General features: G+C 73.6%; 105 protein-coding genes (1 of these 105 running past the window's edge). 59 read left to right on the forward strand and 46 right to left on the reverse strand.

Annotated elements, in window-relative coordinates:
• The first annotated feature begins 308 nt into the window (after positions 1–308).
• The 7 genes from nrdR (at position 309) to NMK34_RS09260 (ending at position 7788) form a co-directional block, all read left to right on the forward strand.
• Positions 309–809, forward strand: a complete 501-nt coding sequence (nrdR, locus tag NMK34_RS09230; protein ID WP_013284751.1) for a transcriptional regulator NrdR — start codon at positions 309–311, stop codon at positions 807–809.
• Between the two features lie 38 nt (positions 810–847).
• Complete coding sequence (locus tag NMK34_RS09235) at positions 848–3742, forward strand: vitamin B12-dependent ribonucleotide reductase (RefSeq protein WP_318333030.1); 2895 nt, start codon at positions 848–850, stop codon at positions 3740–3742.
• A gap of 215 nt (positions 3743–3957) precedes the next feature.
• Entirely contained in the window at positions 3958–4320 is a 363-nt protein-coding gene (locus NMK34_RS09240) for a hypothetical protein (protein ID WP_318333031.1), read from the forward strand.
• A 751-nt stretch (positions 4321–5071) separates the two neighbouring features.
• The gene (locus NMK34_RS09245; protein ID WP_318333032.1) at positions 5072–6007 is read left to right on the forward strand and encodes a DUF2332 domain-containing protein; all 936 of its coding nucleotides are present in this window, start codon (positions 5072–5074) and stop codon (positions 6005–6007) included.
• Between the two features lie 128 nt (positions 6008–6135).
• The gene (locus tag NMK34_RS09250; RefSeq protein ID WP_318333033.1) at positions 6136–6777 is read left to right on the forward strand and encodes a class I SAM-dependent methyltransferase; all 642 of its coding nucleotides are present in this window, start codon (positions 6136–6138) and stop codon (positions 6775–6777) included.
• A gap of 141 nt (positions 6778–6918) precedes the next feature.
• Complete coding sequence (locus NMK34_RS09255) at positions 6919–7152, forward strand: DUF5522 domain-containing protein (protein ID WP_071096262.1); 234 nt, start codon at positions 6919–6921, stop codon at positions 7150–7152.
• An 87-nt stretch (positions 7153–7239) separates the two neighbouring features.
• Positions 7240–7788 carry a hypothetical protein gene (locus tag NMK34_RS09260; RefSeq protein WP_135238924.1) on the forward strand — a complete coding sequence of 183 codons (549 nt, stop codon included), beginning with the start codon at positions 7240–7242 and terminating at the stop codon, positions 7786–7788.
• A gap of 36 nt (positions 7789–7824) precedes the next feature.
• Here the strand turns inward: NMK34_RS09260 and NMK34_RS09265 are convergent, their stop codons facing one another.
• On the reverse strand, positions 7825–8511 hold the full coding sequence (locus NMK34_RS09265) for a metal-dependent transcriptional regulator (protein WP_135238925.1): 687 nt from the start codon (positions 8509–8511) through the stop codon (positions 7825–7827).
• A 97-nt stretch (positions 8512–8608) separates the two neighbouring features.
• Here NMK34_RS09265 and NMK34_RS09270 point away from each other — a divergent pair, with 97 nt between their 5' ends.
• The 3 genes from NMK34_RS09270 to NMK34_RS09280 are packed head-to-tail and all read left to right on the forward strand — an operon-like array spanning position 8609 to position 13276.
• A complete protein-coding gene (locus tag NMK34_RS09270) occupies positions 8609–9466 on the forward strand; it encodes a sulfurtransferase (RefSeq protein WP_318333034.1) in 858 nt (285 codons plus the stop codon).
• 47 nt (positions 9467–9513) lie between these two features.
• Positions 9514–10695 (forward strand): acetoin utilization protein AcuC, encoded by a 1182-nt coding sequence (locus NMK34_RS09275; RefSeq protein ID WP_318333035.1) that lies wholly within the window; start codon positions 9514–9516, stop codon positions 10693–10695.
• A 25-nt stretch (positions 10696–10720) separates the two neighbouring features.
• Positions 10721–13276 (forward strand): GNAT family N-acetyltransferase, encoded by a 2556-nt coding sequence (locus NMK34_RS09280; RefSeq protein WP_318333036.1) that lies wholly within the window; start codon positions 10721–10723, stop codon positions 13274–13276.
• A 107-nt stretch (positions 13277–13383) separates the two neighbouring features.
• On the opposite strand, the gene NMK34_RS09285 is transcribed toward NMK34_RS09280, so the two are convergent.
• From NMK34_RS09285 to sigB, 4 genes are all read right to left on the reverse strand, one after another.
• Positions 13384–13791 (reverse strand): VOC family protein, encoded by a 408-nt coding sequence (locus NMK34_RS09285; protein ID WP_318333037.1) that lies wholly within the window; start codon positions 13789–13791, stop codon positions 13384–13386.
• Positions 13788–14279, reverse strand: a complete 492-nt coding sequence (locus NMK34_RS09290; protein WP_318333038.1) for an SRPBCC family protein — start codon at positions 14277–14279, stop codon at positions 13788–13790. Before NMK34_RS09290 ends, NMK34_RS09285 begins: the two co-directional genes overlap by 4 nt.
• On the reverse strand, positions 14276–14611 hold the full coding sequence (locus NMK34_RS09295) for an ArsR/SmtB family transcription factor (RefSeq protein WP_412098867.1): 336 nt from the start codon (positions 14609–14611) through the stop codon (positions 14276–14278). Before NMK34_RS09295 ends, NMK34_RS09290 begins: the two co-directional genes overlap by 4 nt.
• A gap of 109 nt (positions 14612–14720) precedes the next feature.
• A complete protein-coding gene (gene sigB / locus NMK34_RS09300) occupies positions 14721–15707 on the reverse strand; it encodes an RNA polymerase sigma factor SigB (RefSeq protein WP_318333040.1) in 987 nt (328 codons plus the stop codon).
• Between the two features lie 220 nt (positions 15708–15927).
• Between sigB and NMK34_RS09305 the strand changes: the two genes are divergently transcribed.
• Positions 15928–16716, forward strand: coding sequence for a sporulation protein (locus NMK34_RS09305; RefSeq protein ID WP_318336303.1), 789 nt, complete (start codon positions 15928–15930; stop codon positions 16714–16716).
• Here the strand turns inward: NMK34_RS09305 and dtd are convergent.
• Positions 16713–17135 (reverse strand): D-aminoacyl-tRNA deacylase, encoded by a 423-nt coding sequence (gene dtd / locus NMK34_RS09310; protein WP_135238932.1) that lies wholly within the window; start codon positions 17133–17135, stop codon positions 16713–16715. The genes NMK34_RS09305 and dtd overlap by 4 nt on opposite strands.
• The gene (locus NMK34_RS09315) at positions 17135–18619 is read right to left on the reverse strand and encodes a methyltransferase (protein ID WP_318333041.1); all 1485 of its coding nucleotides are present in this window, start codon (positions 18617–18619) and stop codon (positions 17135–17137) included. Before NMK34_RS09315 ends, dtd begins: the two co-directional genes overlap by 1 nt.
• A 180-nt stretch (positions 18620–18799) precedes the next feature.
• On the opposite strand from NMK34_RS09315, the gene NMK34_RS09320 reads away from it, so the two are divergent.
• The 3 genes from NMK34_RS09320 to NMK34_RS09330 all read left to right on the forward strand — a co-directional run bounded on the left by NMK34_RS09320 (position 18800) and on the right by NMK34_RS09330 (position 22027).
• Positions 18800–20020, forward strand: coding sequence for a S8 family peptidase (locus NMK34_RS09320; RefSeq protein WP_318333042.1), 1221 nt, complete (start codon positions 18800–18802; stop codon positions 20018–20020).
• Positions 20021–20138: 118 nt separating this feature from the next.
• The gene (locus NMK34_RS09325; protein ID WP_318333043.1) at positions 20139–20723 is read left to right on the forward strand and encodes an HhH-GPD-type base excision DNA repair protein; all 585 of its coding nucleotides are present in this window, start codon (positions 20139–20141) and stop codon (positions 20721–20723) included.
• A 71-nt stretch (positions 20724–20794) separates the two neighbouring features.
• On the forward strand, positions 20795–22027 hold the full coding sequence (locus NMK34_RS09330; protein ID WP_318333044.1) for a low temperature requirement protein A: 1233 nt from the start codon (positions 20795–20797) through the stop codon (positions 22025–22027).
• Positions 22028–22031: 4 nt separating this feature from the next.
• Here NMK34_RS09330 and NMK34_RS09335 read toward each other — a convergent pair whose 3' ends face one another.
• Positions 22032–22343 carry a hypothetical protein gene (locus NMK34_RS09335; RefSeq protein WP_013284778.1) on the reverse strand — a complete coding sequence of 104 codons (312 nt, stop codon included), beginning with the start codon at positions 22341–22343 and terminating at the stop codon, positions 22032–22034.
• The gene (locus tag NMK34_RS09340) at positions 22333–22644 is read right to left on the reverse strand and encodes a hypothetical protein (RefSeq protein ID WP_262013550.1); all 312 of its coding nucleotides are present in this window, start codon (positions 22642–22644) and stop codon (positions 22333–22335) included. Before NMK34_RS09340 ends, NMK34_RS09335 begins: the two co-directional genes overlap by 11 nt.
• 106 nt (positions 22645–22750) lie before the next feature.
• Here NMK34_RS09340 and NMK34_RS09345 point away from each other — a divergent pair, with 106 nt between their 5' ends.
• Positions 22751–23107 (forward strand): DUF3099 domain-containing protein, encoded by a 357-nt coding sequence (locus NMK34_RS09345; RefSeq protein ID WP_318333045.1) that lies wholly within the window; start codon positions 22751–22753, stop codon positions 23105–23107.
• A 39-nt stretch (positions 23108–23146) separates the two neighbouring features.
• Here NMK34_RS09345 and NMK34_RS09350 read toward each other — a convergent pair whose 3' ends face one another.
• Both NMK34_RS09350 and NMK34_RS09355 read right to left on the reverse strand, forming a co-directional pair.
• Positions 23147–24043 (reverse strand): carbohydrate kinase family protein, encoded by an 897-nt coding sequence (locus tag NMK34_RS09350; protein ID WP_064447137.1) that lies wholly within the window; start codon positions 24041–24043, stop codon positions 23147–23149.
• On the reverse strand, positions 24040–24966 hold the full coding sequence (locus tag NMK34_RS09355; RefSeq protein ID WP_318333046.1) for a pseudouridine-5'-phosphate glycosidase: 927 nt from the start codon (positions 24964–24966) through the stop codon (positions 24040–24042). Before NMK34_RS09355 ends, NMK34_RS09350 begins: the two co-directional genes overlap by 4 nt.
• Before the next feature lie 88 nt (positions 24967–25054).
• On the opposite strand from NMK34_RS09355, the gene NMK34_RS09360 reads away from it, so the two are divergent.
• The 3 genes from NMK34_RS09360 (at position 25055) to NMK34_RS09370 (ending at position 27877) form a co-directional block, all read left to right on the forward strand.
• The gene (locus NMK34_RS09360) at positions 25055–25273 is read left to right on the forward strand and encodes a DUF3039 domain-containing protein (RefSeq protein ID WP_013284783.1); all 219 of its coding nucleotides are present in this window, start codon (positions 25055–25057) and stop codon (positions 25271–25273) included.
• A 40-nt stretch (positions 25274–25313) separates the two neighbouring features.
• Positions 25314–25964, forward strand: a complete 651-nt coding sequence (locus NMK34_RS09365; protein WP_318333047.1) for a trimeric intracellular cation channel family protein — start codon at positions 25314–25316, stop codon at positions 25962–25964.
• A 191-nt stretch (positions 25965–26155) separates the two neighbouring features.
• A complete protein-coding gene (locus NMK34_RS09370) occupies positions 26156–27877 on the forward strand; it encodes a DEAD/DEAH box helicase (RefSeq protein ID WP_318336304.1) in 1722 nt (573 codons plus the stop codon).
• A 152-nt stretch (positions 27878–28029) separates the two neighbouring features.
• Here NMK34_RS09370 and NMK34_RS09375 read toward each other — a convergent pair whose 3' ends face one another.
• Positions 28030–28263: a hypothetical protein gene (locus NMK34_RS09375; RefSeq protein ID WP_013284786.1), complete on the reverse strand. Its 234-nt coding sequence runs from the start codon at positions 28261–28263 to the stop codon at positions 28030–28032.
• A 244-nt stretch (positions 28264–28507) separates the two neighbouring features.
• Entirely contained in the window at positions 28508–30109 is a 1602-nt protein-coding gene (locus NMK34_RS09380) for an RNA polymerase sigma factor (RefSeq protein WP_216932660.1), read from the reverse strand.
• A 286-nt stretch (positions 30110–30395) separates the two neighbouring features.
• Between NMK34_RS09380 and NMK34_RS09385 the strand changes: the two genes are divergently transcribed.
• Complete coding sequence (locus NMK34_RS09385; RefSeq protein WP_318333048.1) at positions 30396–31217, forward strand: inositol monophosphatase family protein; 822 nt, start codon at positions 30396–30398, stop codon at positions 31215–31217.
• 67 nt (positions 31218–31284) lie between these two features.
• On the opposite strand, the gene NMK34_RS09390 is transcribed toward NMK34_RS09385, so the two are convergent.
• Positions 31285–31800 carry a LytR C-terminal domain-containing protein gene (locus NMK34_RS09390; RefSeq protein WP_318336305.1) on the reverse strand — a complete coding sequence of 172 codons (516 nt, stop codon included), beginning with the start codon at positions 31798–31800 and terminating at the stop codon, positions 31285–31287.
• A gap of 439 nt (positions 31801–32239) precedes the next feature.
• Between NMK34_RS09390 and NMK34_RS09395 the strand changes: the two genes are divergently transcribed.
• Complete coding sequence (locus NMK34_RS09395; protein ID WP_013284790.1) at positions 32240–32536, forward strand: DUF4193 domain-containing protein; 297 nt, start codon at positions 32240–32242, stop codon at positions 32534–32536.
• A gap of 216 nt (positions 32537–32752) precedes the next feature.
• Entirely contained in the window at positions 32753–33481 is a 729-nt protein-coding gene (locus NMK34_RS09400; protein ID WP_194803039.1) for a hypothetical protein, read from the forward strand.
• A 56-nt stretch (positions 33482–33537) separates the two neighbouring features.
• On the opposite strand, the gene NMK34_RS09405 is transcribed toward NMK34_RS09400, so the two are convergent.
• Positions 33538–34029, reverse strand: coding sequence for a DUF3093 domain-containing protein (locus NMK34_RS09405; RefSeq protein ID WP_194803000.1), 492 nt, complete (start codon positions 34027–34029; stop codon positions 33538–33540).
• 85 nt (positions 34030–34114) lie between these two features.
• Here NMK34_RS09405 and dut point away from each other — a divergent pair, with 85 nt between their 5' ends.
• The 4 genes from dut (at position 34115) to NMK34_RS09425 (ending at position 36489) form a co-directional block, all read left to right on the forward strand.
• Complete coding sequence (gene dut / locus NMK34_RS09410; RefSeq protein WP_318333049.1) at positions 34115–34612, forward strand: dUTP diphosphatase; 498 nt, start codon at positions 34115–34117, stop codon at positions 34610–34612.
• A 25-nt stretch (positions 34613–34637) separates the two neighbouring features.
• Positions 34638–35258: a DUF3710 domain-containing protein gene (locus NMK34_RS09415; RefSeq protein ID WP_412098868.1), complete on the forward strand. Its 621-nt coding sequence runs from the start codon at positions 34638–34640 to the stop codon at positions 35256–35258.
• 173 nt (positions 35259–35431) lie between these two features.
• Positions 35432–35812: an OB-fold nucleic acid binding domain-containing protein gene (locus NMK34_RS09420; protein WP_013284795.1), complete on the forward strand. Its 381-nt coding sequence runs from the start codon at positions 35432–35434 to the stop codon at positions 35810–35812.
• On the forward strand, positions 35809–36489 hold the full coding sequence (locus NMK34_RS09425; protein WP_318333050.1) for a DUF3159 domain-containing protein: 681 nt from the start codon (positions 35809–35811) through the stop codon (positions 36487–36489). The genes NMK34_RS09420 and NMK34_RS09425 overlap by 4 nt, the downstream gene beginning before the upstream one ends.
• A gap of 7 nt (positions 36490–36496) precedes the next feature.
• Here NMK34_RS09425 and NMK34_RS09430 read toward each other — a convergent pair whose 3' ends face one another.
• Positions 36497–37186, reverse strand: a complete 690-nt coding sequence (locus NMK34_RS09430) for a potassium channel family protein (RefSeq protein ID WP_194803003.1) — start codon at positions 37184–37186, stop codon at positions 36497–36499.
• A gap of 3 nt (positions 37187–37189) precedes the next feature.
• The gene (locus tag NMK34_RS09435) at positions 37190–37855 is read right to left on the reverse strand and encodes a TrkA family potassium uptake protein (protein ID WP_318333051.1); all 666 of its coding nucleotides are present in this window, start codon (positions 37853–37855) and stop codon (positions 37190–37192) included.
• 158 nt (positions 37856–38013) lie between these two features.
• Between NMK34_RS09435 and NMK34_RS09440 the strand changes: the two genes are divergently transcribed.
• From NMK34_RS09440 to NMK34_RS09460, 5 genes are all read left to right on the forward strand, one after another.
• A complete protein-coding gene (locus NMK34_RS09440; protein ID WP_318333052.1) occupies positions 38014–40065 on the forward strand; it encodes an APC family permease in 2052 nt (683 codons plus the stop codon).
• A 77-nt stretch (positions 40066–40142) separates the two neighbouring features.
• Positions 40143–41372: a class I SAM-dependent RNA methyltransferase gene (locus NMK34_RS09445; protein WP_318336307.1), complete on the forward strand. Its 1230-nt coding sequence runs from the start codon at positions 40143–40145 to the stop codon at positions 41370–41372.
• Between the two features lie 88 nt (positions 41373–41460).
• Positions 41461–42621: an anhydro-N-acetylmuramic acid kinase gene (locus NMK34_RS09450; protein WP_318333053.1), complete on the forward strand. Its 1161-nt coding sequence runs from the start codon at positions 41461–41463 to the stop codon at positions 42619–42621.
• 58 nt (positions 42622–42679) lie between these two features.
• Positions 42680–44623, forward strand: a complete 1944-nt coding sequence (dxs, locus tag NMK34_RS09455; RefSeq protein ID WP_318333054.1) for a 1-deoxy-D-xylulose-5-phosphate synthase — start codon at positions 42680–42682, stop codon at positions 44621–44623.
• A 175-nt stretch (positions 44624–44798) separates the two neighbouring features.
• Complete coding sequence (locus tag NMK34_RS09460; protein WP_318333055.1) at positions 44799–45305, forward strand: GNAT family N-acetyltransferase; 507 nt, start codon at positions 44799–44801, stop codon at positions 45303–45305.
• Positions 45306–45571: 266 nt separating this feature from the next.
• On the opposite strand, the gene NMK34_RS09465 is transcribed toward NMK34_RS09460, so the two are convergent.
• Positions 45572–46762: a hypothetical protein gene (locus NMK34_RS09465; protein WP_318333056.1), complete on the reverse strand. Its 1191-nt coding sequence runs from the start codon at positions 46760–46762 to the stop codon at positions 45572–45574.
• 156 nt (positions 46763–46918) lie between these two features.
• Between NMK34_RS09465 and NMK34_RS09470 the strand changes: the two genes are divergently transcribed.
• Entirely contained in the window at positions 46919–48859 is a 1941-nt protein-coding gene (locus NMK34_RS09470) for a hypothetical protein (RefSeq protein ID WP_318333057.1), read from the forward strand.
• Complete coding sequence (locus NMK34_RS09475) at positions 48817–50598, forward strand: hypothetical protein (protein WP_318333058.1); 1782 nt, start codon at positions 48817–48819, stop codon at positions 50596–50598. The genes NMK34_RS09470 and NMK34_RS09475 overlap by 43 nt, the downstream gene beginning before the upstream one ends.
• Positions 50599–50613: 15 nt before the next feature.
• On the opposite strand, the gene NMK34_RS09480 is transcribed toward NMK34_RS09475, so the two are convergent.
• Positions 50614–52482, reverse strand: a complete 1869-nt coding sequence (locus NMK34_RS09480; protein WP_412098945.1) for a hypothetical protein — start codon at positions 52480–52482, stop codon at positions 50614–50616.
• Between the two features lie 87 nt (positions 52483–52569).
• Between NMK34_RS09480 and NMK34_RS09485 the strand changes: the two genes are divergently transcribed.
• The gene (locus tag NMK34_RS09485; RefSeq protein ID WP_318333059.1) at positions 52570–53832 is read left to right on the forward strand and encodes a PQQ-binding-like beta-propeller repeat protein; all 1263 of its coding nucleotides are present in this window, start codon (positions 52570–52572) and stop codon (positions 53830–53832) included.
• Positions 53829–55121 carry a PQQ-binding-like beta-propeller repeat protein gene (locus NMK34_RS09490; protein ID WP_318333060.1) on the forward strand — a complete coding sequence of 431 codons (1293 nt, stop codon included), beginning with the start codon at positions 53829–53831 and terminating at the stop codon, positions 55119–55121. Before NMK34_RS09485 ends, NMK34_RS09490 begins: the two co-directional genes overlap by 4 nt.
• On the opposite strand, the gene NMK34_RS09495 is transcribed toward NMK34_RS09490, so the two are convergent.
• A complete protein-coding gene (locus NMK34_RS09495; protein WP_318333061.1) occupies positions 55122–56396 on the reverse strand; it encodes a peptidase C39 family protein in 1275 nt (424 codons plus the stop codon).
• A gap of 514 nt (positions 56397–56910) precedes the next feature.
• On the opposite strand from NMK34_RS09495, the gene NMK34_RS09500 reads away from it, so the two are divergent.
• The 4 genes from NMK34_RS09500 to NMK34_RS09515 all read left to right on the forward strand — a co-directional run bounded on the left by NMK34_RS09500 (position 56911) and on the right by NMK34_RS09515 (position 62127).
• A complete protein-coding gene (locus tag NMK34_RS09500; protein WP_018788976.1) occupies positions 56911–57579 on the forward strand; it encodes a response regulator transcription factor in 669 nt (222 codons plus the stop codon).
• On the forward strand, positions 57576–58742 hold the full coding sequence (locus tag NMK34_RS09505) for a HAMP domain-containing sensor histidine kinase (RefSeq protein ID WP_318333062.1): 1167 nt from the start codon (positions 57576–57578) through the stop codon (positions 58740–58742). The genes NMK34_RS09500 and NMK34_RS09505 overlap by 4 nt, the downstream gene beginning before the upstream one ends.
• Before the next feature lie 204 nt (positions 58743–58946).
• Entirely contained in the window at positions 58947–61493 is a 2547-nt protein-coding gene (locus NMK34_RS09510; RefSeq protein WP_318333063.1) for a malectin domain-containing carbohydrate-binding protein, read from the forward strand.
• Between the two features lie 247 nt (positions 61494–61740).
• Entirely contained in the window at positions 61741–62127 is a 387-nt protein-coding gene (locus NMK34_RS09515; protein ID WP_318333064.1) for a VOC family protein, read from the forward strand.
• A gap of 59 nt (positions 62128–62186) precedes the next feature.
• Here the strand turns inward: NMK34_RS09515 and NMK34_RS09520 are convergent, their stop codons facing one another.
• From NMK34_RS09520 to NMK34_RS09535, 4 genes are all read right to left on the reverse strand, one after another.
• Positions 62187–62933, reverse strand: coding sequence for a hypothetical protein (locus NMK34_RS09520; protein WP_318333065.1), 747 nt, complete (start codon positions 62931–62933; stop codon positions 62187–62189).
• Positions 62934–63121: 188 nt separating this feature from the next.
• Positions 63122–65188, reverse strand: coding sequence for a 3-hydroxyacyl-CoA dehydrogenase NAD-binding domain-containing protein (locus NMK34_RS09525; protein WP_318333066.1), 2067 nt, complete (start codon positions 65186–65188; stop codon positions 63122–63124).
• Entirely contained in the window at positions 65185–66378 is a 1194-nt protein-coding gene (locus tag NMK34_RS09530) for a thiolase family protein (protein ID WP_318333067.1), read from the reverse strand. The genes NMK34_RS09525 and NMK34_RS09530 overlap by 4 nt, the downstream gene beginning before the upstream one ends.
• Positions 66379–66481: 103 nt before the next feature.
• A complete protein-coding gene (locus tag NMK34_RS09535) occupies positions 66482–67804 on the reverse strand; it encodes a ribonuclease D (RefSeq protein ID WP_318333068.1) in 1323 nt (440 codons plus the stop codon).
• A 232-nt stretch (positions 67805–68036) separates the two neighbouring features.
• Here NMK34_RS09535 and NMK34_RS09540 point away from each other — a divergent pair, with 232 nt between their 5' ends.
• The gene (locus NMK34_RS09540; RefSeq protein WP_318333069.1) at positions 68037–69536 is read left to right on the forward strand and encodes a S1C family serine protease; all 1500 of its coding nucleotides are present in this window, start codon (positions 68037–68039) and stop codon (positions 69534–69536) included.
• A gap of 86 nt (positions 69537–69622) precedes the next feature.
• Entirely contained in the window at positions 69623–70432 is an 810-nt protein-coding gene (locus tag NMK34_RS09545; RefSeq protein WP_318333070.1) for a hypothetical protein, read from the forward strand.
• Positions 70433–70502: 70 nt separating this feature from the next.
• On the opposite strand, the gene NMK34_RS09550 is transcribed toward NMK34_RS09545, so the two are convergent.
• Positions 70503–71075 (reverse strand): DUF3000 domain-containing protein, encoded by a 573-nt coding sequence (locus NMK34_RS09550; protein WP_135238966.1) that lies wholly within the window; start codon positions 71073–71075, stop codon positions 70503–70505.
• Between the two features lie 164 nt (positions 71076–71239).
• Here NMK34_RS09550 and hemE point away from each other — a divergent pair, with 164 nt between their 5' ends.
• From hemE to hemQ, 3 genes are read left to right on the forward strand one after another with little or no spacing between them, the layout of a single operon-like run.
• Positions 71240–72340 (forward strand): uroporphyrinogen decarboxylase, encoded by a 1101-nt coding sequence (gene hemE, locus NMK34_RS09555; RefSeq protein ID WP_318333071.1) that lies wholly within the window; start codon positions 71240–71242, stop codon positions 72338–72340.
• A gap of 9 nt (positions 72341–72349) precedes the next feature.
• Positions 72350–73759 (forward strand): protoporphyrinogen oxidase, encoded by a 1410-nt coding sequence (gene hemG, locus NMK34_RS09560; protein WP_318333072.1) that lies wholly within the window; start codon positions 72350–72352, stop codon positions 73757–73759.
• Positions 73756–74457 carry a hydrogen peroxide-dependent heme synthase gene (hemQ, locus tag NMK34_RS09565; RefSeq protein ID WP_318333073.1) on the forward strand — a complete coding sequence of 234 codons (702 nt, stop codon included), beginning with the start codon at positions 73756–73758 and terminating at the stop codon, positions 74455–74457. The genes hemG and hemQ overlap by 4 nt, the downstream gene beginning before the upstream one ends.
• Before the next feature lie 95 nt (positions 74458–74552).
• Here the strand turns inward: hemQ and NMK34_RS09570 are convergent, their stop codons facing one another.
• The 4 genes from NMK34_RS09570 to NMK34_RS09585 form a co-directional block, all read right to left on the reverse strand.
• The gene (locus tag NMK34_RS09570) at positions 74553–75668 is read right to left on the reverse strand and encodes a lytic polysaccharide monooxygenase (RefSeq protein ID WP_318333074.1); all 1116 of its coding nucleotides are present in this window, start codon (positions 75666–75668) and stop codon (positions 74553–74555) included.
• Between the two features lie 106 nt (positions 75669–75774).
• A complete protein-coding gene (locus NMK34_RS09575) occupies positions 75775–76218 on the reverse strand; it encodes a GNAT family N-acetyltransferase (protein WP_318333075.1) in 444 nt (147 codons plus the stop codon).
• A 113-nt stretch (positions 76219–76331) separates the two neighbouring features.
• A complete protein-coding gene (locus tag NMK34_RS09580) occupies positions 76332–77015 on the reverse strand; it encodes a hypothetical protein (protein WP_318333076.1) in 684 nt (227 codons plus the stop codon).
• 53 nt (positions 77016–77068) lie between these two features.
• Positions 77069–77329, reverse strand: a complete 261-nt coding sequence (locus NMK34_RS09585; RefSeq protein ID WP_013284826.1) for a hypothetical protein — start codon at positions 77327–77329, stop codon at positions 77069–77071.
• A 155-nt stretch (positions 77330–77484) separates the two neighbouring features.
• On the opposite strand from NMK34_RS09585, the gene NMK34_RS09590 reads away from it, so the two are divergent.
• Positions 77485–77760, forward strand: coding sequence for an isoamylase early set domain-containing protein (locus NMK34_RS09590; protein ID WP_013284827.1), 276 nt, complete (start codon positions 77485–77487; stop codon positions 77758–77760).
• Positions 77761–77768: 8 nt separating this feature from the next.
• On the opposite strand, the gene msrB is transcribed toward NMK34_RS09590, so the two are convergent.
• Complete coding sequence (gene msrB / locus NMK34_RS09595; protein WP_013284828.1) at positions 77769–78179, reverse strand: peptide-methionine (R)-S-oxide reductase MsrB; 411 nt, start codon at positions 78177–78179, stop codon at positions 77769–77771.
• Positions 78180–78226: 47 nt separating this feature from the next.
• Here msrB and ligD point away from each other — a divergent pair, with 47 nt between their 5' ends.
• Positions 78227–79252: a non-homologous end-joining DNA ligase gene (gene ligD / locus NMK34_RS09600; RefSeq protein WP_318333077.1), complete on the forward strand. Its 1026-nt coding sequence runs from the start codon at positions 78227–78229 to the stop codon at positions 79250–79252.
• A 90-nt stretch (positions 79253–79342) separates the two neighbouring features.
• On the opposite strand, the gene NMK34_RS09605 is transcribed toward ligD, so the two are convergent.
• Positions 79343–80155 (reverse strand): hypothetical protein, encoded by an 813-nt coding sequence (locus tag NMK34_RS09605; RefSeq protein WP_318333078.1) that lies wholly within the window; start codon positions 80153–80155, stop codon positions 79343–79345.
• Between the two features lie 334 nt (positions 80156–80489).
• On the opposite strand from NMK34_RS09605, the gene NMK34_RS09610 reads away from it, so the two are divergent.
• From NMK34_RS09610 to NMK34_RS09625, 4 genes are read left to right on the forward strand one after another with little or no spacing between them, the layout of a single operon-like run.
• Positions 80490–83675: an FtsX-like permease family protein gene (locus tag NMK34_RS09610; RefSeq protein WP_318333079.1), complete on the forward strand. Its 3186-nt coding sequence runs from the start codon at positions 80490–80492 to the stop codon at positions 83673–83675.
• Positions 83672–86389, forward strand: coding sequence for an FtsX-like permease family protein (locus tag NMK34_RS09615; RefSeq protein WP_318333080.1), 2718 nt, complete (start codon positions 83672–83674; stop codon positions 86387–86389). The genes NMK34_RS09610 and NMK34_RS09615 overlap by 4 nt, the downstream gene beginning before the upstream one ends.
• Position 86390: 1 nt before the next feature.
• The gene (locus NMK34_RS09620) at positions 86391–87425 is read left to right on the forward strand and encodes an ABC transporter ATP-binding protein (RefSeq protein WP_318333081.1); all 1035 of its coding nucleotides are present in this window, start codon (positions 86391–86393) and stop codon (positions 87423–87425) included.
• Positions 87425–88150, forward strand: a complete 726-nt coding sequence (locus NMK34_RS09625; protein WP_318333082.1) for an ABC transporter ATP-binding protein — start codon at positions 87425–87427, stop codon at positions 88148–88150. Before NMK34_RS09620 ends, NMK34_RS09625 begins: the two co-directional genes overlap by 1 nt.
• Before the next feature lie 46 nt (positions 88151–88196).
• Here the strand turns inward: NMK34_RS09625 and NMK34_RS09630 are convergent, their stop codons facing one another.
• Positions 88197–88649 (reverse strand): GNAT family N-acetyltransferase, encoded by a 453-nt coding sequence (locus NMK34_RS09630; protein WP_013284835.1) that lies wholly within the window; start codon positions 88647–88649, stop codon positions 88197–88199.
• A gap of 123 nt (positions 88650–88772) precedes the next feature.
• Positions 88773–89921, reverse strand: coding sequence for a helix-turn-helix domain-containing protein (locus NMK34_RS09635; protein WP_318333083.1), 1149 nt, complete (start codon positions 89919–89921; stop codon positions 88773–88775).
• Positions 89922–90093: 172 nt separating this feature from the next.
• Here NMK34_RS09635 and NMK34_RS09640 point away from each other — a divergent pair, with 172 nt between their 5' ends.
• Positions 90094–91371 carry a YncE family protein gene (locus NMK34_RS09640; protein ID WP_318333084.1) on the forward strand — a complete coding sequence of 426 codons (1278 nt, stop codon included), beginning with the start codon at positions 90094–90096 and terminating at the stop codon, positions 91369–91371.
• Positions 91372–91422: 51 nt separating this feature from the next.
• Here NMK34_RS09640 and NMK34_RS09645 read toward each other — a convergent pair whose 3' ends face one another.
• The gene (locus NMK34_RS09645) at positions 91423–93027 is read right to left on the reverse strand and encodes an alpha/beta hydrolase (RefSeq protein ID WP_318333085.1); all 1605 of its coding nucleotides are present in this window, start codon (positions 93025–93027) and stop codon (positions 91423–91425) included.
• A gap of 19 nt (positions 93028–93046) precedes the next feature.
• Positions 93047–94159 (reverse strand): ATP-dependent DNA ligase, encoded by a 1113-nt coding sequence (locus NMK34_RS09650; RefSeq protein ID WP_318333086.1) that lies wholly within the window; start codon positions 94157–94159, stop codon positions 93047–93049.
• Positions 94160–94295: 136 nt separating this feature from the next.
• Here NMK34_RS09650 and NMK34_RS09655 point away from each other — a divergent pair, with 136 nt between their 5' ends.
• Positions 94296–94508, forward strand: coding sequence for a hypothetical protein (locus NMK34_RS09655; RefSeq protein ID WP_318333087.1), 213 nt, complete (start codon positions 94296–94298; stop codon positions 94506–94508).
• 302 nt (positions 94509–94810) lie between these two features.
• Entirely contained in the window at positions 94811–95233 is a 423-nt protein-coding gene (locus NMK34_RS09660; RefSeq protein ID WP_318333088.1) for an SRPBCC family protein, read from the forward strand.
• On the opposite strand, the gene NMK34_RS09665 is transcribed toward NMK34_RS09660, so the two are convergent.
• Complete coding sequence (locus tag NMK34_RS09665; protein ID WP_318333089.1) at positions 95208–95696, reverse strand: GNAT family N-acetyltransferase; 489 nt, start codon at positions 95694–95696, stop codon at positions 95208–95210. The two genes, NMK34_RS09660 and NMK34_RS09665, sit on opposite strands and share 26 nt — an antisense overlap.
• Before the next feature lie 55 nt (positions 95697–95751).
• Here NMK34_RS09665 and NMK34_RS09670 point away from each other — a divergent pair, with 55 nt between their 5' ends.
• Positions 95752–96273 carry a DUF1990 domain-containing protein gene (locus NMK34_RS09670; protein WP_318333090.1) on the forward strand — a complete coding sequence of 174 codons (522 nt, stop codon included), beginning with the start codon at positions 95752–95754 and terminating at the stop codon, positions 96271–96273.
• A gap of 4 nt (positions 96274–96277) precedes the next feature.
• On the opposite strand, the gene NMK34_RS09675 is transcribed toward NMK34_RS09670, so the two are convergent.
• The 10 genes from NMK34_RS09675 to NMK34_RS09720 form a co-directional block, all read right to left on the reverse strand.
• Entirely contained in the window at positions 96278–97192 is a 915-nt protein-coding gene (locus NMK34_RS09675) for a DNA-3-methyladenine glycosylase 2 family protein (protein WP_318333091.1), read from the reverse strand.
• Between the two features lie 148 nt (positions 97193–97340).
• The gene (locus NMK34_RS09680; protein WP_318333092.1) at positions 97341–98000 is read right to left on the reverse strand and encodes a hypothetical protein; all 660 of its coding nucleotides are present in this window, start codon (positions 97998–98000) and stop codon (positions 97341–97343) included.
• A 204-nt stretch (positions 98001–98204) separates the two neighbouring features.
• Complete coding sequence (locus NMK34_RS09685; protein ID WP_318333093.1) at positions 98205–98984, reverse strand: zf-HC2 domain-containing protein; 780 nt, start codon at positions 98982–98984, stop codon at positions 98205–98207.
• The gene (locus tag NMK34_RS09690; RefSeq protein ID WP_047893132.1) at positions 98981–99679 is read right to left on the reverse strand and encodes a sigma-70 family RNA polymerase sigma factor; all 699 of its coding nucleotides are present in this window, start codon (positions 99677–99679) and stop codon (positions 98981–98983) included. The genes NMK34_RS09685 and NMK34_RS09690 overlap by 4 nt, the downstream gene beginning before the upstream one ends.
• Positions 99680–99761: 82 nt before the next feature.
• A complete protein-coding gene (locus NMK34_RS09695) occupies positions 99762–100619 on the reverse strand; it encodes a fused MFS/spermidine synthase (protein ID WP_318333094.1) in 858 nt (285 codons plus the stop codon).
• Positions 100619–101590, reverse strand: a complete 972-nt coding sequence (locus NMK34_RS09700; protein WP_318333095.1) for a hypothetical protein — start codon at positions 101588–101590, stop codon at positions 100619–100621. Before NMK34_RS09700 ends, NMK34_RS09695 begins: the two co-directional genes overlap by 1 nt.
• Positions 101587–104061, reverse strand: a complete 2475-nt coding sequence (locus tag NMK34_RS09705; RefSeq protein WP_318333096.1) for an SMC family ATPase — start codon at positions 104059–104061, stop codon at positions 101587–101589. Before NMK34_RS09705 ends, NMK34_RS09700 begins: the two co-directional genes overlap by 4 nt.
• A complete protein-coding gene (locus NMK34_RS09710; protein WP_318333097.1) occupies positions 104061–105209 on the reverse strand; it encodes an exonuclease SbcCD subunit D in 1149 nt (382 codons plus the stop codon). The genes NMK34_RS09705 and NMK34_RS09710 overlap by 1 nt, the downstream gene beginning before the upstream one ends.
• A gap of 11 nt (positions 105210–105220) precedes the next feature.
• Positions 105221–106969, reverse strand: coding sequence for an ATP-binding protein (locus NMK34_RS09715; protein ID WP_013284852.1), 1749 nt, complete (start codon positions 106967–106969; stop codon positions 105221–105223).
• Positions 106970–107600: 631 nt separating this feature from the next.
• Positions 107601–108458, reverse strand: coding sequence for a pyrimidine reductase family protein (locus NMK34_RS09720; protein ID WP_318333098.1), 858 nt, complete (start codon positions 108456–108458; stop codon positions 107601–107603).
• A 150-nt stretch (positions 108459–108608) separates the two neighbouring features.
• On the opposite strand from NMK34_RS09720, the gene NMK34_RS09725 reads away from it, so the two are divergent.
• The 6 genes from NMK34_RS09725 to NMK34_RS09750 form a co-directional block, all read left to right on the forward strand.
• Positions 108609–109154: a plasmid pRiA4b ORF-3 family protein gene (locus NMK34_RS09725; RefSeq protein WP_318333099.1), complete on the forward strand. Its 546-nt coding sequence runs from the start codon at positions 108609–108611 to the stop codon at positions 109152–109154.
• Positions 109155–109444: 290 nt separating this feature from the next.
• Positions 109445–110764, forward strand: coding sequence for an ABC transporter substrate-binding protein (locus NMK34_RS09730; protein ID WP_318333100.1), 1320 nt, complete (start codon positions 109445–109447; stop codon positions 110762–110764).
• 119 nt (positions 110765–110883) lie between these two features.
• The gene (locus NMK34_RS09735; protein ID WP_013284856.1) at positions 110884–111864 is read left to right on the forward strand and encodes a carbohydrate ABC transporter permease; all 981 of its coding nucleotides are present in this window, start codon (positions 110884–110886) and stop codon (positions 111862–111864) included.
• 105 nt (positions 111865–111969) lie between these two features.
• A complete protein-coding gene (locus tag NMK34_RS09740) occupies positions 111970–112770 on the forward strand; it encodes a carbohydrate ABC transporter permease (RefSeq protein ID WP_030274682.1) in 801 nt (266 codons plus the stop codon).
• A complete protein-coding gene (locus NMK34_RS09745; protein WP_318333101.1) occupies positions 112767–114200 on the forward strand; it encodes a GH1 family beta-glucosidase in 1434 nt (477 codons plus the stop codon). The genes NMK34_RS09740 and NMK34_RS09745 overlap by 4 nt, the downstream gene beginning before the upstream one ends.
• Before the next feature lie 82 nt (positions 114201–114282).
• Positions 114283–114815: the 5' portion of a LacI family DNA-binding transcriptional regulator gene (locus NMK34_RS09750; RefSeq protein ID WP_135238999.1), read on the forward strand. It continues 514 nt past the right edge of the window; only the first 533 of its 1047 coding nucleotides appear in the window; the start codon lies at positions 114283–114285; its stop codon lies beyond the right edge, outside the window.

Below are 114815 nucleotides of genomic sequence, written 5' to 3' on the forward strand. Positions count from 1 at the left end.
TTCTATCCCGGCCGCCCGTGACTAGCACGGGAGGCCGTCCGTTGGGCTCCTCGGCGGCGTCGCGCCGGGCGTGATCCTGACGACTCGCCGGACACGCCCGTCAACTTGACCTCGCTTGGGGTTCGGCATACGGTCGACCCCTAGATGTAGTAGTCACACGGGCGTAAGTTGCCTACAGGTTGGGCTCAACTACCGAACGCACTCCCGCACCGCGCACTCGGCGGCGGTCATCGACGATGGCCCCGCCGTGCCGACGCGTGCCCGGGAGCCGGTAGGTGTGCCCGCGATCGACGGAGGAGGTCGGGCGAATGCGGTGTCCGTACTGCCGGCACGCCGACTCCCGGGTGGTCGACTCGCGGGAGGCCGACGACGGCCAGCTCATCCGGCGGCGACGGTCGTGCCCGGAGTGCGGCAAGCGGTTCACCACCGTCGAGGAGGCGGTGCTCGCGGTGGTCAAGCGCAGCGGGGTGACCGAGCCGTTCAGCCGCACGAAGATCATCGGTGGGGTGCGCAAGGCGTGCCAGGGGCGCCCGGTCGACGACGACTCGATCGCGCTGCTGGCACAGAAGGTCGAGGAGACCGTACGGGCCAAGGGGGCGGCCGAGATCCCCAGCCACGAGGTGGGCCTGGCCATCCTCGGCCCGTTGCGTGATCTCGACGAGGTGGCCTACATGCGGTTCGCCAGCGTCTACCGGTCCTTCGACTCGCTCGCCGACTTCGAGCGCGAGATCGAGACGCTGCGGGCCGCCGCGCGTGCCCGGGAGGGCGCCGGTGCCGGTGCGGCGGACGCCGCCGGCGCGATCAGCTGACATTTTCGGGTTTCTGACAGGTACACGAGGCGCGGTGGGTGACCGTTGCCGACGAGGGGGGCGAGGGCGTGACGACCAGCAAGTCACGGAACAAGGCCGGGGCGGGGCTGAAGATCGAGCGCGTCTGGACGACCGAGGGGGTGCATCCCTACGACGAGGTCGCCTGGGAGCGCCGCGACGTCGTCATGACGAACTGGCGGGACGGCTCGATCAACTTCGAGCAGCGCGGGGTGGAGTTCCCCGAGTCCTGGTCGGTGAACGCGGCGAACATCGTGACCACCAAGTACTTCCGGGGCGCGGTGGGGACCCCGGAGCGGGAGTGGTCGCTGCGGCAGCTGATCGACCGGGTGGTCGAGACCTACCGCACCGCCGGTGAGGAGTACGGCTACTTCGCCACCCCGGCCGACGCCGAGGTGTTCGCGCACGAGCTGACCTGGATGCTGCTGCACCAGGTGTTCAGCTTCAACTCGCCGGTGTGGTTCAACGTCGGCACGCCGTCGCCGCAGCAGGTCAGCGCCTGCTTCATCCTCTCCGTCGACGACTCGATGGACTCGATCCTCGACTGGTACAAGGAGGAGGGGCGGATCTTCCAGGGCGGCTCCGGCGCCGGGGTCAACCTCTCCCGGATCCGTTCCTCGAAGGAGCTGCTCTCCTCCGGCGGCACCGCCTCCGGCCCGGTCAGCTTCATGCGCGGCGCGGACGCCTCCGCCGGCACCATCAAGTCCGGCGGCGCCACCCGGCGCGCCGCGAAGATGGTCATCCTCGACGTGGACCACCCGGACATCGAGGAGTTCGTGGCGACCAAGGCGCGCGAGGAGGACAAGATCCGCGCGCTGCGCGACGCCGGGTTCGACATGGACCTGGGCGGCGCCGACATCGTCAGCGTGCAGTACCAGAACGCCAACAACTCGGTCCGCGTCTCCGACGAGTTCATGACCGCGGTGGAGAACGGCGGCGGCTTCGACCTGCGCGGCCGGCTCGACGGGCAGACCATCGAGACGATCGACGCGAAGAAGCTGTTCCGCACCATCTCCCAGGCCGCGTGGGAGTGCGCCGACCCGGGCCTGCAGTACGACGACACCATCAACGACTGGCACACCTGCCCGGAGACCGGGCGGATCACCGCCTCGAACCCGTGCTCGGAGTACCTGCACCTGGACAACTCCTCGTGCAACCTGGCCTCGCTGAACCTGATGAAGTTCCTCCGCGCCGACGGCGGCTTCGAGGTGGAGAAGTTCGTCAAGTCGGTCGAGTTCGTCATCACCGCGATGGACATCTCGATCTGCTTCGCCGACTTCCCGACCGAGAAGATCGGTGAGACCACCCGCGCCTACCGGCAGCTCGGTATCGGGTACGCCAACCTGGGCGCGCTGCTGATGGCCTCCGGCCTGCCGTACGACTCGGAGCAGGGCCGGGAGGTGTCCGCCGCGATCACGTCGCTGATGACCGGCACCGCCTACCGCCGTTCCGCCGAGCTGGCCGGCATCGTCGGCCCGTACGACGGCTACGCCCGCAACGCCGAGCCGCACAAGCGGGTCATGCGCAAGCACGCCGCCGCAAACGACGCGATCAAGGCGACCGGCACCGTGGCCACCGCCGTGCAGCGCGAGGCCACCAAGCAGTGGACGCTCGGCAACAAGCTCGGTGACAAGTTCGGCTGGCGCAACTCGCAGGCCAGCGTGCTCGCCCCGACCGGCACCATCGGCCTGATGATGGACTGCGACACCACGGGTGTCGAGCCGGACCTGGCACTGGTGAAGTTCAAGAAGCTGGTCGGCGGCGGCTCGATGCAGATCGTCAACCAGACCGTGCCGCGCGCCCTGCGCAGCCTCGGCTACCCCGAGGAGCAGGTCGAGGCCATCGTCGAGCACATCGCCGACCACGGTCACGTGGTGGACGCCCCGGGCCTCAAGCCGGAGCACTACCCGGTCTTCGACTGCGCCATGGGCGAGCGCTCGATCGCGCCGATGGGTCACGTGCGGATGATGGCGGCCGTCCAGCCGTTCATCTCCGGCGCCATCTCCAAGACGGTGAACATGCCGGAGCAGGCCACCGTCGAGGACGTCGAGAAGATCTACTTCGAGGGCTGGAAGCTCGGCCTCAAGGCGCTGGCGATCTACCGGGACAACTGCAAGGTCGGCCAGCCGCTGTCGGCCGCCAAGCCGAACAAGGGCACCGTCGAGGCCCAGGCCCCGGCCGCCACGCCGGAGAAGGTCGTGGAGAAGGTCGTCGAGTACCGCCCGGTGCGCAAGCGGCTGCCGAAGAAGCGCCCGTCGGAGACCATCTCGTTCTCGGTCGGCGGCGCGGAGGGCTACCTCACCGCCTCGTCCTACCCGGACGACGGCCTCGGCGAGGTCTTCCTCAAGATGTCGAAGCAGGGCTCGACCCTGGCCGGCGTGATGGACGCCTTCTCGGTGGCCATCTCCATCGGTCTCCAGTACGGCGTCCCGCTGGAGACGTACGTCAGCAAGTTCACCAACATGCGCTTCGAGCCGGCCGGCATGACCGACGACCCGGACGTGCGCATGGCCGCCTCGGTGATGGACTACATCTTCCGTCGCTTGGCGCTGGACTTCCTGCCGTACGACCGCCGCGCCGAGCTGGGCATCTTCACCGCCAAGGAGCGGGCCGCCCAGCTCGCGGCCGAGGCGGAGGCGGAGGCGAGCGGTGCGGACCTCACCGCGATGGCCGCCTCCGCCCCGGTCGAGGCGCCCGAGCCGAAGACCGGCCCGATCGCGCAGCCGGCGCAGGAGATGGCCGACGCCGTGGCCGTGAAGCCCGCGCCGTCTGTGGGTTCCAGCACCGAACTGCTGGAGGCCGTGATCGGCAAGGCCGCGGACGCGCCGCTCTGCTTCACCTGCGGCACGAAGATGCGGCCCGCCGGTAGCTGCTACGTCTGCGAGGGCTGCGGCTCCACCAGCGGCTGCAGCTGACGACCGACCGAAGACGCGAGCACGGCAGGGACTTTCCTGCCGTGCTCGCGGCAGTTTCGCACTTTGCTGCTTGAAGAGCTAGTTGACTTCACCGCCCGTGCTGATAAAGTGACTCCTGTCCATGGGAATGGAAAATGCGACACTTGCCCGGGATTTATTCCCAGGTTGTTGTCGCGAAGGATGGCGCGAGATTCTCGAAAGCAGCGGGGGGTTCCATGCGTGTGCGCAAGCGGTTAATTGCTGCCATGACGGCATTGGCTTTAGGTGCCGGTATTGGAGTGTTCGGCGTGGCCGGGCCGGCATATGCCGGGTGTCAGTCCATTTCGCTTCACTATCGCTACTATTCGGGCGACACAATTAAGGATTGGTTTCGCAACTGCAGCGGATCCTACAGCTTGAACTCTAAGGGTTTCTACCTCTACCCGGGTCCTTGGTCCGGATACGTCAGGTTCGCCAGTGGCTACGATTACCCGTTCTGCGACTGGGAAGAGGTTGATCTCGAGTTCGTTAGCCGGTATTTCGCGGCGGGAAATGTCAAGAACATGTACCTCAGTCCGGTCAAATCGCCGGCTTGTTGAGTTCTCCGGTCGTAGGAGCGGCTAATGGAAAGACGATGGTCCGCGACCCGCTGTGGCCGCATCTGCAGGGTGGCTGTCGAAAACTGAGATGCGCGTGAAGTGGCCACGGCGGACATCTATCTGGCGTTTGCCGATCGCGAGGCGCGTGGCTCCGCGTCGCCCGGCCACCGCGGGTGACAGCCATTCGTACACAGACTAATAGCATCGCCCGGCTCGACGCGCGGTCACGGGCGAAAGCCAAGTGCGAGGGCTAGGCTCCGTCAGCGGCTAGAGCTGACGTTCCATCGTTCCGCGAGCGCGGCAGGGATCTCCCTGCCGCGCTCGCGGCCTCTCAGGTGCGGTCCGTCCGGAGAGGTAGCGAATCGAGGGCGAGAGGAACCCGGCTCGCCTTGCGAGCTGAGGGCAGGAACGACTCAAGCGACCGAGTGTCCGACGAGCACGGGCTCCTATCGCGGGTGGGCGGCGGAGGATCTGGCGTGGATGCCGACCGGGCCGCTACACCGCGGCTTCCTCGGGTGGGTGCGATGAGCGTGATCCGGCCGGGCGACGAACGCTTGCACTGCTGCGACGGGTCCATCGGTGGCTCCTACCCGATCCGGACTTGGACCAGGAGGTCTGGGAGGCGATGATTCGCCAGTACCAGCGGCGGTACCTGGAGGAGATCTCCCGAGGGCTCCGGCCCCGCCGGGCTGAGCGGCGACAGGTGTGGACGATCACAGACCACGCCGTCGGGAACTGGGATGCTCGCGAGATGACCACTGCCGACATCTATATGGCGTTCGCCGACCGCGAGACGCGCGGCGTGTCCCCGGCGTACGAGCGGTTGTCGCGGGCGGTCGCCGGTGACGCGGAGCTGCTCGCCCTGCTCGACACGCTGCCGCCGGCCAAGCGTCAGCCGAACCTGCTGTTCGGGGTGGTGCGGCTGCGCGGCGGGCCGGTGGACGACCCGGCGGAGTTCCGCGCGTACGTGATGGCGCACTGGCCGGACGTCGCGGCGCAGATGCGGGTGCGGGCGACGCAGACGAACGAGGCGGGACGCTGCGCGGTGCTGCTGCCGGTGCTCGCCGCGTTGCCGCAGCCGCTGGCGTTGCTGGAGGTGGGCGCGTCCGCCGGGCTGTGCCTCTACCCGGACCGGTACGCCTACCGCTACGGCGACCGGTATCTCGGCGCGGGTGAGCCGGTGCTCGACTGCGACCTGACCGGCGCCGAGCCACCGGAGCGGTTGCCGGAGGTGGTGTGGCGGGCCGGGCTGGACGTGAACCCGCTCGACGTCACCGACCCGGCCGACGTGGCCTGGCTGGAGGCGCTGATCTGGCCGGAACACCGGCACCGCCGGGAACGGCTGCGCGCCGCGGCTGCCGTCGCGGCGGCCGATCCGCCCCTGCTGGTACGCGGTGACCTGGCCGACGACCTGCCGGCACTGGCGGCGCAGGCTCCGGCCGGGGCGACGCTCGTGGTGTTCCACAGCTCGGTGCTGTACCAGGTGCCACCGGCGCGCCGGGACGCGTTCAAAGCGCTGGTCCGGACGCTCCCCGGTCACTGGATCGCCAACGAGGACCCGTCAGTCCTGCCGCACGCCGACCTGCCGGAACCGCCCGCCGACGGTTTCCACAACGTCCTGGCCCTGGACGGCCACCCGGTGGCCTGGACGACAGGCCACGGCCAGTCCCTCACCTGGTTCCGCTGACCGACCCACCCCGCCCTATCCTCGTCGATCATGAAGTTGACGGCGCGACACGCCGACGCGACGGCCGTCAAGTTCATGGTCAACAAGGTCGGGCAGGCCGGGCGGGCGTTGGACTAGGGTCGGCGGGCGTGACCGAACCTGCCTGGCTGGTCGAGACGCGCGCTGCCTACGACACCGTCGCGGAGGACTACGCGCGGCTGCTGCCCGACGTGGTGGAGCCGCCGCTGGACCGGGCTCTGCTGGCCGCGTTCGCCGAGACGGTCGGGCCGGGCCGACCCGTGCTGGAGGTGGGATGCGGCACCGGGCGTGTCACCGCCCACCTGCACTGGCTCGGCCTCGACATCGGCGGGGCCGACCTCTCGCCGGGCATGGTGGCGGTGGCCCGGCGGACGTACCCGGACCTGCGTTTCGAGGTCGGCTCGCTGACGGAGCTGGCCGTGCCGGACGGCTCGCTGGCCGGGCTGGTCTCCTGGTACTCGGTCATCCACCTGCCGCCGGAGCTGCTGCCCGGGGTGTTCGCCGGTTTCCACCGGGCGCTCGCCCCGGGCGGTCGCCTGCTCCTCGCGGTCAAGGCCGGTGACCGGTGCGTACGGCTGGAGCGGGCGTACGGCCACGACGTCGCGTACGACGTGCACTGGCTGCCGCCGGAACGACTGGCCGCACAACTCGCGACGGCCGGGTTCACGGTCTCGGCGACGCTGGTCCGCGCGCCGGTCGCCACGGAGCGGCAGTCCCAGGCGTTCCTGCTCGCCGAGCGGACCATCCGGTGATCATCACCGGTGCCGACCTCAACCGCCGCCGTAGCTCGCCGGCATCCTGCTCGACGTGCGCGACGTCGGGTGGGGGATGTTAAAAGGGGACCCCTCCTATGCAGAAAACGTTAAGCAGGGCCCCCTCCGTAGACTTCAGCGGTGCGTGACGAGCTGGCGGGACGGCCCCTGACCGAACCGCACCCGTCGCGCCTGTCGCCGGACCACCCCGGGCGGGAGCGCATCCTCGCCGCGCACGCCGCCGCGCTCGCCGCCGGGGAGGCCGGCTACCTGGACCCGGAGACCGGGCTGTTCGTGCTCAGCGCCGGGTTCCTGGCCCGGCGTGGCACGTGCTGCGGGCGAGGCTGCCGGCACTGTCCGTACGTGGCCGATTAGAGGGCTTCCGTCCCCGCTGGGGCACCCCGTACGGTGTCCGACGGAACTCCGGCGGGTCGGACCCGCCGCCGACCGCGGAGGTCTCCCGTGCGTGCCCGATTCTGGCTGGCCGTTCCGGCCGTCCTGCTCGCCGCCGGCTGCGCCGATGAGGCGCCCACAGCGGCCGGGCCGCCGCCCCCGCCTCCGCCGGTCCCGGTCGCGGCGGCGTCCTCGGGCGGGGCGTGCCGGCTGCTCGACTTCGCGGTGATCGCCGAGCACACCGGCGGCACGTTCGACGTGGCGGCGGCCACCGAGCGGGGCGACACCCACACCTGCGTGGTGCGCGCCGCCGGGGCGGTGCTGCCGGAGCTGACGCTGTCGGTGACCGAGACGTCGATCGACGCCGCGACGTTCGCCCTGGACGTGCAGCCCAGCGGCGCGGCGAAGATCAGCAAGCTGGGCAAGGCCGCCTACCGGCGCACGCTGCCCAAGACCGCGAAGTCCGGGCCGGCCGCCGAGGTCGGCTGGCTGGCCACCGAGGGGCGGCTCGCCACGCTGCGCTGGACCGCCCCGACCGGCACCGCGAAGGCGGAGGCGGACAAGACGGCCGGCAAGCTGGTCACGCTGGCCAAGGTGATCGACACAAGGCAGCTCTGACCGGAGGTCGCCAACCAGCTCTGACCGACGGTCGGGTCAGCGGGCCGCGACGAACACCCGGGACGCCACCTCGCGGGGCAGCCGGACCCGGTCGCCGGAGCGGTCGATGGAGACGGCGTCGCGTTCCTGCGCCACAGTCACCGTCGCGCCCGGGTCGACGCCGGCGGCGTGCAACTGCCGGAGCACGTCCGAGTCGGTCTGCACGCTCTCACAGATCCGCCGCACCACGACCGTGCCGGACAGGCCGGGGAACGCCAGGTTGCGCTCACCCTCGACGGCGTCGGCAGGCACCTGGCCCGGGTCGCCCAGCTCCTCCAGGCCCGGGATCGGGTTGCCGTACGGCGAGCGGGTCGGGCGGTTGAGCAGGTCGAAGACCCGCTTCTCCACCGCGTCGCTCATCACGTGCTCCCACCGGCAGGCCTCCTCGTGGGCCTCCTCGTAGGGCATCCCGATCACGTTGACAAGCAGCAGCTCGGCCAGCCGGTGCTTACGCATCACGGACACGGCGGTGTTGCGGCCCTGCGGCGTGAGGGTCAGGTGCCTGTCGCCCTCGACGGTGAGCAGGCCGTCGCGCTCCATGCGGGCGACGGTCTGGCTGACGGTCGGGCCACTCTGCTTCAGCCGCTCGGCGATGCGGGCACGAAGCGGCGGCACCCCCTCCTCCTCGAGTTCGAGGATGGTGCGCAGGTACATCTCGGTGGTGTCAACAAGGTCGTGCTTCACGTCTGCGGCCTCCTGGGCTCCGATGGTACCCGTTACCACCGACCATCGACGGAGGCGAAGCCGGAGGTGGCGCGCCGAATGGTGTTGACTGGACCGTATGTCCGCCACCGCAGACCTGCTGGTCGAGCCCGACCGGCTCGCCGCCGAACTCGATCACGCCGACCCGCCGACCCTGCTCGACGTCCGCTGGCGGCTGACCGGCCCGCCCGGGCGCGACGACTACGCCGCAGGCCACCTGCCCGGCGCCGTCTTCGTCGACCTGGACACCGAGCTGTGCGGGCCGCCCGGCGCCGCCGGGCGGCACCCGCTTCCGGACCCGGCGGCGTTGCAGGCCGCGCTGCGGGCAGCGGGCGTCCGCGCCGGTCATCCGGTGGTCGTGTACGACGGCGGCGACGGCATGTCCGCCGCCCGCGCCTGGTGGACGCTGCGCTGGGCCGGGCACCGGCAGGTGCGGGTGCTGCACGGCGGCTTCCCGGCCTGGACGGCCGCCGGGCTGCCGGTCGACACGAGCGTGCCGGCTCCGGCGCCGGGCGACGTGACGGTGGCGCCCGGCGCGCTGCCGGTGCTGGACGCCGCGCAGGCCGCCCGGCTCGCCGCCGCCGAGCCCGGCGTGCTGATCGACGTACGGGCGGCGCCGCGCTACCGGGGCGAGCACGAGCCGGTCGACCCGGTCGCCGGGCACGTGCCGGGCGCGGTGAACGTGCCCGCACCGCAGTACGTCGCGCAGGGCCGGTTCCCCGACGCCGGGGCGCTGCGGGAGCGGTTCGCCGCCGCCGGGGTGGACGCGGACGCGCCGGTCGGTGCGTACTGCGGCTCCGGAGTGACCGCCGCGCAGGCCGTGCTCGCGTTGCACCTGGCCGGCCGCCCGGACGCCGCGTTGTACGTCGGCTCGTGGAGCGAGTGGGTGGCCGACCCGGACCGTCCGGTCGCGACCGGTGGCACGTCCGGCCGGTGAGCGTACGACTGGTGGGCGCGTCCCGGACCACGTGCGACGATGGCCGCATGGCCGACGACACGGTGGTGGTGTGGGACGAGGCTCTCCTCGCCTACGACATGGGCGACCATCCCCTCGACCCGGTCCGGGTCGAACTGACGATGGCGCTCGCCCGTGAGCTGGGTGTGCTGGACCGGCCCGGCGTGCGGCTGGTCAAGCCCGAGCCGGCCGACGACGCGCTGCTCACCCGCGTACACGATCCGGCCTACCTGGACGCGGTCCGGTCCGCGCCGCGTGACCCGCTGTTCGCCGGCTTCGGTCTCGGCACCTCGGACAATCCGGTCTTCGACGGGATGCACGAGGCGAGCGCGCTGATCGCCGGCGCCACCACGGCCGCGGCCGAGGCGGTGTGGCGTGGCGAGGCCCGGCGCGCGGTGAGCGTCGCCGGCGGCCTGCACCACGCGATGCCCGCCCGGGCCGCCGGTTTCTGCGTCTACAACGACCCGGCCGTGGCCATCGCGCGGCTGCTCGACCTCGGCGCGCAGCGCATCGCGTACGTGGACGTGGACGTGCACCACGGCGACGGGGTGCAGGAGGTCTTCTACCGCGACCCGCGGGTGCTCACGATCAGCCTGCACGAGACGCCGCTCGCGCTGTTCCCCGGCACCGGTTTCCCGGACGAGACCGGCGGCCCGGGCGCGGAGGGCACCGCTGTGAACGTGCCGCTGCCGCCCGGGGTCGGCGACGCCGGCTGGCAGCGGGCGTTCCACGCGATCGTGCCGTCGGTGCTGCGCGCGTTCCGGCCGCAGGTGCTCGTCACCCAGTGCGGCGCCGACGGGCACCGCAAGGATCCGCTGGCCGACCTGCACCTGTCGGTGGACGGGCAGCGGGCCACGTACCTCTCGCTGCGGGCGCTCGCCGACGAGTTGTGCGACGGCCGCTGGGTCGCCACCGGCGGCGGCGGGTACGCGCTGGTCGAGGTGGTGCCCCGGGCCTGGACGCACCTGCTCGCGATCGCCACCGGCGAGCCGGTCGACCCGGCCACGCTCACCCCGCCCGGCTGGCGGGACCTGGCCGCGCGGCGGCGCCCCGGGCACGACGTGCCGCTGCGGATGACCGACGACGTGGACCCGTCGTACCAGCCGTGGCAGCCCAGCGGCGAGCCGAACGCGGTGGACCGGGCCGTCGCGGCCACCCGCAAGGCCGTCTTCCCGCTGCTCGGGCTCGACCCGCACGACCCGCGCGACTGAGCCGGCGGCAGGGGAGGACCGACCGGTGACCACCGTCGAGCAACCGCTGGACGTGCTGCTCAGTGACGGCACGACCGTCCAGTTGCGACAGATCCGACCGGAGGACGCGCCCGAGATCGTGGCCATGCACGGCCGCTTCTCGGAACGCACCAGATACCTGCGGTACTTCTCGCCGTACCCGCGAATCCCGGAACGCGACCTGAAGCGTTTCGTCAACGTCGACCACCGCGACCGGGAGGCGTTCGTGGTGCTCGCCGGCGAGCGGATCGTCGCCGTCGGCCGCTACGAGCGGCTCGGCCCCGCCTCGCCCGAGGCCGAGGTGGCGTTCGTGGTCGAGGACGCCTACCAGGGCCGGGGCATCGGCTCGGTGCTGCTGGAGCACCTGGCCGACGCGGCCGGGCGCCACGGCATCGTGCACTTCGTCGCCGAGGTGCTCCCGGCGAACGGGACGATGCTGCGGGTCTTCGCCGACTTCGGCTACCAGGTCCAGCGCCAGTACGCCGACGGCGTGGTGCACCTGAGCTTCCCGATCGCGCCCACCGAGGCGACCCTGGAGGTGCAGCGCGGCCGGGAGCACCGCACCGAGGCCCGCTCGATCGCCCGGCTGCTCGCGCCCCGGGGCATCGCCGTCTACGGCGCCAGCACCACCGGCCAGGGCGTCGGCGCGGCGCTGCTCGGGCACCTGCGCGACGGCGGCTTCGCCGGGGCGATCGTGCCGGTGCACCCGAGCGCGGCGACCGTGGCGGGGCTGCCCGCGTACCCGTCGGCGGCCGACGCCGGCCAGGACATCGACCTCGCCGTGGTGGCGGTTCCGCCGGACGCGGTGACCGACGTGGTGCACGACGCCGCACGCGCCGGCGCGCACGGCCTGGTGGTGGTCTCGGCCGGGTTCGCCGAGTCCGGCCCGGCCGGCGCGGCGGCGCAGCGCGCGCTGGTCCGCGCCGCGCACCTGGCCGGCATGCGGGTGGTCGGCCCGAACTGCCTCGGCGTCGCCAACACCGACCCCGCGGTACGCCTCAACGCCACGCTCGCCCCGGTGCTGCCCGCGGCGGGCCGGGTCGGCGTGTTCAGCCAGTCCGGCGCGTTCGGGGTGGCGCTGCTGGCCGAGGCGTCCCGGCGCGGGCTCGGCCTGTCCAGCTTCGTCTCGGCCGGCAACCGGGCCGACGTGTCCGGCAACGACCTGCTCCAGTACTGGCAGGACGACCCGGCCACCGACGTCATCACGCTCTACCTGGAGACGTTCGGCAACCCGCGCAAGTTCGCCCGGCTGGCCCGGCGCATCGGCCGCAGCAAGCCGGTGGTGGCGCTCGCCTCGCTGGCCCGGCCGCCGGGCGTGGGGGAGGCGCCCGCGCTGGACGCGGCGGCGGTGAGCGCGCTGTTCGCCCAGTCCGGGGTGATCCGGGTGGACACCGTGTCCGAACTGCTCGACGTGGGCGTGCTGCTGGCCCACCAGCCGCTGCCGGCCGGGCGGCGGGTCGCGGTCGTGGGCAACTCGTCGGCGCTGACCGGGCTGGCCGCCACCGCCTGCGCCGCCCAGGGACTGAGCGTCGCCGACGGTTACCCGCAGGACGTGGGGCCGAGCGCCGGGGCCGCCGCGTACGCCACCGCGCTCGGTGACGCGGTCGCCGACGAGCGGGTGGACGCCGTGGTGGCGGTGTTCGCGCCGCCGCTGCCGGGCCAGCTCGCCGACCCGGTGGCCGACTTCGCGGCGGCGCTGCCCGACGCGCGGGTCACCGGCAAGCCGGTGGTGGCGACGTTCCTCGCCGGGCTGGTGCCGGCCGGGGTGCCGGCGTACCCGAGCGTGGAGGAGGCGGTGCGCGCGCTGGGCCGGGTGACCGCGTACGCGGACTGGCTGCGCCGGCCACCGGGCGTGCTGCCGGAACTGGCCGACGTGGACCGGGCGGCCGGGCACGCCGCGCTGCGCCCGGACGGGACCGACGCGGCGGCGTTGCTGCGCGCGTACGGGATCGACGTGGTGGAGTCGGTGCCGGCCGGCAGCGCCGACGAGGTGCTGGCGGCGGCCGACCGGCTCGGCCGGCCGGTGGCGCTCAAGGCCGCCGCGCCCGGGCTGCGGCACCGCCTCGACCTCGGCGCGGTACGCCTCGACCTGGCCGACGCCGCCGCGCTGCGCCACGCGTACGACGAGATGGCCCCGGTGTTCGGCGCGGAGGTCCTGGTGCAGCCGATGGTCGCGCCGGGTGTGGCGTGCGTGGTGGAGCTGGTGGAGGATCCGGCGTTCGGGCCGGTGGTCGGCTTCGGGCTCGGCGGCGTGGCGACCGAACTGCTGGGCGACCGGGCCTGGCGCGCGGTCCCGCTCACCGACCGGGACGCCGCCGAGCTGGTCGACGAGCCCCGCGCGGCGCCGCTGCTGCGCGGGCACCGGGGTGCCGCGCCGGTGGACCGGGCGGCCCTTGTCGACCTGCTGGTGCGGGTCGGGCGGCTCGCCGACGAGCAGCCGCGGGTGCGGTCGCTCACGCTGAACCCGGTGCTGGCCCGGCCGGACGGCATCTCGGTGCTGCACGCCACCGTGCGCACCGGCGCCGAATCCCCGCGCCCCGACACCGGCCCCCGCCGCCTGTAAGGAAGGGCCCCTTCTTAACGCCTCCGGTAGAGGAAGGGCCCCTTCTTAACAGCGCCCGCCCGCGCGACGGCCGGGCGCCGCAGCGCCGGCCCCGCGCGCCGCAGCGCTCAACCGCGCGCGGAGATCTGCTGCACCGACCACTCGTTGCCGTCCGGGTCGCGGAAGAACAGGAAGCCGACGTTGTCCAGCGGATGCGGCACCGGGTACGGGTTCTGGCCCATCACCTGGATCTCGCTCACCTCGACGCCCCGCTCGACCAGTTCGGCGCGCGCCCGCTCCAGGTCCGGTACGACCAGCTGCACGCCCTTGAGCGAGCCCGGCGGCATCTCCGGTACGGCGCCCCGGCCGAGGACGATCGAGCACCCGGAGCCCGGGGGAGTGAGCTGGACGATCCGCCCCGCGCCACCCAGATCCGTGTCGTGGTCGAGGACGAAGCCGAGCTGCTGCGCGTAGAAATCCTTGGCCCGGTCCAGGTCGGAGACCGGTACGACCACCACTTCCAGCGTCCAGTTCATGTCGTCGCTCCTGTCGTCGAATCGGTGTGCAGCGCTGCCGCGAGCCGGTCGAACGCCTCGCTCAGGCCGCGGGTCATCGGATAGCGCAGGACGGTGTCGCGGCCCTGCGCGGTGGCGTACCGCAGGTGGGTGACGACTGTCGTCCGGTCCGCCGAGCCGGTGAAGTCGTGGCGGACGAGCGTCTCGCCCGGATAGGACTGGTCGTCGAAGAGTTCGGTGCAGACCAGCCGCGCGGGCGGGTCGATCTCCCGGTACGTGCCGCCCTGGCCCATCAGGTCGCCGTCCGGCCCCCGGGAGACGAACCGCCACCGCCCGCCCACCCGCAGGTCCACCTCGCACTCGACGAGATGCCAGCCCCGGGCGCCCCACCAGCGGACCAGCAGCTCGGGGCGGGTGAAGGCGGCGAACACGAGGTGGCGCGGAGCGGCGAAGTCGCGGCTGAGCCGGATCTCCCGGTCGCCGGGCAGGCTCACGGTCAGGCCGGTCACCGCTGCTCCCCGGCGGTCAGTTCGGCGAGCACGTCGTCCAGTCGCGCGTAGCTCTCGGCCCAGTAGTCCCGGTAGTCCGCCAGCCACGTGACCGCCTCCCGCAGCGGCCGGGCGTCGAGCCGGCAGGGACGGCGTTGCGCGTCCCGGCCCCGGGTGACCAGGCCGGCGCGTTCGAGCACCTTGAGGTGCTTGGAGACGGCCGGCTGGCTCATCGCGAATGGCTCGGCCAGCTCGGTGACGGTCGCCTCCCCGGCGGCCAGCCGGGTGAGGATGGCACGCCGGGTGGGGTCGGCGAGCGCGGCGAAGGTGGCGTCGAGCAGATCCGCGGACACGTTCATAACCTCCTGGTTGTGTAACCATTCGGTTCTATACGGCGGATGCGCCCGGGTCAAGCGCGACAGGCCCCGGCGAACCGCCGGGGCCTGTCGGGGCAGGGGTGGATCAGCAGGCGTACGCCTCCAGCCGGTTCGCCCGCTCCGGGTCGCGCAGCTTCAGCAGCGTGACCTTCTCGATCTGCCGGATCCGCTCCCGGGACAGCCCGAACTCGCGGCCGACCTCGTCCAGCGTGCGCTGCCGGCCGTCGTCCAGGCCGAAGCGCAGCCGGATCACCGCCTGCTCCCGCTGGGACAGCGTGGCCAGCACGATGCGGACCTCGTTGCGCAGCTCGCCGTTCGTGGCGGCGTCGCCCGGCTCGGTACGCGGGTCGACGGCGGCGACGAAGTCGCCGAGCGCGCTCTCGCCGTCCTCGCCGACGGCCTGGTCCAGGCTGACCGGCTCCCGGTCGTAGGAGATCAGCTCGATCACCTGGAACTCCGGGATCTCCAGCGCCACCGCCACCTCGCTGACGGTGGGCTCGCGGCCCAGCGTCACCGACAGCTCGCGGCGCACCCGGACCATCCGGTTGACCTGCTCGACCATGTGCACGGGGATGCGGATGGTGCGGGCCTGGTCGGCCATGGCGCGGGTGATGGCCTGGCGGATCCACCAGGTGGCGTAGGTGGAGAACTTGTAGCCCTTGGTGTAGTCGAACTTCTCGACGGCGCGGATGAGGCCGAGGTTGCCTTCCTGGATGAGGTCGAGGAAGGCCATGCCGCGACCGGTGTAGCGCTTGGCGATGCTCACCACCAACCGCAGGTTGGCCTCCAGCAGGTGGTCCTTGGCGGCGCGGCCCTCGGCCGCGATCAGCGCCAGGTCCGCGCGCAGCTCGGCGGAGACGGGGGTGCAGGTGGCCAGCTTCTCCTCGGCGAAGAGGCCGGCCTCGATCCGCCTGCTCAACTCGACCTCCTGCGCCGCGGTGAGCAGCTTGGTGCGGCCGATGCCGTTCAGGTACGCCCGGACCAGGTCGGTGGAGACGCCGCGCTCGTCGGTGGCGTCGAGGTCCGTGAGGGTGACGTCCATGTCCTGGTGCTCGATCATCTGCTGGGTCATCTCTGTTCTCCCCGTGTCCGACGTGCCTACCGGTCCCGTGCCGCCCACGCGGTGGTGGCCGATGACAAACAGCTTGGCGGTCGGGGCGTGAGACGGGAGTGAGGCGATCGGGGACCCGACAGGAATCCACGCGGGAATCCGGCACTCCCTTGCCCGGCGCGGTTACGGTGCCACCGACCGGCCGTCCGGGCCGGCCCGGCACTGATGATCGGAGAACGTGGTGGTCTTCAAGCGGCTCATGCAGGCGATGGGTGTGGGCGGACCGTCGGTGGAGACGGTGCTGGCCAACCCGAACTGCCGCCCGGGCGGCGTTCTGGAGGGCCGGATCCAGGTGGTCGGCGGCGACCACCCGGTGGACGTGAGCTACGTCGCACTCGGCCTGGTCACGCGGGTCGAGGTGGAGAGCTCCGACAGCGAGTACGACGTCAACCAGGAGTTCGGCCGGGCCCAGATGACCGGCCCGTTCCGGCTGGAGCCGGGGCAGCGTCACGACGTGCCGTTCCGCTTCCAGGTGCCCTGGGAGACCCCGCTGACCGACCTGTACGGCCAGCACCTGCACGGCATGACGATGGGTCTGCGTACCGAGCTGGAGGTGGCGCGGGCGATGGACAAGGGTGACCTGGACCCGGTGGCGGTGCACCCGCTGCCCGCCCACGAGCGGCTGCTGGAGGCCCTGCTACGGCTGGGCTTCCGCTTCGCGCGCGCCGACGTCGAGCGTGGACACATCTACGGCGTACACCAGCAGTTGCCCTTCTACCAGGAGATCGAGTTCTACCCGGCGCCGCAGTACGCGGGCGCGATGAACCAGCTGGAGGTCACCTTCGTGACCGATCCGCGCCAGGTCCACGTGGTGCTGGAGCTGGACAAGCGGGGCGGCCTGTTCACCGAGGGCCGGGACGCGTTCGGCCGGTTCACAGTGGACCACGCGACCGCGGACCGCACGGACTGGGCCGCCCAGCTCGACGGCTGGCTGCGGCAGTCGCTGTCCCGCCGGGGCCTGTTCTTCTAGAGGTCGAGCACGAGGGTCCGGGGACCGACGTTGACGCTCTCCACCAGCATGTGGGCGCGGAAACGGCCGGTCTCCACCTTCGCGCCCCGGGACCGCAGCTGCTCGACCACCGCGTCCACCAGGGGTTCGGCCACCTCGGCGGGAGCGGCGGCGGTCCAGCTCGGCCGCCGGCCCTTGCGGGCGTCGCCGTAGAGCGTGAACTGGCTGACCACGAGCAGCGGCGCCCCGACGTCCGCGGCGCTGCGCTCGTCGTCGAGGATGCGCAGCTCGTGCAGCTTGCGGGCCATCGTGGCGGCCACCTGCGGGGTGTCGGTGTGGGTGACGCCGAGCAGCACCAGCAGCCCGTCGGCGATCTCACCTGTCACCTCGTCGTCGACAGTCACCCGGGCCCGGCCGACGGTCTGCACCACCGCCCGCATCAGTCGGTCACCGGCTCGACGATGCCGCGCTCGACCAGGTGCGCCACGATCGGTCCGGCCGCCTCGGCCAGCTCGTCCGGTGCCACGTCGTGCGCGGCGGCCAGCAGGGCGAGCTGGTCGCGCAGCGGCAGCCGGCCGTCGGCGCCGCCGACCAGGGCGAGCACCAGCGGGTCGATCTCCTCCGACCAGCGCAGGCCGCGCGGCATGGCCAGGACCTGCCGGTCCACCGCCCAGCCGTCGTCGCCCATGGTGGCCTCCTGCCGGAGCTGGAGCCCTTCGGCGGCACGGTAGCGGGCGGCGAGCAGGCCCTCGGTGTCCCGGGCACGCAGCCAGTCCTGCCGGCCGAACCACTCGCCGATCCGGTCGCCCAGCGGCGGCTCGACCCGCTGACGCAGATCCTCCACCCGGACCACCGGCTGGTCGTGGCCGGAGCGGCGCAGCGAGACGATGCCGAAACCGATCGCCTCGACCTTGTGCGCGTCGAACCAGTCCAGCCAGGCCGCCATCCGCTGCGGGTCGGCGCTCTCGCCGACGTCGGTGAGCCAGAGGTTCACGTACGCCATCGGGTCGGCCACCTCGCGCTGGATCACCCAGGCGTCCAGGCCGGTGCCGGTGAACCAGCCGGTGACCCGCTCGGCCCAGTCCTCGCCGGTGACGTGCACCCAGTTCGCCAGGTACTGCATGGTGCCGCCCTCGGTGAGCAGGTCAGGCGCGGCAGCGGCCAGCTCCGCGCCGATCGCGTCGCCCACCCGCCCGGAGTCCCGGTAGACGTGCGTGGTGGTGCCCGGGCCGACCACGAACGGCGGGTTGCTGACCACCAGGTCGAAGCGGCGCCCGGCCACCGGGGCGACCATGTCGCCGCGCAGCAGCTCCCAGTCCTGGCCGTTGAGCGCGGCCGTGGTGGCGGCGAACCGCAGCGCCCGTTCGGAGACGTCGGTGGCGGTGACCCGGCGGGCGTGGGTGCCCAGGTGCAGCGCCTGGACGCCGGAGCCGGTGCCCAGGTCGAGCGCGGTGTCCACGACCGGGCGCACGGCGGCCGAGATCAGCGTCTGGGTGGCGCCACCGATGCCCAGCACGTGCTCGGCGTGCAGCGGGCGCCCGGGCCGCGCGCTGGCGGGCACGTCGGCGAGCACCCACCAGTCGTCGCCGTACGGCTCCAGGTCGACCCCGGCGCGCAGGCCGTCGCCGTGCCGCTCGACGATGCCCCCGGCCAGCGCCTCGTCCAGCGCCAGCGGGGCCAGCGCGTCGGCGACCGCCGCCTCCGGCTCGGTCTGGTCGCAGATGAAGACGCGGATCAGCGTGGCCAGCCGGTCCCGGTCCTCGGTGGCGCGCAGCGCGGCCCGGTAATCGTTACGGGCCACCGCCCCGGTGCCCTGCGGGCCCAGGCGGTCGGCGATCCCGTTGGCGGTGAAGCGGGCGAGCGTCAGCGCGGTGCGCAGCGCGTCGACCCCGGCGGGGGAGAGCAGCATCTCGTGACGGTCCACGTGCTCATCCTGCCTCGGATGCACTCCGGCGTGGCGCGCACCCGCCGATCCATAACGTGAACCGCATCTATCGGCAACTATCTCTTTCATGTCTATCGATCTCTGGTTAGCATTCCTGCCAACATCCGTCGATGGGGTGATCCGGACACAAACCGGGCCGCCCCGGTAGGGAGCCAGACGATGCCCGACGTGTCCCTTCCCCGGCGCCGCGCGCTGCGTGCGCTCGCCGTCACGGCCGCCGCCGCGGCCTTCGCCGCCGCCGCCTCCACGCCCGCTCTCGCCGCACCCACCGGGGAGATCCGGTACGCCGGTGCCGCCGACGCCGTCAGCGGCAGCTACGTGGTCGTGCTCAAGGGCGACGCGGTCGGCACCGCGAACACCCTCGCCGCCCGTACCGCTGTGCCGGACCGGGCCGCCGGCCTGGCCAAGCGCTACGGCGGCAACGTCGGCACGGTGTGGAGCTCCGCTCTCACCGGCTACAGCGCGAAGATGACCCCCGCCCAGGCGCGCCGGCTCGCCGCCGACCCGTCCGTCGCGTACGTCGAGCAGGATCGCGTCATGACCACCCAGGGCACCCAGACCGGCGCCACCTGGGGCCTGGACCGGATCGACCAGCGCAACCTGCCGCTGAACAGCACCTTCACCTACCCGAACACCGCCACCAACGTGCGCGCCTACATCATCGACACGGGCATCCGCACCACCCACAGCGACTTCGGCGGCCGGGCCACCTGGGGCACCAACACGGTCGACAGCAACAACACCGACTGCAACGGCCACGGCACGCACGTCGCCGGCACCGTCGGCGGCACCAAGTACGGCGTGGCCAAGGGCGTGCGCCTGGTGGCCGTCAAGGTGCTCAACTGCTCCGGCAGCGGCACCACCGCCGGCGTGATCAGCGGAGTCAACTGGGTCACCTCGAACGCGGTGAAGCCGGCCGTGGCGAACATGAGCCTCGGCGGCGGTGCCAGCAGCACGCTGGACAACGCGGTGGCCAACTCGATCAACTCCGGCATCACGTACGCGCTCGCGGCCGGCAACTCCAGCGCCAACGCGTGCAACTCCTCGCCGGCCCGTGTCGCCTCGGCGATCACCGTCGGCTCGACCACCAGCACCGACGCGCGGTCGTCCTTCTCCAACTACGGCTCCTGCGTGGACATCTTCGCCCCGGGTTCGTCGATCACCTCGGCGTGGCGCACCAGCGACACCGCCACCAACACGATCAGCGGCACCTCGATGGCGTCCCCGCACGTGGCCGGCGCGGCGGCGCTTGTCCTGTCCGCCAACACCTCCTACACCCCGGCTCAGGTGGCCAGCTACCTGACCAGCAACGCCACCACCGGCAAGGTGACCAGCCCGGGCTCGGGCTCGCCGAACCGCCTGCTCTTCGTCGTCAACTGACGGCACGGGTGACCTGACCACACCGTGGGCCGCGGCCCGGTGGACCTCGCAGAGGTTCGCCGGGCCGCGTCACGTCGTCGGGGAGTCGGCGCCCGCGACCGGCGGGCGGGGCGGCAGGATGGTCCCCATGACGCTCTCCCTGCCCATCGACCCGCAGGCCAACGAACTGCTGGCGCGCAGCCCGCTGGCCCTGCTCCTCGGCATGGTGCTGGATCAGCAGGTGCCGATGGAGAAGGCGTTCTCCTCCCCGTACGTGCTGGCGCAGCGGCTCGGCCACGAGCCGGACGCCGCGGAACTGGCCGGGTACGACCCGGAGGCGCTCGTGGAGATCTTCGCCCGGCCGCCCGCGCTGCACCGCTTTCCCAAGGCGATGGCGGCCCGCGTGCAGGAGGTGTGCCGGGCGCTCGTCGAGCGCTACGACGGCGACCCGGCCCGGCTCTGGTCCGACGTGACCGACGGCCGGGAGCTGCTGCGCCGGGTGGGTGAGCTGCCCGGGTTCGGCCGGCAGAAGGCACAGATCTTCGTCGCGCTGCTCGGCAAGCGGTTCGGGATCACCCCGGACGGCTGGCGCGAGGCGGCCGGCGACTACGGCGACGCGGACGCCCACCGGTCGGTCGCGGACGTGACCGACCCGGAGTCGCTGCGCCGGGTACGCGAGTTCAAGCAGCGGATGAAGGCGGAGTCGAAGGCCGCGAAGGGCTGATCCGCCGCCCGCCGCCGCAACCGGCCGCCGTCCCTGTCGTTTGTCGCCAGGACGGAGGACGGGAGCGGACGATGACCGAGCAGCGGGGCGGGGCGCTGCTGCGCACCGGGTCCAGCCCGGGTCGGGCCACGTTCCTGGAGCTCTTCTTCGACCTGGTCTTCGTGTTCGCGTTGACCCGGGTCTCGCAGCGCCTGATCAACGGCATCGAGGGCTCCGCCGGGGCGGTGGCCGCCGAGGTGGGCAAGACCCTGCTGCTGTTCCTGGTGCTCTGGCAGGTCTGGACCCTCACCACCTGGGTGACCAGCCGGTACGAGCCGGAGCGCACGGTCATCCAGGTCGTGGTGGTCGGCACCATGTTCGGCAGCCTGGTGCTGGGGGTGACGCTGCCCCGCGCGCTGGAGGAGCGGGCGTTGCCGTTCGCGCTCGCGTACGTGGTGGTGATGGTCGGCCGGCCGCTGCTGATCGCGGTGGCGTTGCGTGCCCACCCGCGGCGTCTGGTCCCGGCGCGGCTGGCAGTCTGGGCGGGGGTCAGCGCCCCGCTGTGGATCGCCGGCGCGCTGCTGCCCGGTCCGCGCCTGGCGCTGTGGGTCGTGGCGCTGGCGATGGACCATCTCGGCACGTTCCTGGGCTGGCCGCTGCCGTGGATCGGGGCGTCGCGCATCCGGCAGTGGCTCGTCGCCGGGGAGCACCTGGCAGAGCGCTACCAGCAGATCTTCCTCATCGCGCTCGGCGAGTCGATCCTGGTGATCGGCGTGACCTACAGCGGGAAGGAGTTCTCCGGCGACGCGGCGGTGGCGTTCACGATCTCGTTCGTGATCACCGCGTTGCTCTGGCGGATCTACTTCTACCGGGCCGGTCACCTGCTGGCGCAGGCGCTGCGGATGGCCGGCACGCCGGGGCGGCTGGCCGAGTCGGCGGCGCAGACCCATCTGTTCATGGTGCTCGGCGTGATCGGCGCCGCTGTCGGCTACGAGCTGGTCATCGCCCACCCGTACGACACGGCCCGGCCGAACTGGCTGGTCTTCGTGGTGGGCGGCCCGGCGCTGTTCCTGGCCGCCCGTTCCCGGTTCGAGTACGAGATCTTCGGCCGGGTGTCCCGCCCCCGGCTGGCCGGGCTGCTGGCCCTGGTGCTGCTCCTGCCCGCGCTGGCGACCGTGCCGGCGATGTTCGCGCTCGGCGCGGTGGCCCTCGTGCTGGCGCTCGTCGCGTTCGCCGACGCCCGCCGGGCCTGGCACCGGCCGCCGGAGTCCTCCGCCTCCCCGATCGGGCGGGAGGCGCTCGGCGAGGGCGGCCCCGAGGCGTGAGCCGTCAGGCGGCGGTCGGGCGGGACAGCGACGCCAGCGCGCGGCGGACGTCGGCCAGCGAGACGGTGGCCGAGTCGTCCAGGTCGGCCAGGCCGGCCTCGATCCACTGCCGCATCAGCGTGGTCACGCCGATGCCGCGCGCGTCGGCGGCGGCGCGGACCCGCTCGTACGTCTCCAGCGGGAGCCGGACCGACCGGCTGACCATCGGCACGTCGGTGTCGGGGGTGGGCAGCTGCGCCGGTGACGTGTCGTCGATCAGGTCGGCGAACGCGTCGCCTCCGGCGTGGAACCGCTTGGTCGCCTCGTCACGATGCATCGTGACCGCCTCCTCGTCGGCGTGATCTCCGCACCGCCTCGTCGTAGCGCTTGGCCTCGACGTCGCTCAGCTCGCGGGCGGAGAGGATGTCCCAGTCGTTGTCGGTGCCGTCGGCCTCGGCCAGCAGCACGGCGAGCCGCCGGCCCCGGTGGTCGGTGGCGTAGACCACCATCACGTCGTCACCGAGGTGCCGGATGACCCGGCGGTTGCTGTGCAGGGCCTCCCAGACTTCCCCGGGTGTGACGTCGTAGACCCGCAGGTTCGCCAGCGCCTCGTCGGTGAAGCTGAACCGGTTGGCCACGGGCGAAGCGTACCACGCACGTAACACGCGCCCGGCTGTCACGAATTTCGCCGATCATCCGTCCGGAGTGACAGGATGGGCCCTATCCCCTCGTAGGAGGTCCGTGGTGAAGCGTCAGGCGTACCAGCCGATACTGATCACCGACGCCCCGCGCAGCCAGGACGACCAGCTCAACAGCCGGCAGAAGCGTTACGTGCTGATGATGGCCATCCGGGTCGCGTGTCTGGTGGCGGGCGCGATCCTGGTCGGCGCGAAGGCCCCGCTGCTCTGGCTCTGGCTGCCGCTGTGCGCGCTCGGCATGGTGCTCGTGCCCTGGCTCGCCGTGCTGCTCGCCAACGACCGGCCGCCCAAGGAGGAGCACCGGCTGGCGAACCGGTTCCAGAACCGGCGCCGCGAGGAGCCCGCGCCCACCGCTCTGACCGCCGAGGAGAGCCCGCACAAGATCATCGACGCGGAGCCCTGACCGGTCCGGGCGGAGCACCGCCCGGACCGGCCACCGCCGTCAGGGTGCCGGGCGGGCGCCCACCGTCGTCACGGCGAGCGCGCCCAGGTCACCGGCGCGGGCCAGCGCGGCACGCGGGTCGGCCCCGGCCAGCCACGCGGTGAGCAGCCCGGCCGCGAACGCGTCGCCGGCGCCGGTCACGTCCACCACGTCCACCCCTGGTGCCGGCGCGAACTCCACCACGCCGCCGCGCTCCACCCACACCGCGCCCGCCGCGCCGCGCTTGACCACCACCCGGTGCGCCACAGCTGTCAGCGCCCGCGCCTGCGCCGCCGGGTCCAGCCCGCCGGCCAGCACCGTCGCCTCGTCCGTGTTGACGAGCAGCAGGTCGACGTCGCGTACCCAGGTCAGGAACGCCCCGCCGACGCGCCGCAGCGGCGCCGCGGACGCCGCGTCGACGCTGACGGTCAGCCCGCGCTCGCGGGCCGTGGCCAGCGCGCGCAGGCCGGCGCCGCGCGACCCGACGTCCAACAGGGTGTACGCGGACAGGTGCAGATGCCCGGCGTCGGGCGCGGCGGCCAGCGCCGCGTCCACGTGCGCGGCGGTCAGCCGCAGGTTCGCGCCCCGCTGGCTGATCATCGTGCGCTCCCCGTCGTGGGCGAGCACGATGACGGTGCCGGTCGGGTAGCCCTCGTGCCGCTCCACCGCGCAGTCCACACCGATGCGGGTCAGTTCGGCCACCCGCTCCCGGCCGGTCTCGTCGTCGCCGACGGCGGCGACCAGCGTCACCGCAGCGCCCTGCCCGGCGAGCCAGGCCGCGGTGTTCGCCGCCTGCCCGCCGCCGCTGAACCGGATCCCGGCCGCGGTGTCCGAGCCGGTCGCGAGCGGCCCGGACAGCACCGCGAGCACGTCGGTGATCACGTCGCCGACGACGACTATCCGCGGCGTCGCGCTCATGGGGTGCGGCGGGCCGCCGCGGCGACCGCGATCCGGGCCGCGAGGTCGGCGTTGCGCAGGATGATCCGGACGTTCACCGCCAGGCTGGCGCCCTCGGTGGCGGAGTGGAAGTGCGACAGCAGGAACGGGGTGACCGCCTTGCCGGTGATCCCCTCGCGGGCCAGCGCGGCCAGTCCCTCGGCGAGCGTGCGGTCGTGCAGCGCCGGGTCGAGCTGCTCGTCGGCGGGCAGCGGGTTGGCCACCACCAGGCCGCCGTGGTGCACGCCGTGCGCCGCGCGGGCGGCCAGCACGTCCGCCACCTGCTCCGGCGACTCGACCGACCAGTCCAGGTCGAAGCCCGCGTCGGTGAGGTAGAAGCCGGGGAAGCGGCGGGTTCGGTAGCCGACCACGCCCACCCCGAGCGTCTCCAGCCGCTCCAGCGTGGCGCCCACGTCGAGGATCGACTTCACCCCGGCGCAGACCACGGCGATCGGCGTCCGGGCCAGCGTGACCAGGTCGGCCGACTCGTCGAAGGTCTGCGCCGCCTCCCGGTGCACGCCGCCGAGCCCACCGGTGGCGAACACGCCGATCCCGGCCGCCGCCGCGACCGCGCTCGTAGCCGCCACGGTGGTGGCGCCGTCCGCTCCGGTGGCCGCCGCCGGGGCCAGGTCGCGGACCGAGAGCTTGCTCACGCCGTCGACGGTGGCGAGCCGGGTGAGCTGGGCGTCGTCCAGCCCGACCCGCAGTTCCCCGGCGACCATGCCGATGGTGGCCGGCACCGCCCCCGCGTCCCGTACCGCCTGCTCGATCTCGCGCGCCACCCGCAGGTTGGCCGGGCGAGGCAGCCCGTGCGAGACGATCGTGCTCTCCAACGCCACGACCGGGCGGCTGTCCCGCAGGGCGTCGGCCACCTCACTACCGAGACTGATGTGAAAGTTGGTCACGTCGGTTACCGTACGGGCCGCTTCCGGCCGGGGCCCAGGTGGACCGGGGCGGACCGACCTGCAAAACTGGAACGCCGGAGGTGGAGTCGTGAGCACAGAGGTTCTCGAGCGTCCCGAGCTGAAGGACGCGGACACTGGTCCGGAGATGTTCCACTACGTCCGCAAGGAGAAGATCGCCGAGAGTGCCGTCATGGGCACCTACGTGGTCGCGCTCTGCGGCGAGACGTTCCCGGTCACCAAGGCGGCCAAGCCCGGCTCGCCCGTGTGCCCGAAGTGCAAGGAGATCTACGACTCGTACGCCGAGTGACGGCGGGCGGCTCCGCCGCCCCTCGACGTAACCTGCGGCGGTGACCACCTCCACCGCCCTGCTCCTCGCCGACCTGACCGGCGTGGCGGTCTTCGCCGCCTCCGGCGCCTCCGCGGCGGTGGCGAAACGGCTCGACCTGTTCGGGGTGGTGTTCGTCGGTGTGGTCGCCGCGCTCGGCGGCGGCATCTTCCGCGACCTGGTCATCGACGAGGTACCCCCGCTGGCGTTCGCCGACTGGCGCTACGCCGCCACCGCGGCCGTCACCGCCACCGCCGTGTTCTGGCTGCACCCCCAGCTCGCTCGGCTGCGCACCACGGTGCTGGTGCTGGACGCCGCCGGCCTCGGCCTGTTCACCGTCACCGGCACGCTCAAGGCCCTCGACGCCGCCGTGCCGGCGGTCGGCGCCTGCATGATCGGCATGCTCACCGCGATCGGCGGCGGTCTCGGCCGGGACCTGCTCACCGGCGAGATCCCGGTGGTGCTGCGCCGCGAGATCTACGCCCTGGCCGCGCTCGCCGGCTCGGTCGCGGTGGCGCTGCTGTCGGCCTGCGGACAGGCCACCGCCGTGCCGCTCACCGGCGCCGCGCTGTTCGTGTTCGGGCTGCGCCTGATCGCGTTGCGCCGCCGCTGGTCCGCCCCGGTGGCGACGATGCGGCCGCCGCGCACCGGCACCCGGGGACCACTGCCCTGACCCGCCCTGCGCCGGGGTGGACGGATGTGACAGGCGTGGCGTCGAGTGGGGCGTACGGCCCGCGCTGGTTATGCTGAACCGGCCTTCGCGGCACCGGATGCGCGAGGGCGTTTTCATGGGCGGCGGCTCCCGTGGCCCCGGTCGGGCCCGCCGCCGTCCGCGGCGGAGAGGAGCTACGCGTGCCACCGCGGATGCCGGCGCTCGACACGTTCCCGCCCCTGCGCGCCTGGCAACGCAAGGCGCTCGTGGAATACCTGCGCCGCCGGACCGAGGACTTCACCGCGGTCGCCACGCCCGGCGCCGGTAAGACCACGTTCGCGCTGCGCATCGCCGCCGAGCTGCTCGCCGACGGCACCGTCGAGGCGGTCACCGTGGTCGCGCCGACCGAACACCTGAAGACCCAGTGGGCGCAGGCCGCGGCCCGGGTCGGCATCCAGCTCGACGCCGCGTTCCGTAACGCCGACCTGCACTCCGCCGCCGACTTCCACGGCGCGGTGGTCACCTACGCCCAGGTGGGGATGGCGCCGCAGGTGCACCGGCGGCGCACCATGACCCGGCGCACGCTCGTCATCCTCGACGAGATCCACCACGCCGGCGACTCGCGTACCTGGGGCGACGGCGTGAAGGCGGCCTTCGAGCCCGCGGTACGCCGGCTGATGCTCACCGGTACGCCGTTCCGCTCCGACGACAACCCGATCCCGTTCGTCAGCTACGAGCGCGGCGGCGACGGGCTGCTGCGCTCCCGCGCCGACTCGGTCTACGGCTACTCCGACGCGCTGCGCGAGGGCGTGGTCCGGCCGGTGCTGTTCCTGGCGTACTCGGGGGAGACCCGCTGGCGCACCAACGCCGGTGAGGAGCTGGCCGCCCGCCTCGGCGAGCCGATGACGCAGGATCTGATCGCCCAGGCGTGGCGGACCGCGCTGGACCCGGCCGGCGACTGGATGCCGCAGGTGCTGCGCGCCGCCGACGCCCGGCTGAGCGTGCTGCGTGCCAACGGCATGCCCGACGCGGGCGGCCTGGTCATCGCCAGCGACCAGCAGGTGGCCCGCTCGTACGCGAAGCTGCTGGAGCAGGTGACCGGTGAGAAGGCCGCCGTGGTGCTCTCCGACGACCAGGGCGCGTCCGCGCGGATCGCGACGTTCGCCGCGTCCCAGCAACGGTGGCTGGTCGCGGTGCGGATGGTGTCCGAGGGCGTCGACATCCCCCGCCTGGCGGTCGGCGTGTACGCGACGAGCGCCAGCACCCCGCTGTACTTCGCGCAGGCGATCGGCCGGTTCGTCCGGGCCCGCCGGTCCGGCGAGACCGCGTCGGTGTTCCTGCCCAGCGTGCCGCACCTGCTCGGGCTCGCCAGCGAGATGGAGGCCGAGCGGGACCACGTGCTCGGCAAGCCGAAGGACCGCGAGGGCTTCGACGACGACCTGCTGGAGCGCGCCCAGCGCGACGACGGCGCCAGCGGGGAGCTGGAGAAGCGCTTCGCCGCGCTCTCCGCGACCGCCGAGCTGGACCAGGTGATCTTCGACGGCGCCTCTTTCGGCACCGCCGCCCAGGCCGGCACGCCCGAGGAGGAGGAATACCTCGGTCTGCCCGGTCTGCTTACCGCCGACCAGGTCTCGCTGCTGCTGACCAAGCGGCAGGCCGAGCAGCTCGCCGCGCAGAAGCGCCGGGCCGCCCAGCGGACCGCTGAGCCGGCCGCTACGGCCCCGGCGGTGGCGCCCCCACCGATGAGTGCCGCCCAGCGCCGGGTGGCGCTACGGCGGCAACTGAACGCTCTGGTGGCCGCCCGGCACCACCACACCGGCCAGCCGCACGGGAAGATCCACGCCGAGCTGCGCCGGATCTGCGGCGGCCCGCCCAGCGCGCAGGCGACGATCGAGCAGCTCGAGGAGCGCATCGCCACCGTGCAGACCCTGTAAGGAAGGGCCCCTTATTAACGCCTCCGGTAGAGCAGGGGCCCCTTCTTAACACCGGGCGGCGCCAGGCGGCACCGGCACGAAAAACCGGCCGGAGGCTCCCCTTGCGGGTGCCTCCGGCCGGTCATGTCGGGTTGTGGACTTCTTGTCGGACCTCAGTTCGCCATCAGATCGGCGCCTCGCCAGCTGAACTCCGGGTCCGACGCGTAGCGCACGGTGATCTTGACGAGATCCTCCGCGTACTTGTTCGCGTGGTGCCCACAGAACACCAGCTCGCTCCCACCCGCCAGAGTGATGCGGAGCTTGCCGGCAGCATTGCAGCGGTCGCACCGTTCATCGGCGGCCGGGGGGCTCACCGTCTCGGGCGGCGGCGTGAGGGTCGGGGTCATCGCCTTCCTCCTCTGGTCGTCACCGATGAACACTCTCTTCGGTTGCTCACCTATCGTGCAACACCCATCTCGGGCCCTGCCTTCCCTGTGTGCCCGCGGGGGACCGAGGTCACACCTGGCGTGGAGGACAGTGTGCCGTGCACCAAGGGTGCCACGTCAACGATCACAAACAGGCAACCGAACGATCACCAAAGAGTGTTCTACGGCTAGTGATCAAACCGGCACGATTTGTTGACGTGCGCGGTCAGTCCAGGTAGTCGCGGAGCACCTGGGAACGCGAGGGGTGCCGCAACTTGGACATGGTCTTGGATTCGATCTGCCGGATGCGTTCCCGGGTCACGCCGTACACCTGGCCGATCTCGTCCAGAGTGCGCGGCTGGCCGTCGGTGAGGCCGAAACGCAGGCGCACCACGCCCGCCTCACGCTCGGACAGCGTCTGGAGGACCTGCTGGAGCTGGTCCTGCAGCAGCGAGAACGACACCGCGTCGACGGCGACGACCGCCTCGGAGTCCTCGATGAAGTCGCCGAGCTGGCTGTCACCCTCGTCGCCGATGGTCTGGTCGAGCGAGATGGGCTCCCGGGCGTACTGCTGGATCTCCAGCACCTTCTCCGGTGTGATGTCCATCTCCTTGGCCAGCTCCTCCGGGGTGGGCTCGCGGCCCAGGTCCTGGAGCAGCTCGCGCTGGATGCGGCCGAGCTTGTTGATCACCTCGACCATGTGCACGGGGATGCGGATGGTGCGGGCCTGGTCGGCCATGGCGCGGGTGATGGCCTGGCGGATCCACCAGGTGGCGTAGGTGGAGAACTTGTAGCCCTTGGTGTAGTCGAACTTCTCGACGGCGCGGATGAGGCCGAGGTTGCCTTCCTGGATGAGGTCGAGGAAGGCCATGCCGCGACCGGTGTAGCGCTTGGCCAGCGAGACCACCAGGCGGAGGTTGGCCTCCAGCAGGTGGTTCTTGGCGCGCTCGCCGTCGCGGGAGATCCACATCAGGTCGCGCTGGAGGTCGCGGACCAGCTTCTCCTCGCCCTCGTCGGCGGCGCGCAGCCGCTCGGCGGCGTAGAGGCCGGCCTCGATCCGCTTGGCCAGCTCGACCTCCTGCTCGGCGTTGAGCAGCGGCACCTTGCCGATCTGCTTCAGGTACGCCCGCACGGAGTCGGCGGAGGCGGTCAGCTCGGCGTCCCGGCGCGCCTGCTTGAGCGCCTCGGACTCCTCGTCGTCCCACTCGAAGTCGTTGTCGGTGGCGGAGCTGGCCGCGTCGGCCTCGGCGGCCTGGGTCAGCTCGGCCGGCTCCTCGACCACCACGTCCTCGATCTCGGCGGCCAGTTCCTCCGGGTCGATCTCACCGTCGGGGCCCTCGGCCTTGCCACCGGCCTTGGCCGGCTTGGCCGCGGCGGTCTTCGCCGCCACCGTGGCCTTGGTGGCGCGGGTCGCCTTGGTGGCCTTCGCCGGGGCCGCGGCCTTCGCCACGTCGGCGGTGGTGGCCTTGCGCGCGGTCGCCTTCCGGGGGGCCGGGGCGGGCGACTCCTCGGCGGCCGGAGCCTGCTTCGGGGCGGGCGCGGCGGCCTTCTTGGTGGTCTTGGCGGTGGTCGCGCGGGAGGCCGGGGTGGCGGACCGGGCGGCGGCGACGCGGCGGCGGGTGCTCGCCGAGCCGTCCACCACCACCGTCACACCCGCCTCGGAGAGCGCGCGGAGGATCTTCTTGGCCTGGGCCGGGGTCACCTCAGCGGACTCGACGGTGCGCGCGAGCTGGGCCGACGTGAGCTGGCCGCCGGCGCTCTGCGCGTGGGCGATCAGGGTGTCGGTGAGCGAGCGAACGTCGGCGCCGGTCTGGCGGGGATCTGTCACGAAGACCTTCCGGAGGCGAAAGAGCGAGCACGGCCGGGTCGTCCGGCGCAGCATGGGACGGCCGCGCCGGGCGAGTCGTTGAGGACCCCCGTGTCCCGGGCCGTCCGGTCGCTGGCGGTCCGTGGCGCGTGGGCAGGGTGAATTGTAACGCCGTCTGCCGCGATCATCCCGCGCCGCACGGCGGACCTGCGGTCCGGGACCGCAGATTCGGCGCAGATGTGGACTTTGTAAGGATGATACCCGCGCGCGAGACGGCCGGTCCCGATCGTGCGGGAAGGGGAGAAACATGATCACCTCGACGCCCACGGCGCGGGAGTTGCTCACGATCGCTGTCGACGTGGCCCGGGAGGCAGCCGCCACCGCGTACCGGATGCGGGTCGAGGGTGTCTCGGTGGCCGCGACCAAGAGCACGGTGACCGACGTGGTCACCGCCGCCGACCGGGCGGTGGAGCGGCAGGTGGTCGCCGCGCTGCGGCAGCGGCGGCCCGGCGACGCGGTGCTGGGCGAGGAGTACGGCGCGGGGGAGACCGGCCCGGCCGGCGACGACGGCGTGCGCTGGATCCTCGACCCGATCGACGGGACCGTGAACTACCTGTACGGGCTGCCCTACTGCGCCGTCTCGCTGGCCGCCGAGGTGGCCGGTGAGGTGGTCGCCGGGGTGGTCCGCAACGTCGTCACCGGCGAGGAGTGGACCGCGACGCTCGGCGGCGGCGCGTGGCGCGACGGGCAGCGGCTGCGGGGTTCCACCGCGACCGATCTCGGGCAGGCGCTCGTCGCCACCGGGTTCGGCTACGACGCCGGCCGCCGGGCGCACCAGGCGCGGGTGGTGACCGAGTTGATCCCGCACATCCGGGACATCCGCCGGATGGGAGCCGCCGCGCTCGATCTCTGCCTGGCCGCCGAGGGGCGGGTGGACGCGTACTTCGAGAAGGGGCTGGCCGACTGGGACCTGGCCGCCGGCGGGCTTGTCGCCCGGGAGGCCGGGCTGCTGGTGACCGGCCTGTCCGGCCGCCCGGCCGGACCGGACATGGTGCTCGCGGCGCCGCCGGCGCTGCACGGGCCGCTGCACGACCGGCTGGCCGACCTGGACGCCTCCGGCGGGCCGTGACCGCCGGACACGCGGCGGGGCGGCCTCCCCGGAGGGAGACCGCCCCGCGTCGCCGGGCCGCCGTCGGCTACTTGTCGATCGGCATCGGGCAGGTCTCGGGCGGCGCCTGCGGCGCGCCCAGGTCGCCGAGCGACTGGTTGACCTCGGTGGTGGTGGCGAGCTGCTGGAACTGGTTGCCCAGGACCACGTCGACCACGTCGTCCTTGCGGTTCGCGTCGAAGTCCTGGTTGGCCTCGTTCAGGAAGTACGCGCGCAGCAGGTGCGCCGAGCCGACGGCCTTGGGCCCGAACCGCAACTGGGCCACGCCGTCGAATGCCTTCTTCTCGTTGCCGACCTTCTTGACCTGGAACTTGCGGTTGCGGAAGTCGTCCGCGACGCTGCCGGCCCGGCCGGCCTCGTCGGTGGCGTTGTAGACGTTGATCTTGACGTCCTTCTGCTCCCGTAGCCGCAGGTCGACCAGCGGCCAGCCGTCCGGGCAGGCGGCCGCCGTACCGGCGGTGCCCTGACTGTCCTTCAGCACGGCGACGACCACGACGACCAGGGCGACAGCCGCCAGCAGTCCGACGACAACGAGTGCTCGCACTCGCGCAAAACTCATCCTGGGCGCTCCCCGGACAGTGATTGGGTGGTGGCGGGCGACGCGGTCGGGCCTCGACCGGTCGGCCGTCCAGTACGCCGCTGAGGTTAACGCTTGTCCGGCTCAGGCGTGGAAACAGTCCGACATACCGGCGCGCCACGCGTTGAACCGGTAGGACTACCCCTATCTTCGTGTCGCCTGAGTCACATTGGGAACAACTTCGGGCGCAGAGGCGTACATCTCTCCCGCGAGGGCGGTATACATGCCTCGCCCACAGGGGGGGTAAGGTTCCGCGCTCACCGGGGGCATTTCGCACCGGCGGGCCCGGCCCACCGCTCGTAGGGTCGGGTGCCCGACAGAGATGGTGGCCGGTCAGGGGAACCGAAACGGCGTCGTCCGGCGTTACAACCGGCAGCGACAATATCGATATTGGAGAGTGAAACCGATGGCCACCGACTACGACGCCCCGCGTCGCGACGAGGTCGACCTCGGCGAGGACAGCCTGGAAGAGCTCAAGGCCCGGCGGGTCGACTCACAGTCGGGCGCCGTGGACGTCGACGAGGCCGAGGTGGCCGAGAGCTTCGAGCTGCCCGGCGCCGATCTGGCCGACGAGGAGCTCACGGTCAAGGTCCTCCCGATGCAGCAGGACGAGTTCCGGTGCGCCCGCTGCTTCCTGGTCCACCACCGCAGCCAGCTGGCGGTCGAGCGCAACGGCGACCTGATCTGCCGCGAGTGCGTCTGATCCCGACCGGGGACACCAGCGGCGGCCTCCTCGACGGGGCCGCCGCTGTTCGAGCCGCCGCCGTGCGCGCGTGGCCGGGAGCTGCTTGACTCGTACGGGCGGCTGCCACGCCGCGCGGAGCAGGAGGGCGGACGGGTGAGCGAGCGCAGCGAACAAGCCGGCCCGGGCACGCCCGGCCCGGAGGCACCCGGCCCGGACAGCCCGGACACCGAGGAACTGGGCGCCACCGTCGCCGCCCTGACCGCCGACGACATCGCGCCCGCCCGCCGGCGGCAACTGCTCACCCGGCTGGTCGGGCAGGCCCGCGCCCGCGGGATCAGCGACCTGTTCAAGCCCCGTGCCGCAGTGCGCTGGATGACCGACACGGTCGCCGAGGTAGCCCCGCACGTGCCGATCCGTGACCTCGCCACGCTGCGGCGGCACTTCCCCGGCCTGGACGACGAGGCGCTCGCCGACCGGCTGGTCCGCAACGCGTCCCGCGCCACCGCCGGAGTCGGCGCCGCGGGCGGCGGGGTCGCCGCCGTCGAGTGGGCGGTCACGCCCACCCTGCTCTCCGCGCCCGTGCTGCTGGCCGCCGAGACGGTGGCAGTGGTGGCGATCGAGCTGAAGCTGATCGGCGAGCTGCACGAGGTCCACCGGGTGGCGCTGCCGGCCGGCGGCACCGGCCGTGCCGTGGCGCTCGTGCAGTCCTGGGCCACCCAGCGGGGGATCAACCCGATGATGCCGGGTGTCGGGGTGAGCGCCGTGCTCGGCACCGCCGCCCGCCGCGAACTACGTGACAGCCTGATGCGCCGCTTCGGGCGCAACCTCACCACGCTCGGGCCGTTCCTGACCGGCGCCGCCGTGGCCGGCTACCTCAACCGCCGGGCCACCCGCGCGCTCGGCGAGCAGCTGCGCAAGGACCTGCGGCGTACCGCGCGTGCCCTGCCGGACAAGCCGTCCTGACCGGCGGCGCCGGGCCGCGGCGGCAGCGCCGAGCCGGGCCGGGTCGCGGTGGACCGTCAGGCCGCGTCGCGGGCGGCCAGCAGGGCGGTCGCCAGCTGGACCGGATGCCGGGTGCTGACCACCCAGAACGGGGTCGGGTCGGCCGGGTCGTCCAGCACCACCTGCACCGCGCCGCCGATCCACGGCCGCTGCACCACGAAGGCCAGCGGGTCGGAGCCGACGCCGAGCACCTCGCGCCGGCCGGCCGCGTCCAGCGGCACCACGTCCGCGACGTACCGCACCGGCAGGTGGGCGTCGTCCACCCGCAGCTCGCCGTCGCGCACCTCGACCCGGATCCGGCCCAGCCACCACAGGCCGGCCACGGCGGCCGGGATCAGCAGGACGAACGGCAACCAGGCGCGTACCCCGGTCGCGCCCATCCACAGCTCGACCGCGAGCAGGACGGCCGCGGCCAGCCCGGCCGGCCAGGCCCACCAGGGCAGCCCGAGGCGCTCCGCGTACGGCGCGGCGGTGGCCGTCGGGGCGGCCGGAGATGACGACTGACGCACACAGACGAGGGTACGGCGCGCGGGCGGCCCGGCAACCGGCAGGATGGCAGGGGCACCCCGCAGGACCGGACGGAAGAGGATGACCGTGACAGACGTCGTACCCGTGCCCGTGCGGCTGCTCGACCCGGAGCTGCCACTGCCGGCGTACGCCCATCCCGGCGACGCCGGCGCGGACCTGGTGGCCGCCGCGGACGTCGAGCTGCCCCCCGGCGGCCGTGCTTTGGTCCCCACGGGCGTGGCGGTGGCGCTGCCGGACGGCTACGTCGGGCTGGTGCACCCCCGATCCGGACTCGCGGCCAGACTCGGCGTGACGGTGCTCAACGCGCCCGGTACGGTCGACGCCGGCTACCGGGGTGAGATCCTGGTCAACCTGATCAACCACGACCGGGACACACCGGCCAGGATCAGCCGGGGTGACCGCATCGCGCAGCTCGTGGTCCAGCGGGTCGCCCGGGCCGAGTTCCGGCTGGTGGCCGAGCTGCCCGGATCCCGGCGTGGCACCGGCGGGCACGGATCCACCGGCGGGCACGCCGGGCTGGTCCCGGCGCCGTCCGGCGGGCAGAGCGAAGAGGTGGCAGGGTGAGTGTGAACAGCGGAGGGTGGGCGCAGTGATCTTCTCCCGGAAGCGGGCCGACGAGGCGCGTGACAATGGGATCCTCGACGCCGAGGAGACCCCGTCGGCGCCGGACCGCGGCCCGTACGACGTCAGCGAGGCACCGGACGCGCCTCGCCTCGACCTGGGCAGCCTGCAGATCCCGGCGGTGCCGGACGTCGAGGTGCGGGTCCAGGCCGACCCGCAGGGTGTGATCCAGCAGGTCGTGCTCGTGCACGGGCAGAACGCGCTCCAGCTCGGCGTCTTCGCCGCGCCCCGGTCCGAGGGCATCTGGGCCGAGGTGCGCGAGGAGATCCGCCAGTCGCTCGTGAACGACGGCGCGACCGCCCAGGAGGTCGAGGGCGAGCGCGGGCCCGAGCTGCGCGCCCGCGTGGGTACCCCGGACGGGCCGACCGACCTGCGGTTCGTCGGCATCGACGGCCCGCGGTGGATGGTGCGCGGCGTCTTCCAGGGCGCGGCCGCCACCGACCCGGCCGCCGCCGGCCCGCTCGCGGCCTGCCTGGACGGCCTGGTCGTCGACCGCGGCCAGGAGGCCAAGCCGGTGCGCGAGCCGCTGCCGCTGCGGCTGCCCCGCGAGGTCGCCGAGCAGCAGGCCGCCGACCAGCAGGAGGTCTGAGCCACACGGGCGCGGGCCCGGCGCCGATCGGCGCCGGGCCCGCGCCCGTGTCCGGTTCGCAGGCGGCGGTACGCGCGACACGCCGCTCCCGCCGGTGGGCCACACCGGCGTACGCTGGCGGGACGGTTCCGCCGCCCGCGGGGCCCCGCTGTGGAGAGGGTGACGCGGAGGTCATGACGACCGACGAGAGCCGGGGGTCGCTGCGGCGGCTCCTGCACCGGCTCACCGCGAGCGAGGCCGAGATCGAGGCGCAGGAGCTGCGCCGGGAGAGCGCCGAGTCCGGCGGCACGCCCGCCCACCAGTGCAACAGAGGTCAGGTGGTGTCGGTGGCCGGAAGGCTGCGTACCGTCGTCTACACGCCCCGCACGAACCTGCCCACGCTGGAGGCCGACCTCTACGACGGCAACGACGTGGTGACGCTGGTCTGGCTGGGCCGCCGGCACATCGCCGGGATCGAGCCGGGCCGGCACCTGACCGCGCGCGGCCGGGTGGCGGTGCGTGACGACCGCAAGGTGATCTACAACCCGTACTACGAGCTGGAGTCGCCGAAGTGACGACCGGACAGCAGCACACCCCGTCGGGCCTCGGCCCGCAGGACGAGGAGCGGCTGCCCAGCCTCGCCGAGCAGATGGCCGACCAGCTCGGCGGGTGGCGCGGGCTGGTCGAGTCGAGCATCCCGGTGGTGGTCTTCGTGATCGCCAACGTGATCGGCGAGCTGCGCCCCGCCGTGTACGCCTCGGTGGCGGTGGCGCTGCTGATCGCCGGGCTGCGGCTGGCCCAGCGCAAGCCGGTGCGGCACGCCGTCAACGGGCTGTTCGGCGTCGGCATCGGCGCGCTGCTGGCGCTGCGCACCGGCGACGAGCGCGACTTCTACCTGCCGGGAATCCTCTACGGCATCGGGTACGGCCTGGCGCTGCTGCTGTCGGCCGTGATCCGGCAGCCGCTGGTCGGCTGGATCTGGTCGGTGCTGGTCGCCAAGGGCCGCTCCGAGTGGCGCGACGACCCCAAGCTGGTCCGCACCTTCACCCAGCTCACCGTGCTGTGGGGCGTGGTGTGGCTGGCCAAGGTCGGCGTACAGGCCGGGCTCTACCTGGCCCACCAGGACACCGCGCTCGGCGTGGCCCGGCTCGCTCTGGGCTACCCGCCGTACGCGCTGCTGCTGCTGATCACGGTGTGGGTGGTGCGCCGGGTCACCCGGGAGACCGCGCCCACCCCGCTACCCGGCTCCTGACGCCGTCTCAGGCCCGGTCGCGGTGCCGGTCCGCGCTGGCCGGGCCGAGGATGACCGTCCGCACGTCGTCCTCCACCGCGGTGGTGCAGACGAACACCAGCTCGTCGCCGGCCTCGATGGGGTCGTCCGGGGTGGGCACCAGCACCCGCTTGCCGCGCACGATCGCCACCAGCGCCGCGTCCCGCGGGATCGGCACCGCGTGGATCGGCTGCCCCACGTAGGGCGCTGTCGGCGGCAGCGTGATCTCGACCAGGTTCGCCTCGCCCTGGCGGAACGTCATCAGCCGGACCAGGTCGCCGACGGTGACCGCCTCCTCGACCAGCGCCGCCATCACCCGCGGCTTGCTCACCGCGACGTCCACGCCCCACTGCTCGGTGAACAGCCACTCGTTCTCCGCCCGGTTGACCCGGGCGACCACGCGGGGCACCGCGAACTCGGTCTTGGCCAGCAGCGACACCACCAGGTTGACCTTGTCGTCGCCGGTGGCGGCCACGACCACGTCGCACCCGGCCACGTCGGCCTCCTCCAGGCTGGCCAGCTCGCACGCGTCGGCGAGGACCCAGTCGGCGGCCGGCACCCGGTCGGGCCGCAGCATCTTCGGCTGCCGCTCGATCAGCATCACCTGGTGGCCGTTGTCGATCAGCTCCTGGGCGATCGAGCGGCCCACGTTGCCGGCGCCGGCGATGGCGATCCGCATGGCTCAGTGCCCCCCTTCCGGCGGCGCCGCCGCCACCGACGTGACCGGGCCGTTGATGTCGTCGGTCACCAGCATGTAGACCTGGTCGCCCTCCTGGATCATCGTGGAGGCGGTGGGCAGGGTGCCGATGCCGAACCGGTTCAGGTAGGCCACCCGGGCGCCGACGACCTGCTCCAGCTGCCGCAGCGGCCGGCCGATCCAGTCCTTGTGCAGCGGCACCTCGATGATCGAGACGGTGCTCGTCGGGTCACGGAAGATCTCCACGTTGCCCTCGGGGACCAGGTGGCGCAGCATCCGGTCGGCGGTCCACCGCACGGTCGCCACGGTGGGGATGCCGAGCCGCTCGTAGACCTGGGCGCGGCGCTGGTCGTAGATCCGGGCCGCGACCCGGGACACGCCGAACGTCTCCCGCGCCAGCCGGGCCGAGATGATGTTGGAGTTGTCGCCGCTGGACACCGCCGCGAACGCGTCGGCCCGCTCGATGCCGGCCTGGCGCAGCACCTCGCCGTCGAAGCCCGCACCGGTGACGGTGATGCCGGCGAAGTCCGGCCCGAGACGGCGGAACGCGTCCGCGTCCTGGTCGATCACCGCCACCGAGTGCCCACGCGACTCCAGGCTGTGGGCCAGGGTCGACCCGACCCGGCCGCAGCCCATGATCACCACATGCACGGTGTCCGCTCCTCCCACGGCGCCGCCCGCCGACCCGTCGCCTGCGAGCCTGCCACGTCCCCCCACGGGACGGGGGACCGAACCGTACCGCGCGGCCGCACGCGGAGGAGATCGACCACCCCCGCGCCCCGGACCCGGTGGTCGTACGCTTGGCGGTTGTGGCCCGACCCACCTCGCTGCTGAAGCGACTCCTCCTCGGTCGACCGTTCCGGTCCGACCGCCTCCAGCACACCCTGCTGCCGAAGCGCATCGCGCTGCCGGTCTTCGCCTCGGACGCGCTCTCCAGCGTCGCGTACGCCCCGGACGAGATCCTCCTGACGCTGTCCATCGCCGGTGCCTCGGCGTTCTTCTTCTCGCCGTGGGTGGCGCTCGCGGTCGTCGTGGTCATGCTGACCGTGGTGGCGAGCTACCGGCAGAACGTGCACGCCTACCCCTCCGGCGGCGGCGACTACGAGGTGGCCACGGTCAATCTCGGTCCCAAGGCCGGCCTGGCGGTGGCGAGCGCGCTGCTCGTCGACTACGTGCTCACCGTCGCCGTCTCGGTCTCCTCCGGCGTGGCGAACCTCGGCTCGGTGGTGCCGTTCGTGGCGACCCACAAGGTGCTCATCGCGGTCAGCGCGGTGGTGCTGCTCACCGCGATCAACCTGCGCGGCCTGCGCGAGTCCGGCACCGCCTTCGCCATCCCCACGTACGGCTTCGTGATCGTCATCGGCGGCATGCTGCTGACCGGGCTGGTCCGCGTCTTCGTGCTCGGCGACGACCTGCGCGCGCCGAGCGCCGGCCTGGAGATCCAGGCCGAGCACAGCGTCACCGGATTCGCGCTGGTGTTCCTGCTGCTGCGCACGTTCTCCTCCGGCTGCGCCGCGCTCACCGGCGTGGAGGCGATCTCCAACGGCGTACCGGCGTTCAAGAGCCCGAAGTCGAAGAACGCGGCGACCACGCTGCTGCTGCTCGGCGGCATCGCGGTGGCCATGCTCGTCGGCATCATCTGGCTGGCCCGCCTCACCGGCCTGCAGTTCGTCGAGGATCCGAGCACGCAGATCGTCTCCGGCCCGGACGGGTACGTGCAGAAGACGGTCACCACCCAGCTCGGCGAGACCGTGTTCGGCGGCGGCTCGGTGCTGCTCTACGTGGTCGCCGGGATGACCGCGCTGATCCTGTTCCTGGCCGCCAACACCGCCTTCAACGGCTTCCCGGTGCTCGGCTCGATCCTCGCGCAGGACCGCTACCTGCCCCGCCAGCTGCACACCCGCGGCGACCGGCTGGCCTTCTCCAACGGCATCCTCTTCCTGGCCGTCTTCGCGATCGTGCTGATCGTCGGCTTCCAGGCCGAGGTGACCAAGCTCATCCAGCTCTACATCGTCGGGGTGTTCGTCTCGTTCACGCTCTCCCAGGCCGGCATGATCCGGCACTGGAACCGGCACCTGCGCCGCGAGCGCGACCCGGAGGCGCGCCGGCGGATGGTCCGCTCCCGGGCGATCAACACGTTCGGCATGGTCATGACCGGCGTCGTGCTGATCATCGTGCTGGCCACGAAGTTCCTGCTCGGGGCGTGGATCGCGATCGTCGCGATGGCCGTGATGTACGTGGTGATGCTCGGCATCCGCCGGCACTACGACCGGATCGCCGAGGAACTGGAGCCGACCGAGCAGCGTGGCGTGCTGCCCGCCCGCAACCACGCCATCGTGCTGGTCAGCAAGCTGCACAAGCCGACGCTGCGGGCCGTCGCGTACGCCCGGGCCACCCGGCCGGACACGCTCACCGCCGTCACCGTGAACGTGGACGAGCAGGACACCCGCGATCTCCAGGCCGACTGGGAGCGCCGCGAGCTGCCGGTGCCGCTCACCGTGATCGACTCCCCGTACCGGGAGATCACCCGCCCGATCCTCAACTTCGTCGCGTCGGTGCGCCGGGAGTCGCCGCGCGACGTGGTCACCGTCTTCATCCCCGAGTACGTGGTGGGCCGCTGGTGGGAGAACCTGCTGCACAACCAGAGCGCGCTGCGCCTCAAGGGGCGGCTGCTGTTCGAGCCGGGCGTGATGGTCACCAGCGTGCCGTGGCAACTGGCCTCCACCGCCAGCAAGAACCTGGACCGGCTGGATGCCACGCTGAGCCGGGGACCGGCGCGTGGCCCTCGGGTGGCGCCGCAGAGCACGCTGCCGCCGCCGGTGGCGTCCACGCCGTCCGCCGAGCGGGAGGAGCGCTCGTGAGCGCGGTCGAGAGCCCTGGGTCTGCGCCGGCGGAGCGGTCCGGTCCTGCGTCGGTGGAGCGGTCCGGTCCTGCGTCGGTGGAGCGGCCCGGGCTGGAGGAGGCCGAGCGGGTCGAGCTGACTGTCGACGCGGTCGCACCGGGCGGGCACTGCGTGGCCCGCGTCGGCGGTCAGGTCGTCTTCGTCCGGCACGCGCTGCCCGGCGAGCGGGTGATCGCCGAGGTGACCGAGCTGCACCGGGGCTTCGCCCGCGCCGACGCGGTGGAGATCCTGGACGCCTCACCGGACCGGGTCACCCCGCCGTGCCCGTACGCCCGGCCCGGCCGGTGCGGCGGCTGCGACCTCCAGCACGTCGCCCCGCCCGCCCAGCTCGACTGGAAGCTCGCAGTGGTACGCGAACAGCTCACCCGGCTGGGCGGCCTCACCGCGGAGCAGATCGACGCGCTCGGCGTCCGCGTCGAGGCGCTGCCCGGCGGGCCGCTGGGCTGGCGTTCCCGGGTCCGCTACGCGGTCGACGCGGCCGGCCGGGCCGGACTGCTCAAGCACCGCTCGCACGAGGTGGTGCCGATCGACAGGTGCCTGATCGCGCACCCGGCGATCCAGGACCTGCCGGTGCTCCCGCCGACCGGTGCCCGCTGGCCCGACGCCGACGCGGTGGAGACGGTCGCCAGTACCGGCGGGGACGTCGCCGTGGTCGCGTACACCGATGGGGTTCCGGCGGCGGTGAGCGGGCCGGAGCGGGTCCGGGAGACGGCGGCCGGGCGGTCCTTCACGCTGCCCGCCTCCGGGTTCTGGCAGGTGCACCCGGCTGCGGCGGACGCGCTGACCGGCGCGGTCCTCGACCTGCTCGACCCACGGCCCGGTGAGACGGCCTGGGACCTGTACGGCGGGGCCGGCCTGTTCGCCGCCGCGCTCGCCGAACGGGTCGACGGGGCCCGGGTGACGCTCGTCGAGTCGGCGCCGGACGGGGTGGCCGCGGCCCGGCAGAACCTGGCCGACCTGCGTGCCGTCGAGGTGGTCGCCGCGCGGGTGGAGGCGGCGCTGTCCCGGCGCCGGATCACCGGACCGGTCGACCTTGTGGTGCTCGACCCGCCGCGCTCCGGCGCGGGCGCGCCGGTGGTCCGCGGTGTGGTGGCCGCCGGTCCGCGCGCTGTCGCCTACGTGGCCTGCGACCCGGCCGCCTTCGCCCGGGACGTGCGCACGTTCACCGAGGCGGGCTGGCGGCTGGCCGCGCTGCGCGGCTTCGACCTGTTCCCGATGACCCAGCATGTGGAGCTGGTGGGCCTGTTCCTGCCCCCGCAGCGTTGATCTTGTCCGTGGCTCCGCGCGTTGATCGCGTTGATCGCGTTAATAAGGGGCCCTTTTACTACCGGATCCGTTAAGAAGGGGCCCTTCCTTGCGCATCGTCGGGTTGATGTCGGGCACGTCGTACGACGGCGTGGACGTGGTGGCCGCCGAGTTCACCGCCGACGGCGACACGCTGCGGCTGCGGCCGCTCGGGCACCGGGAACTGGCGTACCCGGACGACCTGCGGGCCGAGATCGGCACGCTGCTGCCGCCGGCGGCCACCACGATCGAGGCGGTCTGCCGGCTGGACAACCGGCTCGGCGAGGTGTTCGCCGAGGCGGCCGCGGCCGGCGTCGATCTGGCCGGAGGCACCGCCGACGCGGTCGTGTCGCCCGGGCAGACGGTCTTCCACTGGGTCGAGGACGGCCGGGTGCGCGGCACCCTCCAGCTCGGCGCGCCGGCCCGGGTGGCCGCCCGGGTGGGCGTACCGGTGCTGCACGACCTGCGCTCGGCGGACGTCGCCGCCGGCGGCCAGGGCGCGCCGCTGGTCCCGGCGTTCGACGCGCTGTTGCTCGACCCGGCCGCCGGCCCAAGGGCCGCGTTGAACCTCGGGGGGATCGCGAACCTCACCGTGGTCGCGCCCGGGGCGCCCGTCCTCGGGTACGACGTGGGCCCGGCCAACGCGCTGCTGGACGCCGCCGCCCGGCGCTTCCTGGACCGGCCCTGCGACGTCGACGGCGCCCGAGCCGCGGCCGGGCGGGTGCACGAGGCGTTGCTGGCCCGGCTGCTCGCCGAGCCGTACTACGCCGCGCCGCCGCCCAAGTCGACCGGCAAGGAGCTGTTCCACGGCGGCTACCTGGACGCCGCGCTGAGCGGGCTGGGCGAGCCGGTGGGGGCCGACGACGTGCTGGCCACGCTCACCGAGCTGACCGCCCGCACGGTGGCCGACGCCTGCGACCGGCACCGGGTCGCCGAGGTGGTGGCCGCCGGCGGGGGAGTGCGCAATCCCACACTCCGGGCGCGGCTGGCCGCCCTGGGTGCGGGACGCTGGCGGCTGCGCACCACCGACGAGCTGGGCGTACCGGCCCAGGCCAAGGAGGCGTACGCGTTCGCGCTGCTGGGCTGGCTGTCCTGGCACGGGCTGCCGGGCGCGGTGCCGTCGGTGACCGGGGCGTCCCGGGCCGCCGTACTCGGCTCCTGGACCCCTGCGGGCCCGTCCGCCACAGCGCCCCGCCCACCCGCGCCCCGGCGGCTGGTGGTCGACGCCTGACCTGGGTCGATGCACGGCCGGGCTGCGGACTGTTCCGCGGCCGATAGACTCTCCGGTCATGAGTGTTGAAGAGGGCACGGCCAACCACGGTCGGCTGCTGGGCACCGTCCGCGGCCCGCAGGACGTGAAGCGGATGACCGCCGAGCAGCTGGACATCCTCGCCGCCGAGATCCGTGACTTCCTGATCGCCAAGGTCTCCCGCACCGGCGGCCACGTCGGCCCCAACCTCGGTGTGGTCGAGCTGACCCTGGCGATGCACCGGGTCTTCGACTCCCCGCGTGACCGGCTCCTCTTCGACACCGGCCACCAGGCGTACGTGCACAAGATCCTCACCGGCCGGCAGGAGGGCTTCGACAAGCTCCGCCAGCGTGGTGGCCTCTCCGGGTACCCCAGCCAGGCGGAGAGCGAGCACGACCTGATCGAGAACTCGCACGCCTCGACCGCCCTGTCGTACGCCGACGGCCTCGCCAAGGCGTACGCGCTGCGCGGCGAGAAGCGCTCCGTGGTCGCCGTGGTCGGCGACGGCGCCCTCACCGGCGGCATGTGCTGGGAGGCGCTGAACAACATCGCGACCGCCGGCAACCCGCTGGTGATCGTCGTGAACGACAACGGCCGGTCCTACTCGCCGACCATCGGCGGCCTCGCCGACCACCTGTCGTCGCTGCGGCTCAACCCCGGCTACGAGAAGGTGCTCGACACGGTCAAGGACGCGCTGGGCAACACCCCGTTCGTCGGCAAGCCGATGTACGAGGTGCTGCACGCGGTCAAGAAGGGCATCAAGGACGCGGTCGCCCCGCAGGCCATGTTCGAGGACCTCGGCATCAAGTACGTCGGCCCGGTCGACGGCCACGACGTACCGGCGGTCGAGGCGGCGCTGCGTGCCGCGAAGAACTTCGGCGGCCCGGTGATCGTGCACGCGGTCACCCGCAAGGGCTACGGCTACCGTCCCGCCGAGGACGACGAAGCGGACTGCCTGCACGGCCCCGGCGCGTTCGACGCCGAGACCGGCAAGCTGCTCGCCGTGCCGTCGGTGAAGTGGACGAACGTCTTCGCCGACGAGCTGGTCGCGATCGCCGACGAGCGCCCCGACGTGGTCGGCATCACCGCCGCCATGGCCGAGCCCACCGGCATCGCCACGCTGGCTCGCAAGTACCCGGAGCGGGTCTACGACGTGGGCATCGCCGAGCAGCACGCCGCCACCTCCGCCGCCGGTCTGGCGATGGGCGGGCTGCACCCGGTGGTGGCGGTCTACGCCACGTTCCTCAACCGCGCGTTCGACCAGGTCCTGCTGGACGTGGCCATGCACAAGCTGCCCGTCACGTTCGTGCTGGACCGGGCCGGCATCACCGGCCCGGACGGGCCCAGCCACTACGGCATCTGGGACATGTCGGTCTTCGGCGTGGTGCCCGGCCTGCGGATCGCCGCGCCCCGCGACTCGGCCACGCTGCGCGAGGAGCTGCGCGAGGCGGTCGCCGTCGACGACGGCCCGACCATCCTGCGCTTCCCGACCGGCACCGTCGCCGCCGACCTGCCGGCCGTACGCCGGGTCGGCCCGGTCGACGTGCTGGCCGAGTCGGCCCGTACCGACGTGCTGCTGGTAGCGGTCGGCTCGTTCGCCGGCCTCGGCGTCGAGGTCGCCGCCCGGGTCGCCGAGCAGGGGTACGGCGTGACTGTGGTCGACCCGCGCTGGGTGCGCCCGGTGCCGGCCGAACTGGTCGAGCTGGCGTCCGCGCACCGGCTCGTGGTCACCGTGGAGGACGGCGTGCGCATCGGCGGCGTCGGTTCCGCGCTGGCCCAGGCGATGCGCGACGCCGACGTCCGCGTACCGGTCAAGGACATGGGCGTACCGGCCGACTGGCACCCGCACGGCAGCCGCGCGCAGATCCTGGCCGACCTGCGACTGACCGCGCAGGACGTGGCGCGCGACGTCACCGGCTGGATCTCCGGCCTGGACGCCGCCCCGGTGGACCCGGCCACGAACGGAGCCCGAGCCCAGAGCTGACCCACCCCGCGCGTGCCGCGCGCGGGCCGCGCGCGTCACGCGCGCGGACCTCGCGCGGACCTCGCGCGTGACGCCCGCGTTGATCTTGCACTTGCGGCCCTCCTGATGTCGGCTTCGCCCGATTACGGAGGGCCGCAAGTGCAAGATCGCTGGGGCTGACGTGGAGGGAGGGCGCGTGGAGGTGCGGGAGGCGGGGCTCGGGGATCTTTCGGGGATCGTCGAGCTGCACAGTCGGGCGCGGGTCGCCTACTACGGGGCCGGTGGGCTGCCGGTCGGAGAGATTCTCACTCCGAAGCTGGCCCGGGAGCAGCGAGAGGGCTGGTCAGCGGCGATCGCCTCGGCGCACAAGCGGGTGCGAGTCGCCATGGTGGACGGCGCCCTGGCCGGGGTGCTCGCCATGGGGCCGCCGCACTCGTCCGACCTGGATCCGCGGACCACCGCGCAGCTCTACCAGATCCACGTCGATCCGGAGCTCTGGGGCCGGGGCGTGGGTGGTGCGCTGCACGCTCTGTTCGTGCGTCACCTGGCGGACGAGGGGCTGGCGCTGGGCGTACTGGAGGTGTGGGAGCGCAACACCCGGGCCCGCGCGTTCTACACGCGCCACGGTTGGCGCCCCGACGGCACCTCCCGCCCCGGCCCAGCCCAAACCCCCTACGTAGGCATGCACCTACCTCACCCCTAGCGCGGCCCAGCCCTCCCGGCCCCGCCGATCTTGCACTTCCGGCCCCCAGCTTGCCCGTTTCGCCCTGATTCCAAGGGGCACCAACTGCAAAAACGCCGGAGCTGGGGTGAGCATGGCCCTGTTGACCAAGGAGTTCGGGTGCGCGCGAGGCCGCCTGGGTGACACAAACTCCTTGATCACCCGGGGCGGTGGGGTGATCATGAGGTTGGCCGTGGATTGTGTCCGGTTTGTCGCCGTCAACTTCATGATCGACGGGGCGCGGGGGGTCAGGGGGTGGGGAGGGAGCGGTACCAGGTCTTCTCGGTGCCGGCCAGGCTGAACGTCTGCCTCTGGTCGGTGTGCTCGACCACCACCAGGCCGGGACGGTCCACCAGGCGGGTCGTGCCGGGCGGGGCGGAGAACGAGGCGTCCCGGGTACGCCAGGACAGCACCGCCAGCGGCCGGCCCGGCATCGGCAGGTGGTACGCCTGAACCGTGGTGGACCGGTCGGCGGGGGAGGCCACCGGAGTGCCGCCGTCGGCCGGACGGTAGACCACCGCTGTCATCGTCCCGGCCGGCGTCTCCCAGCTGAGCTGCTCCAACTCGCCCGGCTCGCCCTCGCCGAGGGCCACCGAACCGAGCGACCGCGTCGCGATCTTCGCCATCGGCCAGGACTCCGGGGCGGAGCGGGGTGCCTCCCGGTCGCCGATGCGGCGCGGCACACTGCCGAACGGGCCCCGCTCACCGCCCAGCACGCAGGTGTCCAGGCCGGTCAGCGCGCGCTTCCCGGCGCCCGTCTCGTCGCGTACCAGGGGATAGCGGGGCGCTTCGGTGGCCGTACCCAGGTCGAGGACGCGGTCTGCGGCCCGGCCGCGCGGCAGCGACGGTGTGGCCCGCAGCGTCGCGGTCAGTTCGACGGCCCGGCAGGCCGGGACGGCGACCGGGTCGGTGACGCCGTCGGTGCCGCCGAGCACCTTGCCGTCGGGGCCGGTCAGGCGTTCCACACGGGCCGAGGTGAGGTAGCGGCGGCCGGACGGCTCCCGCACCGGGAGCACGTCGGAGTAGACCAGGTAGCCGGGGTCGGTGTACTCGGTGGCGTGGACGACCCGCCAGCGCTGCCCGTCCCGGTCGAGTTGCAGCAGCCAGGAGGCGGACTCGCCGGGCACGTCGGCGGCGACGAGCGCGAGCGCCGACCCGGCGACCTGACCGGAGAAGAGGATGCCGGACGTGGGCACGTGCACCCGGTCGTCCACCGGGGAGCGCCAGTCGCGTACCGCTGTGGTGATCGCGGCGGTCGCCGCGGCGTCGCGGGACAGGCTGCCGCGCGGCGGCCACACCGCGAGGGTGCCGTCCAGACTGTCGTAGCCGACCCGCAGGTCCGCCGGCCGCCGTTCGGCGACCGGTCCGCAACCGGCCGTGACCAGCAGCAGAGCTGCCAGCGCGATGCCCGTCGTAGCGCCTCGGCGGGCTGAAAGCACCCTGATCCCCTCGCCGGTCGTCGGTCGGAAGCCCACATGGTACGAGACGACCGGTCACCCGGCCGCGCCCGGCTCACCCTTTCGGCCGATCGGCCACTGCGGAACGTGACGGGCGATTCGGGTACCAATATCCGGCTCCGGTAGACTCCGCCGACTGTGACGCCTGCCGAGACCCGCGGCGCCTCGACGCCGGACGCCGCCGCCCCGACGGGCCACCGCGCCGTCACCCTGGACCCGCCATCGGTCACCATCACCGCCGAGCCGGAGCCGGCGACCACGACCACGCCGACCACACCCGAGGCGCCGGCCACGCCGGCCACGCCGGCCACGCCGGGCGCGCGGCGCGCGCGCCGGTGGCGGTGGACGCGCCGCCGGATCGACCTCACCGTGTACGGCGGATTCCTGCTCGCCGCGATCTGGGTCACCAGCGGCATCTGGGTCGACCCGGCCGGACGGGTCGCGGCGCTCTACAGCAGCGACCCGGCGCAGGTGCAGTTCTTCCTCGCCCACTCGGTGCGGGTGGTGCTGCACGGCGAGTTCCCGTTCTTCACCGAGCAGTTCAACTACCCCGACGGCGTGAACCTGATGGCGAACACCGCCATCCTGGCGCTCGGCATCCCGATGGTGCCGGTGACCCTCCTGTTCGGACCGGCGGTCTCCTTCGTCACGCTGGTCACGCTCGGCCTCGCCGGCACCGCCGCCGCCTGGTACCGGGTGCTCTCCCGGCACCTGATCCGGCACCGCCCGGCCGCCGCGGTGGCGGCCTGGTTCTGCGGGTTCTCACCGGCCATGCTGTCGCACGCCAACTGGCACCCGAACATCATCAGCCAGTTCCTGCTGCCGTTCATCGTGTGGCGGGTGCTGGTGCTGACCCGCTCGGCCCGGCCGGTCCGCGACGGCGTGCTGCTGGCGCTGCTGGTCACCGCGCAGGCGTTCATCAACGAGGAGATCCTGCTCTTCACCGCGCTGGCCCTGGGCGTGTTCCTGATCGCCGTGGTGGTGCAGCAGCGGGAACGGTGGAGCACGGCGTGGCGGCCGCTCGGCGCCGGGCTGGCGGTCTGCGCGGTGCTGGCCGGGGCGCTGCTGGCGTACCCGCTGTGGGTGCAGTTCGCCGGGCCGATGGCGTACCATGGGCTCAGCGACGCGGTGCGCGACTACGGCAACGACATCGCCGCGTTCTTCGCGCCCGGCTCGCCCACGTTCGGCGGCAACGAGCGCGCCAACGTCAACCTCGCGCCGAACTACTCGGAGGAGAACGCGTTCTTCGGCTGGAGCCTGTCGCTTCTCGTCGTGGGCATCGTGGTGTGGCTGCGGCGGGACGTGATCGTCCGCGCGCTCGCCGCCACCGGGCTGTTCTTCGCCGTGCTCTCCCTCGGCGAGCGGATCTCCTGGTGGGACCGGGAGATCGCCACCGGCCCGTGGGAGCTGCTGGTACGGCTGCCGCTGCTCGACGCCGTGGTGCCGACCCGCTTCGGCCTGATCACCGGCGTGACGGTGGCGATCCTGCTCGCGTACGCGGTCCGGCGCGCCTGGGCGCTGCGCGGCGTGGACCGGCGGACCGCCCGCAAGCTCACCGCCGCGGGCCTGGTCCTCGCGCTGCTGCCGATCGCGCCGATGCCGTTGCAGGTCACCACCCGGGAGCCGGTGCCGGAGTTCATCACCGCCGACAGGTGGCGCAAGTACGTCGGGCCGGATCAGACGCTCGTCTCAGTGCCGGTGCCCGCGATGGGCAACACCGACCCGATGCGCTGGGCGGCCAGCACCAACCTCGACTTCAAGATCCCCGGCGGCTACTTCCTCGCGCCGCGCAACGGCGTCACCGGCGACCCCGGGCGCTTCGGCGGCCGCCCCAGCGGTATCGGCGAGATGCTGCGGGAGGTATCGTCCACCGGCCGTACGCCGAAGCTGGACGACCGCCAGCGGCGCCGCTACCTGGACGAGCTGCGGCACTGGAACGCGGCGGTGGTGGTGCTGCCGCGCGACGAGCAGAACGCCGAGCCGCTGCGCCGCACCGTGGAGCAGCTGGTCGGCCCCGGACGGCAGGAGCTGGACGTGTGGCTGTGGGACGTGCGGAAACTGACCAGCCGGTCCGCCTGACCGAACCGGCGGTCCCCGCCCCCGCGCCCCGCCGCCGGCCCCGGCCGGCCGACGTGCTGGTGGTGGCCGGCTACCTCGGTCTGGCCGTGCTGCTCACCACCGGCCAGTGGCGCCGGCCGGAACGGCTGTTCCACCAGGCCGGCGACCAGATGCTGTTCGAGTGGATGCTGGCCCGGGCCGCCCGCGCGGTCACCGGCGTCGAGAACCCGCTGTACAGCGACGCGCTGAACGCCCCGGACGGGGTGAACCTGATGGCGAACACGTCGGTGCTCGGGCTGGGCGTGCCGCTCACCCCGGTCACCGTCGTCTTCGGCTCCCAGGCGGCCTTCCTCGTCGCCGTGACGCTCAGCCTCGCCGGCACCGCCACCGCCTGGTACGCGCTGCTCGCCCGCCGGCTGGTCCGCTCCCGGGCCGCCGCCGCGGTGGGCGGCCTGTTCTGCGGCTTCGCCCCGGGCATGGTGGCGCAGGCCGGAGCGCACCTGCACATGGCCGCGCAGTTCCTGGTGCCGGTGATCCTCGCGCTGGTGTTCCGCCCGGCCACCGACCGGGTCCGGCGCGACGGCGTGCTGCTCGGGCTCGCCGTCGCGTACCAGGTGTTCCTCGGCGAGGAGGTGCTGGTCTTCCTGGCGTTGGCCGCCGGGGTGTTCGCCGGGGCGTACGCGCTCGCCGACCGGGCCGCCGCGCGCCGGCTTACGCCCGTGATAGCCCGCCGGCTGGGCGTCGGCGCGCTGGTGGCGGGCGTGCTGCTGGCGTACCCGCTGTGGTTCCAGTTCGCCGGGCCGGGCCACTACCGGGGGATGCCGTTCCACACCGAGGGCTACCGGCTGGACGTGGTCTCGTTCGTCACCACCGCCCGGCAGAGCGTCGCCGGGGACGCCCGCCGGGCCGGGCTGCTGTCGCCGAACCCGACCGAGCAGAACTCGTTCCTCGGTCCGTTCCTGCCGCTGCTGGCCGTCCTCGTGGTGGTGCGGCTGTGGCGGCTGCCGCTGGTGCGCGCGCTCGCCGCGTGCGGCCTGCTGTTCGCGCTGCTGTCGCTCGGTTCCCCGGTGGTGGTGAACCGGCACGACACCGGGCTGCCCGGCCCGTACCGCCTGCTCGCCGGCGTGCCGCTGCTGGACCTGGTGGTGCCGGCGCGGTTCGCGCTGGTCTGCGTACCGGTGCTCGGGGTGCTGCTGGCGCTCGCAGTGGACCGGGTCCGGCACCGCGCCGCGCGCACCTGGGCGCCGTGGGCCGGCGCAGTCGCCGCGGCGCTGCTGCCGCTGGCGCCGACGCCGATCCGCACGGTGCCGGTCGCGCCCGTCCCGGCCGTGGTGTCCGGCGGCGGCTGGCGGGAGTACGTGCCGGCGGGCCGGACGCTGGTGCCGGTGCCGCCGGTGACCGGGGCGGCGGTCAGCCCCGCCATGTTCTGGTCGGCGCGCACCGGGCTGGCGTTCGACGCGCCCGGCGGCTACTTCATCGGCCCGCAGTCGGCCGGCGACCCGGCGGCCCGCTGGGGCGCGCCGGACCGGCCCACGTCGCTGCTGCTGCGCCGGGCCGCCGAGACCGGCCGGGTGCCGCCGGTCGGCGAGCCGGAACGCCGGCAGGCGGTCGACGACCTGCGGCACTGGCGGGCGGCGGCACTGGTGCAGGCCGACTCGTCACCCGGCGACCCGGTACGCGCCACAGTCGACGCGCTGGTCGGCCCCGGCCGGGACGTGCCCGGCGGCTACCTGTGGGACGTCCGCCCGCTCGTCGGCTGACCGGCGCCGGGTGTGTCACACCCGGTCGCGGACGTCCCAGATCCACACGTCGTCGACCCGCTGCGGCGGGCCGAGCAGCTCGGCCATCAGGTCGCGCAGTACCGCCTCGCGCGGGCCGGCCCCGAGCACCACCACCGAGGCCCGCCAGAAGCGCAGGTCGTCCACGGCCTGGCGGCGATTCTCCTCGGTGATCTCCGGCACCTCGTTCGCGTCCATGGTGGAGTAGATGAGCGTGCTGGTGGGGCGGTTCGGTGCGCCGAACACACCCTCGCCGCGCTCGTTCGGGCCGATGAAGTAGCCACCCGGGATCGGGAACTCCTGCCCGGTCAGCGCGCTCCAGCGCAGCGTGTGCAGCCCGTGCACGTTGCTGGGGATCGGCACCGGCACGAGCGTGCGGCCCTCCGGCACGTACGGCCGCCAGCCGCCCGCGGTGATGAAGTGCGGCGGCGGGTCGATCCGCTCGGCCGGCAGCGGACGCGGGATCAGCGGCACCACGGCGGCCACGATCGCGGCGTACCCGGCCAGCCGCAGCACCCGGCGGCGCGTGTCGCGCGCGGCCGTCCCGTCGCCGTCGTCGTCCGTGCTGTCGTCGTCACCCGAGCGGGGGGCGGGCACCGGCGGGCGGCCGGCACCGGCCAGCGCGTCCCACGCCAGCGCGAGCAGCACGCCCACTGCGGCCACCACCACCAGGCTCAACCGTGTCGGCATCATCATCTCGACGAGCGGCAGATCGTCCGGCACGTACGCCCACGGACCGTCGATGTCGGTCTCCGCGCCGTCGAACCGCACGACCGGGCCGATCGAGGCGATCGTGAAGACCACCACCAGCGCGGCCAGGATCCGGGCCGGCACCGACCGGCGGACCAGCAGCACCAGCGCGGCCAGCGCCACCAGCACCAGCGGCCAGCCGAACCAGGTGTTCTGCTCGGTCAGGCCGATGGTCTTCTCCACCGCCTCGTCACCGGCGATCGTGTCCCTGGCGAACGTGACGAAGGCGACCAGGTCCTCACCCCAGTTGTGGAAGACACCGCCCTGCAACCCGCGGTAGGACTGCGGGCCGTTGAACTGGAACCAGATCGGGTACGCGGTCAGCAGCAGCGCCAGGCCGCCGCCGAGACCGAGCGCGGCCACGAACGACCCGGCCCGCTCGCGGACCGCGCGGGGCCGCTGCACCGCGTACGCCACCACGACGACCAGGCAGGCCAGCGCGGTCAGCAGCAGCATCTCCTCGTTGATGAAGATCTGGTACGCGACCAGCAACCCGAGCGCCACCCCGTTGCGCCGCCAGCGGCCCGGCTCACCCAGCCGCAGCACACGCGCGACGATCAGCGGCAGCAGGAAGTTCGACACGAAGTTGGGCTGGCCGTTGGCGTGGTGCACGATGCCCGGCGCGAAACCGAGGAACGCGCCGCCGACGAACGCCCCGGCCCGGGACCGGACCAGGTGCCGGGACAGCACCCAGTACGACGTGGCGGCGGTCGCGGACAGCGCGGCGCCCAGGTAGAGCGCGTACATCACCTGCGGGCCGAGCAGCAGCGTCAGCGGCGCCAGCGGCAGCGTCACCCCGAGCAGCGAGGTGTTCGCCATCATGTTCACCCCGTCCGGCGCGTTCTGCCGGGTGGTGAACAGCGGGTTCTCCAGGTGCTGCACCGAGTACGCGCCGTGCGCGAACAGCCACTCGAACCAGCTGTGGTCGGTGGGCAGGTGCGAGGAGACCCGGTTCTCGACGTCGCCCCAGTAGTTGAGGCAGACGAGAACGCCGAGCAGCACATAGGCTCCGATGGCCAGCACGTCGGCGCGGGCCGGCCGGCGACGGGCGCGGCGTGGCGGGTCGGCCACGACGGCGTCCGCCTCGACGGATGAGGGGTTCAACGAGGGGTCCACCACGGGCACGGCCACGACGCGCCATCGTACAGGCGGTTCGTCACACGGCCGGTCACGGCCGGGCGGCGGCTCGGCGCGCGGGAGAGGATGGTCGTGACCGTCATCGATCTGGGGGAGCTGCGCGACGACGCGCCGCCCGGCCCGGCGCCCCGCCCCCCGCGTGCCGTCGGACGGCCGTTCCGCCTTCTCGTGGTGCTGCTGGTGGCACTGCTCACGCTCACCGCCCCGACGCCGCCGCGAGGCCCGGTCGAGTGGACGCTGCCCGGCGGGCTGGGATCGGCCGTGTTCGTCTCCGGCGACGTGGTGTACGTGGTGCGGCCGGACCGCGCAGGCGCCGGCGGCGGGCGGGAACTGCTGGCGTACCGGGGCGGCCGGGAGCGGTGGCGCAGCCCGCTACCAGGCGTGGGCACCGCCGTGTCGGTGTGGGAGCAGGACGGCCGGGTGATCGTGGCCGGCCGGAGCGTCGGCGACACGGACTGGCAGACGGTGACGTACGACGCGGCCACCGGTGCGGACGTCTGGCGCCGGCCCGGAATCGCGTTCGCGGTGGGCCGGGTGCTGCTGATCCAGTCGGCCGGCTCCGACACCGCGACGTCGATCGGAGGGCTGGACCCGGCCGACGGCCGTACGGTGTGGACGGCGCCGATGACCGGCGCGCTGGGCTTCGACGCCGAGCCGGCCGGGCCGGCACGCATGGTGTTGTCCCCGGCGAGAGGCGAGACCGTGGTCGTTGACGTGCGCACCGGCGCGCGGCTGGTGGCCCGCGACCTGTATCCGGTACGACGGCCCGGCCCGCGCCGGTTGCAGATCGCCCGCGGGCTGCTGCTGGAGGTCCGCGACGGCGAGGGGGCCATCGAGGCGTACGACCTGGACACGCTCCGGTCGCGCTGGACCGTCGCGCGGAAGCTCGTCGGCCACGTCGAGAGTTGCGGCGCCCTGCTCTGCGCCGTCGGGCCGGCCGGCGGGATGACCGCGCTCGACCCGGCGACCGGCGCCGTGCGCTGGAGCGTGGACCGGTGGGCGGGCGTGGCGGCGGAGCGTGGCGGCCGGCTGCTCGTCGGCGTCCCCGACACCGGCATCGACGACGGCCTGGCGGTGCTCGACCAGGACGACGGGCGGCTGATCGCCGACCTGGGCGGCTGGAGACCGGTCCCGCAGCACGAGGCGGGCGGCCCGCTGCTGGCGACACGGCCGCTGGGCGGCGGCAGACGGCTCCTGGCCGAGGTGGGCCTGTCCGGCGATCCGCCCTCGATCCGGGGCACGCTCACCGGCACCGACTGCACCACCGGCGTGACGCTTCTGGTCTGCCGCCGGCCCGGCGGCGACTACATGGTGCGGCGGCTGACGTGAGCCCGGTGATCGAGCTGGGGGAGATGCGGCACGGCGAGTCCGCCGACGAGCCTGCCGCCGTACCGCCCCGGCGGCCGCCGGGCCCCACGGCGCGGGTGGCGCTGCTCGGCTGCCTGGTGCTGCTCGTGGTCACCGCCGCCGCCGGGCCGCTGCGACGGCCCGAGCCGATCCGGGTGCCCGCCCCGCAGGGCGCGGCGTTCGTGGTCCTGCCGGACCGCGTGGTGGTGGCCGACGGCCCGGGCGCGATCGGCCGGGGCGGGCGGGTGGTCGCCGCGTACCGGCTGCCCGGCGGGGAACCGGCGTGGCGGTTCGCGCTGACCGACGGCGACCACGTGCTCGGCCTCACCGCAGTGGCCGGGGGACTGCTGGTGACGAGCAGCCCGGCCGGGGACGGCGACTCCGTGTCGGCCATGCTCGACCCGGCCACCGGCACGCTGCGCTGGCGGCATCCCGGCTACCCGGTCCGGACGGCATCAGGCGGGCTGCTGCTGGAGAACCCCCGCCCGCCCGGCGCGGGCACCGTCCGGGCCGTGGACCCGGACTCCGGCGAGGTGCGGTGGACGCTGCCCGTACCCGGCCAGGAGGTGGGGTATCGCCGCGACGACCACGGGGTGACGCAGCTCGTGCTGGTCACCCCGCAGGGCCGGGTGACCGTGTACGACGCGGACTCCGGCGCGGTCGCGCACACCGGCCGGGTGGCGCCCGCGGCCGATCGCGCCGCCTACCGGTACGCGCAGGTCGTGGCCGACCTCCTGCTTGTCGAGGACGCCCGGGGCACCGTCACCGGGTACGGCCTGGACCGGCTCGACGAGCGGTGGAGCCTGCCGGTCGGCTCCCGCGCCGGGCTCTGGTTCGCCGACTGCGCCGGGATGGTGTGCCTGCGTGACCAGGTGGGCGGCGCGCAGGCCCTCGACCCGGCCACCGGCCGTCCGGCCTGGACGGACGAGCGCTGGCTGGGGATGGGGCCGGTCGGCGACCGCCTCATCGCCGCCGAACGCGGCGTCGGGGAGGAACTGGAACTGTCGGCGCTGGACCCGCCGACCGGCCGCGTGCTGGCCCGGCTGGGCCGCTGGCGCGTCTCCGGCAACGACCTCCCGTCCGGGCCGCTGCTCGGGCTGCGCACGCTCACCGAGGACCGCACGCTCGTCGGCGCGCTGGACGTGGCGGCCGGGCAGGTGCGGATCCGGGGGATCCTGCCCGGCCCCTGGTCCGAGTGCGCGGACACGGGTACGCAACTGGTGTGCCTGCGTCCGACCGGCGGCATGGCGATCTGGCCGGCCGGCCGCTGATCACCAGTTGGCCTGCGCCGGGGCCGGCGGCAGCGGCGTCGACTCGGGCCGCAGCACGTACGCGATCCCGCCGCTGCCCACCTGCCAGGCGCTCTGGAACGGCGCGCGTGGCACGGTGCGGCGGACCCGCTCGTCGTCCGGCGCGTACGGGTCGTTGAGCACCGGGTCGCCGTCGGCGGTGAAGCCGGCCAGCACCATGAGGTGTCCCCGGGTGTCGTAGTCCAGCCCGGGTACCTGACCGGCGGTGAACGCGGCCGAGACGATCAGCGGGATGCCGGCGGCCACGAACCGTTCCGCCTCGGCCAGCGAGCGCAGCCGGGTGACGAAGGCGTCCACCCCGTGCGTGGCCGCGTACGCGGTGTTGAACGGCCAGTTGCCCGGCCCGCCGTAGGCGTGGTCGTAGCAGTGCCGGGCGGCGTGCACCACCTGCGGGCGGGGGCCGGGCGGCGCCACCCAGGCGTACCGGTCCGGGGTGGGGCCGGCGCCCCAGAAGTCGAGCACCATCGACACGCAGGTGGGGCTGCACCAGGAGTCGCCGCCGCCACCCCAGCGGGTCTCCCCGGCGGCGGCGTGCAGTCGCTGCGCGTAGCGCGGCACGTCCAGCACCCGTCCCCACGCGACGCCCGGCCGAAGCGTGCCGTCGTCCCCCGTGCCGGTGGCGGCGGGCTGCGCGCCGGTGGTGGCGGTCTGCGCGCCGGTGGCGGCGGGCTGCGCGCCGGTGGTGCCGGCGTCGGTGGCAGGCGGGTCGGTGGAAGCGACCACACCCACGGTGCGCAGCACCGGACCGGCGGGCGCGTCGAGCCGGCGCAACAGGGTCACCCGGACCTGCCAGCCGGTCACCGTGGCACCGGTCACCCGCAGTGTGTCGGCGGCGACCCGCGCCCGGTCGTCCTCCTGCCCGGGTACGGAGGCGCGGTGCACCGCGCTGTCGTCGGCGGCCCAGTGGCCCAGCTCGTACCAGCCGGTGGTGGCCGTACCGTCGCCCCAGCCGCGCAGCTCGACCCGCAGCCAGCAGCCGGGTGGGGTGTCGGCGGTCCAGGAGGGCACCAGCTCGGTCACGGCGAAGCCGACGGGTGTCACGGGGGAGGTCCAGGCGCCGGCGGCGTACTCGGCAGTGGTCCCGGAGTGCGGGTCGGTGTACGTGACCCGGCCGGCGTCGCCGTCGAGCGTCAGGCCGTCCGGTCCGGCGCGCAGCCCGTCCGCACGACCTCGGTCCCGGTCCGCCGGGAAGCGGAACCGGCGGTACGCGATGTCGCGGCGGCTCGTGCCCCTCATGCCGTTCATCGTGGACCCGCCCCGCGTGGACGCGGCCCGTTGCTGGTGCGCATGTCGATCATCGCCGCCGAGCATCGCGTACCCGAAGGTTTTCTGCAACGGCCGCCCGCGCCGCCGACCGCAACCCACCGGCGTGCCGTGCCGTGACCGAACGTAGTCGCAATCCTGCCCCGGCAGGGTTGCCCTCACGCCCCTTTGCTCTGCAGCCATCGACGCAGCGGTGACCCACGGCTACCGGTGCGTCCGAGGCTGCAGAGCAAAGGGCGCGGAGTGGTGTCCCCGGCGGCGCGTGCCGGTCGACCGTTTCCCCTGGTCAAGGCGATCTGACTCGCTGGGCGTTCGAGGTGACTCTGCGAGCCCGGTCACTGTGTGTGACACGACCCTGAAGCGACGTCGGGGCTACGCAAAGTGACAACCGCGATTCGCGCGGCGGCCGCTTCGGAGATCGGCTCCTCCGGCGGCCGGTTTTGCCTGCCGCACTAGGTTGTCAGGGGTCACGAGGTGGGAGGCCGGGATGCGGGTACTGGTGGTCGAGGACGAGCGCAACCTCGCCGACGCGATCGCGCGTGGGCTGCGCAAGCGCGGCATGGCCGTCGACGTCGCCTACGACGGCGACGCCGGGCACGAGGCGGCGTTCGTCACCCGCTACGACGTGGTGATCCTGGACCGCGACCTGCCCGGCGTGCACGGCGACCGGATCTGCGCCGACCTGGCCGCCTCCGGCGCGCTGACCCGGGTGCTGATGCTGACCGCCAGCGGCACCGTCGCCGACCGGGTGGAGGGGCTGCAGCTCGGCGCCGACGACTACCTGGCCAAGCCGTTCGCGTTCGACGAACTGGTGGCCCGGGTGCAGGCGCTCGGCCGGCGCGCCACCCCGGCCGCGCCGCCCGTGCTGGAGGTGGCCGATCTGGTGCTCGACCCGGCCCGCCGGGTGGTGAGCCGGGGCGGCGTGCCGCTCGACCTCACCAACAAGGAGTTCGGCGTGCTCGCCGAACTGCTCAAGGCGCGCGGCGCTGTGGTGTCCAGCGAGGAACTGCTGGAACGGGTCTGGGACGCCAACACCGACCCGTTCACCACAATCGTCCGGGTCACCGTGATGACGTTGCGCAAGAAACTCGGCGACCCGCCGCTCATCGACACGGTCGTGGGCGCGGGGTACCGCATCGGTGGGGTACGCCAGTGAGTGCGCCGGCCACGCGCCGGGTACGGCCGACGCTGCGGCTGCGGCTGACCCTGCTCAACGGGGTGCTGCTGGTCGGCGCCGGGGCGATCCTGGTGCTGCTGGCCTGGCTGCTGGTCCGCGACGCGCTGCGCCCCACCGACGAGCTGCTGCCCGGCACCACTGTGGTGCTCAGCGACGGGCGCACCCTCGACGCCGGGGAGTGGCAGCGGCAGCTCGTCGACGCCGCGTCGCAGGAACTGCTGGTCAAGGGACTGCTGGCGCTGGCGGCGATCAGCGTGGTCGGGGTGGCCGGGGCGTACCTGGTGGCCGGGCGGGCGTTACGCCCGCTGCACCAGGTCACCGCCACCGCCCGCCGGCTCGGCGAGGCCACGCTCGACGAGCGGATCGGCTGGTCCGGCGCCGACGACGAGCTGGCCGAACTGGCCGAGACGTTCGACGCGATGCTCGACCGGATCAGTGGCGCCTTCGAGGCGCAGAAACGGTTCGTCGCGAACGCCTCGCACGAGCTGCGGACGCCGCTGGCGGTGATGCGTACCGAAATCGACGTGACGCTCAGCGACGACGACGCCGACCTCGCCGAGTACCGCCGCATGGCCGGCGTGGTGCGCGACGCCTCCGAGCGCGCCAACGGCCTGGTCGACGCGCTGCTGGTGCTGGCGCGCAGCGAGGCGCAGACCGGCCGGCGGCTGGGCCGGCGCGCCGAGTCGGACCTCGCCATCGGCACCGCCAACGCCCTCTCCGCGGTCTCCCGGGAGGTGGAGCGCATCGGCCTGAAGGTGCACACGTCGCTGCGCCCGGCGCCGGTGGTCGGCGACCCCGGCCTGCTCGACCGGCTCGCGGGGAACCTGGTGGAGAACGCGGTCCGCTACAACCACCTGCACGGCCGGATCTGGGTACGCACCGGCACCGACGGCGAGCGGTCCTGGCTGGTGGTGGGGAACACGGGCTTCGAGGTCGCCCCGGCCGACGTACCCGGGCTGTTCGAACCGTTCCGGCGCGGCGGCCAGGAACGCACCGGCGCGCGCGGCTCCGGTCTCGGCCTGTCGATCGTGCGGGCCGTCAGCGACGCGCACGGTGGCACGGTGAAGGCGGTCGCCCAGCCCGGCGGCGGCCTGGAGGTGACTGTCACGCTTCCGTCGGCCGACCCGGCCGCGGCCACCTGACCGCCGAGCCGGCCCGCCCGGCCGGTGAGACGGCCTCACCTTTTCGTGCGGGCGGCCTCGGCTGTCCTGGCCGGACCCGACGGTGGTCGGCCCCCGGCGCACGGTGGTCGGGCAGAATGCGCCGCCCGCGCTGGACGCGGAGCCGGGGATCAACGGAGAGTAAGCGCAGCGACGCCTCACCCTGCTCACCCACCGGAGCTGCCCGTGACCCACCACTCGGCCCCGCGCCGCCGCCGCATCCTCGCGGTCCTCACCGCCGGCGCCCTCACCGTCGCCGGCCTCTCCCCGGCCACGCCCGCGGCCGCCGCCGCGCCCGGCCACGACAAAGTGGTCCACACCGTCCCCGCCGCCGCCTCGCCCGACGTCCAGGACGGCTCGGTCGACGCGATCCACGACGCCGGTACGAAGATCATCGCGGGCGGCTCCTTCACCCGGGTGCAGAACCGCAACTCCGACGTCGACATCCCCCGGGACTACCTGCTCGCCTTCGACAAGGCCACCGGGCAGGTGGACACCGCGTTCGCGCCGACGCTCGACAACGAGGTGACGGCGGTCGTCGCCGGTCCCACGGCGGGCACGGTCTTCGTGGCCGGCAAGTTCAACACCGTCAACGGCGTGACCCGGCGCAAGGTGGCCCTGCTCGACGTCGCCACCGGGGCGGTCGTCACCAGCTTCGCGCCGCCGGCGTTCAACGGGCTGATCAAGGACATCGCGCTGGTCGGTGACCGGCTGCTGGTCGGCGGCATCTTCACCACGGCCGGCAACCCCAACCCGCGCGGCGGGCTCGCCTCGCTCGATGCCACCACCGGCGCGGTCGACAGCTACCTCACCACCACGCTGACCGAGAACCACAACTGGGACGGCGTCAGCGGCGCCAAGGCCGGCGTGGGCGCGGAGAAGCTCGCCGTCTCCCCGGACGGCACGCAGCTCGTCGTCATCGGCAACTTCAAGAAGGCCGACGGGGTCCTGCACGACCAGATCGTCAAGATCGACCTGGGTGCCACCGCCGCCACCGTCGCGGACTGGAACACGGCCCGCTACACGCCGCGCTGCAAGTGGCAGTCGTTCGACTCGTACGTCCGCGACGTCGCGTTCTCCCCGGACAACAGCTACTTCGTGGTGGTCACCACCGGCGCACCGTACGGCGGGACGCTCTGCGACACCGCGGCCCGCTGGGAGGCCGGCGCGACCGGCGACAACCTCCAGCCGACCTGGGTCGACTACAGCGGCGGCGACACCTTCCTGTCCGTCGGCATCAGCGAGCAGGCGGTCTACGTCGGCGGTCACCTCCGCTGGCTCAACAACACCGCCGGCGCCGACAACGCCCGGGCCGGCGCGGTCGGCCGGGCCAGCATCGCCGCGCTCGACCCGGTCAACGGCCTGCCGCTGTCCTGGAACCCGGGCCGGCACCCGCGCGGCATCGGCGCCTCGGAGATGCTCGTCACCGAGTCCGGTCTCTGGGTCGGCGGCGACACGCTCTGGATCGGCAACTTCCAGTACCGCCGGGAGCGGATCGCGTTCTTCCCGCTCGCCGGCGGCAAGGCCCCGCACCCGACCAGTACCGCCACGCTGCCCGGCAACGTCTACCAGGCCGGCCTGCCGAAGCCGACGAACGTGCTGTACCGGGTGAACGCCGGCGGCCCGCTGGTCGCCGCCACCGACGGCGGACCGGACTGGGCGGCCGACACCAGCTCCAGCCCCAGCCCGTACCACAACACCGGCAGCTCGGCCTCCAGCTTCAACACGGTCGGCAGCCTGGACGCGACGGTGCCGGCCGGCACCCCGGCCGCGCTCTACAGCGACGAACGGTACGACCCGGCCGGCGGCGCGGAGATGCTCTGGCAGTTCCCCGTACCCACCGGCACCGAGGTGCACGTGCGGCTCTACCTGGCCAACCGGTACGACGGCACCTCCGCCCCGAACACCCGCGTCTTCGACGTGGCGCTGGACGGCACCGTCGTCCTCGACGACCTGGACCTGTCCGCCAGCGTCGGGCACAACGTGGGCACCATGCGGGAGTTCACGGTGACCAGCGACGGCACCGTCGACATCGAGTTCCGCCACGTCAAGGAGAACCCGCTCGTCGACGCCGTCGAGATCGTCAAGACCGGGCCTCCGCCGGCCGGTACCGGCGAGGAGGTGCAGGTCCGCTCGTACGACGGCCTGACCGGCGTCGGCGCGCCCAGCCCGGTGGCGAACCCGGACGAGACCGTGTGGTCCGCCACGCGTAACGCGTTCTGGGTCGGCGGGACGCTGTTCTACGGTGCCGAGGGCGCGCTGTGGCGGCGTACGTTCGACGGCACCACGTTCGGCACGCCCGAGCTGGTGGACCCGTATCACGACCCGTACTGGGACACCGTGGTGACCAACTCCGGCCCGGCCGGGCAGACGTACGTCGGCGCGACCACCGGCTTCTACGCCGAGATCCCCAACGTGACCGGCATGTTCTACCGGGACGGGCGGCTCTACTACTCGCTGAGCGGGCAGAACGGCCTGTTCTGGCGCTGGTTCACGCCGGACAGCGGTGTGGTCGGTGCCGACCGGTTCACGGTGGCCGGGGCGAGCGGGTTCGCCGACGCGGGCGCGCTGTTCGCGGCCGGCACCACGCTCTACAAGGTGAACCGGAGCACCGGTGACCTGTCCGCCGCCGACTGGACGGGCGCCGCTCCGTCGACGACGTTCACGGTGCGCAGCGGCCCGGCGGTCGACGGCGTCGACTGGCGCGCGAAGGCGGTGTTCGTCGGCCCGTAAGGAAGGGCCCCTTCTTAACGCCTGCGGTAGAGGAAGGGCCCCTTGTTAACGCCTCGCTGTTAACAAGGGGCCCTTCCTTACCCCCGAGCGGGGTTGTGTGCGCGGCGCGGGCGATGGAATGATCAACCGGTCAGCCCGAGAGGTGGAAGGGGGTGTGGTCGATGTCCGTCGTGAACCGTCCCGCGCCCCGCGTTCCCCGCTGACCTTCCCACTCCGCCGGGGCGCGCTCCCCACAGGAGGAAACACCGTGAGTGCACAGATCCACTGCGTGACAGTCGAGACCGACGACCCGTACGCCCTGGCCGGCTGGTGGGCCCGCGTGCTGGACCGCCGGCTCGCCGACGACGACCACCCGGGCGACCCGGAGGCGGTCCTCGCCGCACCCGGCGGGCACGGCCCCGACCTGCTGTTCGTCCAGGTGGGCGAGCGGCACGGCAAGGGCGCGTTCCACCTCGACCTGCACCCGGCCGAGGGCACCCGGGACGAGGAGGTGGCGCGGCTGCGCGACCTCGGCGCCACGCTGGTGGCCGACCGGCGCCGGCCGGACGGCACCGGCTGGGTGGTGCTGGCCGACCCGGAGGGCAACGAGTTCTGCGTGTGCCGTAGCGCTGCGGAACGGGCCGCGTCCGCCTGATCCGGAAACGACACCGGGCCCCCGCCGTGACGGCGGGGGCCCGGGTGCGTGAACCGGTGTCAGTCCTGCTTCTCGATCTCGCCGCGCATCGCCACGAACTCCGACTGGAGCTCGGCCGCGGACTTGAAGTAGACCACCACCATGCCGAGGCTGCCCCGGTCGGCCCAGATGCAGACGGCCACCGGTACGTCCGACGCCTTGCCGTCGGAGCACTTGGCGTCGCCGCCCAGCGGGCCCGCGTCGACAGTCTTGAAGTCCTTGGTGGCCAGGTCCGGGGTGACCGCCGCGGTGGCGTCGGCCAGCTCCTTCTTCGGGTCCGCCATGACGCCGGACACGGCCACGATCATGACCAGGTCCTTCTTGGCCGGGTCGCCGTAGAACGCACCGACGGTGCTGGTCGCGTCCGGCACGTCCTTGCTGAGCTCGGACTTCATCTGCGCCGCGGCGGACTGCAGCTGCGGGTCGGTGACCTTCGCCCGGCCGCCGAGCGTCTGCGGCTCGACCACCCGGGTCTTGGTGGCGGTGACCACCTCGTCGACCGTGTCCTTCGTGGCGAAGTAGGCGGCGACACCGCCGCCGACGCAGAGCACCAGGACCACCGCGAGGACGATCAGCAGGATCTTGCCGACGCCGGACTTCTTCTTCGGCGGGACCGGCGCACCGAGCTGGCTGCCGTACTGCGGCTGCTGCGGAGTCTGCGGGTAGTCACCGCCGTACTGCGGCTGCTGCGGCGGCTGGAAGCCACCGGGCTGTTGCTGGGGGGAGGGGTAGTTGCCGGAGTAGGGACTGGACGGCGGCTGGGACATGTAGGCAGCTCCTGTGAGAAAACTGGACGCGTGATCGTAGCCAGCACCACCGACAACCCGCTGTCCGCCCAAGGGCGGGGACACCAAACCGCGACCTACCCGTGACCTGGGCCGTAGACGCCGATCGCGGTGGCCGGACCGTCCGGAACGGACAGCCCGGCCACCGCGATCGATGCGTTGCGGTCGCCTCAGCGCAGGCTTGCCACGCCGCGCGGCAGGAACCGCTTGCCGGTCACCCGCTCGGAGGTGCCGGTCCGGTCCAGGTACGGCGTGACGCCGCCCAGGTGGAACGGCCAGCCGGCGCCGAGGATCATGCACAGGTCGATGTCCTGCGCCTCGGCGACGACGCCCTCGTCGAGCATGAGCCGGATCTCCTGCGCCAGCGCGTCCAGCGCGTTCTGCCGGACCTGCTCGGCGGTGAGCGGCTCGTCGCCGACCACCAGCAGCTTCGCCACCTCGTCGTTGATCTGGTCGTCGACCACGATCGGCTGGCCCGAGTCGGCGATCCGCTTGAGGTTCTCGCTGACGCCGAACCGGTCCGGGAACGCCTCGTGCAGGGTGCCGCCGACGTGGTACGCCACGGCCGGCCCGACGAGCTGCAGCAGCGCCAGCGGACGCATCGGCAGGCCCAGCGGGTCCAGCGCGCTGTTCGCCACGTCCAGCGGGGTGCCCTGGTCGACGGCGGCGAAGACGGTGCCGAGGAAGCGGGTCAGCAGCCGGTTCACCACGAACGCCGGGGCGTCCTTGACCAGCACCGACGACTTCTTGAGCTGCTTGCCGACAGCGAACGCGGTGGCCAGCGTGGCGTCGTCGGTCCGCTCGCCGCGGACGATCTCCAGCAGCGGCAGCACCGCGACCGGGTTGAAGAAGTGGAAGCCGACGACCCGCTCCGGGTGCTCCAGCTCGGCGGCCATCTCGGTGATGGACAGCGAGCTGGTGTTGGTGGCGAGCACCGCCTCCGGCTTGACGATCTTCTCCAGCTCGGCCCAGACCTGCTTCTTGACACCCAGGTCCTCGAACACGGCCTCGATGACGAAGTCGGCGTCGGCGAACACGGACTTGTCGACCGAGCCGGACACCAGGCCGTACAGCTTGGCCGCGGTGCCCTTGTCCATCCGGCCCTTGCTCACGGCCTTCTCGATCTGGGTGTGCACGTAGCCGACGCCGGAGTCCACCCGGGACTGATCCAGGTCGGTCATCACGACCGGCACCTGAAGACGCCGGGCGAACAGCAGCGCGAGCTGGCTGGCCATCAGGCCGGCGCCGACGATGCCCACCTTGGTGACCGGACGGGCCAGGCCCTTGTCCGGCGCGCCGGCCGGGCGCTTGGCCCGCCGCTGCACCAGGTCGAAGGCGTACAGGCCGCTGCGCAGCTCCTCGGAGAAGACCAGGTCCGCGAGGGCCTCGTCCTCCGCCGCGGTGCCGGTGGCGAAGTCGGCGTCCTTCGCCGTCTCCAGCAGATCCAGCGCCTTGTACGCGGACGGTACCGCGCCGTGCAACCGCTGGTCGAGGGTCTGCCGGGCGAAGTAGAGCACGCCCGCCCACATGTCCTTGTCGACCTCGGGACGGGTCACGGTGACCTCGCCCCGGACGACGCCGGCGGCCCACTCCAGCGACCGCTCCAGGAAGTCGGCCGGCTCCAGCAGCACGTCCGCGATGCCCATCTCGGCCGCCTGCTTCGGCTTGAGCATCTTGTTCTGCATCAGCGGGTTCTGGATGATGACCTGCGTCGCCGCCGGGATGCCGATCAGGTTCGGCAGCAGCTGCGTACCGCCCCAGCCCGGGATCAGGCCGAGCGAGACCTCGGGCAGCGCCAGGGCCGCCGCGCCCGCCGACAGGGTCCGGTAGTGGCAGTGCAGCGCCAGCTCCAGGCCGCCGCCCATCGCCGCGCCGTTGACGAACGCGAAGGTGGGGACGGCGCTGTCCTTGAGCCGGGCGAAGACCCGGTGGCCCAGCCGGCCGATCTCCAGCGCCTGGTCGCGGTTCTCCAGCGCGGGCAGGCTGGTGATGTCCGCGCCCACGCAGAAGATGTACGGCTTGCCGGTGACCGCGATGAACGCCGGCTCCGCGGCCAGCGCGGCGGTGATCGCCTCGTCCAGGCTGGTCAGACCGGCCGGGCCGAAGGTGTTCGGCTTGGTGTGGTCGAAGCCGTTGTCCAGGGTGATGAGGGCGGCGGGCCGGTCCAGCCCGGGTACGGCCACCTGGCGCAGCAGCGCCTTGGTGACGACCTCGTTCGGTGCGGCGAGCGCGCTCACTTGTTGCCCTCCCAGTGCGGGTTCTCCCAGATCACGGTGCCGCCCATGCCGATGCCGATGCACATGGCGGTGAGGCCGTAGCGGACCTCGGGGTGCTCGGCGAAGTGGCGGGCGAGCTGGGTCATCAGCCGGACACCGGAGGACGCGAGCGGGTGACCGATGGCGATCGCGCCGCCCCACGGGTTGACCCGCGGGTCGTCGTCGGCGATGCCGAAGTGGTCGAGGAAGGCGAGCACCTGCACCGCGAACGCCTCGTTCAGCTCGAACAGGCCGATGTCGTCGATGCTCAGGCCGGCGATGCGCAGCGCCTTCTCGGTCGAGGGGATCGGGCCGATGCCCATCACCTCGGGCTCGACGCCGACGAAGCCGAACGACACCAGGCGCATGCCGACCGGCAGGCCCAGCTCACGGGCGGTGTCCTCGGCGACCAGCAGCGCGGCGGTGGCGCCGTCGTTCAGGCCGGCCGCGTTACCGGCGGTGACCTTGCCGTGCGGCCGGAACGGGGTCTTCAGGCCGGCCAGCTTCTCCATCGAGGTGTCGCGGGGCGCCTCGTCCACGGTGGCCAGGCCCCAGCCCGCCTCCGGGTCGCGGACCGCCACCGGCACCAGGTCGCCCTGGAGCTTGCCGTTGGCGTACGCCTTCGCGGTCTTCTGCTGCGACGCCAGCGCGAACGCGTCGGTGCGCTCCTTGGTGATGTGCGGGACCCGGTCGTGCAGGTTCTCCGCGGTGGAGCCCATCACCAGGGCGGACGGGTCGACGAGCTTCTCCGCGACGATGCGCGGGTTGGGGTCGACGCCCTCGCCCATCGGGTGGCGGCCCATGTGCTCGACGCCGCCGGCGATCGCGACGTCGTAGGCGCCCATGGCGATGCCGCTGGCCACGGTGGTGACGGCGGTCATCGCGCCGGCGCACATCCGGTCGATGGCGAAGCCGGGCACGGTCTTGGGCAGGCCGGCCAGCAGGGCGGCGGTGCGGCCGATGGTCAGGCCCTGGTCACCGATCTGGGTGGTGGCGGCGATGGCCACCTCCTCCACCTTCTCCGGCGGCAGTTGCGGGTTGCGGCGCATCAGCTCGCGGATGCAGCGGATCACCAGATCGTCGGCGCGGGTGTTGGCGTACATCCCACCCGCCTTGCCGAACGGGGTACGGACGCCGTCGACGAAGACGACATCCCGAACTTCACGGGGCACTTGGAGCCTCCCTCGGCACGGGCATTTCCCCGGATGCTACTCGCCAGTAACCAGACGTGGCACCACCCCCCGCGTGGCCCACCTCACACCCCGCCCGCCGCCGTCACGACTGCGGGGTGCGCAACGCCTCCGTGAGCGCGGGCAGGAGCAGCCCGATCTGCCACTCGCGCGCCCCGAACCCGCGCAGCGTCTCCGCCACCGTCTCGTCGGTGATCTCCGCGGGTGGCTGCCACGCCAGCCGGCGGATCGAGTCCGGCGCGATCAGGTTCTCCGCCGGCAGCCGGTGCGCCCCGGCCGTGCCGACCACGACCTCCCGGGCCCGGGCCAGCCGCCCGGCCGCCACCGGGTCGCGCTCGGCCCACCGGTGCGGCGGAGGCGGCCCCTCCACGGCCGGGCTCACCGGCAGCGCGTCGTCCGGCAACTGGCGCGCGTCGTCGAGCGCCGCCAGCCAGGTACGCGCCAGCCGGCGCACCGACCGCCCACCGAACCCGGGGAGCGTGAGAAGCGTCTTCTCGTCCTTCGGGTCCAGCTCGGCGGCGGCCACGATGGCCGAGTCGGGCAGCACCCGGCCCGGCGCGGCGTCCCGGCGGGAGGCGATCTGGTCCCGCGCGTACCAGAGGGAACGCACCCGGGCCTGGGCGCGCGCGCCGCGCACCCGGTGGATGCCGGACGTGCGCCGCCACGGCTCGGCGCGCACGCGCGGCGGGCGGGCACCGTTGCGCACCAGCGCGTCGAACTCCTCCGCCGCCCAGCCGGACTTGCCCTGCCGCTGCAACTCCTCGTCCAGCGCGTCGCGCAGGTCCACCAGCAGTTCCACGTCCAGCGCCGCGTACGTCAGCCAGGACTCCGGCAGCGGCCGGCTCGACCAGTCGGCGGCCGAGTGGTGCTTCTCCAGGCTGAACCCGAGCAGCTGTTCGGTCAGCGCGGCCAGGCCGACCCGCTCGAACCCGGCCAGCCGGGCGGCCAGTTCGGTGTCGAACAACCGGCGCGGGCGCAGACCCACCTCGGCCAGGCAGGCGAGATCCTGGCTGGCCGCGTGCAGCACCCACTCGGTCTCGGCGATCGCCGCGTCCAGGGCGGACAGGTCGGGCAGCGGCAGCGGGTCGATGAGCGCGGTGCCGGCGCCGCCGCGGCGCAGCTGCACCAGGTAGGCGCGCTGGCTGTAGCGGTAGCCGGAGGCACGTTCGGCATCGAGGGCCACCGGGCCGGTGCCGGACGCGAAGCGGGCCACCACCTCGTCCAACTCGGCGGGTGTGGCCACCGGGGCGGGCGTGCCGTCGCGCGGCGCGGTGAGGGGGACGGCCGCGCCCGTGTCGGTCTCGGTCCCCGCGTCCGCCGGCTCCGGCAGGGCCGACGTCGGAGAAGCGGACGCCTCTCCGGTACGGCTTTCGGCGGCCCGACGGCGCAGGGGTGGTTCGTCGGTCACCTGACAACCCTAGTAGGCCGGACGATCCGGTGTGCGCAGCCGGTCCGGCGCGTGTCGGCGCGATGGCCGTCAGGTGACCGGAAAGGTGCGGGTTGCGGGGCCGTGAGAGGGTCGGACAAGGGGGAAGACAAAGCCCGTTCCCGCCGGTACGGTCCATCGAGCCGCGAACGGCGTACGGGTGCCGCAGCGGGTCGGGGGGCGTCGGCGAGGCCGACGGGGAGGACGGGCGAGCATGACAGGCGGGTACGGAACCGGCGACGACGTGCCGGGGCAGGGCGGCGAACCGGCAGCCGATCGGCCGGGACCGCTGCCGCCGCGTTTCGCCCCGCCCGCCGGTTCGGCAGCGGTGCCGGGATCGTTCCCCGGTGGATCCGAGTGGGCCGGCACCCCCGGCTACCCGGCGCGGGCCGCCGTCCAGCCGTCCGCCGGCTACCCGGGCCGCCCGGACCAGGCCGGGACGCCGCAGACGACGCCCTACGCGGCCTCGTCCGGCGTCGCGACCCCGCCCGCCACGACCCCGCCGGGCCAGCCGTCCTACGGCTCCGCGCCGGCCGAGCCGGGCCGGTCGTCCTACGGCACCACACCTGGCCAGCCGTCCTACGGCTCCGCGCCGGGCCAGCCGTCGTCCTTCGGCACCGTGCCGGCGCAGACCTCCCGGTCGGCCGCCCCGGCGTACCCGGGCCAGCCGGCCGCCTCGCCGTCGTACCCGGGCCAGCCGGTCTCCGCGTCACCGTCCTATCCGGGCGGGCCGGGCTCGTCGTCGTACCCGGACCGGGCACCCACCGCACCGGCCTACCCGGGCCCGTCCGGCAGCGGCCCGTCGTACCCCGGCCAGCCCGTGTCCGCGCCCGCCTACCCGGGTCAGCCGGTGTCGGCGCCGTCCCAGCCCGGTTCCGCGTACCCCGGTCAGGCGGCCCCCGCCGGCGGCCCGGCCGGCTTCGGCGCTCAGCCGGCGCGGCGCAGCCGGATGGCGGTGGTGGCGCTGGCCCTGGCCGCGGTGCTGGCGGTGGTCACCGGCGTGCAGGCGTACCAGATCTACCGGCTCGACGACCGGCTCGCCGCCGCCGACAAGCGGATGGCCGAGGGGCAGGGCGCGGACGCCGACCGGCTGGACGGCCTGGAGCAGCGCGCCGGCAGCCTGGAGAAGCAGGCCGACGCGGCCTTCAACCCGGAGGCGGTGGCCAGCGCGGTCCTGCCGAGCGTGTTCCGGGTGCGGGCCGGGCAGTTCACCGGTACCGCGTTCGCCGTCGGAAAGGCCCCGTCCGGCGGCGGCACCACGCTGCTGACGAACTTCCACGTGGTCGAGTCGGTCTTCACCGCCGGTGAGCGCAAGGTGTTCCTGGAGCGCAAGGACCAGCGGTTCGAGGCGACGATCATCGCCACCGACAAGGACAAGGACCTGGCGCAGTTGCAGACCAGCGCCAAGTTCACCGGACTGGTCGCGGCCCGCGCCCCGGTGCGGTCCGGCCAGCAGATCATCGTGGTCGGCGCACCGCTCGGGTTGCAGGACAGCGTCACCACGGGCGTGGTCAGCGCGTTCCGCGAGGACGAGCGCGGCGGCGGCCCGGTGATCCAGTTCGACGCGCCGATCAACCCGGGCAACTCCGGCGGTCCGGTGATCAACGGCTCGAAGGAGGTCGTCGGCATCGCCACGGCCAAGGCCCGCAACGCCGAGGGCATCGGGCTGGCGGTGCCGATCAAGACCGCCTGCGACCGGTTCCGGCTCTGCTGACGGCGGCCACACCGGCTCGGCCGCACCGCATCGACCCCGGCCCATCGGGCCACCCCGCGGGGGACCAGCACATCTGGAGGAACGACATGTCCTACCCACCGGCCGGGGGCGACAACCCGCCCCCGGCGCCGGGGGGCACGGTCTACGGCAACGTGTACGGCAGCCGGCCCGCGCCCCAGCAGTACGACCCGAACCAGCCCGCGCCGACCCTGCACCAGCCCGCCGCGCCCGACGGCGCCCCCGGGTACGGCGGATACCAGCCCACCGCGCCGGGACAGCCGGGCTACGCGCCCGGCGCCGCCCCGGTGCCCCCGCCGGCGCAGCCGATGTCGGCGCCGCCGGTCTCCGTCCCGCCGGTCTCCGGGCCCGGCTACGCGCAGCCGATGTCGGTCCCGCCGGCGTCCGCTCCGCCGGTGTCCGGCCCCGGCTTCGCGCCGCCGCCGATGTCCGGGCCGCCCGGCCCGTACGGCCCGGTGGGCGCCGCGCCGGCCGGCGGCCGGAGGTGGGCGCCGCTGGTGCTCGGCCTGGTGGCCGCGTTGCTGTCCGTCTTCGGCGGCGTGATGACCTTCCTGTACGTCTCGGCGAACGGCGACCTGGACGAGTCCCGGCAGACGGTCAGCCAGCGGGACGGCACGATCTCGGCGAACCAGCAGGAGATGGAGAAGCTCAAGGGTGAGCTGAAGGCGGTCCAGGAGCGGCTGTCGGACACCCAGCAGGATCTGACCGGCACCAAGAACGACAGGGACGAGCAGGCCCGGCAGAAGAAGGTCATCGCGAACTGCCTGGACAAGCTGACCACGGCCATGGCGGCGGCGTCGCGCGGCGACCGGGCTGCCTTCGAGGCGGCCAGCAAGGGTCTGGACAAGATCTGCGACGAGGCCGAGAACTACCTCTGACCGGCGTCCACCGAAGGCCGTCCCGGTTCGTCCGGGGCGGCCTTTCGTGTGTCCCCGGGCGGGGTGCCGGTCAGGCGGCGCCGGCTGCGCGGCGGGTGGGCAGCGCGGTGACGCCGGGCGGCGGCAGGCCGGCCGTGGAGGCCAGCAGCGTGCACCAGCCGAGCAGGTGCGGGCCCAGGTCGGCGCGCAGCGGCGTCCAGGAGGCGCGGATCTCGATGTCACCGGCGGCGGGCGGCCCGGCCAGCTCGCCGAACCGGGTGGAGAGCGTCTGGGTGACGGTGCCGCCGATCGCGCGGTGCCCGGCGCCCTGCGCGTCGAGCGCGTCGGTCAGCCAGGTCCAGCCGACGCCTGGTAGCAGCGGGTCGCTGGCCAGGTCGACCTCCAGTTCGGCGGTGACGTACGTGACCAGGCGCAGCGTGCCCTGCCACGCCTCGTGCCCGGCCGGGTCGTGCAGCAGGATCAGCCGGCCGGTGGCCACCTCGTCGTCGTCGCGCATCACGGCGGCGGAGAGCGCGAACGCGTACGGGGCCAGCCGCTGGGGTGCGCCGACCTCCTCCAGGACGATCTCCGGGCGGGGTGTCACCGATCGCAGCCCCGCGACCGCGCGAGCGAACGTTTCCGGGAGCGCGATCGGGGGGGCCATGCGGGCAGCCTATGCCGCGCCCACCGCACGGCGCGCGACGGCACGCCGGGTGATCGACGGTTAAGAAGGGGCCCTTCCGCTACCGGAGGCGTTAAGCGGGGGCCCTTCCTTCTACGTCACAAATGCGGACGGTGAGCGCGGGCGCGCGCCGGGGGCGTGGCACGATGGCCGCGATGACCACCGACACCACGGGCACTGCCGCCCGAGACGGAGAACCCCGCCGCGGCGGGCCGGCCGACTCGCCCTTCGTCCGCGCCTGCCGGCGCGAGCCGGGCCCGCACACCCCGGTCTGGTTCATGCGCCAGGCCGGCCGGTCGCTGCCGGAGTACCGGGAGATCCGGGCCAACGTGCCGATGCTGGAGTCCTGCCGCCGGCCCGAGCTGGTCACCGAGATCACGCTGCAGCCGGTGCGCCGGCACGGCGTGGACGCGGCGATCCTGTTCAGCGACATCGTGGTGCCGGTCGCCGCGGCCGGCATCGACCTGGACATCGTGCCCGGCACCGGCCCGGTGGTGGCCGAGCCGGTCCGTACCGCCGCCGACGTCGAGCGGATCACCCCGATCGGGCGGGACGACGTGTCGTACGTGGACGAGGCGGTCCGCCGGCTCGTCGTCGAGCTGGGCGACACCCCTCTGATCGGCTTCGCCGGCGCCCCGTTCACGCTCGCCAGCTACCTGGTCGAGGGCGGGCCGTCGCGGACCCATGCCAAGACCAAGGCGCTCATGTACGGCGACCCGGACCTGTGGCACGCGCTGTGCGCGCGGCTGGCCGAGGTGACGCTGGCGTTCCTCCAGGTGCAGGTCGACGCCGGGGTCTCCGCGGTGCAGCTGTTCGACTCGTGGGCCGGCGCGCTCTCCGAGGCCGACTACCGCCGCTTCGTGCTGCCGCACTCGACGTACGTGCTGGGCGGTCTCGCCGACGCGGGTGTGCCGCGGATCCACTTCGGGGTGGGCACCGGCGAGCTGCTCGGCGCGATGGGCGAAGCCGGCGCCGACGTGGTGGGCGTGGACTGGCGGACCCCGCTGGACGTCGCCACCGGCCGGATCGGGCCGGACAAGGCGGTGCAGGGCAACCTCGACCCGACGGTGCTGCTCGCCCCCTGGCCGGCGGTGGAGACCGAGGTGCGGCGCATCGTCGAGCAGGGCCGGGCCGCTCCCGGCCACGTGTTCAACCTCGGTCACGGCGTCCTGCCGGAGACCGACCCCGAGGTGCTGACCCGGGTGGTCGCGCTGGTACACGAGCTGACCGCGCGACCGGAGCGCTAGGAGGAGACAGTGGTGCGACCGTGGCGGGTGGCGATCGTCGGTGGCGGGATCACCGGGCTGGCCGCCGCCGTCCGGTTGCGCGACCGGGCCCCCGAGGGCACCGAGGTCACCGTGTACGAGCAGTCCGGTCGCCTCGGCGGCAAGCTGTTCACCGGTGAGCTCGCAGGCGGGCCGGTCGAGTTCGGCGCGGAGTCGTTCCTGATGCGCGACCCGGCCGGTGGCGAGTCGGCGGCGGTGACGCTGGCCCGGCGCCTCGGCCTGGACGCCTCGATCGTGCACCCCACAGTCGGGCAGGCCGCCCTGCTCGTCGACGGCGCGTTGCGCCAGGTGCCGGGCGGCACGCTCGTCGGCGTACCCGGGGATCTGGACAAGGTGGCGGCGGTCGCGCCGCCGGCCGCGGACGCCGACCGCGACGCGGGCCACCCGCTGCTGGCCGAGGACGAGGACACCTCGGTCGGTGAGCTGGTCCGCAAGCGCCTCGGTGACGCGGTGGTGGAGCGGCTGGTCGACCCGATGCTCGGCGGTGTGTACGCGGGGCGGGCCGACGACCTGTCACTCGTCACCACGATGCCGGCGCTGGCCCGCGCGGCTCGCGCCGAGCACACGCTGGTCGGTGCGGTACGCGCCGCGCAGGCCGCCGCGCCGCGCGCGCCCGGCGCACCGGTCTTCGGCACCCTGGCCGGTGGGCTGAGCACGCTGGTCGAGGCGGCGGCGACGGCGAGCGGGGCGACGATCCGCCGCGGCGCCGCGGTACGCGAGCTGCGCCGCACCCCGTCCGGCTGGCGGCTCACCGTCGGGCCGACCCGCGACGCCGAGCACGTCGAGGCCGACGCGGTGCTGCTCGCGGTGCCGGCCCGCCCGGCCGCCCGGCTGCTCACCACCGCCGCGCCCGAGGCGGCCGGCACGGTCGGCGCGCTCGACTACGCGAGCGTCGCCCTGATCACCCTCGCGCTGCCCGGCCCGGCCCTGCCGGAGCTGTCCGGCTTCCTGGTCCCGGCGGGCGAAGGGCTGACGATCAAGGCGTCCACGTTCTTCACCACCAAGTGGGGGCACCTGCGGCGGCCGGACGGGCTGGCGCTGGTGCGCGCCTCGGTGGGCCGGTACGGCGACGAGACGTCGCTGCAACTCACCGACGACGACCTGGCCGACACGGTGCACCGGGAGCTGTCGGCGGTGCTCGGCGCGCCGCTGCCGGCCCCGGTGGCCCGGCACGTGCAGCGGTGGGGTGGCGCGCTGCCCCAGTACACGCCCGGGCACACCGCCCGGGTGGCGGCGGTCCGGACGGCGCTGCGCGCCGCCTGCCCGACGCTTGCGGTGGCCGGGGCCGGCTACGACGGCGTCGGCATCCCGGTGTGCGTCCGCTCCGGCGAGACGGCGGCCGAAGAGATCATCACGGCACTGGAAGGATCGGCAGCATGACCGAGCAGACCAACGCGGCGCGGCTGCGCGAGCTCAACGAGACCATCCGCTACACCATGTGGTCGGTGTACCGGGCCACCAGCCCGCTGCCGTCGCTACGGGAGAACGTCGTCGACGAGGTCGAGTCGCTCTTCACCGAGCTGGCCGGCAAGGACGTCACGATCCGGGGCACGTACGACGTGGCCGGGCTGCGCGCCGACGCCGACCTGATGATCTGGTGGCACTCGTCGTCGAGCGACGCGCTGCAGGACGCGTACCTGCGGTTCCGCCGCACCACGCTGGGCCGGGCGCTGACCCCGGTCTGGTCGCAGATGGCGCTGCACCGCCCGGCCGAGTTCAACAAGAGCCACATCCCGGCGTTCCTGGCCGACGAGCAGCCGCGCGCCTACCTGTGCGTCTACCCGTTCGTGCGCTCGTACGAGTGGTACCTGCTGCCCGACGCCGAGCGGCGTGAGCTGCTGGCCGAGCACGGCAAGATGGCCCGGGGCTACCCGGACGTGCGGGCCAACACGGTCGCCTCGTTCGCGCTCGGCGACTACGAGTGGATGCTGGCGTTCGAGGCCGACGAGCTGCACCGGATCGTCGACCTGATGCGTGACCTGCGCGCCTCCGGCGCCCGCCGGCACGTACGCGAGGAGATCCCGTTCTACACCGGCCGCCGCCGCCCGGTCGCCGACATCGTCACCTGCCTGGTGTGAAAGGAAGGGCCCCTGCTTAACGCCTGCGGTAGAGGAAGGGGCCCCGCTTAACACCACGACGGTGTCAAGCAGGGCCCCGACCGGGACGGCAGCCGTCAGGCGGTCGTCGTGCAGGACAGGATGCCGGGCACCGGGTTCGTCGCGCCGGCCGAGCCGGTGAAGCCGAACGAGGTGCTCGCGCCCGGCGCGAGCGAGCCGTTGTAGGCCACGTTGCGTGCCGTGACGAGCGTTCCGCTCGTGGTGACAGTGGCGTTCCACGCCGAGTTGACCTGCTGGCCGTTCTGGTAGTTCCAGCTCACCGACCAGCCGCGGATCGGCGAACCGCTGTTGTTCGTCACCTTCACGTCGGCCTGGAAACCGCCACCCCACGAACCGGTGATCGCGTACGTCGCGGTGCAGCCACCGGCCGGGTTCGGCGTGGTCGGCGGCGGGCTGGTGGGCGGCGTACTCGTCGGCGGGGTGCTGGTCGGCGGCGTGCTCGTGGGCGGCGTGCTGGTCGGCGGGGTGGTCGGGCCGGATCCGCCGAAGTCCACGTCGCTGCACAGGTAGTAGGACTGGTCCAGGTGGCTGGCCTGCCAGATGGTGTAGACGATGTGCCGGCCGGTGCGGCCGGGCGCGTTCGCCGGGATCTGGATGGACACGCCGTCCACCTCACGCGTCCACTGGCTGGCCGGGGTGTTGCCGATCTGGCCGGCCAGTTCCAGGTCGCTCCAGCGCAGCGGCGAGGTGAGCGCGTTGAAACCCTGCTTGGTCACGTACACCCGGATGTAGTCGGCGCCGTGGCTGGCCTGGTCGAAGAACTTGACCCGGAAGTTGTTGGTGACCGGCACGGTCTTCCAGGCGCCGACCGTGTCGAGCGCGTTGTACCTGCCGCTCTGGGTGCGGCCGCCGCTGCACAGCTGCCCGTCCGGGATGGCGCCCTGGTGGTTGCCGGCCACGCCCTCGCGGAACAGGCCGTTCCAGTTCCACATGGCGTTCGGGTCGGCCTGCCACGCCTGCCAGCACATCGGGTCCTGGGTGGCCATGGCCGGGTTCTGGAAGTCGCCGCCCCAGCGCTGCCAGCAGCTGTAGGCGCGCGAGGCCGGGTCGACCACCGACCCGTGCGCCGAGGCCGGACCGGAGAACGCGGTGGTGAGCAGCGCCGCGACGACCGCGCAGACGGCGAGGATCGCCGCCGCGAGCGGTAGCGGGCGGCGGTACGGAGTGGACATGGGAAGCCTCCGGGATGGGTGTCGGTGCACGACGCCCGGACTGTCGGGAGTTGCCCTCTCCCGCGTGGCGGCTCCGCCCGCACGCTGCCATAAAAATCGACAAACGTCAATCAGTGGGGTCGCGGCGCATCGGGGTGTGCGGGATGCCGTCCTCGACGTAACCGGGGCCGTCGACGGTGAAGCCGAACCCGGCGTAGAAGCCGACCAGGTGCGTCTGCGCGTCCAGCACGCACGGCCGGTCACCCACCACGGCGAGCGCCTCGGTCATCAGCGCGCCGGCCAGGCCCGCGCCGCGGGCCGCCGGCGCCACCACCACCCGCCCGATCCGTGCCACGCCGCCGGGGTCGGCCAGGATCCGCAGGTACGCGACCACGGCGCCGTCGCTGCTCAGCCACAGGTGGCGGGTGCCGGGCTCGACGTCCCGGCCGTCCAGTTCCGGGTACGGGCAGGACTGCTCGACCACGAACACGTCGATGCGCAGCCGGAGCAGGTCGTGGAAGGTGCTGGTGTCCAGGTCGGCGAAGCTTGCCAGGTGGGACTCGACGGGCATCGGCCCAGGTTAGGTGGTGCGTCTCCGGCCGGTCGTGCGTACCCCGGGCGGCTCGGCGTGCCGGGCCGACGTGGTTCGGCGTGCCGGCTCCGCCCGCGCCGCGCCGGCGCGGCTCAGCCCTTCGACGCGCGCAGCCCGCTTGCGGTGGCGGTGACGGCGCGTTCGAACCAGGTGCCGGTGTCGGCCGCCGAGCGGGTCCACACCCAGACGCACTGGGTCACCCGGCCCTGCTGGAGGCAGCCGTAACGGTGCGGGAAACGGGTGCCGTCGGACAGGGTCATGGTGGCCGACACCATCCGGCCCGACACGCCCAGCCCGGCGGGCAGCTTCCCGGCGGTGTGGCCGGTGGTGACCTGGCCGGCCTCCTCGTCGCGCTCGCACGCCTCCAGTACGGCGAAGACCTGCCGTACCGCGTCCGCGGCGGTCGCCTCGTCCGGGTAGACCACCGTCTCCTGGGCCACCTCGACGAACTCGCCGGCCGGTGTTCCCTCCGGCGTGCCGAAGACCCGGGTCGACACGACGAGCCGCCGGTCGAGCAGGGGCAGCGGGCGACCACAGGCGACGCCGTCGGAGTCGAGTTGCTCGCTGGCGTTCTCGGGCTTCTCGGAAAGGCCGGCCAGGCTGCCGGTTGCGGCGTACCGGTCGCGCAGCGCCGCGGCGGCCCCGCCGTCGGTGGGTGAGGGCGCGACGAGGGCCGGATCGGGGGTGGCGGCGGGCTCGGTGGCGGGCTCGGTGGCGGGAGAGCAGCCGGCGAGGACGGCGGTCAGAGCCGCCGCGATGATCAACCGTCGGGACACCGGAGGGATGCTAGACGGAGATCGACGCCGGTGGTGCCCCGCGAGCGCCCGCGTCAGGCGGGGCGGGCGCCGACCGCGTCGCGTACCTCGGCGCCCTGCTCGCCCTCGACGGCGCGGGCGCAGTGGGCGCAGCAGAAGAAGCGGCCCGAGACCTCGACGCCGTGGCCGACGATCTTGATCTGGCAGTGCTCGCAGATCGGCGCCATCTTGTGCACCGCGCACTCGAAACAGTCGAACGTGTGCCGCGACCCGTCGACCGTGCGCACCTCGAACGCCATCCAGTAGTCGTTACCGCAAACCTCGCAGGCAGCCATGCGAAACCCCCCGAAAACGGACCTGTCATCCGAGAGTCGCGCAGACGACACCATCGAGCAACCGGAACCGGCGAACCTGATCCGGCCCCACGGCGAGTCGCTCCCGGCGTGTCGCGCGTTGACCCCGGTGACCGCCGAAACTCCCCGGAGGATTCGTGATCAAGCGCAACAAGCTCTTCGGCAACCAGACCCGGGTGACGTTCTCGCTGCCCCGGGACACCCCGGCCGGCACGGTGAGCGTGGTCGGCTGCTTCAACGGCTGGGAGCCCGGCCGGCACGAGCTGGTGCCGCGCCGCGACGGCACCCGTACCGTGACGGTCCGGCTGAAGCCGGGGGAGTACCGCTTCCGCTACCTCGCCACCGGCGGGGTGTGGCTGGACGACGAGGCCGCCGACCAGGTGGACGAGGCCGGCGGCCTGCTGCGGCTGTGACGCCGTCGTCAGCCGGCGCTGGGCTCCAGCCGTACCGAGATCGAGTTCACGCAGTGCCGGGTGTCCTTCGGGGTGAAGCCCTCACCCTCGAAGACGTGCCCGAGGTGGCTGTCGCAGCGCGCGCAGCGGATCTCCACGCGCCGCATGCCGAGCGTGTTGTCAGGGATCTCCTTGACCGCGCCCGGGATGGCATCGTCGAAGCTCGGCCAGCCGCAGTGCGAGTCGAACTTGTCCTGGCTGCGGAACAGTTCCAGCCCGCAGGCCCGGCAGTGGTAGACGCCGGGGGTCTTGGTGTCGACGTACTCACCGGTCCAGGGCGCCTCGGTGCCGGCCTCGCGGAGCACCCGGAACTCCTCGGGGCTCAGCCGCACGCGCCATTCGTCCTCGGTACGGGGCAGTTCGTTGTCGGAAAGACTCACCCCTCAACGGTACGTCGGGTGTCGGTGGCATCGCATATGGTCGCGTGATGGCGGGCAAGGGTGCGGTCGAGGAGATCGAGGTAGCCGGGCACACGGTGCGGCTGAGCAGCCCCGATCGGGTGATCTTCCCGCAGCGGGGCTTCACCAAGGCCGACGTCTTCCGCTACTACCTCGCCGTCGGCGACGGGATCATGCGCGCCCTGCGCGACCGGCCGACGACGCTCCAGCGCTTCCCCGACGGCATCGAGGGGGAGATGTTCTTCCAGAAGCGGGTGCCGCAGCGGGGCGTACCCCCGTGGGTCAGCACCGCGCGGATCGCCTTCCCCAGCGGCCGCCCCGCCGACGAGCTGTGTCCGGCCGACCTGGCCCACGTGGCCTGGGCGGCGCAGATGGGCACAGTGGTGTTCCACCCGTGGCCGGTGCGCGCCGCCGACACCGACCGCCCCGACGAGCTGCGCGTCGACCTCGACCCGCAGCCCGGCACCGACTTCGCCGACGCGGTGACCGCCGCCGGTGAGCTACGCGGTCTGCTCGACGAGCTGGGCGTGCCCGGCTGGCCGAAGACCTCCGGCGGCCGCGGCGTGCACGTCTACCTGCGCATCCAGCCGCGCTGGACCTTCGTGGAGGTACGCCGCGCCACCATCGCACTGGCCCGGGAGCTGGAACGCCGCCGCCCCGAGCTGGTCACCACCGCCTGGTGGAAGGAGGAGCGCGGCGAACGCGTCTTCGTCGACTTCAACCAGATGGCGCGCGACCGCACCATCGCCTGCGCGTACTCGCTGCGCGCCAACACCCGCGCCACCGTCTCCACCCCGGTCGACTGGGACGAGCTGCCCGAGGTCGACCCGGACGACTTCCACCTGGGCACGGTGCCGGCCCGGTTCGCCGAGCGCGGCGACCCGCACGCCGGCATCGACGACACAGCGTGGGACATCACGCCGCTGCTGGAGTGGGCCGAGCGGGACGCCGCCGACGGGCTGGGCGACATGCCTTATCCACCTGAATATCCGAAGATGCCCGGCGAGCCGAAGCGGGTCCAGCCGTCGAAGGACCGCGACCGCCCCCGCCCCTGACCTCGCCTCGCCGTTTCCCTGCCGGCGGGTGGACGCGGCGTGCTCGGGCGGCGCGGCGCGCGGCGTGCGTCGTGCTCGGGTGACCGCGGCTCAGCCGGAGGCGGTCAGCAGGGCCCGGACCGAAGCGACGACGTGCCGGGGGCGGCGGTAAAGGTCGGTGGCCGTGTAGACCCGCATGCGCCAGCCGTGCTCGGCCAGCCAGTTGAGCCGGGAGCGATCGTGGTGCAGGCGGCCGGGGGCGAGGTGGGATCCGCCGTCGTACTCCAGGCCGATGCGCTGGTCGCGATAGCCCAGGTCGAGGCGGTAGATCGGGATCCCGTCCCGGTCGGAAACCCACAGCTGCGGCTCCGGAGGCGGCAGTCCGCCGTCGATCAGCAACAGGCGTAACTGGCTCTCCTGACGGCACTCCGAACGCGGGTCGGCGAGCGCGACCAGTTCCCCCGCCTGTCGTACTCCCCGCAGGCCGGCGTGCCGCGTCACCTCGGTGAGCAGGTCCTCGCGGCGGCAGGCGCCGGCGCGGAGGCAGAGGTCGAGCACCGGCAGCGCGTCCGCCCGCCGGAGCACCCGGGCCAGGTCCACGGCGCAGCGGGCGGCGGGCGCACAGGGGATGCCGGCGATCTCCACCGCGTCCGGCACCGGCAGCACCGTCTGATGCGCCGCCACGCCCCGGATCCGCCGGGCACTCACGCCGGGCGGCACGATCACGTGCACCCGGTCGTCGGACACCGCCCCGAACCGGTGCAGGAGCGCGCCGGTGTGGAACCCCGCGACGGTTCCCGGCGGCAACCGCCGGAACAGGGCGCGCAACCGGCTCGTCTCGTCGTCGGCGCAGCCGTAGACACCCCGGCCCAGCCGGCCCAGCCGTCCCGCCTCCACCTGGTGCCGGACTGCCCCACGGCTCATCCCACCCGCCAGCAACTCCCCGTACCGCCACACCCGCCCACCTTCCCGCCCCACCCGCCCACCCTCCCGCCCCACCGCCCCTCCCGTCCGCCCCTGTGGACAGCCGTCCCCTTTCGCCCGGCGCTCCCCGTCGATCTTGGAGTTGTGGTCGTTCGCAAAAGCCACACAAGGCGCATTCGAGGCGCCACAACTCCAAGATCGACGAGGAGGTGGGCGGGGAGGGCGGCGGTGGGGCGGTAGGCCGATAACGATCATGTAACGGGCGCGAACCTTTTCCGGGGCGTCACTGCTCTCTCTCGGCATCGGCCCGCCGGGGCCAGGGAGAGGACGTCGGATGAAGCTGGTGTGGAGGCGGGCGACAGAGGCCCGTGGGCTGCTGCTCGCCGCCGCTGTCGCGGCACTCGTCGCGGTCGCGCTTGTCACCGGGCTCTCCGACTACAACCGCCGGGCGGTCGAGGCCGGCGCGCGGGCTGTGCTCGACGCCGCCCCGGCCGAGGAGCGCAGCCTGCTGATCAGCGGCTCCGGTGGCGCCGACGCCGCCGCGTTCGCCGAGCGGGACCGGGCGGTACGGGAACAGTTCGCCGACGGCCTCGGCGGTGCTCCGGTCACCGTGGCCTCGAGCCGCGCCGGCACCGGGCGGGAGCTGACCGGTGACGTGGGTGCCGCCCGTACCGACGACGACCCGATGTTCGCCAACCTGGCCACGCTCGACGACCTGCCGGCACACGCCGAACTGGCCGCCGGGGCGTGGCCGGTGCCCGGCAGCAACCCGTTGCAGGTCACGTTGCCGGAGAAGGTGGCCGCGCAACTGGGCCTGGAGGTCGGGGAGCGGGTGCCGCTGTACGACAGGGGCGCCGAACGCGCCGGCACAGTGGTGGTCGTCGGCACGTGGCGCCCACGGGACGCGTCCGAGGCGTACTGGCGTCTCGCCCCGGGAGTGGGGGAGAGCCAGGGCGACGCGGAGATCACCTCGTACGGGCCGTTCGCGCTCGACCCCGCCGACTTCGCCCGTACCTTCCCGGGTTCCACCTCGGCGGCCTGGGTGGTCGACCCCGACCTGGTGGCGGTCGAGCCGGCTCGGCTGCCCGCCGTGACCACCGCGCTGGACGAGATCACCGGGAAGCTGCCCGAGGCCACCGGCCTCGGCTCCTCGACACAGCAGGTCAGCCACCTGGACCGGCTCGTCGACCGGCTCAGCCGGGCCGACCTGGTGGGCCGGTCCGCGCTGCTCACCCCGCTGCTGCTGATCGTGGTGCTCGGCGGGTACGCGCTGGTGCTGGTGGCCGCGCTGCTCAACGAGGACCGGCGGGCGCAGACCGCCCTGCTGCGGGCCAGGGGCGCCGCCCGGGGGCAGATCGCCGGGCTGGCCGTACGCGAGGCGACGCTCGTGGTGGCGCCGGCGCTGCTGCTGGCCCCGGCGCTGACCGGGCAGGCGATCCACTACCTGGGCGCGGACCTGGGGCTGGCCGACGGCGACCTGGCCCGGGTGTGGGTGGTGGCGGTCGGCGCGGCGGTGGGCTGCCTGCTCGCCATGGTGCTGCCGGCGATGCGCCGGGCCGGCACGTACGTCGCCGACATGGCGTCCCGGTCCCGGCCCACCCGGGGAGCGGCAGTGCAGCGGGCGAGCGTGGACATCGCGCTGGTGGCCCTCGCCGTGCTCGCCTGGACCCAGTTGCGGCAGTACTCCTCGCCGCTCGCCGGCGCGAACGGCAGCCTCGGCATCGACCCGCTGCTGGCCGCCGCGCCCACCATCGGCGTGCTGGCCGGCGCGGTGATCGCGCTGCGGCTGCTGCCGCCGACCACCCGGCTCGCGGAACGCCTCGTCGACCGGCGCACGTGGAACGCCACCATGTTCGGCATGTGGCAGGCGGGCCGGCGCCCGCACGCCGGGCCGGTGCTGCTGCTCGCGCTCGCCGTCGGCGGCAGCACCCTCGCCTGGTCGCTGGTGGCCTCGTGGGAACGCTCGCAGCGCGACCAGGCGCAGCACACGGTCGGCGCGGACCTGCGGCTGACCGAACGGGACGGCACCGCCCCGGTGGACCGGGCCGCCCAGCTGGCCGCCGTACCGGGCGTGGACCGGGTGCTGCCCGCCTGGCGCGACGACGTACGGGTGGGTCGTGAGGCGCGGCCGGCCACTGTGGTGGCGCTGGACGCCGCCGCCGCGAAGGGGCTGATCCGGCTCGACGACGCCGGCGGCGACGCGTCCACCGGCGCCCTGCTGGACCGGCTCGCGAACGGCCGGACCGCGCCGGCCGGCGGCGTCCTGCCCGAGGGGGCGAAGACGCTGTCCGGCACCGTGCGCACCCCTGTGGAGAGCATGTTCGGCCGGCCGCGGGTGGCGGTGACCGCGTTGTTCACCACCGACGCCGGGGCCACCTGGCGGGTCCGGCTCGCCGAGGCCGGCGGCGACGGGAAGCCGGTGCGCTTCTCGGTTCCGCTGCCGGACAGCGGCGGCGCCCCGCTGCGCCTGGCCGGCGTCGAGGCCGACGGCGGCGACGCCACCGGCAGTTCCTATCGGCTGCTGCTGGACGAGCTGCGCCTCACCGACGCCGCCGGGGCGGCCCTGCCGGTGCCGGTGGAGGGGGCGTGGCGGGTGATCGACCCGGGCGCCGGGCCCCGCGACACCGCCGAGGCGAGCCCGACCCGGATCGACGGGACGCAGGGCTTCGACGTACCCGCCGGGCTGTTGCAGTTCGCCCGGATCCCCTCGTCCCGGTTCGCGCTGGTGCCGCAGGTGCCGGACCGTCCGGTACCGGTGCTCGTCACCCCCGGCGTGGCCGCCGCGATGAGCGTCAAGACCGGCGACACGGTCAAGCTGTCGGTCGCCGAGGTGACGCTCGAGGTCACAGTGGTCGGCCAGGTCGCCGCCATCCCCGGCACCGGGGGCGACGGGGTGCTGGTGGACCTGCCCACCGCCACCACGCAGCTCCTGGAACGCAGTGGCGGCGTCCGGCCGGTGGCCGAGTGGTGGCTGGGCACCACGCCCGGCGGGCACACCGCCGCCGCTGATGCGCTCGCCCCGACCGGCGGCACGGTGCTGCTGGACCGGCGGGCGGTGGCCGCCGAGGCCGCCGAGGATCCGTACTGGCAGGGTGCGCGCACCGGCCTGCTGGCCGCCGCGCTCGGCTCGGTGCTGCTCGCGCTGGTCGGCCTGGCGGTCGACGTCTGGGCCACCACCCGGCGCCGGCTCACCGAGTTCGCCGTGTTCAACACGCTCGGCGCGAACACCCGGCTGCTCGCCCGCGCGTACCTCGCCGAACAGACGTTCCTGGCCGCGATCGGCGTCGGCGTCGGCATGCTCGTCGGCGCCCTCGTCGCGGCCACCATGGTGCCGCTGGTGATCCTCACCCCGGCCGCCGGCCGGCCGGTGCCCGAGGCGGCCTTCACGGTGCCCTGGGTGCCGATCGGGGCGACCGCCGCCGGGCTGCTGCTCGCCGCGCTCGCCTTCGCCGCCCTCATCACCACAGGCATCCGCCAGCGGGTCGCCGCCGCGCAGCTCCGGATCGGAGGAGAACGATGAGCCTTCCTGGTGCCGCGCGCCGGGTACGCGCATACGGAGGGCAGTTCCTGCTGCTCGCCGTCCTGACCCTGGTGACCGCCCTGCTGATCACCGGCGTGCCCCGGGTCGCCGACCGGCTGACCGGGCAGGGGCTCACCGAGTACGTCGCAGGGCAGCCGGTGGCCCGCCGCGACCTCACGTACAGCACCGCGCCGACCGCGTTCCCGCCGTCGACCCGGACCGCCGTGACCGGTCACGCGGCCGAGCTGGCGGGGATCGAGGGGGCGATGCCCGGCGTGGTCCGGGACACCGTCGGCCAGCGCTGGTACGTCGCCCAGACCGTGCCCGGACGGCTGCGCGGCCCGACACTCGCCCCCGAGAAGGGCCTGATCGACGTCCACCTGCGCGCCGGAACCGGCATCAAGGAGGCGGCCACACTGGTCGACGGGCGGTGGCCGGAACGTCCCGTCGCCCCGGCCCGCACGGTCGAGGTGACGCTCGCCGAGACGATCGCCGGCACGCTCGGCGTGAAGACCGGCGACCGGTTCCTGCTCCTGATCCTCGACCCGGACGACAACGTGCTCAAGTCCCTCCCGGTCGCACTGGTCGGCGTGTGGCGGCCGAACGACCCGGCCGACGGCGTCTGGGACACGCTGCCGTCGATGCTGAAGCTCACCCCGCCCGAGGGCGACGGCGACCCGTTCGTGGGTGTCGCCTACACCGCCGACGGCGGCGTCGACGAGGCCGTCGCGACCGGCTGGCCGGTGAGCTTCGGCTGGCGGTACCGGATCGCCCCGGACCGGCTCGAACCCGGCCGTCTCGACGCGCTCATCGCCGGCGTCGACGGGCTGGACCGGGCCCGGCCCGCCCAGATCGAGATGACCCTCACCCAGGGCGTGGACATCCCGCTGCGGCGCTTCGCCGACTCGCTCGCCGCCGCGCGTACCCTGCTCGCGGTCATCGCGGCCGGGCTGCTCGCCACGCTGGCCGGGCTGACGCTGCTGGCCGCCCGGCTGGCCGCGCGCCGCCGCCGCGCCGAGTTCCACCTGATCCGGGCACGCGGCGGCTCGACCGGCTCGGTGCTGCGCCGCGGCCTGGCCGAGTCGTTGCTGGTGCTGCCGGCCGCGGCCGGGATCGGCTGGCTGCTGCCCGGCACCGGGGCGTCGTGGCGCTGGGTGGTGATCGCCGGGCTCCTGGCCACGCTGCTGCCGCCGCTCGCCGCGCTCGCCGTCGGCCGCCGGGCCGGTGGACGTGCCGACCTGGGCGGCCGGTCACCCGCCGTCCGGCTCACCGTCGAGGTGGTAGTGCTCGGGCTCGCCGTGCTCGGCGCGTTCCTGCTGCGCCGCCGCGGGCTCACCGCCGGTTCGGTGGACCCGCTGCTGGTCTCCGTGCCGGTGCTGCTGGCGATCGCGGCGGCGCTGCTGGCGCTGCGCGCGTACCCCTGGCCGTTGCGGCTGGTCAGCCGCGTCGCCGCCCGGGCGCGCGGCAGCGTCGCGTTCCTCGGCACCGCCCGGGCGGGCCGGGCCGCGAGCACCGGGCCGCTGGTCGTGGTGGTGCTGGCCGTCGCCACCGCCGCGTTCTGCGGCGTGGTGGCGACCGGCATCGAGACCGGCCGGGACACCGCCGCCGCCCAGGCCGTGCCCGGTGACCTGCTGGTACGAGGGGAGCGCTTCACGCCGGACACCGCGGAGAAGCTGGCTGCGCTGCCCGGGGTACGCGCTGTCGCGCCGCTGCTCACCGTGCCGGCCGAACGCCCGTACTCCGATCGCGCCGGACGCCCCGCCCCGATCACCGAGCTGCGCGTGGTGCTCGTGGACGGGGAGCGGTTCGCCGACGTGGCACGGCAGGCCGGCGTACCGGTGGACGTGCCCGACCCGGTGCGGGCCCGCACCGACGGGAGCACGCCGATGCCGGCGTTGGTGTCCCCGGCGGTGGCCGAGGAACTGGCCGACGCCGGGCTCGCCGACGCCCGGGGCGAGCGGCCCGCCTGGCTGGACGTGCAGGGCAACCGGCTGCCGGTGCGGACCGCCGCCACAGTCGACGGGTTCTCGCTCGTCGGCGAGGGCGTACGCCGGTTCGTGGTGCTGCCGTGGCCGGCGTTGCCGGCCGACGCGCCGCACCAGCTCGCGCCCACCGGTTTCGTGCTCGCCGGGTCCGGTGTGGACGCGGGCGAGGTGGACCGGGTGGCGCGGGACGGGCAGCGGCGCTACCTGCGCATCGGCGGGGTCGACGCCGGGGACAAGGCCCGCGCGCCGGAGGTGACGACCCGTGCGGCCGTGCGCGCCGACCTGGGCGGCACCGGCGTGAACGGCCTGCTGGTGTTCGGCTTCGTGCTCGGTGCCGGAGGCGGCGCCGCGCTGGGGCTGCTGGGGCTCGCGCTCGCGGTGCTCGCCGGGGCCCGCTCGCGCGGGCAGGTGCTGTCCCGGCTGCGCACGATGGGCCTGTCCCGCCGGCAGTGGCGCGGACTGCTGATGGTGGAGCTGACGCCGCTGGTGCTGGTGTCGGTGCTCACCGGGGCGGTGGTCGGCGCGTTGCTGCCGCTGCTGCTCACGCCGGTGCTCGGCCTGCCCGCCTTCACCGGGGGCGTGGAGGTGCGCCCTAGTTTCGAACCCGGCCTGGTGGCCGGGGTGTCGGTCCTGGCCATGCTGGCCCTCGGCTTCGCGATCACCGTGGAAGCCGTGAACAACCGCCGGTTGCGCCTCGGCGAGGTGCTGCGGCTCGGAGAGGAGAGCTGACATGACCGCGACCGCTTCCGGCCACCCGGGCCCGGCGCGTCTCACGCCGCGTGACGAACCGTCGTCTGCCGTACCGGATCTGGCGTCGCTGCAACAGCGCGCCGCCCAGCGGGCCGCCGAACGGGCCGGCGGGCGCGACCGGCTGCGCGGGCACATCGTCTGCGACGGCCTGGTGCGCATCTTCAAGACCGAGGGCGTCGAGGTCGTCGCCCTTCAGGGCCTCGACCTGGTCATCGACCGGGGCGAACTGGTCGCGATCGTCGGCGCGTCCGGCTCCGGCAAGTCGACGCTGCTGAACATCCTGTCCGGGCTGGACGCCCCGACCGCGGGCATCGCCCGGGTCGCCGACTACGACCTGCTGTCGCTGTCGAACAAGCGGCGGCTCGCGTACCGGCGCGACGTGGTCGGGTTCATCTGGCAGCAGACCGGCCGCAACCTGCTGCCGTACCTGACCGCGCTGGAGAACGTGGAACTGCCGATGAAGCTGGCCGGGCGGGCCGGCGGCGGGCGCAAGCGGCGGGAACGGGCCCGCGAGCTGCTGGACATGGTCGGCGTCGGCTACTGCGCGGACCGCCGGCCGGGCCAGATGAGCGGTGGCGAGCAGCAGCGATGCGCGGTCGCCGTGGCGGTCGCCAACGACCCGGAGATCCTCTTCGCCGACGAGCCGACCGGTGAACTGGACGAGGCCACCGGCGCCGAGGTCTTCGCCGCGCTGCGCACCATCAACGCCGAACTGGGGGTCACCATCGTGGTGGTCACCCACGACCACGCCGTGGCCGGCCAGGTCCGCCGTACCGTCGCGATCCGCGACGGCCGGACCGCCTCCGAGGTACGCCGGACCGCGCGCGCCACCGCCGACGGCGGCACCGAGATGGTCAGCGAGGAGTACGCGGTGCTCGACCGCACCGGCCGGATGCAACTGCCGGCGCAGTTCGTGGAGGCGCTGTCCCTGCGCGACCGGGTCCGGCTCAACCTGGAACCCGACCACGTCGAGGTGCGCCCCGGCGACCGGACGCACGCCGAGGAGAGTGAGTGATGACCGACCAGACAGTGGTGCTGCCGGCGGAGCCGGGGACGGCCGTCGACGACGTGGTCCGGGTCGAGGGGGTGAGCCGCACCTTCGGCAAGGGGGAGCACGCCGTGCATGCCGTACGGGACGTCTCGTTCACTGCGGGAGGCGGCGAACTGGTCGCCGTCCGGGGCCGCTCCGGCGCCGGCAAGACCACGCTGCTGAACCTGGTCGGCGGCCTGGACCGGCCGGACGCCGGGCGGATCCGGGTGGCCGGGCACGACGTCACCGCTGCGGGTGAGCGGGAGCTGCTGTCGCTGCGCCGGGGCACCATCGGGTTCGTGTTCCAGACGTTCGGCCTGGTGCCGATCCTGTCGGCGGCGGAGAACGTCGGGGTGCCGCTGCGGCTGGCCAAGGTGCCGGCGGCCGAGCGGGAGCAGCGGGTCGCGGTGCTGCTGGAACTCGTCGGGCTGGGCGGGCACGCGGCGCAGCGCCCGTACGAGCTGTCCGGCGGCCAGCAGCAGCGGGTGGCGGTGGCCCGGGCGCTGGCGAACGAGCCGGACCTGCTGATCGCCGACGAGCCGACCGGTCAGCTCGACTCCGAGACCGGGCGGTCGATCATGGACCTGCTGCGTGCGGTGGTGCACGCCCGGGGCATGACCGCGCTCGTCGCCACGCACGACCCGGCGCTGATCGAGCTGGCCGACCGTACGCTCACACTGCGCGACGGCCGGCTCGTGTCGGAGGACTGATCCGGGTGCCGGGCCGCGCGCCTCCGGGCGGCGGCCCGGTGCTGGGTCAGAGCGCCAGCTTCATGCCCTCGTGGCTGGCCACGAAGCCCAGGTCGCGGTAGAACCGGTGCGCGTCCGCGCGCTGCTTGTCGGTGGTGAGCTGCACCAGCGCGCAGCCGTGCTCCCGGGCCCGGTCGATCGCCCAGCGCATCATCGTCCGGCCCAGCCCTCGGCCGCGCCGGTCGGAGCGGACCCGCACCGACTCGATCAGGCAGCGTTCGGCGCCGTGCCGGCCCAGCCCCGGGATGTACGTGAGCTGGAAGCAGCCGACCAGTTCCCCGCCGTCGTCGGCCACGATCAGATGGTTGCGCGGGTCCGCGTCGAGGTCGGCGAAGGCCCGCTCGTACGCCTCGTCCACCTCGGGCAGGTCGCGGGTGCGGCCCAGCACGTCGTCGGCGAGCAGCGCGAGCACGGCGGGCAGGTCGGCGCGAACCGCCTCCCGGAAGATCACCTCGGTCACCGGGCCAGCCTGGCACAGCGCCGCGCGCCGGTGTCGCCCGGGCGGCGTCCCGACGGGTCGTCCGGTCGTGCCGCTCGTCCGGCCGCGTCGCCGGGGCGCGGCGTCCGGTTGCGCCGTCCGTGGTCAGCGGTCGTCCAGCCAGCTCCGCAGCGCCCACCACCAGTGCACGGTCTCCGGCACCGTGCACCGCGCCCCCTCCTCGACCGGCGGCCCGCCGGTCAGCTCCCGCAGCCGCCGCAGCCGGTAGCGCACCGTGTTCGGGTGGACGTGCAGCTCGGTGGCCGTCTGGTCCAGCCGCTGGCCGTGGTGCAGCCAGGCGAGCGCGGTGCCGGCCAGCTCCCGGTGGAACTCGTCGGCCGGGTCGAGCGCGCCGAGCAGCGTGCCGCGCAGCAGCTCGGCGAGTAGCGGCTGGGCGGCGAGCGCGGTCTCCCCGGCCAGGTCGGTGACCTGACGCAGCCCGCGTAGCCGCCGGTTCGCCGCCGTGGCGAGGGCCGCCAGGCAGAGCGCGTACATGGCCGGGGCCCGCGCCAGCGGCTGCGCGGGCGCCACCAGCGTCAGCAGGTCGGCCGGTACCGCGTCGGGCGGTCGCGGCAGCAGCCCGGCCAGCCGGTCCCCGACCGTGCCGAGCAGGCCGCCGCGCGCGGTGAGCTGCCGGTGCAGCGCGTACGCCCGGACCGGGTCGGGCGGCGCGGCGACCAGGCAGTGGTAGCGCCCGTCCGGCCGCAGCCCGAACCGGGTCAGCTCGGCCGGGGGCAGGCCCGCCGGGCCGTCGCGCAGCAGCCGCCGCAGCAGGTGTGCCCGGGCCGCCGCGCCGGTACGAGCCAGGTCCCGTTCGGCGCCGCGGTGCCCGTCTACCACCGCCCGCTCCACCGCCGCGGCGTACCGGCCGATGGTGAGCAGCCCCTCCAGCAGCACCTCGTCCGGGATGCCGGCCGCCCGCCCGTGCCGGACCACCAGCTCCACCGCGCGGTCCCGCCCGGCCTGCACCCCGCGCAGCAGACCGGCCACCGAGACGCCCTGCGCGGCCCGGTCCGCGCCCAGCCGGCGGGCCTCGGCGAAGTCACGTCCGGCCGGGTCCTCACGGCGTTCCAGCGCGCCCAGGCCGCTGGTCAGCAGCAGCACCACCTGGCGGCGTACCTCGTCGGCCGGCAGCCGGGCCACCTCGGGGGAGTCCGCGCGGGCCGCCCGCGCCACCTCGTCGACGGCGGCCGGATCGGCGGACAGGTCGCGCAGCAGCGCGCCGAACGTCGGGGCCTGTCCGATCCGGGTCATCGGCGTCCGCCGCCCTCCGGTTGTCGACGCGGCACAACCGGGTCGCGCGGGCGTTGGCGTCGGATCCCTAGCCCGGGCGGGCGGCCGGTTGCTCTCCTGGTTGTTACCGCAAGGTAACACCGCTCGCGCCACTGAGAAACGTCGATGTCGTACCGGCTGCCAGGAGGCGTCCATGACACCCGTGCCACAGCACCCGTCCCGTACCCGCCGCCGTCGCGCCGGCCTGGCCGTGCTGGCCGCGCTCGCCTTGGTCGCGCCGACGCCGCTGGTGACCGCGCCCGCGCCGGCCGCCGCCGCGGCAGCGCTCCAGGAGGTGATGTTCGTCGGCAACAACTGGGACGGCACCGCCGACGTGATCCGGTCCCGCGGCGACTACGCCAAGCTCGGCCGGATCAACGTGATCCCGGACCGCGCCGCGCGGCTGCGCGAGATCTACCTCAACCCGATCAAGCTGGCGTTCTTCCTCGGCATCCGGCAGGGCCCGGGGGAGGGCCACGACCAGCTCATCGACGACATGTACACCACGCCCGACGGCACCGCGCTCGTGGTGTCCCGGCCCAGCTTCGCCGACGTCGTCTCGATCGACCTGGCCACCGGTGCGCTGCGCTGGCGGTTCCCGGTCTCCGGCTACCGCGCCGACCACATGGCCGTCTCGCCGGACGGCACCCGCGTCGCGGTCTCCGCCTCCACCTCCAACACGGTGCACGTGCTGGACATCCGCACCGGCGCGCAACTCGGCTCGTTCGGCGCCGGTGACAAGCCGCACGAGAACATCTACACCGACGGCGGCACCCGGCTGTGGAACATGTCCATCGGCGAGGTCAACACCGACCTGGACGCGCCGTGGCTCGACTGGACCAAGGGCGACCGCCGGATCACCGTCGCCGACACCGGCACGTACCAGGTGGTCAAGGTGATCGACATGCGGGACCGGCTGGACGCCGCCGGCCGCCGGGACCTCTCCGACGCGGTCCGTCCCGCCGTGTTCACCCCCGACGGCAGCCGGCTCTACTTCCAGGTGTCCTTCTTCAACGGCGTCGTCGAGTACGACGTGGCCACCGACCGGGTCACCCGCGTCGCCACGCTGCCGAAGAACCCGGCCACCAGCGAGGACCGCACCACCTGGGTCAACGACTCCCGGCACCACGGCCTGTCGATGAGTCCCGACGGCACCCGGATCTGCGTCGCCGGCACCATGGACGACTACGCCACCGTGCTGGACCGGGCCACGCTGCGCGAGGGGCCGCTGGTGCCCGCGAGCAAGCCGTACTGGGCCACGGTCAGCGGGGACGGCCGGGACTGCGTGATCTCCGAATCCGGCGCCGACCAGGTCACCGCGATCAACTTCGCGACCGGGCAGAAGGTCGCGAGCGTCCCGGTCGGCGACCACCCGCAGCGGGTGCGCATCGGGCACATCCCGGAGGGCTGGACGCCCCCGGCCGCCGGCTGACCGCCGACGTTCGACCGGCCGGCGTCCGGCTCCCGGCCGCCGGCCGCACCGTCACCGGGCGGGGCAGCGCAGCCCCTCCCGGGGGACGGTGAGCGAGATCAGGTACGCGTCCACGGCAGACGTCACGCACGACGTCTGCGGGTAGGCGGTGTGCCCCTCGCCCTCCCAGGTCAGCACCCGTCCCACGCCGAGCATCGACGCGAGCGCCGGTGTCTGCTCGTACGGCGTGGCCGGGTCACCGGTGGTGCCGACCACGAGGATCGGCGGCGCGCCGTTCGCCCGGCCGGTCGGGTACGGATCCCGCTCGCCCGGCCACTCCACGCAGCCGAGCATCCCCACCGCCAGCGCGGGACCGAACAGCGGATACTTCTGCCGCCACTGCGACTGCAACGAACGGACCTGCTCGCGGGACGGCTTCTCGGTCTCGTCGGCGCAGTTGACAGCCAGGTTGGCGTCGAACAGGTTGGAGTAGTGCCCGTCCGGCTCGCGGCCCGCGTACGAGTCGGCCAGCTTGAACACGCCGTCCGGGTCGCCGCCCTGCAGGTCGTCGATCGACCGGGCCAGTTCCTGCCAGCCCTGCTCGGTGTAGAGCGAGGAGATCACCGCGTAGAAGACCCAGCCGGCGGTGGCCTTGCGGCCGTCCTGCGCGCGTACCGGGGAGACCTTCGCCTTGGCGATCGCGTCGGTGACCGCGCCCCGGGCGTCCGGGGCGATCGGGCAGCTGCCGGCGTTCGCCGCGCACCAGTCGGCGAAGTTGTCGAACGCCCGCTCGAAGCCCTTCGCCTGGCTCTCCGATCCGGCGATCAGCTTCTGCTGCGGGTCGACCGCGCCGTCGAGCACCAGGGCGCGCACGCGTTGCGGGTAGAGCTGTGCGTAGGTGGCGCCGAGCAGCGTGCCGTACGAGTAGCCGAGATAGGTCAGCTTGTCGTCACCGACCGCCGCGCGGACCGCGTCCATGTCCCGCGCGGCCTGCTCGGTGCCGTAGAGCGGGAGCTGGTCGCCGTACTTCGCGCCGCACCGCTCGCCGATGCGCCGGTTGAGGCCGACGAACCCGTCGAACGACGACTGGCTCTCCGGGTCGGGGTCGTAGCCGAAGCTGGCGTCCAGGTCGGCGTCGGAGATGCACTTGACCGGGCTGGACCGGGCCACCCCGCGCGGGTCGAAGCCGACGATGTCGAACCGGTCGGTGATCGCCGTCGGCAGGCCGCCGAACGCCGGGCCGAAGGACAGGTAGACGGCGGTGTCGACACCGGACGCCCCGGGACCGCCCGGGTTGATGACAAGCGAGCCGATCCGGTCGCGCTGCTTGGTCGAGCGGGCCCGGATCAGCGCGATCTCGAACGTCTCGCCGGCGCCCGGACCGGCGGTCGCGCCGGTGGTGGCCCCGGTGCCCCAGTTGCGCGGCACCGCGATCCGGGCGCAGTCGTAGCGCATGTCCGCCGCGCCCCGGCCGACCAGCTCGTCGGGCACCTCCGGGCAGGCCCGCCACTCCGGAGCGGTACCCGGCGGGGCAGCCTCGCCCTCGCTCTCGGCGCGCGGGGCGAACGCCGGCAGCGTGCAGCCGGCGGTGAGCACCACCGCCGCGACGAACGCAGCCAGGACGGGCCGGAACCGGCGGGTCCGGTCGGGGAAGCGGGTCACGTGGGCGCCCTCCATGATCGTGTCGACCGTCAGGCTACGCCCGGCCGCGGGTGTCACCGACCGTCGCCGCCGGATCGCCGCGCAGCACCTCGTCGACGTCGTAACGGATCGGGCGGTCGAGCTGGCCGTAGTCGCAGGAGCGGGGATCACGGTCGGGACGCCAGCGCACGAACCGGGCGGTGTGCCGCAGCCGGTCGCCCTCCATCGCGTCGTACGCCACCTCGACCACCAGCGCCGGGCGCAGCGGCTCCCACTCCAGGTTCTTGCCGCCGGTCCACCGGCTCACCCCGCCCGGGATGCGCTGACCCCGCTCGTGGTCGCCGTGCACCCACGGGTGCTCGCCGCCGACGTCGCGGTAGGGCTCCAGCTCGTCGAGCAACTCCTTGCGGCGGGCCATCGTGAACGAGGAGCTGACGCCGATGTGGTGCAGCACCCCGTCGTCGTCGTAGAGGCCGAGCAGCAGCGAGCCGACCACCGGACCGGACTTGTGCCAGCGGAAACCGGCCACCACCGCGTCCATGGTGCGGGCGTGCTTGACCTTGGACATGAGCCGCTTGCCCGGCTCGTACGGCAGGTCGGCCGGCTTGACGATCAGCCCGTCCAGCCCGGCGCCCTCGAACACGTCGAACCAGCGGCGGGCCGTCTCCGGGTCGGTGGTCACCTGGGTCACGTGCACCGGCGGGCGCACCCCGGACAACGCCTGCTCCAGCCGCTCCCGCCGCTGGGGATAGGGCTGGTCGACGAGCAGCTCGTCGTCGATCGCCAGCAGGTCGAACGCGACGAAGTCGGCCGGGGTGGTCTCGGCCAGCAGCTTCACCCGGGAGGCGGCCGGATGGATGCGCTGGGCCAGCAGCTCGAAGTCGAGCCGCGGCTGCCCGCCCGGGCCGTCCCGCCGGATCACGATCAGCTCGCCGTCGACCGCGCACCGGGCCGGGAGCTGCCGGCGGGCCTGCTCGACCACCTCGGGGAAGTAGCGCGTCATCGACTTGCCGCCCCGGCTGGCCAGCTCGACCTCGTCGCCGTCGCGGAACACGATGCAGCGGAAGCCGTCCCACTTCGGCTCGTAGGTCAGGCCGTGATCGGTGGGCAACTCGGCCACGCTCTTGGCGAGCATCGGCTCGACCGGAGGGTTGATCGGCAGGTCCACGGCGACCAGTCAACCAGACCCCACCGACAGTGGTGGCGCAGATCACCGCCGGTGGCCGGGCGGCGTGTCCCGTACCGGTCGCGTTCGTCACCGCCGCCCGAATGGTGAAACCGCAGGTCAGAGCTACCGTCGCGGCGTGCCGGAGTGGAGTTGCGGATGCTGCGGGCGCTGGCGGGTCAGCGTCGAGTTGATCCGTGGCCGCTACCGCTACCGGCTGGCGCACCGCTATCCGCCGGAGTACGGCGGCGGCGTGAACGTCCTCGGCGAGGTCGGCTCGGTCACCGAGCTGGAACGCCTGCTGAAGCGCTACGCCCCGGTAACCCTGGCCGACCTACACGAGGCCGCCTGACCGCCTCGCTGCCCGACCGGCCGCGCGGGCTGCCGCCGGACCGCCGCGCCGCCTGACCTTCCGGCCGGCCCGGTGAACCGTCGATCTTGGAGTTGTGGCACCTCACAAATCTCGCCTAACGGACATCCTGGGCGCCACAACTCCAAGATCGACGAGAGCAGGCGAGCGGCCGAGCGGAGGAGCGGGCGAGCGAGCGAGGGCGGGGGCGAGGGCGGGCCGACTTGGGCGAGCCGCGCGGGGCGGCGGCGGGGCGGGGCGGGGCATAGGCTGAGTGGACCGTCCACGGGGGAGGGAAGAAGCCCATGCGGTTCGCCGAGTCCGTCGAGATCGCCGCCGGCGTCGAGCGGGTCTGGGCGGTGCAGAGCGACGTCGAACGCTGGCCGGAGTGGACGCCGTCGGTCACCGTCGCCCGCCGGCTGGAGCCCGGTCCGCTGGCGCTCGGTTCGACCGCCCGGCTGGAGCAGCCGCGCCTGCGTCCGGCCGTGTGGCGGGTCGTGGAGATCTATCCGCCGTACTCGTTCGCCTGGGAGTCGGCGAGCCCCGGCGTGCGCACCCGTGGTGAGCACCGGCTGATCCCGCTGGAGGACGGGCGCACCCGGGCCGAGCTGGTGCTGGTGCAGAGCGGTCCGCTGGCCGGGCTCGTCGGGTTGCTCGGCGGGTCGATGATGCGCCGCTATCTGCGGCAGGAGGCGGACGGCCTCAGACGCCGCTGTGAGCGGGACTGATCGTCTTCTCCAGCACGGCGAGGCGGTTGCCGTTCTCGTCCGGCCGGTGCGCCACCACCCGGTAGCCGCGGCCCGCGTACAGGGACAGGTTCGCCGCGCTGTCCGCGCCGGTGAACAGCGCGAACCGGGTCACCCGGCCGGCACACGCCCGTTCGACGGCGTCCAGCAGCCGCCCGCCGACACCCCGGCCCTGCTGGTCGGGGGCGACCGAGAGACGGCCCACGTGTGCGGTGCCGCCGTCGACGCGGGCGCGTACCGAGCCGACCAGGCGGGTGCCGCGCCGGGCGGCGAGCACCACGTCCGGACCGGTCAGGGCGGCCCGTACCTCGTCCAGCGTCTCGGTCAGCGGCGGCAGGAACACGTCCCGGTAGCGCTGCGCCTCCACCAGGTACGCGGCACGCTGCACGGTGAGGATCTCCCCGGCGTCGTCGAGGCCGGCGGGGGCGATGGTCACGTCGGTCACCGGCTCAGCTCACCACAGCGCTCCCGGGCGGCCGTACGCTGGCGGGGGTGTTCCCATGAGCGTGGAGGTGACAGGCGTGCCGGAGCTGACGTACCCGGAGGTGGGCGCGACCCGCGACGGCGCCCTGCCGGCCGGTTACCACCACCTGCGCCACCGGGTCCGGCTGCCGGACGGCGGTTTCCCGCTGGCGGCGGACGCGGTGCTGGGCTGGCGGCTGCACCGCGCCGCAGGCGTGGTGATGCGCGCGGACGCGCCGCGCGCCGCACCCGGGGTACGGGTCACGCCGGGGCTCGGTGTCGGCCCGGTACGGCTGTGGGGCCCGACCGAGGTGGTCTGGACGGTGGACGAGCCGGACCGGGCCGGGTTCGGCTACGGCACGCTGCCCGGGCATCCGGAGGTCGGTGAGGAGGCGTTCCTGGTGACCCGGGGCGCCGACGGTGTCTGGTTCGAGGTGACCGCGTTCAGCCGCCCGGCGCACTGGTACGTGCGGGCCGGCGGGCCGGTCGTGACGGGTTTCCAGCGGGCGTACGCCTGGTGGCTGGGGCGGACGCTGCGGCGGCTGTGCCGGCGGCGCTGAGCGGTCAGTAGCGGGCGAAGGAGCGGATCGGGGCGCGCGGGCCGTACTTCGGCGCCTGCACGCCCGCCGCCTCCAGCAGCACGCACACCCGGCCGCGGTGCCCCCGGAACGGCTCCAGCAGCGCCAGCATCCGGGCGTCGTCGCCGCGCGGCTCCCCGGCCAGCGCCCACGCCACGGTGTTCGGCACGTGGTAGTCGCCGACGCTCACCGCGTCCGGATCCCCGTACGCGATGCGCACCACCTCGGCGGCGGTCCACGGCCCGATGCCGGGGATCGCGGTGAGCCGCCGGGTGGCCTCGGCCGAGTCGGCGCAGCGTTCCAGCCGGTCCGCGACGGCCGCCGCGCGGCGCAGCGTGTCGGCGCGCCGCTGCTCGACCCCGAACGGGTGGAACACCCAGTACGGCGCTGCCGCCACCGCGGCCGGCTCCGGCGGCAGCAGCAGGGGTTGCAGCGGGCCGGGCGCGGGCTCGCGGAAGTGCCGCACTGTCGCGGCGTACGCCCGGTACGCCTCCTTGCCGGTGACCTTCTGCTCGAAGACGGCCCGCAGCAGCCGGGGGAAGACCTGACCGGTGGCCGGCATCCGCAGCCCGTGGTGCGTGTGCGCGAGGCGGGCCACCAGCGGATGCGCGGCGGCCAGCGCGGCGAACCCGGTCAGGTCGTCGCACAGCCCGGCGATCCGGTCGGCCCGCTCGACCACCCAGCCGGCGCCCGGGCCGTACCCCTCGGCGGTCAGCTCTCCCGCCTCCGGGCGCAGCGCCAGCGTGGCCGGGCCGTCCGGGGTGCGGGTGGCCCACCAGAACGTGCCGGCGGCGATCCGCGCGCACGGGTCGTACGGGCTGAACGTGAGCGCCCGCACCGACGGGGCCAGGCGGTAGCCGGCCGGCGGGCGCAGCGTACGGCGGGCGTCGGGCGAGGTCACCAGGCCACTCTGCCACGCGGCCCGGCCGTGACGCCGGGCACGCCTGGCCGGGAGGCGGGCCGATGCCGGTGCGGCCCGCCTCCCGGGGTTCGCGACGGTGACCGGCCGCGCCCTCCCCGGCGGCGACCGGTCACCGTGTCCTGGTGCGTCAGTACGAGTAGTCCGAGCCGCCGCCGGAGCTGTCCGAGCTGCCCGCCGCGGGCGGCGCGACCGGCTTGGGCGTGCCGGTCGGCAGGCAGGTCAGGTTCTTCTTGCCGTTCGGGTCGACCACGAACCAGGTGCCGCCGACGCCCTGGCCCTTCCACTGGCCGGGCTTCTTGTCGCCGATGTAGCGGTAGACCGGCCAGCCGCCGATGGTGAGCTGCCGGGTGCCGTCCTGGCGGGTGATGGTGCCGACCTTGTCGTCGGAGACGCCCTGCAGCTTCGGGTTGCCGTCGGTGAGCGACGGCGGCCAGACCTCGGCGCACTTGTCCACGCAGTTGGACTGCGGCGGGTCGTCGGAGTCCTTGTCGAACCGGTACAGCACCCAGCCGTCCTGGTCGGTGACGACGCGACCCATCCGGGGCAGCTTCTTGCCGACCAGCTCGTCGGTGATCTTCACGTTGGCCGGGGGTGCCTTGTCCGCGACCGGCTCCTCCTCGGGAGCCGCCGACGCCTCCGGTTCGGCCGCCGCGGTGGGTTCGGCCGCGGCGACGGCGACCGGCTCGGCCGCGCCCGAGTTCGCCCCGTTGTAGCCTGCTGGGGCGCAGGCCGTAAGTGCGACCATCGCGCTCGCGACGATGACGGTCGTCCGCTTGTGGTGTGCCACGTGCCCTCCTCGTTCTTGGCAGTTCGCCGAGTAGTACGGGCGTGGCACTGTCAAGGTTGAACCGGCAACGGTGGCACATTTCACAGTGGACCGTTTGAACCGATGGGCGTCCCGCTGCGTGCGTCAGCACGAGGGGGCCCGTCGGCCGGGCACGACACGACGGCGCCGGGTGGCCGAGCCACCCGGCGCCGTCGGCACCACCGATCAGATGTCGTCCACCGTCACCAGCGTGCTGGCCACCCCGTTCGCGTCGACCGACTGCACCTGGAGCTTGTCGATGTCGCGCACCGGGGCCGACGTGGACGCGCTCAGCTGCAGCGGAAGCTGGTTCTGGTTCGTCCCGTAGCCGCCGACCGGCACCGACCAGGTGGAGATCACCTCGGTCGTGGCGTTCTTGCGGACCACCACCAGCCGGCACGTGCGCGGCCCCGGCAGGCGGCTGAGCAGCACCCCGATCTGCGTGCCGTACTCCTTGCGGGCCAGCCACATCGTGGTCTGCACGCCCGTCCCCGGGTCGGTCGCGTTGTGCTGGTCGCCCTCGATCTCCTCCGGCCCGCCGACGCCCGGGTCGTTCGGGTTGCCCGGTTCGCCGCTCGGCGCGACGCTCGGCGCGGCCGGCGTCGGCACCGCCTGCGGCGTCGCCGGATCGTCACCGAGCATCCCGGCCGCCGCCGCGCTCGCGCCGCCGAACACCACCACGGCCGCCGCGGTCGCCAGCAACTGCCGCACCCGGGTACGACGGCGGTCCCGCCGTACCGCCATCAGCGTCCGGTCCAGCAGCGCCGGATCCGTGTGCGTCTGCTCCAGCGCGGCCATCGCCTCGCCGTCGATGCCGGAGAGCAGCCCCACCACCGGGACCATCGTCTCCAGTTCCGCAGCGCAGGCCCAGCAGGTGGCCAGATGCTCCTCGAACCGCTCCGCGTCCTGCGCGTCGAGCACGCCGAGCGCGTACGCGGCGACGTCCATGTGATCGGCCCGGCTCATTCGGTCACCCCCCTCTCCTGCAGAGCCGTGCGCAGCGCGCGCAGCGCGTAGTAGACCCGCGACTTGGCGGTGCCCAGCGGAAGCCCCAGCTCCTCGGCCGCCTCCGGCACGGTGCGTCCCCGGAAGTACGTCGCCACCAGGATCTCCCGGTGCGACTGACTCAGCGTACGCAGCGCGTCCGCGACGGTCATCGTGCGCAGCACCCGGTCGGTGCTGTCCGACTCGGCGAACATGGTCAGATCCCGGTCGTACGTCTCGGGCGGGCGGGCCTGCTCGCTGCGGTGCTCGTCGATGGCGATCCGCCGGGCCACGGTGACCAGCCACGGACGCAGCGAGCCCTGGCCCTGCACGCCGAGCCGGTGCGCGTTGCGCCAGGCCCGCAGCAGCGTCTCCTGCACGATGTCCTCGGCGCGCTGCCGGTCCCCGCCGGTCAGCCGCATGACGAACATCAGCAACGGGCCGGCGTGCTCGGCGTACAGCAGGCGGATCAGCTGGTCGGAGTGGCTGGCCTCGGCGGAGGTCGCCTGGTGGCGTCCGGGAGCGGGTCGCGGCGGCACCGGGTCATTCTGGCGATCGGCGGACCTGGCGTCGACCCCCCGGCCCGAACGCGAGGCGCGCGAGTGTGGTTGTGCCCGGGCGAACATCCACTCGGGCCGCGCCACTTCGCCGTGCCAGCCGGCCGCCACCGCATGCATGCAGACCTCCGCTGTCCAATGACATCAGCCGGCCCCCCACGGGCATGGCCGCCCGGTGATACGCAGCGATCAGCCGATCGGATCAACGTTTGACGGAAAATATTCCCGGCGGCGGGGGAGTGGAGTCGACGGCGTCCGCGTCGTGGACCACCGCCGCGCCGCCGGTGAACCGGTCCAGCTCGGCACCGGCCAGCACCCGGCCGGGGAACCAGTCGCCCGCCGCCCGCCGGGTCAGCTCCGGCACCGGCGGCTCCACCCGGGACGCCACCAGCACCAGGTTGCCGTAGCGCCGGCCGCGCAGCACCGCCGCGTCGCCGACAAGGCAGGCCCGGGGCAGCACGGTCCGCACCGTCGCGACCTGGGCGCGGGCGTGGCGCAGCGGCGGGCCGTCGGCCACGTTCGCCAGGTAGCTGCCGCCGGGCGCGAGCACCCGGGCCACCTCGGCCGCGTACTCCACCGAGGTCAGGTGCGCGGGGGTACGGGCGCCGGCGAACACGTCGGCCACGATCACGTCGTACGCGCCGTCCCGGCTCGACGTCAGCGTCGCCCGCGCGTCGGCCACCCGTACCTTCAGGCGCGGATCCGACGGCCAGGGCAGCTCGCGGCGGACCAGATCCACCAGCGCGCCGTCCACCTCGGACACCCGCTGCGTCGAACCGGGCCGGGTGACCTGCACGTAGCGGGGCAGGGTCAGCGCGCCGCCGCCCAGGTGCAGCACCCGCAGCGGCGTTCCGGCCGGCGCCACCAGGTCCAGCGCGGCTGCCAGCCGCCGGACGTACTCGAACTCCAGGTGCGACGGGTCGTCGAGGTCCACATGCGACTGCGGCGCACCGTCGAGCAGCAGCGTCCAGGAGCCCGCACGGTCGGCGTCCGGCACCAGCTCGGCCCGGCCGGTGTCGACGTCGGCCACCACCCGGTCGGAGTCGCGTCGCCGGCCCATCAGCGCCGCATCCCGCGCGCCGCGGCGTTGAGCACCCGGTGCAGCAGCCGCGCGTCGCCGAGCATGCCGCGCAGCCGGCGTTCCAGCCCGGCGATCGGCACCAGGTTCTGCGGGGCGCGCGGATCCTTGTACGGTGTGGAGGCGAACCGGGGCAGCGTCACCAGCGACAGGTCGGCAAGCGCGATCGCCTCCGGCACGGTCAGGTCCGCTGAGCACTCCACCCGCACGATCCCCGCCCACGGCGCGCCCGCGCGCACCGGCAGCCGCAGATACCACGACCAGCCGCCCCACGCCGTGCCCAGCCGGAACACCGGGCAGCGCTCGCCCGGCGCCAGCCCGGTCACCACAGCCGTCAGCCGGGCGTCCAGGTACTGGCTGTGCTGCGTCTTGATGTACCCGAGCGTGCGCGGCAGGTTGCGCCGGCTGCGCAGCGGACCGTCCACCACCAGCAGGTCGCCGTCGGTGCGTACCGCGTCGGAGACGGCCACCTCCAGCGCGGTCAGCGGTGCCTGCACCGCCGCGGGCAGCTTGCTCAGCTCACCGGTGCCGCTGACCCGGTGCACCGGGTAACGCACAGTCCCGGCGATCACGTCCTGCGCCGACGGGCTCGCCGTGAACAGCCCCCGGCCCACCCGGGCGCCGGCCATCTCGGCGGCGCCCCGGTCCAGGTCGCAGCGCACCACACCGGCCGCGTACGAGGCGGCGATGCCGGGGAACGAGCCGCCGTCCTCCTCGGCCGTCCAGACGCTGGCGTCGATCCGGCGTACCCCGTCGACGAGCAGCACCACGTCCGGTGACCGTACGTCCGCGCGGGGGCCGATCGCCCGCCAGTCGGTGGCCGGCAGCTCGACGTCGGCGTCGACCTGGGCGCTGCTCGGCGCGGCCGGCCCGGACCCGCCGGCCGCCTCGAACGACGCCCCGTACGACGGATCCCACGCGTCGACGAAGAACGCCGGCGACTGTGACGTCACAGGCCGGTCCGTTCCACGCGGGCCGTCCGCGCGTCCTTGCGGACCTCGAACCGGACCGGGATGCGCTCGGCCAGCGCCGGCACGTGGGTGACCACGCCGACCATCCGGTCGCCCCGGGCGGCCAGGTTCTCCAGCGTCGCCGCGACCGTGTCCAGCGTCGCCGCGTCGAGCGTGCCGAAACCCTCGTCCAGGACGATCGACTCCAGGCTGGCGGCGGTGGTGGACATGCCGGCGAGCTGCTCGGACAGCGCCAGCGCCAGCGCCAGCGACGCCTGGAACGTCTCCCCGCCGGACAGCGTCCGCACCCCGCGCCGCAGCCCCGCGTCGTGGTGGTCGACCACGAAGAACTCACCCTTGTCGTGCACCAGGTCGTACTGTCCGCCGGACAGCTCCCGCAGGATCCCCGACGCGCCGTCGACCAGCAGGTCCAGCGCCTCGGTGAGCAGCCAGCGCTCGAAGTTGTTCGCCCGCAGGTGCGAGGCGAGCGCCCGCGCCACCCGCGCCTCGTGCTCGTGCCCGGCCCGCTGTTCCCGCAGCTCGGCGGCCTGCTCGCGGCGCTCGTCGAGCCGGCGCAACTCCGCCTCGGCCCGCTCCACCGCCACCGCCACGTCGCGCGGCGCGTCCTGCGGCGCGTCCAGCCCGGCGGCGGTGAACAACGCGGCGATCCCGTCGGCGACCTCGGCCGCGGCCCGCTGCGCCGCCTCCACCGAGTCGGCCAGCCCGTCGCGGTCCGCGCGCCGCGCCTGCGCCTGCTCACCCGCCCAGCCGGCCAGCGCCGCCCACGCCGCCGCCACGTCGTCCCGGTCGGCGGCCGGCGGACCGAACCGGGCCAGCCCGTCGCGTACCGCGTCGAAGTCACGCCAGGCCCGGCGCAGCCGCTCCTGCGCGGCGTCGAGCGCGCCCCGCGCCCGCCGGGCCGCCTCCCGGCCGGCCCGCACCGCGCCGGCCGCCTCCTCCAGCGCGGTCCGCAGCCGTGCGTGCTCGGCCAGCGACTCGCGCAGCCGCTCCGGCGCCGGCGCGCCCGCGAGCTGCTCGTCCAGCTCGGCCAGGCGCGCACCGAGCTGGTCGTGCTGGGTCCGGGCGCGCAGCAGCACCCGGTCCAGCTCGCGGGCCGCGGTGTCGCGTTCCTGCACCACCCGCTTGGCCGCCTCGCTCGCCGCCCGCGCCGCCTTGCCCGCCTCGATCGCCCGGCTCACCGCCGAACCCTTCGGCACCGCCGGCACCGTGGTGACCGTCTGCTCGCACACCGGGCAGGGCGCGCCGCCGACCAGGTGCGCCCGCAGCGCCACCGCCTGGTCGGCGGCCTTCGCGTCCTCGTGCGCGCGGAACGCCGACTCCAGCTCCGTCTCGGCCCGCTGCGCGTCCGCCCGCGCCGCCGCAAGCGCCGCCACCGCCGCGTCGTGCTCGGTCCGTGCCGCGTCCACCGCCGCGCGCACAGTCGCCGCCTCCGTGGTCAGCCGGTCCCGGTCCGCGTACGCCTTCAGGTGCAACCGCAGCGCGCTCTCGTCACCGGCGGCGGCCAGCTCCCCGCGCAGCTTCTCCTCGCGCTCCTCGGCCAGCCCGACCGCGCCCGCCGCCTCGTCCGCGGCCACCCGGGCCGCCGCCACCGCCCGCGCCAGCTCGGCGGTGCCGTCCGGCGGCCGCACCCCGGCCAGCACACCCAACTCGGCGTCGAGGGCGGCAAGCGCCGCGGCCCGCTCACCCGCCGTCGCACGGGCCCGCTCCCATTCGGGTACGGCGGCAGCGACCGCTACGGCCAGTTCCCGCATCGCGTCCACCCGCTCGCGGGCGGCGGTCAGACTCTCGTCGTCGACGTCGGCGAGCCCGCCGAGCATCTTGTCGACGGTCTCCAGCTTCGCCTCGGCCTGCCCGGCCCGCTCGACCGCCTTCTTCTGCACCGACTCGTAGACGCCCAGCCCGAGCAGGTTCACCAGGATCTGCTGGCGGGTGGCCGGCTTGGCGTGCAGGAAGTCCGCGAACTGGCCCTGCGGCAGCACCACGCAGGAGGTGAACTGCTCGTACGGCAGCCCGACCGCGTCCAGCACCGCCTGTTCCATCTCGGCCGGGGTGCCCGCCACCACCTCGCCCAGATCCTCCGGGCTGAGCCCCGTGTCGAGCTTGGTGACGTCGAAGCCCGGCGGCATGAGCTGCAGACCGGCGTTCGCCGTCTTCACAGTGCCCCGCCCGTCGCGGCGCACCACCCGGGTCGCCACGTAGCGGTCCCCGGCGGACTCGAAGACCAGCCGGACCCGCGCCTCGGTCGCCGACGGCGCCAGCGCGTTCGCCAGCCCCCGGGCGCCGCCCCAGCGCGGCACCGTGCCGTAGAGCGCGAAACAGATCGCGTCGAGCACCGTCGACTTGCCCGAACCGGTCGGCCCGACCAGCGCGAAGAAGTCCGCGTCGGTGAAGTCGACAGTCGTCTCGTCGCGGAACACCGTGAACCCGGCCATGTCCAGTCGCATCGGCCGCATCAGTGCTCCACCTCCTCGAGCAGCTCGTCGAAGAGTTCCCGGACACCCTCGTCGGCGTGCCCGCGGCTGTCCAGGTAGTCGCCGAACAACTCGCCCGGCGACCGGCCGGCCCGCTGGGCAGTCCGTGTCCCGCTGCCCGGAGCGGGCACCAGCTCCGGGTCGATCCGGATCTCCAGCGCCCGGGGCAGCAGCTCCTGCACCTCCTCGCGCAGCCCGGCCCGGGGCTGCTCCCGGACGTAGACGCGCAGCCAGCCCTCCGGCGCCTCGATCTCGGCGAGTTGCGCGAGCGTGCCGCGTACCGTGCGCAGCGGCACCGCGCCCGGCACCGGCACCTCGCGGATGCGGGCGGCCGTGGTGGCTGTCACCTCCACGATCGTCACCGAGCAGACGTTCTCCTGCTCGCCGAAGTCGACGGCGAGCGGGCTGCCGCTGTAGCGGATCGGACACGGGCCGATGACCCTCTGCGAGCGGTGCAGGTGACCCAGCGCCACGTAGTGCGCGTCGCCCGGGAAGACGGTGGCCGGGACCGCGTAACCGAGCACCGTGTGCGCGTCCCGCTCACCGCCGCCGGTGCTCGCCCCGACCACAGTCAGGTGCGCCGTGACCAGGTGCACCCGGTCCGGCTCGGTGAACCCCTCGGCGAGGCGGTCCAGCACCCGGCCCAGGTGGTCGGCGTACGTCTGGTTCGCCTCGGCCGGGGTGAGCGTGTACATCTCCACCGCGCGCACCGCGTACCGCTGGGACAGGAACGGCAGTGCGGCGAGCCGCCAGCGTTCCCCACCGGCGGTGACCCCGTCGACGACGTGCTCGTCCGGGTTCTCCCGGACGCTGCCGCGCAGCGTGATCCCGGCCGCCTCGGCCCACGGGCGCAGCGCGTCCAGCGCCGCGCCGTTGTCGTGGTTGCCGCCGATCGCCACCACGTCGGCCCCGGTACGCCGCAGCGCGGTGAGCGCCCGGGTGACCAGCCGGGTCGCCTCCGGGGTCGGCGCGGCGGTGTCGTACAGGTCACCGGCGACGATCACCAGATCCGGCCGCTCGCGCTGGGCGATCTCGATGACCTGGGCGAGGACCTGCTTGTGCTCCTCGGCCCGGGACTGCCCCTTGAGGACCTTGCCGACGTGCCAGTCGGAGGTGTGCAGGATCTTCATCTGGGTGCCGCCTAGAACGGGATGTCGTCGTCGGAGGAGCCGGAGCCGACCACCGCGAACGGATCGGCGGCCTGCGTGATCGACCGTAGCGTCTCCGAGGGCGCGCGGCCCGCCTCCGAGACCCGGGTGGCCCACGCCGGGAACGGGAACTCCAGGCAGAGCGGCACCGGGATGTCCGGCTGGTTGACGAACATCGTGCCCGGCTTGGCCAGCAGCGCCCGCTGCCGCTGGGCGGGCGGCAGGAAGCCGTACTCCGGGCGGGACGCCTCGGCCGGATCGAGCCGGCCCACCACCCGGATCGCCGAGTTGGTGACGATCCGCCGTTCCACCTCGCTCGCGGTCTGCTGCGCGCCGACCAGGATCACGCCCAGCGAGCGGCCCCGCTCGGCGATGTCGAGCAGCACCTCCTTGATCGGCGACGAGCCCTCCCGTGGCGCGTACTTGTTCAGCTCGTCGAGCACGACGAACAGCAGCGGCTTGGCGGTGCCGGCCTTCTCCTTGCGCTCGAACTCGCTCTTGAGCGTCACACCGACCACGAACCGCTGCGCGCGGTCCGGCAGGTTGTGCAGGTCGACCACAGTGACCTGGGCGCTCTCCGCCGTGTTGATCGAGTGCGGGCGGCGGGTCGCCAGGTCGCCCCGGATCAGCCGGCCCAGATCCTTCTTGCTGCCGATGAGCCGGCGGGCGAACGCGTTGACGGTGCCCAGCCCGACCGCGCTGCCGGCCCACTCGCCGCGCGTCTCGTCGTCGTTGAGCTGCTCGACCACGTGGTCGACCAGATCCGCGTACGAGCCCAGCCGCACCCCGTCGATGCTGACCCCGCCGTCGGCCGGCTGGGCGTAGCGGGCCAGGTGCGCGGCCACCGAGTGGACCACCATCGTGTACTGCTGGCGCTCGTCGTCCGCGTCGGCGAACACGTACGGCAGGAGCCGGTCGGCGCAGAACTCGGTCAGCGTCCAGTAGAAGCTGTCCACCCCGGTGAGCCGGCTGCTCACATCCGGCGTGCCGGAGGAGTCGCCGACCCGCGGCGGGGCGTACACCCGCACGTCCGGGAACGCCCCGGCGTCAAGGCCCAGCTTCGCGTACGCCGCCCGGGTCGGGTCGTCGAGCCGGCTGTTCGGGTGGTCGAGGAAGAGCAGGTCCTCGCCCTTCACGTTGAAGATCAGCGCCTTGGCGTTCACCGCGTCGCCGCCCAGCACGCCGGAGCGGAACACCGAGTAGAGCAGGAACGTGGCGAAGCTCGTCTTGGTGGCGACACCGGAGATGCCGGAGATCGACACGTGTGCGCCCCGGGTGCCGTCGAGGAAGTCGGCGTTGAGGTAGACCGGCACGCCGTCGCGGCCCATCCCCATCGGGATCCGCCGCTCCATCCGGTCGAAGTGCAGCGCCCGCGCCCGCGCGTCGCCCTCGGCCCGGTGCACCACCGCGCCCGGCGTCGGCGGCACGTAGAACTCCGGGTCCACCCGCGTGGTGGTCACCTCGGCCGCCTCCTGCACCTGCGCCGGCAGCGTGCCGTCGGCGATGGCGAAGACGTCGGAGTCGAACTGCGCCCCCTCGTGCCGGGCGCGCACCTGGGTCACCACCCCGGCGATCGTCACCGGCTCACGGTCGGGCAGGTCGCGGCGGGTCACCACCACGTCGTCGAGTTGCAGGTAGCTGCCCGGCGCGACGGCGGTCCAGAAGGTGAGCGGGGTGGCGTCGGCGGTGCCGAGCACCCGGCCGACACCCTCGCCGGGCCCGTCGAGCTGATCGTCGGTCATCGGCGGTCTCCGGTCGGCTGGTCGTACCGTTGGCGGTGCACGTCGTGCATCCTGCCCGAGGGATGCGACAGGTTGCCACGCGACGCGGCGGACGCCACGCCACCCGTGCGCCGAACGGTAGCCTCCCGAATCCGCCCGACCACGATGCGTGCGTTTCCTCCACGTTCACCCCTCCGCCGCCCCGCCGCCTGCCGCGCCTGCGCCCGCCGCCTGCCGCGCCTGCGCCCGCCGCCTGCCGCGCCTGCGCCCGCCGCCTGCCGCGCCTGCGTCCGCCGCCTGCGGGGCCGCCTGCCGCGCCGACGCCGTCAGGCTCCCGGGGCCCGCCCGATGACCGCCAGCGGGTGCCGTCGGGGTGTTCGAGATGCTGTCCGGCGTGGCGTGGTGCTGTCCGGCCCGGCCGCTCGGTGGAACACCACGGGTGTCTCCGCGGGCCTATGACACCCATGGAGTTCCACCCGTCGCCGTGCCCACCCCGAACTCGCCGTTTCCGGTCCGTGTGGCCCGGTCCGCGGGAGTCGTGTCCCGCGTGTCAGGACGATGCGGAGATCTTGGTACGAAAGGGCCCCTCCGGGGGCCGTTTGATACCAAGATCTCGCGTGCCGCGTGCCGCGTGCCGCGTGCCGCATGCTGGTCAGGCGGCGGGGGCGGCGCCGGCGGGTGGTGTCTCGGCGGGGTCGCGGGCGTAGCGCAGCATCAGCACGCCGTCGCCCGCGGCCAGCACGTGCCGCAGCGGCAGGTGCCGCGGGACGCTGGTGTCCCCGGCGGTGATCCGTCCCGGACCGGCCCCGGCGAGCAGCGGCGCCACGGTCAGGCACAGCTCGTCGACCAGGTCGGCCGCAGTGAGCGCGCCGAACAGGTGCGGGCCGCCCTCGCAGAGCAGTTGCCCGAGCCCGCGCCGGCGCAACTCGGCCAGGCCGGCGGCGAGATCGACCCGCCCGGCACCGCGAATCCGCCCGACGCCACCAGTCCGCGCGGTGCCGTCGGCCTGCCCAGGGTCGTCGGCCGTGTCGGTGCCGCAGCGGACCACGTCTGCTACTTCGGTGAGCCCGGGCGGCGGTTCGGCGGCGGCGTGGGTGAGCACGATCGGCCGGACCGGGGCGTCGGCGAAGGCGGCCTGCGCCGGGTCGAGGTCGAGCGACCCGGAGACGACCACCAGCGTCGGGTACTCGGCCAGCCCGTGCTCGCGCCGCCAGGCCCGGCGATCCGGGCTCAGCCGGACCGCCCGGTAGCCCTCGTGCCGCAGCGTGCCGGCGGCCACCACGAGACCGTCGCAGAGCATCCGCAGCAGGCCGAAGACCCGCTTGTCCGGCTCGCCGGACAGCCCGGCCGAGTATCCGTCCAGTGTGACCGCACCGTCGGCGCTGGTCACGAAGTTGACCCGCAGGTGCGGGCGGGCCGTGCGGCCGTAGAGCGCGGTGAGCTGCGGATCGGTCAGCGCACCGGTGACGGGTGCGGGCCAGATCCGTTCGATCGGGGTTCCGACGGTCATTCGCCGGCCGGACCGGTGACCGGAGGGGTGGGTTCGGGGGTACGGTGCTGGCAGTCGCACCACTTCCGGCCAGGACAGTCGTCGTGCCGCCGTTCCCGGCAGGCTCGGCAGATCATGCAGGCAGCCTATGCCCAGGAAGGATGGGACGTCGTGTCGCGTCAGATCTTCCAGCTCATGGTGTCGCTGGCCGGCGTCCGGCCGCCGGTGTGGCGGCGGGTGCTGGTGCCCGGCGGCTACACGCTGGACCGGCTGCACCGGGTGATCCAGCACGCGATGGGCTGGCGCGACTGCCACCTGCACTCGTTCGACGTCCACGGCCGGCAGTACGGCGAGCCCGACCCGGACGGTGAACTGGCGCTGCGCGACGAGCTGGACGTCCGGCTGGACGCACTCGTGGGCAAGGGCGACCGCTTCCGCTACACGTACGACTTCGGTGACTGGTGGGAGCACGACCTGGTGGTGGAGGACTGCTGCGCCGCCGACCCGGACGAGCGCTACCCGCTCTGCCTGGACGGGGAGCGGGCCTGCCCGCCGGAGGACGTGGGCGGCCCGGGCGGGTACGCGGTCCTGCTGGCCGCGCTCGCCGACCCGGCGCATCCGGAGCACCGGACCATGCGCGAGTGGGCCGGCTCGGCGTTCGATCCGGCCGTGTTCGACCCGGACCGCGCCACCGTCCTGCTGCGCCGCTGCTGCTGACGTGAGCCCTCGCGCCGCCGACCGCGCGACAACTGCATCGTCGGCCGCGCGACCCGCCGCGCCACCGCCGCACCGCTGACCGCGCGGCCCCGCGCAGGGGCCGCGCGCCTACGCGGTAACGAAATGGGAACGCTCCCAACGGTCTATTGACACCCCTGTCACCTCCCGGCAACCTCATGGGAGCGCTCCCGAGAGTGGTGCGGATCTCCCTCCTGCCCGCTCCGGCCCGCGCGAAACGCACCCCCCACCACACAGCAGATATCGCCTCACCACCGAAAGAGGGGTCTCGGATGAGCGTCCCAATCCGTCGTCGGCGGTTCGCGGCCATCGCGCTCGCGTCCGTCGTCGTGCTCGGCACCACCGCCGCCTGCGGCGACGACTCGGACAGCGGCGACAGCGGCAGCGGCGGCGGCCCGGTCACGCTGGTCGTCGACGTCTTCGGCGACCAGGGCTTCGGCTACGAAGAGCTGTACAAGCAGTACGAAGCGGAGCACCCGAACGTCAAGATCCAGGAGCGGGGCAAGGGCCTCGGCCTCGGTGACTACAACACCCGCCTCACCCAGCAGATCACCGCGGGCTCGGGCGCCGGCGACGTGGTGGCCCTGGAAGAGGGCACGATCGTCCAGTTCTACGCCCAGGCCGACAAGTTCGTGAACCTCGCCGACCACGGCGCGAACGACCTCAAGGGCAACTTCCTGCCGTGGAAGTGGGAGCAGGGCACCACCCCCGACGGCAAGGTGCTGGGCCTCGGCACCGACGTCGGCTCGATGGCGCTGTGCTACCGCAGCGACCTGTTCAAGGCCGCCGGGCTGCCCACCGACCGCGAGCAGGTCGGCGCGCTCTGGCCGACCTGGGACGAGTTCATCGCCACCGGCCAGAAGTTCGCCGCCGCCGACAAGAAGCACAAGTTCGTCGACTCGGCGACCAACTTCTACAACGTGGTGCTGATGCAGATCGCGGGCCAGGGCACCGGCTACACCTACTACGACAAGAGCAACAAGCTGGTCATCGACCAGAACCCGGACGTGCAGGCCGCGTACCAGCTCACCACCAAGATGATCGCCGCCGGGCTGTCCAACAACCTCCAGTCGTTCTCCAACGAGTGGAACGCCGGCTTCAAGAACGGCACCTTCGCCACCATCGCCTGCCCCGCCTGGATGACCGGTGTCATCAAGGGCCAGGCCGGTGACGCGGCGGCCGGCAAGTGGGACATCGCCAAGGCGCCGGGCGCCGGTGGCAACTGGGGCGGCTCCTTCCTCGGCGTGCCGAAGTCGAGCAAGCACCAGAAGGAGGCCGCGGAGCTGGCCAAGTTCCTGACCAGTGCCAAGGGCCAGATCGGCGCGTACAAGGCGGTCGGAAACCTGCCCTCGAACCCGCAGGCGCTCACCGACCCGGCCGTGGCCGACTCGACCAACGAGTACTTCAGCAAGGCCCCGGTCGGCAAGATCTTCGCCGCCGGCGCCACCGACCTGAAGCCGGTCTACCTCGGCCCGAAGAACAACGCGGTCCGCACCGCCGTGGAGAACACGCTGCGCGCCGTGGAGCAGGGCAAGTCGGCCGACGAGCAGTGGCAGGCGGCCCTGAAGAACGGTGCGGCCGCCGGTAAGTGACCGGTTGAGCCGCCCGCGGGTGGCGTCGGCAGCCCCGGCTGCCGGCGCCACCCGCGGTGCCCGCAGAGTCCGGCGTCGCCCGTGTGGCGGGTGACGCCGGCCGAGGAGAAGGACTCCCCATGAGCCTCGACCTGCACGCCGCGGCGCCGCCCGAGCCCGGCGCGCCGCGCGCCGCACGGCACACACGCCGCCGCGCCGCCTCGATGACCCGGCTGGACCTGAAGTACTCGCCGTACCTGTACGTCCTGCCGTTCTTCGTGATCTTCGCCGTGTTCGGCGTGTACCCGATCGCGTACACGGTCTGGATCGCGCTGACCGACCGGTCGCCGCTGAACTCGACGATCTCGTTCGTCGGGATGGACAACTTCGTCGAACTGATCACCGAGGACCCGCAGTTCTGGAACGCGGTGGTCAACACGTTCGGCATGTTCCTGCTCTCCACGGTGCCGCAGCTGCTGCTGGCACTGATGCTCGCGAACGCGCTGAACCGGAAGCTGCGCGCGCAGACGTTCTTCCGGATGGCCATCGCGATGCCGATCATCACCTCGACCGCTGTGGTCGCGCTGATCTTCTCGATGATCTACGCCAAGGACTTCGGCCTGGTCAACTGGCTGCTCGACAGCGTCGGCCTGGACCCGATCGACTGGCGGGCGAACCGCTTCGCCTCCTGGTTCGCCATCTCCACCATGGTCGACTGGCGCTGGGTCGGCTACAACGCGCTGATCTACCTGGCCGCCATGCAGTCGATCAGCAAGGACATGTACGAGGCCGCGGCGCTGGACGGCGCCTCCCGGCGGCGCCAGTTCTGGTCCATCACGGTCCCGCAGTTGCGCCCCACGATCATCTTCACGCTGATCATCTCCACGATCGGCGGCCTCCAGCTGTTCACCGAGCCCCTGCTGTTCACCAGCGGCTCGGGCGGTCTCTCCGGTGGTTCGGAGGGCCAGTTCCAGACCATCACGATGTACCTGCTCGACGTGATGAACCAGCGCTTCCGGTGGGGCTACGCCGGGGCGGTCGCGCTCGTGCTCTTCGTGCTCATCGCGTTGATGTCGGCGATCAACTACCTGCTCGCCCGCCGCATCAGCTCCGACAAGTGAGGTGACGAGATGACGACCACCGCCGTCCGCCCGCCCACCCGGCAGAGTCCGCCGGTCAAGACCGCCCACCGGGCCGAGCGGCTCTGGAAGGCCAGCCCGCTCACCATGATCGGCCTGATCTTCGGCGTGCTGCTGTCCCTGTTCCCGTTCTACTGGATGATCGTGATCGCCAGCCGGACGAACGACGCGGCCAACTCCTGGCCGCCGCCGTTCCTGCCCGGCGGCAAGCTCGGCGAGAACATCGAGCGGGTGCTCGCCAACAGCGACGCCAACATCGTCAAGGGCCTGATGAACTCGTTCCTGGTCTCCGGGACGATCACCGTCGCGACGGTGTTCTTCGGCTCGCTGGCCGGCTTCGCGTTCGCCAAGCTCCGCTTCCGGGGCAAGAACGCGCTGCTGCTGATCATCCTCACCTCGATGATGGTGCCGATCCAGCTCGGCGTGCTGCCGCTGTACATCCTGATGGCGAAGCTCGACTGGCTGAACACCATGCCGTCGGTGACCGTTCCGTTCCTGATCGGCGGCTTCGGCATCTTCATGATGCGCCAGTACGCCGAGCAGGCGGTACCGAACGAGTTGATCGAGGCCGCCCGGGTGGACGGCTGCTCCACCTGGCGGGTGTACTGGCACGTGGTGGCGCCCGCGCTGCGTCCGGCCGCCGCGGTGCTGGGCCTGCTGACCTTCATGGAGCAGTGGAACCAGTTCTTCTGGCCGTTCGTGGTGCTGGCGGACCCGTCCAACCCGACCGTCCAGATCTCGCTGCGCAGCCTCAACACCGCCTACTTCGCCGACAACTCGCAGATCTTCGCCGGTACGTTGATCGCGACCCTGCCCCTGTTCGTCGTGTTCGTTCTGTTCGGCCGCCAGATCATCGGCGGCATCATGGAAGGCGCCGTCAAGTCGTGAGCAACCCAGCAAGCCCGCCCGCCGTCGGCGTCCTCGACGCCGGTCCGGCCCTCACCTTCCCGCCCGACTTCCTCTGGGGTGCGGCGACCGCCGCGTACCAGATCGAGGGCGGGGCGACGGAGGGCGGCCGTACCCCGTCGATCTGGGACACCTTCAGCCACACGGAGGGCCGGACGGTGGCCGGGCACACCGGCGACGTGGCGTGCGACCACTACCACCGGATGCCTGACGACGTGCGGCTGATGGCCGACCTGGGCCTGCGGTCGTACCGCTTCTCGGTGAGCTGGCCGCGGGTGCAGCCGGGCGGCACCGGCGGGGTCAACCAGGAGGGCATGGACTTCTACCGCCGGCTGGTCGATGAGCTGCTCGGCCACGGCATCGAGCCGTGGCTGACGCTCTACCACTGGGACATGCCGCAGCCGCTGGAGGACGCGGGCGGCTGGCCGGCCCGCGACACCGCGGCCCGCTTCGCCGAGTACGCCCACCTGGTCGCCGAGGCGCTCGGTGACCGGGTGAAGTACTTCACCACGCTGAACGAGCCGTGGTGCTCGGCGTTCCTCGGTTACGGCTCCGGCGTGCACGCGCCGGGCCGCTCCGACGGCGCGGACGCGGTCCGGGCCGGGCACCACCTCATGCTCGGTCACGGCCTGGCCGTGCAGGCGGTCCGCGCGGTCCGCCCGGAGGCGCAGCTCGGCATCACCGTCAACCTGTACCCGGTGACCCCGGCGAGCGGGTCGGCGGCGGACGCCGACGCGGCCCGCCGGATCGACGCGCTGGCGAACCGGTTCTTCCTGGACCCGGTGCTGCGCGGGTCGTACCCGGCGGACCTCGTCGCGGACCTGCGTCAGGTCACCGACATGGGGCACGTGCGCGACGGTGACCTGGCGACCATCTCCACGCCGCTGGACATGGTCGGGGTCAACTACTACAGCCGGCACGTGGTGGCCGCGCCGGTCGAGGGCGCGGAGCCGGAGCCCTACTGGCGGGCGCCGTCCTGCTGGCCGGGCAGCGAGGACGTCCGGTTCGTCACCCGGGGTGTCCCGGTGACGGACATGGACTGGGAGATCGACGCGCCGGGCCTGGTGGAGACGCTGGAGCGGGTCCACCGGGAGTACACCGACCTGCCGCTCTACGTCACCGAGAACGGCTCGGCGTTCGTCGACGAGCTGGTCGACGGCCGGGTGGACGACCCGGACCGGCTGGCCTACTTCTCCGCGCACCTGCGCGCGGCGCACGCCGCGATCGAGGCCGGTGTGCCGCTCAAGGGCTACTTCGCCTGGTCGCTCCTGGACAACTTCGAGTGGGCCTGGGGCTACACGAAGCGGTTCGGCATGGTCTATGTCGACTACGACAGCCAGGCCCGGATCGCGAAGTCCAGCGCCAGGTGGTACGCCGACGTGATCCGACGCAACGGACTGCCCGCACAATAAGCTGGGCCAGCCAGTAACGGGCGGCCCGGCGCCGACGCCTCAATCGGTGCCGGGCCCGCCCGACCGTCGGAGGAGCACAACGATGACAACGCAGCGCACCCGCTCGCTCGGGCGTCCGACCCTCGACGCGGTCGCGGCCCGCGCCGGCGTCGGGCGCGGCACGGTCTCCCGCGTGGTCAACGGCTCGCCGCAGGTCAGCCCGGAGGCCCGGGCCGCCGTCCAGCAGGCCATCGCCGAACTGGGGTACGTGCCGAACCGCGCCGCCCGTGCGCTGGTCACCCAGCGGACCGACTCGGTCGCACTGGTCGTGTCCGAGTCGGGGGAGCGGGTCTTCACCGAGCCGTTCTTCGCGGCCATCGTCCGGGGCGTCAGCTCCGGGCTGGTGGAGACGCCGATGCAGCTCTGGCTGGCCATGGTGCAGTCGCCGATCGAGCGGGAACGGGTCGAGCACCACCTGACCAACCAGCACGTGGACGGCGTACTCCTGCTGTCGCTGCACGACGCCGACCCGCTGCCCACGCTGCTGGAGGAGCGCGGCCTGCCGACGGTGCTCGGCGGCCGTCCGGCGCGGATGCTGCACCCGAACGCGCAGCCGGCGTGGTTCGTCGACATGGA

The sequence above is a fragment of the Micromonospora sp. BRA006-A genome, from assembly GCF_033433935.1.
Taxonomy (GTDB): Bacteria; Actinomycetota; Actinomycetes; order Mycobacteriales; family Micromonosporaceae; genus Micromonospora; species Micromonospora aurantiaca.

What these genes read in the sequence shown, in the direction of transcription:
- NMK34_RS09545 (WP_318333070.1), top strand. Translation starts at nt 69,623, where the DNA reads ATGTCCTACCCACCGGCCGGGGGCGACAACCCGCCCCCGGCGCCGGGG.
- NMK34_RS09705 (WP_318333096.1), bottom strand. Translation starts at nt 104,061, where the DNA reads ATGCGGCCGATGCGACTGGACATGGCCGGGTTCACGGTGTTCCGCGAC.
- NMK34_RS09350 (WP_064447137.1), bottom strand. Translation starts at nt 24,043, where the DNA reads ATGAGCGCGACGCCGCGGATAGTCGTCGTCGGCGACGTGATCACCGAC.
- NMK34_RS09585 (WP_013284826.1), bottom strand. Translation starts at nt 77,329, where the DNA reads ATGGCTGCCTGCGAGGTTTGCGGTAACGACTACTGGATGGCGTTCGAG.
- dxs (WP_318333054.1), top strand. Translation starts at nt 42,680, where the DNA reads ATGAGTGTTGAAGAGGGCACGGCCAACCACGGTCGGCTGCTGGGCACC.
- NMK34_RS09635 (WP_318333083.1), bottom strand. Translation starts at nt 89,921, where the DNA reads ATGACCCGGATCGGACAGGCCCCGACGTTCGGCGCGCTGCTGCGCGAC.
- NMK34_RS09710 (WP_318333097.1), bottom strand. Translation starts at nt 105,209, where the DNA reads ATGAAGATCCTGCACACCTCCGACTGGCACGTCGGCAAGGTCCTCAAG.
- NMK34_RS09375 (WP_013284786.1), bottom strand. Translation starts at nt 28,263, where the DNA reads ATGACCCCGACCCTCACGCCGCCGCCCGAGACGGTGAGCCCCCCGGCC.
- NMK34_RS09550 (WP_135238966.1), bottom strand. Translation starts at nt 71,075, where the DNA reads ATGGCCCCCCCGATCGCGCTCCCGGAAACGTTCGCTCGCGCGGTCGCG.
- NMK34_RS09645 (WP_318333085.1), bottom strand. Translation starts at nt 93,027, where the DNA reads ATGGAGGGCGCCCACGTGACCCGCTTCCCCGACCGGACCCGCCGGTTC.
- NMK34_RS09520 (WP_318333065.1), bottom strand. Translation starts at nt 62,933, where the DNA reads ATGTCCCAGCCGCCGTCCAGTCCCTACTCCGGCAACTACCCCTCCCCC.
- dtd (WP_135238932.1), bottom strand. Translation starts at nt 17,135, where the DNA reads ATGCGGGCGGTGGTGCAGACCGTCGGCCGGGCCCGGGTGACTGTCGAC.
- NMK34_RS09335 (WP_013284778.1), bottom strand. Translation starts at nt 22,343, where the DNA reads ATGCATCGTGACGAGGCGACCAAGCGGTTCCACGCCGGAGGCGACGCG.
- NMK34_RS09420 (WP_013284795.1), top strand. Translation starts at nt 35,432, where the DNA reads ATGACGACCGACGAGAGCCGGGGGTCGCTGCGGCGGCTCCTGCACCGG.
- NMK34_RS09385 (WP_318333048.1), top strand. Translation starts at nt 30,396, where the DNA reads ATGATCACCTCGACGCCCACGGCGCGGGAGTTGCTCACGATCGCTGTC.
- NMK34_RS09735 (WP_013284856.1), top strand. Translation starts at nt 110,884, where the DNA reads ATGAGCCTCGACCTGCACGCCGCGGCGCCGCCCGAGCCCGGCGCGCCG.
- hemQ (WP_318333073.1), top strand. Translation starts at nt 73,756, where the DNA reads ATGACCGAGCAGACCAACGCGGCGCGGCTGCGCGAGCTCAACGAGACC.
- NMK34_RS09575 (WP_318333075.1), bottom strand. Translation starts at nt 76,218, where the DNA reads ATGCCCGTCGAGTCCCACCTGGCAAGCTTCGCCGACCTGGACACCAGC.
- NMK34_RS09325 (WP_318333043.1), top strand. Translation starts at nt 20,139, where the DNA reads ATGGTCCCCATGACGCTCTCCCTGCCCATCGACCCGCAGGCCAACGAA.
- NMK34_RS09245 (WP_318333032.1), top strand. Translation starts at nt 5,072, where the DNA reads ATGACCACTGCCGACATCTATATGGCGTTCGCCGACCGCGAGACGCGC.
- NMK34_RS09430 (WP_194803003.1), bottom strand. Translation starts at nt 37,186, where the DNA reads ATGCGGATCGCCATCGCCGGCGCCGGCAACGTGGGCCGCTCGATCGCC.
- NMK34_RS09715 (WP_013284852.1), bottom strand. Translation starts at nt 106,969, where the DNA reads ATGACCGACGATCAGCTCGACGGGCCCGGCGAGGGTGTCGGCCGGGTG.
- NMK34_RS09285 (WP_318333037.1), bottom strand. Translation starts at nt 13,791, where the DNA reads ATGAACTGGACGCTGGAAGTGGTGGTCGTACCGGTCTCCGACCTGGAC.
- NMK34_RS09485 (WP_318333059.1), top strand. Translation starts at nt 52,570, where the DNA reads ATGGTCGTGACCGTCATCGATCTGGGGGAGCTGCGCGACGACGCGCCG.
- NMK34_RS09605 (WP_318333078.1), bottom strand. Translation starts at nt 80,155, where the DNA reads ATGAGCCGTGGGGCAGTCCGGCACCAGGTGGAGGCGGGACGGCTGGGC.
- NMK34_RS09615 (WP_318333080.1), top strand. Translation starts at nt 83,672, where the DNA reads ATGAGCCTTCCTGGTGCCGCGCGCCGGGTACGCGCATACGGAGGGCAG.
- NMK34_RS09500 (WP_018788976.1), top strand. Translation starts at nt 56,911, where the DNA reads ATGCGGGTACTGGTGGTCGAGGACGAGCGCAACCTCGCCGACGCGATC.
- NMK34_RS09610 (WP_318333079.1), top strand. Translation starts at nt 80,490, where the DNA reads ATGAAGCTGGTGTGGAGGCGGGCGACAGAGGCCCGTGGGCTGCTGCTC.
- NMK34_RS09540 (WP_318333069.1), top strand. Translation starts at nt 68,037, where the DNA reads ATGACAGGCGGGTACGGAACCGGCGACGACGTGCCGGGGCAGGGCGGC.
- NMK34_RS09275 (WP_318333035.1), top strand. Translation starts at nt 9,514, where the DNA reads ATGGCCGACGACACGGTGGTGGTGTGGGACGAGGCTCTCCTCGCCTAC.
- NMK34_RS09495 (WP_318333061.1), bottom strand. Translation starts at nt 56,396, where the DNA reads ATGAGGGGCACGAGCCGCCGCGACATCGCGTACCGCCGGTTCCGCTTC.
- NMK34_RS09720 (WP_318333098.1), bottom strand. Translation starts at nt 108,458, where the DNA reads ATGACCGTCGGAACCCCGATCGAACGGATCTGGCCCGCACCCGTCACC.
- NMK34_RS09625 (WP_318333082.1), top strand. Translation starts at nt 87,425, where the DNA reads ATGACCGACCAGACAGTGGTGCTGCCGGCGGAGCCGGGGACGGCCGTC.
- NMK34_RS09660 (WP_318333088.1), top strand. Translation starts at nt 94,811, where the DNA reads ATGCGGTTCGCCGAGTCCGTCGAGATCGCCGCCGGCGTCGAGCGGGTC.
- NMK34_RS09695 (WP_318333094.1), bottom strand. Translation starts at nt 100,619, where the DNA reads ATGGGCCGGCGACGCGACTCCGACCGGGTGGTGGCCGACGTCGACACC.
- nrdR (WP_013284751.1), top strand. Translation starts at nt 309, where the DNA reads ATGCGGTGTCCGTACTGCCGGCACGCCGACTCCCGGGTGGTCGACTCG.
- NMK34_RS09370 (WP_318336304.1), top strand. Translation starts at nt 26,156, where the DNA reads ATGCCGGCGCTCGACACGTTCCCGCCCCTGCGCGCCTGGCAACGCAAG.
- NMK34_RS09395 (WP_013284790.1), top strand. Translation starts at nt 32,240, where the DNA reads ATGGCCACCGACTACGACGCCCCGCGTCGCGACGAGGTCGACCTCGGC.
- NMK34_RS09570 (WP_318333074.1), bottom strand. Translation starts at nt 75,668, where the DNA reads ATGTCCACTCCGTACCGCCGCCCGCTACCGCTCGCGGCGGCGATCCTC.
- NMK34_RS09685 (WP_318333093.1), bottom strand. Translation starts at nt 98,984, where the DNA reads ATGAGCCGGGCCGATCACATGGACGTCGCCGCGTACGCGCTCGGCGTG.
- NMK34_RS09690 (WP_047893132.1), bottom strand. Translation starts at nt 99,679, where the DNA reads ATGCATGCGGTGGCGGCCGGCTGGCACGGCGAAGTGGCGCGGCCCGAG.
- NMK34_RS09640 (WP_318333084.1), top strand. Translation starts at nt 90,094, where the DNA reads ATGACACCCGTGCCACAGCACCCGTCCCGTACCCGCCGCCGTCGCGCC.
- NMK34_RS09730 (WP_318333100.1), top strand. Translation starts at nt 109,445, where the DNA reads ATGAGCGTCCCAATCCGTCGTCGGCGGTTCGCGGCCATCGCGCTCGCG.
- NMK34_RS09270 (WP_318333034.1), top strand. Translation starts at nt 8,609, where the DNA reads ATGTCCGCCACCGCAGACCTGCTGGTCGAGCCCGACCGGCTCGCCGCC.
- ligD (WP_318333077.1), top strand. Translation starts at nt 78,227, where the DNA reads ATGGCGGGCAAGGGTGCGGTCGAGGAGATCGAGGTAGCCGGGCACACG.
- NMK34_RS09330 (WP_318333044.1), top strand. Translation starts at nt 20,795, where the DNA reads ATGACCGAGCAGCGGGGCGGGGCGCTGCTGCGCACCGGGTCCAGCCCG.
- NMK34_RS09740 (WP_030274682.1), top strand. Translation starts at nt 111,970, where the DNA reads ATGATCGGCCTGATCTTCGGCGTGCTGCTGTCCCTGTTCCCGTTCTAC.
- sigB (WP_318333040.1), bottom strand. Translation starts at nt 15,707, where the DNA reads ATGACCCAGCAGATGATCGAGCACCAGGACATGGACGTCACCCTCACG.
- NMK34_RS09320 (WP_318333042.1), top strand. Translation starts at nt 18,800, where the DNA reads ATGCCCGACGTGTCCCTTCCCCGGCGCCGCGCGCTGCGTGCGCTCGCC.
- hemE (WP_318333071.1), top strand. Translation starts at nt 71,240, where the DNA reads ATGGCCGCGATGACCACCGACACCACGGGCACTGCCGCCCGAGACGGA.
- NMK34_RS09670 (WP_318333090.1), top strand. Translation starts at nt 95,752, where the DNA reads ATGAGCGTGGAGGTGACAGGCGTGCCGGAGCTGACGTACCCGGAGGTG.
- NMK34_RS09620 (WP_318333081.1), top strand. Translation starts at nt 86,391, where the DNA reads ATGACCGCGACCGCTTCCGGCCACCCGGGCCCGGCGCGTCTCACGCCG.
- NMK34_RS09240 (WP_318333031.1), top strand. Translation starts at nt 3,958, where the DNA reads ATGCGTGTGCGCAAGCGGTTAATTGCTGCCATGACGGCATTGGCTTTA.